General features: G+C 64.7%; 114 protein-coding genes and 1 tRNA gene (2 of these 115 running past the window's edge). 55 read left to right on the forward strand and 60 right to left on the reverse strand.

Annotation, left to right across the window (positions count from 1 at the left end):
• From P8R33_RS11810 to P8R33_RS11830, 5 genes are all read left to right on the forward strand, one after another.
• Window positions 1-989, forward strand: the 3' portion of a protein-coding gene (locus P8R33_RS11810; protein WP_278329318.1) for an ABC transporter transmembrane domain-containing protein. It extends 739 nt beyond the left edge of the window; the window shows 989 of its 1728 coding nt (coding positions 740-1728); its start codon lies beyond the left edge, outside the window; the stop codon is at window positions 987-989.
• Between the two features lie 123 nt (window positions 990-1112).
• Window positions 1113-3257, forward strand: a complete 2145-nt coding sequence (locus P8R33_RS11815) for a M13 family metallopeptidase (protein ID WP_278329165.1) — start codon at window positions 1113-1115, stop codon at window positions 3255-3257.
• Window positions 3258-3339: 82 nt separating this feature from the next.
• On the forward strand, window positions 3340-4149 hold the full coding sequence (locus tag P8R33_RS11820; RefSeq protein ID WP_278329166.1) for an undecaprenyl-diphosphate phosphatase: 810 nt from the start codon (window positions 3340-3342) through the stop codon (window positions 4147-4149).
• 94 nt (window positions 4150-4243) lie between these two features.
• Window positions 4244-4498, forward strand: coding sequence for a GlsB/YeaQ/YmgE family stress response membrane protein (locus P8R33_RS11825; protein WP_278329167.1), 255 nt, complete (start codon window positions 4244-4246; stop codon window positions 4496-4498).
• A gap of 74 nt (window positions 4499-4572) precedes the next feature.
• Window positions 4573-4839: a hypothetical protein gene (locus tag P8R33_RS11830; RefSeq protein WP_278329168.1), complete on the forward strand. Its 267-nt coding sequence runs from the start codon at window positions 4573-4575 to the stop codon at window positions 4837-4839.
• A 111-nt stretch (window positions 4840-4950) separates the two neighbouring features.
• Here the strand turns inward: P8R33_RS11830 and phhA are convergent, their stop codons facing one another.
• Window positions 4951-5907, reverse strand: coding sequence for a phenylalanine 4-monooxygenase (gene phhA / locus P8R33_RS11835; RefSeq protein WP_278329169.1), 957 nt, complete (start codon window positions 5905-5907; stop codon window positions 4951-4953).
• Window positions 5908-5966: 59 nt separating this feature from the next.
• Here phhA and ppk2 point away from each other — a divergent pair, with 59 nt between their 5' ends.
• Window positions 5967-6737 (forward strand): polyphosphate kinase 2, encoded by a 771-nt coding sequence (ppk2, locus tag P8R33_RS11840; RefSeq protein ID WP_278329170.1) that lies wholly within the window; start codon window positions 5967-5969, stop codon window positions 6735-6737.
• Here ppk2 and P8R33_RS11845 read toward each other — a convergent pair.
• From P8R33_RS11845 to P8R33_RS11870, 6 genes are all read right to left on the reverse strand, one after another.
• On the reverse strand, window positions 6734-7603 hold the full coding sequence (locus P8R33_RS11845) for an HTD2 family dehydratase (protein ID WP_446532514.1): 870 nt from the start codon (window positions 7601-7603) through the stop codon (window positions 6734-6736). The two genes, ppk2 and P8R33_RS11845, sit on opposite strands and share 4 nt — an antisense overlap.
• Window positions 7603-8847, reverse strand: a complete 1245-nt coding sequence (locus P8R33_RS11850) for an acetyl-CoA C-acetyltransferase (protein WP_278329171.1) — start codon at window positions 8845-8847, stop codon at window positions 7603-7605. The genes P8R33_RS11845 and P8R33_RS11850 overlap by 1 nt, the downstream gene beginning before the upstream one ends.
• On the reverse strand, window positions 8844-10100 hold the full coding sequence (locus P8R33_RS11855; protein WP_278329172.1) for a CoA transferase: 1257 nt from the start codon (window positions 10098-10100) through the stop codon (window positions 8844-8846). Before P8R33_RS11855 ends, P8R33_RS11850 begins: the two co-directional genes overlap by 4 nt.
• Window positions 10101-10248: 148 nt before the next feature.
• The gene (locus P8R33_RS11860) at window positions 10249-11409 is read right to left on the reverse strand and encodes an acyl-CoA dehydrogenase family protein (protein WP_278329320.1); all 1161 of its coding nucleotides are present in this window, start codon (window positions 11407-11409) and stop codon (window positions 10249-10251) included.
• Window positions 11410-11435: 26 nt separating this feature from the next.
• Window positions 11436-11651 (reverse strand): hypothetical protein, encoded by a 216-nt coding sequence (locus P8R33_RS11865; RefSeq protein ID WP_278329173.1) that lies wholly within the window; start codon window positions 11649-11651, stop codon window positions 11436-11438.
• A 95-nt stretch (window positions 11652-11746) separates the two neighbouring features.
• The gene (locus P8R33_RS11870) at window positions 11747-12052 is read right to left on the reverse strand and encodes a hypothetical protein (protein ID WP_278329174.1); all 306 of its coding nucleotides are present in this window, start codon (window positions 12050-12052) and stop codon (window positions 11747-11749) included.
• A gap of 124 nt (window positions 12053-12176) precedes the next feature.
• Here P8R33_RS11870 and recQ point away from each other — a divergent pair, with 124 nt between their 5' ends.
• From recQ to asd, 7 genes are all read left to right on the forward strand, one after another.
• Window positions 12177-13961: a DNA helicase RecQ gene (recQ, locus tag P8R33_RS11875; RefSeq protein ID WP_278329175.1), complete on the forward strand. Its 1785-nt coding sequence runs from the start codon at window positions 12177-12179 to the stop codon at window positions 13959-13961.
• Window positions 13962-14039: 78 nt separating this feature from the next.
• On the forward strand, window positions 14040-14930 hold the full coding sequence (locus tag P8R33_RS11880) for an SPFH domain-containing protein (RefSeq protein ID WP_278329176.1): 891 nt from the start codon (window positions 14040-14042) through the stop codon (window positions 14928-14930).
• 22 nt (window positions 14931-14952) lie between these two features.
• Window positions 14953-15144, forward strand: a complete 192-nt coding sequence (locus tag P8R33_RS11885; RefSeq protein WP_278329177.1) for a type II toxin-antitoxin system antitoxin — start codon at window positions 14953-14955, stop codon at window positions 15142-15144.
• A 1-nt stretch (window position 15145) separates the two neighbouring features.
• A complete protein-coding gene (locus P8R33_RS11890; protein WP_278329178.1) occupies window positions 15146-15409 on the forward strand; it encodes a hypothetical protein in 264 nt (87 codons plus the stop codon).
• Between the two features lie 60 nt (window positions 15410-15469).
• Window positions 15470-16456 carry a right-handed parallel beta-helix repeat-containing protein gene (locus tag P8R33_RS11895; protein WP_278329179.1) on the forward strand — a complete coding sequence of 329 codons (987 nt, stop codon included), beginning with the start codon at window positions 15470-15472 and terminating at the stop codon, window positions 16454-16456.
• 63 nt (window positions 16457-16519) lie between these two features.
• Window positions 16520-16783: a DksA/TraR family C4-type zinc finger protein gene (locus tag P8R33_RS11900; protein WP_278329180.1), complete on the forward strand. Its 264-nt coding sequence runs from the start codon at window positions 16520-16522 to the stop codon at window positions 16781-16783.
• Window positions 16784-16809: 26 nt separating this feature from the next.
• Window positions 16810-17670, forward strand: a complete 861-nt coding sequence (gene asd / locus P8R33_RS11905; RefSeq protein WP_278329181.1) for an archaetidylserine decarboxylase — start codon at window positions 16810-16812, stop codon at window positions 17668-17670.
• Here asd and P8R33_RS11910 read toward each other — a convergent pair.
• The 8 genes from P8R33_RS11910 to pabB form a co-directional block, all read right to left on the reverse strand.
• Window positions 17649-18149, reverse strand: a complete 501-nt coding sequence (locus P8R33_RS11910; protein ID WP_278329182.1) for a GNAT family N-acetyltransferase — start codon at window positions 18147-18149, stop codon at window positions 17649-17651. The two genes, asd and P8R33_RS11910, sit on opposite strands and share 22 nt — an antisense overlap.
• Complete coding sequence (ribA, locus tag P8R33_RS11915; RefSeq protein WP_278329183.1) at window positions 18146-19168, reverse strand: GTP cyclohydrolase II; 1023 nt, start codon at window positions 19166-19168, stop codon at window positions 18146-18148. Before ribA ends, P8R33_RS11910 begins: the two co-directional genes overlap by 4 nt.
• Before the next feature lie 35 nt (window positions 19169-19203).
• Window positions 19204-19995, reverse strand: coding sequence for an exodeoxyribonuclease III (xth, locus tag P8R33_RS11920; RefSeq protein WP_278329184.1), 792 nt, complete (start codon window positions 19993-19995; stop codon window positions 19204-19206).
• Window positions 19996-20452: 457 nt separating this feature from the next.
• Window positions 20453-21112, reverse strand: a complete 660-nt coding sequence (locus tag P8R33_RS11925; protein WP_278329185.1) for a LolA family protein — start codon at window positions 21110-21112, stop codon at window positions 20453-20455.
• An 83-nt stretch (window positions 21113-21195) separates the two neighbouring features.
• Window positions 21196-21363 (reverse strand): 50S ribosomal protein L33, encoded by a 168-nt coding sequence (gene rpmG / locus P8R33_RS11930; protein WP_050601641.1) that lies wholly within the window; start codon window positions 21361-21363, stop codon window positions 21196-21198.
• A gap of 117 nt (window positions 21364-21480) precedes the next feature.
• Window positions 21481-21885: an alternative ribosome rescue aminoacyl-tRNA hydrolase ArfB gene (arfB, locus tag P8R33_RS11935; protein ID WP_278329186.1), complete on the reverse strand. Its 405-nt coding sequence runs from the start codon at window positions 21883-21885 to the stop codon at window positions 21481-21483.
• On the reverse strand, window positions 21878-22534 hold the full coding sequence (locus P8R33_RS11940) for an RluA family pseudouridine synthase (RefSeq protein ID WP_278329187.1): 657 nt from the start codon (window positions 22532-22534) through the stop codon (window positions 21878-21880). The genes arfB and P8R33_RS11940 overlap by 8 nt, the downstream gene beginning before the upstream one ends.
• Window positions 22531-24342, reverse strand: coding sequence for an aminodeoxychorismate synthase component I (gene pabB, locus P8R33_RS11945; protein ID WP_278329321.1), 1812 nt, complete (start codon window positions 24340-24342; stop codon window positions 22531-22533). Before pabB ends, P8R33_RS11940 begins: the two co-directional genes overlap by 4 nt.
• 109 nt (window positions 24343-24451) lie before the next feature.
• Here pabB and P8R33_RS11950 point away from each other — a divergent pair, with 109 nt between their 5' ends.
• Window positions 24452-25978 (forward strand): helicase HerA-like domain-containing protein, encoded by a 1527-nt coding sequence (locus P8R33_RS11950; RefSeq protein ID WP_278329188.1) that lies wholly within the window; start codon window positions 24452-24454, stop codon window positions 25976-25978.
• A 29-nt stretch (window positions 25979-26007) separates the two neighbouring features.
• Here the strand turns inward: P8R33_RS11950 and P8R33_RS11955 are convergent, their stop codons facing one another.
• The 6 genes from P8R33_RS11955 to P8R33_RS11980 form a co-directional block, all read right to left on the reverse strand.
• Window positions 26008-27414, reverse strand: a complete 1407-nt coding sequence (locus tag P8R33_RS11955; protein WP_278329189.1) for an ATP-binding protein — start codon at window positions 27412-27414, stop codon at window positions 26008-26010.
• A complete protein-coding gene (locus P8R33_RS11960; protein ID WP_278329190.1) occupies window positions 27411-28145 on the reverse strand; it encodes a response regulator in 735 nt (244 codons plus the stop codon). Before P8R33_RS11960 ends, P8R33_RS11955 begins: the two co-directional genes overlap by 4 nt.
• Window positions 28146-28208: 63 nt before the next feature.
• Window positions 28209-28895, reverse strand: a complete 687-nt coding sequence (locus P8R33_RS11965; RefSeq protein ID WP_278329191.1) for a CREC-EF hand family protein — start codon at window positions 28893-28895, stop codon at window positions 28209-28211.
• A gap of 200 nt (window positions 28896-29095) precedes the next feature.
• Complete coding sequence (locus P8R33_RS11970; protein WP_278329192.1) at window positions 29096-29500, reverse strand: cupin domain-containing protein; 405 nt, start codon at window positions 29498-29500, stop codon at window positions 29096-29098.
• On the reverse strand, window positions 29497-29892 hold the full coding sequence (locus tag P8R33_RS11975) for a VOC family protein (protein ID WP_278329193.1): 396 nt from the start codon (window positions 29890-29892) through the stop codon (window positions 29497-29499). The genes P8R33_RS11970 and P8R33_RS11975 overlap by 4 nt, the downstream gene beginning before the upstream one ends.
• A 72-nt stretch (window positions 29893-29964) precedes the next feature.
• Window positions 29965-31767: an aminopeptidase P family protein gene (locus P8R33_RS11980; protein WP_278329194.1), complete on the reverse strand. Its 1803-nt coding sequence runs from the start codon at window positions 31765-31767 to the stop codon at window positions 29965-29967.
• A gap of 154 nt (window positions 31768-31921) precedes the next feature.
• Here P8R33_RS11980 and P8R33_RS11985 point away from each other — a divergent pair, with 154 nt between their 5' ends.
• On the forward strand, window positions 31922-33991 hold the full coding sequence (locus P8R33_RS11985; RefSeq protein ID WP_278329322.1) for a S9 family peptidase: 2070 nt from the start codon (window positions 31922-31924) through the stop codon (window positions 33989-33991).
• A complete protein-coding gene (locus P8R33_RS11990) occupies window positions 33988-34383 on the forward strand; it encodes an acyl-CoA thioesterase (RefSeq protein WP_278329195.1) in 396 nt (131 codons plus the stop codon). The genes P8R33_RS11985 and P8R33_RS11990 overlap by 4 nt, the downstream gene beginning before the upstream one ends.
• Here P8R33_RS11990 and ald read toward each other — a convergent pair.
• From ald to P8R33_RS12030, 8 genes are all read right to left on the reverse strand, one after another.
• Complete coding sequence (gene ald, locus P8R33_RS11995; protein WP_278329196.1) at window positions 34380-35495, reverse strand: alanine dehydrogenase; 1116 nt, start codon at window positions 35493-35495, stop codon at window positions 34380-34382. The genes P8R33_RS11990 and ald overlap by 4 nt on opposite strands.
• Window positions 35496-35610: 115 nt before the next feature.
• Window positions 35611-37158 (reverse strand): DUF389 domain-containing protein, encoded by a 1548-nt coding sequence (locus tag P8R33_RS12000; RefSeq protein ID WP_278329197.1) that lies wholly within the window; start codon window positions 37156-37158, stop codon window positions 35611-35613.
• 129 nt (window positions 37159-37287) lie between these two features.
• A complete protein-coding gene (locus P8R33_RS12005; protein ID WP_278329198.1) occupies window positions 37288-37551 on the reverse strand; it encodes a hypothetical protein in 264 nt (87 codons plus the stop codon).
• A gap of 77 nt (window positions 37552-37628) precedes the next feature.
• Window positions 37629-37847: a hypothetical protein gene (locus tag P8R33_RS12010; RefSeq protein WP_278329199.1), complete on the reverse strand. Its 219-nt coding sequence runs from the start codon at window positions 37845-37847 to the stop codon at window positions 37629-37631.
• Between the two features lie 25 nt (window positions 37848-37872).
• Window positions 37873-38082, reverse strand: coding sequence for a hypothetical protein (locus P8R33_RS12015; protein WP_278329200.1), 210 nt, complete (start codon window positions 38080-38082; stop codon window positions 37873-37875).
• 35 nt (window positions 38083-38117) lie between these two features.
• Window positions 38118-38327: a class IIb bacteriocin, lactobin A/cerein 7B family gene (locus P8R33_RS12020; RefSeq protein ID WP_278329201.1), complete on the reverse strand. Its 210-nt coding sequence runs from the start codon at window positions 38325-38327 to the stop codon at window positions 38118-38120.
• A gap of 163 nt (window positions 38328-38490) precedes the next feature.
• Window positions 38491-40830 carry an FtsK/SpoIIIE family DNA translocase gene (locus P8R33_RS12025; RefSeq protein WP_278329202.1) on the reverse strand — a complete coding sequence of 780 codons (2340 nt, stop codon included), beginning with the start codon at window positions 40828-40830 and terminating at the stop codon, window positions 38491-38493.
• Between the two features lie 127 nt (window positions 40831-40957).
• Window positions 40958-41467 carry a thiamine phosphate synthase gene (locus tag P8R33_RS12030; RefSeq protein ID WP_278329203.1) on the reverse strand — a complete coding sequence of 170 codons (510 nt, stop codon included), beginning with the start codon at window positions 41465-41467 and terminating at the stop codon, window positions 40958-40960.
• 25 nt (window positions 41468-41492) lie between these two features.
• Between P8R33_RS12030 and P8R33_RS12035 the strand changes: the two genes are divergently transcribed.
• Window positions 41493-42167: a YggS family pyridoxal phosphate-dependent enzyme gene (locus P8R33_RS12035; protein ID WP_278329204.1), complete on the forward strand. Its 675-nt coding sequence runs from the start codon at window positions 41493-41495 to the stop codon at window positions 42165-42167.
• Between the two features lie 7 nt (window positions 42168-42174).
• Here P8R33_RS12035 and P8R33_RS12040 read toward each other — a convergent pair whose 3' ends face one another.
• Window positions 42175-44934, reverse strand: coding sequence for a [protein-PII] uridylyltransferase (locus P8R33_RS12040; RefSeq protein WP_278329205.1), 2760 nt, complete (start codon window positions 44932-44934; stop codon window positions 42175-42177).
• Entirely contained in the window at window positions 44931-46625 is a 1695-nt protein-coding gene (locus P8R33_RS12045; RefSeq protein ID WP_278329206.1) for a class I adenylate-forming enzyme family protein, read from the reverse strand. Before P8R33_RS12045 ends, P8R33_RS12040 begins: the two co-directional genes overlap by 4 nt.
• 163 nt (window positions 46626-46788) lie before the next feature.
• On the opposite strand from P8R33_RS12045, the gene lgt reads away from it, so the two are divergent.
• Genes lgt through P8R33_RS12060 form a run of 3 tightly spaced genes read left to right on the forward strand, consistent with a single transcriptional unit; the run spans window position 46789 to window position 49156 of the window.
• A complete protein-coding gene (gene lgt / locus P8R33_RS12050) occupies window positions 46789-47664 on the forward strand; it encodes a prolipoprotein diacylglyceryl transferase (protein WP_278329207.1) in 876 nt (291 codons plus the stop codon).
• Entirely contained in the window at window positions 47661-48746 is a 1086-nt protein-coding gene (locus P8R33_RS12055; protein WP_278329208.1) for a class I SAM-dependent methyltransferase, read from the forward strand. Before lgt ends, P8R33_RS12055 begins: the two co-directional genes overlap by 4 nt.
• Complete coding sequence (locus P8R33_RS12060; protein ID WP_278329209.1) at window positions 48743-49156, forward strand: DUF2147 domain-containing protein; 414 nt, start codon at window positions 48743-48745, stop codon at window positions 49154-49156. The genes P8R33_RS12055 and P8R33_RS12060 overlap by 4 nt, the downstream gene beginning before the upstream one ends.
• Here the strand turns inward: P8R33_RS12060 and P8R33_RS12065 are convergent.
• The 4 genes from P8R33_RS12065 to P8R33_RS12080 all read right to left on the reverse strand — a co-directional run bounded on the left by P8R33_RS12065 (window position 49153) and on the right by P8R33_RS12080 (window position 53506).
• Window positions 49153-50688 carry an ABC transporter permease/substrate-binding protein gene (locus P8R33_RS12065; protein ID WP_278329210.1) on the reverse strand — a complete coding sequence of 512 codons (1536 nt, stop codon included), beginning with the start codon at window positions 50686-50688 and terminating at the stop codon, window positions 49153-49155. The two genes, P8R33_RS12060 and P8R33_RS12065, sit on opposite strands and share 4 nt — an antisense overlap.
• A complete protein-coding gene (locus P8R33_RS12070) occupies window positions 50685-51452 on the reverse strand; it encodes an ATP-binding cassette domain-containing protein (protein WP_278329211.1) in 768 nt (255 codons plus the stop codon). The genes P8R33_RS12065 and P8R33_RS12070 overlap by 4 nt, the downstream gene beginning before the upstream one ends.
• Entirely contained in the window at window positions 51449-51898 is a 450-nt protein-coding gene (locus tag P8R33_RS12075) for a hypothetical protein (protein ID WP_278329212.1), read from the reverse strand. Before P8R33_RS12075 ends, P8R33_RS12070 begins: the two co-directional genes overlap by 4 nt.
• Before the next feature lie 81 nt (window positions 51899-51979).
• Complete coding sequence (locus P8R33_RS12080; protein WP_278329213.1) at window positions 51980-53506, reverse strand: GAF domain-containing protein; 1527 nt, start codon at window positions 53504-53506, stop codon at window positions 51980-51982.
• 174 nt (window positions 53507-53680) lie between these two features.
• On the opposite strand from P8R33_RS12080, the gene P8R33_RS12085 reads away from it, so the two are divergent.
• From P8R33_RS12085 to P8R33_RS12125, 9 genes are all read left to right on the forward strand, one after another.
• A complete protein-coding gene (locus tag P8R33_RS12085) occupies window positions 53681-54850 on the forward strand; it encodes an acyl-CoA dehydrogenase family protein (RefSeq protein ID WP_278329214.1) in 1170 nt (389 codons plus the stop codon).
• Window positions 54847-56457, forward strand: a complete 1611-nt coding sequence (locus tag P8R33_RS12090) for a carboxyl transferase domain-containing protein (RefSeq protein ID WP_278329215.1) — start codon at window positions 54847-54849, stop codon at window positions 56455-56457. Before P8R33_RS12085 ends, P8R33_RS12090 begins: the two co-directional genes overlap by 4 nt.
• Window positions 56458-56527: 70 nt before the next feature.
• Window positions 56528-57229 carry a hypothetical protein gene (locus tag P8R33_RS12095; protein ID WP_278329216.1) on the forward strand — a complete coding sequence of 234 codons (702 nt, stop codon included), beginning with the start codon at window positions 56528-56530 and terminating at the stop codon, window positions 57227-57229.
• Between the two features lie 85 nt (window positions 57230-57314).
• On the forward strand, window positions 57315-57947 hold the full coding sequence (locus tag P8R33_RS12100) for a 1-acyl-sn-glycerol-3-phosphate acyltransferase (RefSeq protein WP_278329217.1): 633 nt from the start codon (window positions 57315-57317) through the stop codon (window positions 57945-57947).
• Window positions 57944-58744 (forward strand): DUF1295 domain-containing protein, encoded by an 801-nt coding sequence (locus P8R33_RS12105; protein WP_278329218.1) that lies wholly within the window; start codon window positions 57944-57946, stop codon window positions 58742-58744. The genes P8R33_RS12100 and P8R33_RS12105 overlap by 4 nt, the downstream gene beginning before the upstream one ends.
• Before the next feature lie 73 nt (window positions 58745-58817).
• Window positions 58818-59444 carry a hypothetical protein gene (locus tag P8R33_RS12110; RefSeq protein ID WP_278329219.1) on the forward strand — a complete coding sequence of 209 codons (627 nt, stop codon included), beginning with the start codon at window positions 58818-58820 and terminating at the stop codon, window positions 59442-59444.
• Window positions 59441-60679: a WcaI family glycosyltransferase gene (locus P8R33_RS12115; protein ID WP_278329220.1), complete on the forward strand. Its 1239-nt coding sequence runs from the start codon at window positions 59441-59443 to the stop codon at window positions 60677-60679. Before P8R33_RS12110 ends, P8R33_RS12115 begins: the two co-directional genes overlap by 4 nt.
• Before the next feature lie 92 nt (window positions 60680-60771).
• Window positions 60772-61206 carry a hypothetical protein gene (locus P8R33_RS12120; RefSeq protein WP_278329221.1) on the forward strand — a complete coding sequence of 145 codons (435 nt, stop codon included), beginning with the start codon at window positions 60772-60774 and terminating at the stop codon, window positions 61204-61206.
• Entirely contained in the window at window positions 61203-63152 is a 1950-nt protein-coding gene (locus P8R33_RS12125) for a hypothetical protein (RefSeq protein WP_278329222.1), read from the forward strand. Before P8R33_RS12120 ends, P8R33_RS12125 begins: the two co-directional genes overlap by 4 nt.
• Here the strand turns inward: P8R33_RS12125 and P8R33_RS12130 are convergent.
• Together P8R33_RS12130 and gyrB are read right to left on the reverse strand one after the other, a co-directional pair.
• Entirely contained in the window at window positions 63149-64219 is a 1071-nt protein-coding gene (locus tag P8R33_RS12130) for an AI-2E family transporter (protein WP_278329223.1), read from the reverse strand. The two genes, P8R33_RS12125 and P8R33_RS12130, sit on opposite strands and share 4 nt — an antisense overlap.
• A 19-nt stretch (window positions 64220-64238) precedes the next feature.
• Window positions 64239-66767 (reverse strand): DNA topoisomerase (ATP-hydrolyzing) subunit B, encoded by a 2529-nt coding sequence (gyrB, locus tag P8R33_RS12135; RefSeq protein ID WP_278329224.1) that lies wholly within the window; start codon window positions 66765-66767, stop codon window positions 64239-64241.
• A 128-nt stretch (window positions 66768-66895) separates the two neighbouring features.
• Between gyrB and P8R33_RS12140 the strand changes: the two genes are divergently transcribed.
• From P8R33_RS12140 to P8R33_RS12150, 3 genes are read left to right on the forward strand one after another with little or no spacing between them, the layout of a single operon-like run.
• Entirely contained in the window at window positions 66896-68281 is a 1386-nt protein-coding gene (locus P8R33_RS12140) for an L-serine ammonia-lyase (protein ID WP_278329225.1), read from the forward strand.
• On the forward strand, window positions 68275-68979 hold the full coding sequence (locus P8R33_RS12145) for a ZIP family metal transporter (RefSeq protein WP_278329226.1): 705 nt from the start codon (window positions 68275-68277) through the stop codon (window positions 68977-68979). The genes P8R33_RS12140 and P8R33_RS12145 overlap by 7 nt, the downstream gene beginning before the upstream one ends.
• A gap of 32 nt (window positions 68980-69011) precedes the next feature.
• Entirely contained in the window at window positions 69012-70568 is a 1557-nt protein-coding gene (locus P8R33_RS12150; protein ID WP_278329227.1) for a class I adenylate-forming enzyme family protein, read from the forward strand.
• 54 nt (window positions 70569-70622) lie between these two features.
• Here the strand turns inward: P8R33_RS12150 and P8R33_RS12155 are convergent, their stop codons facing one another.
• Window positions 70623-70898: a UrcA family protein gene (locus tag P8R33_RS12155; protein WP_278329228.1), complete on the reverse strand. Its 276-nt coding sequence runs from the start codon at window positions 70896-70898 to the stop codon at window positions 70623-70625.
• A 478-nt stretch (window positions 70899-71376) separates the two neighbouring features.
• On the opposite strand from P8R33_RS12155, the gene guaA reads away from it, so the two are divergent.
• From guaA to P8R33_RS12180, 5 genes are all read left to right on the forward strand, one after another.
• Window positions 71377-72951 (forward strand): glutamine-hydrolyzing GMP synthase, encoded by a 1575-nt coding sequence (gene guaA, locus P8R33_RS12160; protein ID WP_278329229.1) that lies wholly within the window; start codon window positions 71377-71379, stop codon window positions 72949-72951.
• 79 nt (window positions 72952-73030) lie between these two features.
• Window positions 73031-73477 (forward strand): CHRD domain-containing protein, encoded by a 447-nt coding sequence (locus P8R33_RS12165; RefSeq protein ID WP_278329230.1) that lies wholly within the window; start codon window positions 73031-73033, stop codon window positions 73475-73477.
• A 15-nt stretch (window positions 73478-73492) separates the two neighbouring features.
• Complete coding sequence (locus P8R33_RS12170) at window positions 73493-74209, forward strand: endonuclease III domain-containing protein (protein WP_278329231.1); 717 nt, start codon at window positions 73493-73495, stop codon at window positions 74207-74209.
• Between the two features lie 46 nt (window positions 74210-74255).
• Window positions 74256-75560, forward strand: coding sequence for an NRAMP family divalent metal transporter (locus tag P8R33_RS12175; protein WP_278329232.1), 1305 nt, complete (start codon window positions 74256-74258; stop codon window positions 75558-75560).
• Window positions 75557-76213 (forward strand): endonuclease III domain-containing protein, encoded by a 657-nt coding sequence (locus P8R33_RS12180; protein ID WP_278329233.1) that lies wholly within the window; start codon window positions 75557-75559, stop codon window positions 76211-76213. The genes P8R33_RS12175 and P8R33_RS12180 overlap by 4 nt, the downstream gene beginning before the upstream one ends.
• Here P8R33_RS12180 and P8R33_RS12185 read toward each other — a convergent pair.
• The 4 genes from P8R33_RS12185 to P8R33_RS12200 form a co-directional block, all read right to left on the reverse strand.
• Complete coding sequence (locus P8R33_RS12185; RefSeq protein ID WP_278329234.1) at window positions 76203-76754, reverse strand: DUF924 family protein; 552 nt, start codon at window positions 76752-76754, stop codon at window positions 76203-76205. The genes P8R33_RS12180 and P8R33_RS12185 overlap by 11 nt on opposite strands.
• A 13-nt stretch (window positions 76755-76767) precedes the next feature.
• On the reverse strand, window positions 76768-77187 hold the full coding sequence (locus tag P8R33_RS12190; RefSeq protein ID WP_278329235.1) for a hypothetical protein: 420 nt from the start codon (window positions 77185-77187) through the stop codon (window positions 76768-76770).
• Window positions 77188-77264: 77 nt separating this feature from the next.
• Window positions 77265-78686: a metalloprotease TldD gene (gene tldD / locus P8R33_RS12195; RefSeq protein ID WP_278329236.1), complete on the reverse strand. Its 1422-nt coding sequence runs from the start codon at window positions 78684-78686 to the stop codon at window positions 77265-77267.
• Between the two features lie 52 nt (window positions 78687-78738).
• On the reverse strand, window positions 78739-78999 hold the full coding sequence (locus P8R33_RS12200; RefSeq protein ID WP_278329237.1) for a zinc-finger domain-containing protein: 261 nt from the start codon (window positions 78997-78999) through the stop codon (window positions 78739-78741).
• Window positions 79000-79194: 195 nt separating this feature from the next.
• On the opposite strand from P8R33_RS12200, the gene P8R33_RS12205 reads away from it, so the two are divergent.
• Window positions 79195-80133, forward strand: a complete 939-nt coding sequence (locus tag P8R33_RS12205; RefSeq protein WP_278329238.1) for an ABC transporter ATP-binding protein — start codon at window positions 79195-79197, stop codon at window positions 80131-80133.
• 18 nt (window positions 80134-80151) lie between these two features.
• Here P8R33_RS12205 and P8R33_RS12210 read toward each other — a convergent pair whose 3' ends face one another.
• Complete coding sequence (locus tag P8R33_RS12210) at window positions 80152-80340, reverse strand: hypothetical protein (protein ID WP_278329240.1); 189 nt, start codon at window positions 80338-80340, stop codon at window positions 80152-80154.
• 140 nt (window positions 80341-80480) lie between these two features.
• On the opposite strand from P8R33_RS12210, the gene nadB reads away from it, so the two are divergent.
• Window positions 80481-82076, forward strand: coding sequence for an L-aspartate oxidase (gene nadB / locus P8R33_RS12215; RefSeq protein ID WP_278329241.1), 1596 nt, complete (start codon window positions 80481-80483; stop codon window positions 82074-82076).
• Between the two features lie 228 nt (window positions 82077-82304).
• A complete protein-coding gene (locus P8R33_RS12220) occupies window positions 82305-82796 on the forward strand; it encodes an energy transducer TonB (protein ID WP_278329242.1) in 492 nt (163 codons plus the stop codon).
• Between the two features lie 77 nt (window positions 82797-82873).
• Here the strand turns inward: P8R33_RS12220 and P8R33_RS12225 are convergent, their stop codons facing one another.
• The 4 genes from P8R33_RS12225 to P8R33_RS12240 all read right to left on the reverse strand — a co-directional run bounded on the left by P8R33_RS12225 (window position 82874) and on the right by P8R33_RS12240 (window position 84486).
• A complete protein-coding gene (locus tag P8R33_RS12225) occupies window positions 82874-83104 on the reverse strand; it encodes a hypothetical protein (RefSeq protein ID WP_278329243.1) in 231 nt (76 codons plus the stop codon).
• A gap of 183 nt (window positions 83105-83287) precedes the next feature.
• The gene (locus P8R33_RS12230) at window positions 83288-83554 is read right to left on the reverse strand and encodes a hypothetical protein (protein ID WP_278329244.1); all 267 of its coding nucleotides are present in this window, start codon (window positions 83552-83554) and stop codon (window positions 83288-83290) included.
• 28 nt (window positions 83555-83582) lie between these two features.
• Complete coding sequence (locus tag P8R33_RS12235) at window positions 83583-84047, reverse strand: hypothetical protein (protein ID WP_278329245.1); 465 nt, start codon at window positions 84045-84047, stop codon at window positions 83583-83585.
• A gap of 109 nt (window positions 84048-84156) precedes the next feature.
• Window positions 84157-84486, reverse strand: coding sequence for a PilZ domain-containing protein (locus tag P8R33_RS12240; RefSeq protein ID WP_278329246.1), 330 nt, complete (start codon window positions 84484-84486; stop codon window positions 84157-84159).
• A 149-nt stretch (window positions 84487-84635) separates the two neighbouring features.
• On the opposite strand from P8R33_RS12240, the gene P8R33_RS12245 reads away from it, so the two are divergent.
• The 3 genes from P8R33_RS12245 to P8R33_RS12255 all read left to right on the forward strand — a co-directional run bounded on the left by P8R33_RS12245 (window position 84636) and on the right by P8R33_RS12255 (window position 88951).
• Window positions 84636-85523, forward strand: a complete 888-nt coding sequence (locus tag P8R33_RS12245; RefSeq protein ID WP_278329247.1) for an alpha/beta fold hydrolase — start codon at window positions 84636-84638, stop codon at window positions 85521-85523.
• Window positions 85524-85854: 331 nt separating this feature from the next.
• Complete coding sequence (locus tag P8R33_RS12250) at window positions 85855-86328, forward strand: energy transducer TonB family protein (RefSeq protein ID WP_278329248.1); 474 nt, start codon at window positions 85855-85857, stop codon at window positions 86326-86328.
• Window positions 86329-86932: 604 nt separating this feature from the next.
• A complete protein-coding gene (locus tag P8R33_RS12255; protein ID WP_278329249.1) occupies window positions 86933-88951 on the forward strand; it encodes a ribonucleoside-diphosphate reductase subunit alpha in 2019 nt (672 codons plus the stop codon).
• Between the two features lie 99 nt (window positions 88952-89050).
• On the opposite strand, the gene P8R33_RS12260 is transcribed toward P8R33_RS12255, so the two are convergent.
• The 3 genes from P8R33_RS12260 to P8R33_RS12270 all read right to left on the reverse strand — a co-directional run bounded on the left by P8R33_RS12260 (window position 89051) and on the right by P8R33_RS12270 (window position 91198).
• Entirely contained in the window at window positions 89051-90265 is a 1215-nt protein-coding gene (locus P8R33_RS12260) for a GGDEF domain-containing protein (protein WP_278329250.1), read from the reverse strand.
• Between the two features lie 153 nt (window positions 90266-90418).
• Window positions 90419-90661, reverse strand: coding sequence for a DUF2171 domain-containing protein (locus P8R33_RS12265; RefSeq protein ID WP_278329251.1), 243 nt, complete (start codon window positions 90659-90661; stop codon window positions 90419-90421).
• A 219-nt stretch (window positions 90662-90880) separates the two neighbouring features.
• The gene (locus P8R33_RS12270) at window positions 90881-91198 is read right to left on the reverse strand and encodes a hypothetical protein (protein WP_278329252.1); all 318 of its coding nucleotides are present in this window, start codon (window positions 91196-91198) and stop codon (window positions 90881-90883) included.
• 209 nt (window positions 91199-91407) lie between these two features.
• Here P8R33_RS12270 and P8R33_RS12275 point away from each other — a divergent pair, with 209 nt between their 5' ends.
• Together P8R33_RS12275 and P8R33_RS12280 are read left to right on the forward strand one after the other, a co-directional pair.
• A complete protein-coding gene (locus tag P8R33_RS12275) occupies window positions 91408-92472 on the forward strand; it encodes a ribonucleotide-diphosphate reductase subunit beta (protein ID WP_278329253.1) in 1065 nt (354 codons plus the stop codon).
• An 83-nt stretch (window positions 92473-92555) separates the two neighbouring features.
• Window positions 92556-93212, forward strand: coding sequence for an MT-A70 family methyltransferase (locus tag P8R33_RS12280; protein WP_278329254.1), 657 nt, complete (start codon window positions 92556-92558; stop codon window positions 93210-93212).
• On the opposite strand, the gene P8R33_RS12285 is transcribed toward P8R33_RS12280, so the two are convergent.
• Window positions 93213-93806 (reverse strand): BglII/BstYI family type II restriction endonuclease, encoded by a 594-nt coding sequence (locus P8R33_RS12285; protein WP_278329255.1) that lies wholly within the window; start codon window positions 93804-93806, stop codon window positions 93213-93215.
• A gap of 37 nt (window positions 93807-93843) precedes the next feature.
• Window positions 93844-94416 carry a thermonuclease family protein gene (locus P8R33_RS12290; RefSeq protein ID WP_278329256.1) on the reverse strand — a complete coding sequence of 191 codons (573 nt, stop codon included), beginning with the start codon at window positions 94414-94416 and terminating at the stop codon, window positions 93844-93846.
• Window positions 94417-94559: 143 nt separating this feature from the next.
• Here P8R33_RS12290 and P8R33_RS12295 point away from each other — a divergent pair, with 143 nt between their 5' ends.
• Window positions 94560-94844: a hypothetical protein gene (locus P8R33_RS12295; protein ID WP_278329257.1), complete on the forward strand. Its 285-nt coding sequence runs from the start codon at window positions 94560-94562 to the stop codon at window positions 94842-94844.
• A 188-nt stretch (window positions 94845-95032) separates the two neighbouring features.
• On the forward strand, window positions 95033-95503 hold the full coding sequence (locus tag P8R33_RS12300; protein ID WP_278329258.1) for a DUF1294 domain-containing protein: 471 nt from the start codon (window positions 95033-95035) through the stop codon (window positions 95501-95503).
• Window positions 95504-95514: 11 nt separating this feature from the next.
• On the opposite strand, the gene P8R33_RS12305 is transcribed toward P8R33_RS12300, so the two are convergent.
• Together P8R33_RS12305 and P8R33_RS12310 are read right to left on the reverse strand one after the other, a co-directional pair.
• Window positions 95515-96162 (reverse strand): hypothetical protein, encoded by a 648-nt coding sequence (locus P8R33_RS12305; protein WP_278329259.1) that lies wholly within the window; start codon window positions 96160-96162, stop codon window positions 95515-95517.
• A 44-nt stretch (window positions 96163-96206) separates the two neighbouring features.
• Complete coding sequence (locus P8R33_RS12310; RefSeq protein WP_278329260.1) at window positions 96207-96656, reverse strand: thermonuclease family protein; 450 nt, start codon at window positions 96654-96656, stop codon at window positions 96207-96209.
• A 126-nt stretch (window positions 96657-96782) separates the two neighbouring features.
• Between P8R33_RS12310 and P8R33_RS12315 the strand changes: the two genes are divergently transcribed.
• From P8R33_RS12315 to P8R33_RS12340, 6 genes are all read left to right on the forward strand, one after another.
• Entirely contained in the window at window positions 96783-97076 is a 294-nt protein-coding gene (locus P8R33_RS12315; RefSeq protein WP_278329261.1) for a hypothetical protein, read from the forward strand.
• A gap of 77 nt (window positions 97077-97153) precedes the next feature.
• Window positions 97154-98059 carry an acetylglutamate kinase gene (argB, locus tag P8R33_RS12320; RefSeq protein ID WP_278329262.1) on the forward strand — a complete coding sequence of 302 codons (906 nt, stop codon included), beginning with the start codon at window positions 97154-97156 and terminating at the stop codon, window positions 98057-98059.
• Between the two features lie 80 nt (window positions 98060-98139).
• Complete coding sequence (locus P8R33_RS12325; protein WP_278329263.1) at window positions 98140-98433, forward strand: YggT family protein; 294 nt, start codon at window positions 98140-98142, stop codon at window positions 98431-98433.
• Entirely contained in the window at window positions 98430-99329 is a 900-nt protein-coding gene (gene folD, locus P8R33_RS12330) for a bifunctional methylenetetrahydrofolate dehydrogenase/methenyltetrahydrofolate cyclohydrolase FolD (RefSeq protein ID WP_278329264.1), read from the forward strand. The genes P8R33_RS12325 and folD overlap by 4 nt, the downstream gene beginning before the upstream one ends.
• The gene (locus P8R33_RS12335; RefSeq protein ID WP_278329265.1) at window positions 99326-100066 is read left to right on the forward strand and encodes a hypothetical protein; all 741 of its coding nucleotides are present in this window, start codon (window positions 99326-99328) and stop codon (window positions 100064-100066) included. The genes folD and P8R33_RS12335 overlap by 4 nt, the downstream gene beginning before the upstream one ends.
• Entirely contained in the window at window positions 100063-100686 is a 624-nt protein-coding gene (locus tag P8R33_RS12340; RefSeq protein ID WP_278329266.1) for a MarC family protein, read from the forward strand. The genes P8R33_RS12335 and P8R33_RS12340 overlap by 4 nt, the downstream gene beginning before the upstream one ends.
• 105 nt (window positions 100687-100791) lie before the next feature.
• On the opposite strand, the gene P8R33_RS12345 is transcribed toward P8R33_RS12340, so the two are convergent.
• Together P8R33_RS12345 and P8R33_RS12350 are read right to left on the reverse strand one after the other, a co-directional pair.
• Complete coding sequence (locus P8R33_RS12345; RefSeq protein ID WP_446532515.1) at window positions 100792-101409, reverse strand: LON peptidase substrate-binding domain-containing protein; 618 nt, start codon at window positions 101407-101409, stop codon at window positions 100792-100794.
• Complete coding sequence (locus P8R33_RS12350; RefSeq protein WP_278329324.1) at window positions 101406-102320, reverse strand: tetratricopeptide repeat protein; 915 nt, start codon at window positions 102318-102320, stop codon at window positions 101406-101408. The genes P8R33_RS12345 and P8R33_RS12350 overlap by 4 nt, the downstream gene beginning before the upstream one ends.
• A 195-nt stretch (window positions 102321-102515) precedes the next feature.
• Between P8R33_RS12350 and P8R33_RS12355 the strand changes: the two genes are divergently transcribed.
• Both P8R33_RS12355 and P8R33_RS12360 read left to right on the forward strand, forming a co-directional pair.
• Window positions 102516-102590: transfer RNA gene (locus P8R33_RS12355), tRNA-Gly, on the forward strand.
• A gap of 254 nt (window positions 102591-102844) precedes the next feature.
• Window positions 102845-104893, forward strand: coding sequence for a TonB-dependent receptor (locus P8R33_RS12360; protein WP_278329267.1), 2049 nt, complete (start codon window positions 102845-102847; stop codon window positions 104891-104893).
• A gap of 6 nt (window positions 104894-104899) precedes the next feature.
• On the opposite strand, the gene P8R33_RS12365 is transcribed toward P8R33_RS12360, so the two are convergent.
• The 4 genes in view from P8R33_RS12365 to glpD are tightly spaced (at most 59 nt apart) and all read right to left on the reverse strand, a layout consistent with a single transcriptional unit that may run on beyond the window.
• Window positions 104900-106075, reverse strand: coding sequence for a saccharopine dehydrogenase family protein (locus tag P8R33_RS12365; RefSeq protein ID WP_278329268.1), 1176 nt, complete (start codon window positions 106073-106075; stop codon window positions 104900-104902).
• Window positions 106076-106119: 44 nt separating this feature from the next.
• Window positions 106120-106674 carry a dCTP deaminase gene (gene dcd / locus P8R33_RS12370; RefSeq protein ID WP_278329269.1) on the reverse strand — a complete coding sequence of 185 codons (555 nt, stop codon included), beginning with the start codon at window positions 106672-106674 and terminating at the stop codon, window positions 106120-106122.
• Window positions 106675-106733: 59 nt separating this feature from the next.
• Window positions 106734-109868: a bifunctional proline dehydrogenase/L-glutamate gamma-semialdehyde dehydrogenase PutA gene (putA, locus tag P8R33_RS12375; RefSeq protein ID WP_278329270.1), complete on the reverse strand. Its 3135-nt coding sequence runs from the start codon at window positions 109866-109868 to the stop codon at window positions 106734-106736.
• A 55-nt stretch (window positions 109869-109923) separates the two neighbouring features.
• Window positions 109924-111015, reverse strand: the 3' portion of a protein-coding gene (gene glpD / locus P8R33_RS12380) for a glycerol-3-phosphate dehydrogenase (protein ID WP_278329271.1). The gene runs 417 nt beyond the window's last position; 1092 of the gene's 1509 nt are visible here — the last part of the coding sequence; the start codon falls outside the window, past its right edge; the stop codon is at window positions 109924-109926.

Genomic DNA, 111015 nt, shown 5'->3' on the forward strand with positions numbered 1-111015 from the left:
TCGGCGGTATCACGCTGCTGGTCTGGCGCGGCGCGGAGGCCGTGGGCGAGGGCACCATATCGGGGGGGACAATAGCCGCATTCGTGCTGACGGCAGGCCTCGTGGCAGGTGCCTTCGGCGCACTCACCGAAGTTTATGGCGACTTGCTGCGCGGTTCCGGAGCGGCGAGCCGCCTGGCCGAACTGCTCGAGGAAACGCCGACCATCACTCCGCCAGCCCGCCCGCAGACCCTGCCGGAGCCGCCACGCGGCAGCCTGTCTTTCCGCAATGTGACGTTCCGCTACCCGACCCGGCTGGAGGCACCGGCGCTGATCGACTTCAACCTCGAAGTCGAGCCCGGCGAAACGGTCGCGATCGTCGGCCCATCAGGGGCGGGCAAGTCGACCATTTTCCAGCTGGCCGAGCGGTTCTACGATCCGCAGGCCGGCTCCATCCGCCTCGATGGCGTGCCGCTGACCGGCGCGGATCCGGCGGAAATCCGCCGCCGCATGGCCTACGTCCCGCAGGAAGGCGTGCTGTTCAGCGCAAATGCGCGCGACAATCTGCGCTATGGCAATTGGGATGCGAGCGATGAGGCGATCTGGTCCGCTGCGCGGGCGGCCAATGCGGCGGAGTTTCTCGAGAAGCTGCCCAAGGGCCTCGATACCTATCTTGGCGAGAGCGGCACGCAGCTATCGGGCGGGCAGCGCCAGCGGCTCGCCATCGCTCGCGCCCTGCTACGCGATGCACCGATCCTGCTGCTGGACGAAGCGACCAGCGCGCTCGATGCGGAAAGCGAGCGGCTAGTGCAGGATGCGCTCGAGCACCTGATGGCGGAGCGCACCACGCTCGTCATCGCGCACCGCCTGTCGACCGTGCGGGCTGCCGACCGCATCGTGGTGATGGAAGACGGACGGATCGTCGAGCAGGGCACGCATGACCAGCTTTCCGCGAACGGCGGGCTTTATGCGCGGCTCGCAAAGCTGCAATTCGCGCTCGAAACCGCCTGATTCCTCGCCCAAAGCGTTGTTTGAGCCGATAAACTGCATCGCACGCGCGACGAAAGCTGTTAGTTGATGATTATCCGATTCCGGCCCCCCGGCCGGGTGACTGCGATTGGGAGACTGCATATAATGATCCGTACCATGCTTGCCGCCGGTGCGAGCGCTCTTGCGCTCGGCCTGGCGACCCCGGCCCTCGCCGACGACCATACCGAAGCCAACATGGCCGAGGAAACCAACGAACTGCCCACCATGAGCTTCGGCGAATGGGGCTTCGATCCGGCGACGCTTTCCCCGGATGTCGATCCGGGTGACGACTTCTTCGCCTATGCGAACCAGGAATGGCTCGACGCCAACCCCCTGCCTGCCGAATTCAGCAGTTTCGGCGCCTTCAACTTGTTGCGCGAAAAATCGACCAGCGACGTGAAAACGCTGGTGGATGAACTGAACGCCAAGGACCCGGCCTCGCTGACTGCGAACGAGAAGCGGATCGTGGCGGTCTACGATTCCTACCTCGATACGGATGCGATCGACGCCGCCGGCATCTCTGCCGCCCAGCCGTATCTGGAGCGTATCCAGGCCGCCGACAGCATCGACGCTCTGCTGACGCTGTGGGCGACGCCGGGATACCCTTCGCCTCTTGGTGGCGGCGTGAATGTCGATGCCAAGGAAACCGATCGCTATTCGGTCTATCTCAGCTCCGGCGGCCTCGGCCTGCCCGATCGCGATTATTATACCGACACCAGCGAGAAGGGCGAAAACATCAAGGCGAAGTACAAGGAGTACCTCACCTTCCTGATGGGCAAGGCCGGTTACGAGGATCCCGCTGCAGCCGCGATGGCGGTTTACGCCTTCGAGGACACCATCGCCCGTACGATTTCGAGCGATCGCGCGGCCAGCCGCAATGTCGACCTGTTCTACAATCCCTTCACTCCTGCCGAACTCGGCGAGCTTGCGGGCGATTTCCCGATCGAGACCTTGATCGAGGCCTCGGGCTTCGGTGAGGCGGATCGCTTCGTCGTGACCAACCTGCGCCCGAGTGCGGAGCGGGCCGAGGAAATCGGGCTCGACGCGGAAGCCATGGCGAAGCTCGGCAAGGGCTTTACCGGCATGCTCGAACTGCTCGGAACGACCGATCTCGCCACGCTCAAGGCATGGACGATCAAGGAATTCCTCGACAACAATGCCGCCATCCTCGGCTCCGACATCGATGAGGCCGACTTTGCGTTCTACGGCACGCTGCTGCGCGGCACGCCGGAACAGCGCCCGCGCTGGAAGCGCGCCATCGGCGAGACGGAAAGCCAGTTCGGCGAACTGCTCGGCGCGTCGTATGTCGAGCGGTACTTCCCGCCCGCCAGCAAGGAAGCGATGGACGAGCTGGTCGCGAACCTGCGCATCGCGCTTGCCGAATCGCTCGCCGAGATCGACTGGATGAGCGAAGCCTCGAAAAAGCAGGCCATGGCCAAGCTCGACAGCTTCGATCCGAAGATCGGCTATCGCGACAATCTCGAGACTTACGAGGGTCTCGATGTGAAGGCGGGCGATCCGCTCGGCAACCGGATGGCGGCGGCGCACTGGGCGTGGCGCGACATGCTCGACAAGCTTGGCGGTCCGATCGACCGCACCGAATGGGGCATGCTGCCGCAGACGGTGAACGCCTATTACAACCCGTTGAAGAACGAGATCGTTTTCCCTGCCGGTATCCTGCAGCAGCCGTTCTTCGGTCCGAATGCGGACCCCGCAGTCAATTACGGTGCGATCGGCGGCGTCATCGGACACGAGATCGGCCACGGTTTCGACGACCAGGGATCGAAGTTCAGCGCTACCGGCGCGCTCGAGAACTGGTGGACGGACGAGGATCGCGCCAATTTCGACGGCCTTACCGATGCGCTGGTGGAACAGTACAACGGCTTCTGCCCGCTCGACGATGGGGAGACCTGCGTCAACGGCCGCCTTACGCTCGGCGAGAACATCGGCGACCTCGGCGGCCTGTCGATGGCCTATCGCGCCTACAAGCTGGCGACCGAGGGCAAGGACGTGCCGGTGATCGATGGCCTGACCGGCGATCAGCGCTTCTTCCTCGCCTGGGCCCAGGTCTGGCGTACGGCCCAACGCGACGATGCGCTGCGCCAGCAGCTGCGCACCGATCCGCACAGCCCGGCCTATTACCGGGTGAACGGTGTCGTGCGGAACTTCGACGAATGGTATGAAGCGTTCAACGTGACACCGGAGGACGATCTCTACCTGCCGCCGGAAGAGCGCATCCGCATCTGGTAACGGCGCGGCTGGCCGCAAAAATATCGAACGGGCGGGGCGGGTCACTTGACTTGTCCCGCCCTTTCTTCATGCACCGGCGGCAATGAACACCACCATCACTGCCATTCTGCTCGGTATTCTCGAAGGTCTGACCGAATTTCTGCCGGTATCGTCGACTGGGCACCTGATCCTCGCTCAAGGGTTTTTCGGCTACGATCCCGCTCAATGGAGCCAGTTCAACGTAGTCATCCAGCTAGGTGCCATCCTTGCGGTTGTCGTGTCCTACTGGTCTTTATTCTGGCGAATGGGCACCGGTTTCCTCAGATGGGAAACGGAGTCGATACGTTTTGTGCGCAATATCGTCCTAGGTTTCGTACCGGCGGCGATCATCGGTTTGCTCGCTAAGGATACCATCGATGTCATGCTCGGGAGCCCGGTGGTTGTTGTTGTGGCGCTGGTCCTGGGAGGCGTCGCCATTCTGGTACTGGAAAAGGTTATCCGGCCAAGCGAAGACACTGGCGTTGCCGCATTGTCCTGGAAGGTTTGTTTGGCAATCGGCTTGGCCCAATGCCTCGCGATGATACCCGGCACCAGCCGATCCGCGTCGAGCATCCTGGGGGCGCTGGCGATGGGGGTGGGCAGGAAGACTGCAGCTGAATTTTCATTCTTTCTTGCGGTTCCGACGATGCTCGGGGCAGCGACGGTCAAGATTTTCGACGAGCCGGCTCTCTTGACAGGCACCGCGGCCATCGGATGGGCGGAAATCGCGTTGGGCTTTACCGCCGCCTTCCTAACGGCTCTGGCAGTCATTCGGCTGTTCGTTGCTTACGTCGCAAAGCACGGCTTTGCTCCCTTTGCCTGGTATCGCATAGTGATCGGTAGCATCGGATTCTACTGGTTCGTCCTCGCGTAAAGCGCCACCGCCGTCGAGTTCGGTCATAAAGTCTGGAACCAAACATGATAGCGAAGCTTATGGTGCTGAATGTAGTCACGAAGGAGCGCCTGACATGGGCCTTCTCATCCTGATCGTCGTTGGTGCCATCCTCGGATGGTTGGCGACGATCGTTCTCAGGATCGAAGACGGCCGCACCATTGCGATGAATGCAGGTGTCGGCGTCCTCGGATCACTGCTCGCCGGCCTTGTTGCCAGCGGCGGTTCCGTGGTCGGTGCGGTCAGCGGCATCGCCCTGTTGTGGGCCGTTGCCGGAGCTGCCGTCGCAATCGGCATTTTCAATTTCGTGCGCCAGCGTGCCTATCAATAAACGATAGACTGCCATCGTACCACGAAAGGAGTCGCCGCATGCTGCAGCGGCTCGCCATTACAAGGGGAATAAACATGAAGTTCAACAAGATTTCGATCGTCGCTTCGGCCGCCGCTCTCAGCCTCGGCCTCGCAGCATGTGACGGCCCGACCGAAGAAGCGATGGAAGACAATGCAGAAATGCAGGAGTCGGAACTCGACGCGCAGGCTGAAGCTATGGAAGACGCCGGTGCTCCGGAAGCCGAAGTCGAAGCTATGGAAGACCAGGCTGATGCCGTGGAAGACCAAGGCGAAGAGATGGCCGACACCGTCGGTGAAGAAATGGACGGCAACGAGATGTAATCTCGCTTGCGAAGTTTTTTCCGGCCGAGCTTTTGTGGTTTGGTCGAAGCCAAACGGCCCCGGAGCGACCCGGGGCCGTTTTCGTTTGTCAAATCGGCTATGCCCGAATGGTCAGACCGCCTCGGCACCGCTCCCGCGCCCGCCGCGTAGCGTATATTCCAGCGTGCCTTCGTTGACCACGTAATCGACGTCGATCACCGCCGTATTGGCATAGGTGAAGCCCGGGCCGAGGCTGCGATAGAGCTTGTCGAAATCGCGTTCCACCGTCTGGCGGTAGAGATCCTCGAAGCTTTCGATAACGAAATAGGTCGGCTGCAGATCGCTGATCACGTAATCGGTGCGCATGACGCGATCGACGTTGAGCATGATGCGGTTCGGGCTCTGCGCCTCGGTCGCATAGACCACTTCCGTCGGCCCCGAGAGGATGCCTGCGCCATAGGCACGAATGTCGCCCGGCGCTTCCTGCAGCAGGCCGAATTCGACCGTGTACCAATATAGCGCGCCCAGCGCCTTCAGCCGGTTGTAGCGCATCGCCTTCCACCCGGCGCGGCCGTATTCCTGCATGTAATCGGCATAGACCGGATCGGTCAGCATCGGCACATGGCCGAACACATCGTGGAAAACGTCCGGCTCCTGGATGTAATCGAAGGTCTCGCGTGTCCGGATAAAATTGCCGGCTGGAAACCGGCGATTGGCAAGGTGCCAGAAGAATACGTGATCGGGGATCAGCATGGGCACGGGCACCACGCTCCACCCGGTGAGCTTGTCCAGCTCTTCGCTCAGCGTGCCGAATTCGGGCACACCGCCGCGCCCGAGGTCGAGCTTTTCGGTGCCCTCCATGAAAGCCGTCGCCGCCCGTCCTGGCAGAACCTTCATCTGGCGGGCGAAGAGATCGTCCCAGATCGCATCGTCTTCGCTGTCGTATTCGGTCTGCTTTGGCTCCAGCCAGTCCTCGCCGACATGCGCGGGCCGCTTGAGCGGAGCGGTGAAAACATCTGCGGGAAGGTCCGGCAGCCGGCTAAAGTCCTGTTCGGAACCCGGCTGTGCGCTATCTGTAAGTGTCGCCATATCGTTGCCGGTGATACTGGGTTTACGTCCTTTGTTCAAACAAAGCCGGAGATCGCCCGATGAAACGCAAGCTATACGAAGCCGCGCTCGATCCGATGGAGGAGGAACTCGTCGGCATGGCCCGCTGGGCGCGCACGACCGGGCAGCGAATCGTGGTGTTGTTCGAGGGCCGCGACACCGCAGGCAAGGGCGGCGCGATCAAGGCGGTGCGCGAACGGCTCAATCCGCGTCAGTGCCGCGTCGTCGCGCTGTCCAAGCCGACCGAGGCCGAACAGACGCAATGGTATTTCCAGCGCTACGTCCAGCACCTGCCGAGCGCGGGCGAAATCGTCCTGTTCGACCGCAGCTGGTACAATCGCGCCGGGGTGGAGAAAGTGATGGGCTATACCTCGCAGGCCGAGGTCGATGCATTCCTGGAACAGGCGCCGGTGTTCGAGAAGATGCTGATCGACGATGGAATCCTGCTGTTCAAGTACTGGCTGACTACCGATCAGGCGAGACAGGAAGAGCGCCTACGCGAACGGTTGGAAGATCCGCTGAAGCGGTGGAAGCTGTCGCCGATCGATCTCGCCGCGCGCGCAAAATACGATGCCTATACGGCGGCGCGCGAGGCCATGCTGGCCGCAACGCACACCGAACATGCGCCCTGGACCCTAGTCGATTTCAACGACCAGAAACGCGGTCGGCTGACGCTGGTGCGCGACCTGCTCGACCGTTTGCCCGACACGCATGTCGAGCCGCCTGCAATCGATTTTCCCGAGCTGGGCCGCGATCCGTCCACGGAAAGCTATTCGGTGCTGAAGTCGATCGCGCCCTATCCGCTGGACTAGGTGAGGCTGGCGCGGGCCTTCAGGCATTCGCGCCCGTCTGCGGCAATCGCGGCGAGTTCGATGCCCGCATCACCCTGTCGCAGCGCCAGATGGAGCGGCTCGTCCGCGATCGCCGGGCTGATCGCTCGGAAGCCGAAGCTGGCGAGGCGATTGTCGCCGAACTCGCGCGCTGCCAATTGCAGCAACAGGCTCGCCATCAGCGGCCCGTGCACCACCAACCCGCGATAGCGTTCCACATCGCGCGCATAGGGCGCATCGTAATGGATGCGGTGAGTATTGAAGGTCAGCGCCGAATAGCGAAACAGCAGGCGGGGATCGGGCACGAGCGTATGATGCGCGTCCCACTTCGCCGGGTCGAATGGATCCCCCGTCGCGGGTGACGGGCTGAGCGGGGCATCGGGTTCCGCCGCCTCGCGATAAACCAGCGTCTGCCGCTCGGTGACCGCCAGCGTGCCGTCGGCGCTGGTACGGTGATCGACGTCGACGAAGACGAGTGTCCCGCTGCGGCCCGATTTCTCCTCGATGGACGCGATCCGGGACACGCGCTCGATCTGTGCGCCGATGGCGACGGGCGCATGGAACTGCATCTTGCTCGCCGCCCACATCCGGCGCGGGAGCGGCACCGGCGGGAAGAAGCTGTCGGCACTGTCGCTGCGCTCGGGGTGACCGTCTTCGCCCAAGTCGGCGGTCGGCGCATCCGGTGTGCAAAGACACAAATGAATGCCCTGCGGCATCGCACCGTCGTCAGGGGCCGGAAGATCGAAGGTGCCCGCCCAGCGCGCCGCGAGCGCCGGGTCGAGCCGGTCGTGCGAGACCTGCTCGCGCCCGAGCCAGGCGGACCAATCCTGCACGGCGGCGTCGCCCATCAGGCCGCGCGTTCGAAGATCGCAGCCATGCCCTGCCCGCCGCCGATGCACATGGTTTCGAGACCATAACGGACTTCGCGCCGCTGCATCTCGTGCGCCATATCGGCAAGGATGCGGATGCCGGTCGCGCCGATAGGATGGCCGAGCGAAATGCCCGAGCCGTTTACGTTCACGATCTCGCGGCGGCTGTCGTCTTCGGCAAAACCCCAGCCTTTCAGCACGGCAAGGGCCTGCGGCGCAAAGGCTTCGTTGAGCTCTATCAAGCCGATATCATCCCAGCCCATGCCGGTACGCTCGAACAGCTTTTCGACCGCCGGCACCGGGCCGATGCCCATGCGGCTGGGGTCGCAGCCCGCCGCGCTCCAGCTGTTAAACCACAGGATCGGTTCGAGGCCGAGCTCCTCGACCTTGTCTTCCGCCACCACGAGGCAGGCTGCCGCAGCATCGTTCTGCTGGCTGGCATTGCCAGCTGTCACGATGGCATCGGGATCGCGCTTCAGATCGATGGCGCGCAATTTGCCGAGCGTTTCCATGTCGGCATCGGCGCGGAACCCTTCGTCCTTAGCGAACACGACCGGATCGCCGCGGCGCTGGGGAATTTCGACCGGCACCAGCTGCTCATCGAACTTTCCCTCCTCCCAGGCCTTGGCGGCGTTCTGGTGGCTGCGTACGGCAAAGGCATCGGAGGCCTCGCGCGAGATATCGTAATCCTTGGCGAGGTTCTCTGCGGTCTCGATCATGCCGGTGATGACGCCAAAGCGCTCGATCGGCTGGCTCATCAGGCGCCCGCGCGTCAGGCGGTCCCACAGCACCATGTCGCCCATGCGCGCGCCCATGCGGGCCTTGGTGGTATAGTGCTCGACATTGGACATGCTCTCGACACCGCCCGCCAGCACGCAATCGGCGACGCCGGTCTGCACCATCATCGCTGCCGTCGCGACGGCCTGCAGGCCGGAGCCGCAGCGCCGGTCGAGCTGGAAGCCGGGCACTTCGATCGGATAACCTGCCGCCAGCCAGCTCCAGCGCCCGATGGCCGGCGCCTCGCCACTGCCGTATCCCTGGCTGAAAACGACATCGTCGACGCGCATCGGATCGACGCCGCTGCGCTCGACCAGCGCCTTGATGATGATCGCGCCCAGCTCCCCTGCCTCGAGCGGGGCAAGCGTGCCGAGGAACTTGCCCACCGGCGTGCGCAGCGGCTTGCAGATGGCGACGCGGCGGAGGGACTGGCTGGATGAGGTCATGGCATGATCCTGGTTTTGGAATAGTCGTGGTTTTCGTCGCTCGGCGCGGCAATGCCGCTGTCCATCAGCTTGCCGATCGCTCCGGAGGAAAGGCCGAGCGTGTCGGCGAGCACCTGTTCGGTATGTTCGCCGAGATAGGGCGCGCGCTGCGGCTCGCCGCGTGGCTTGTCCGGCATGTTGGCGAAGCTGCGGGCGACCGGATAGTCGACGCCGCTCGGATTGTCCGGCGTGCGCCCGAACAACGGATTGTCGCCGACCAGCTGCGGGTCCTGTGCCGCCTCGTACGGCGTGCGATAGCGCTCGTAAGTCGTGCCCGCCGCCGCCATGCGCTTCTCGAGCTCGGCGTAATCGTGCTGGCCGGCGACGGACTGGAACAGGCCGAGCAGCCGGTCGCGGTGCTTGAAGCGCGGCGTGTCGCCATCGGCGAAGCGCACGCCGAGTTCTGCCTCCAGCGCGGCGATCTCGTCTTCCAGTCCGAAGGCTTCGACGATGCCGTGCCATTGCTTGGCAGTCAGCGCCGCGACCATGAAGCGCACGCCGTCGCGCGTAATCATATCGCTGCCGAATGCCCCCCAGATGGCATTGCCCAGCCGTTCCCGGTCGCCGCCGCGGAACAGCATCTCGGCAATCGTGCCGCTATTGGCGAGCGTGCCGATGGCGACGTCACCCAGCGGCACGCGGATTTCCGCGCCTTCGCCGGTGGCGTCACGGTGGCGCAGCGCCGCGAGCAGGGTGAAGGCGCAATAGGCGCCGGTGAGAAAGTCCCACGCCGGCATTAGCTGGTTGACCGGTGGCGCGGTTTCCGGGTCCCAGTCTGCGGGTCCGGTCATTAGCGGATAGCCGCTGGCGGCATTGACGGTGAAGTCCATCGCCTGGCGACCGTCATGCCAGCCCATGATGCGGACGGAGATCATGTCCTCGCGCGCTTTCGCCATGGCGGCGTGATTGAGGAAGCTCTTTTCCGGCAAATTGGTGACGCATTGGCCCACGGCGCTGGCGAGTTCGACGCACAGCTCCCGCCCCTCGCCGCTGCGCAGATCCAGCGCGACCGATTTCTTTGCGCGGTTGAGATTCTCCCACGCCAGCGAACGTCCGTTGTCCGCCAGCATGAAGCGATCGTAATCGAGCCCGCCTGCCTTGTGGTCGACCCGAATGACCTCGGCCCCGAACTGCCCGCAGTACAGGCCCACCGTAGGCGATGCGACGAAGCTGGAGACTTCGAGGACGGAGAGGCCGGAGAGGAAGTCGTACATGGGAGAGTCCTTGTTGCGTGCGGGCTGGACATCCGTCCAGCCCTTGCTGTTCCATCCCGCTCCCCCACCCGGCCACCCACGGCACGGTATTTTATGGGTGGCCGGGTGGGGGAGCGGGACGGAACAGCCGAGCCGTCAGGCGAGCCGATCAGACACTATTCGCGAAATCCCGCATCATGTGCTTGGCGATCTGAAGCTGGAGGATCTGCGTCGTACCCTCATAGATGCGGTAAATGCGCGCATCGCGGAAGAAGCGCTCGGCATCGTATTCGGCGAGGTAGCCCGCGCCGCCATAAACCTGCACCACCCGATCGACCACCCGGCCGCACATCTCGCTGGCGAAAACCTTGAAGGCGGCGGCGTGCTTTACCGTGTTCTCGCCGCGATCGACGCGCGCGGTGACGTCCGCCATCATCGCTTCGGCGGCGTAGATCTCGGTCCAGCTTTCGGACAGCATCTGCTGGATCAGCTGGAAGTTCGCGATCGGTTCGCCGAAGGCCTTTCGCTCACTGGCATAGCGGACCGCGCTGTCGAGGGCGCGGCGGGCATAACCGGTGCTCGCCGCGCCGACCGAGATGCGGCCGTTGTCGAGACTCATCATGGCGAAGCGGAAGCCCTGGCCGGTTTCTCCGCCGAGCAGGGCGTCGCCCGGCACATGCACATCGTCGAGCATGATGTCGGCAATGTGGCTACCTGACTGGCCCATCTTCTTGTCCGGACTGCCGATTGACACGCCGGGCGCATCCATCGGCACGATGAAGGCGCTGACATGCGCGTTCTTGAGCTGCGCGTCCTTTTCGGTGCGCGCCATAATCAGGCCGACATCGGCGTAGGGCGCGTTGGTAATGTAGCGCTTGGTGCCGTTGAGGATCCAGCCGTTGCCGTCGGGATCGGGCTTGGCGAAAGTCGCCATCGCCGCGCTGTCGGACCCGCTACCGGGCTCGGTCAGACCGAAGCAGGCGATCGCGCCTTCGGCGATCTTCGGCCACCATTCGGCCTTCTGCGCATCGGTACCGCCGTTCTTGATCGCCGAATTGAACATGCCGACGTTGATCGAGAAGATGCTGCGGAAAGCAGGGGCGGCATAGGCCATTGTCTGCACGACCTTGGCATATTGCGTAACGTTGAGGCCCGCGCCGCCATAATCCTCCGGCACGGTCAGGCCGAACAGCCCCATCTCCTTCATCTCGTCGATGATCTCCGGCGGCAGCGCATCGTTTTCGATGACGTCCTTTTCCGCCGGGATCAGCCGTTCGCGCACATAACGGTCGAGCTGTTCGAGGAACTGGTCGAAGGTGTCCGGGTCCATCCCCGGATTGTCGGCTGCTGCTACGGTCACTGGGTCGGGGTCTCCTGCGGTGTATCTGTCATGTCGGCTTCGCCCTCCTCGCCCAGTGCGTCGGGCGGCAGGCGGCGCTCGTCGATCATCGAGGCCGCATCGTCGAGCGCTTCGGCCTCGCTGGCCGATATTGCCCGCACGTCCTGCGGCTCGTCGCCAGAGCAAGCGATGAGGGCGGCGGTGCTGCAAAGCGCGAGGGCGAGTCGGATCATACCGCAGCTTTAGCTGCTTGGGGGCGACATGCGAAGAACGTTACGTAACTCCGGCCTGGCGGGGGTGCAGCGTGCCACACCCCCGTGCCGAAAGCTCAATTCTCGAAGTCGTCTTCGCTCATCGCATCCATCGCGGCTTCGGCGGTGGCAGCGGCATTGTCGCCCGCTTCCTGCACCGATGCGGCTTCCGCTTCGGCGGCGGCACCATCGCCGGCGGTGGTGACGGGGTCGGATTCCATCGCGGCCGGGTCTTCCACCGGCTCTTCATCGACGCCCTGCAGCGCCTCGTCGGCGGGGATTTCGACCGTGTCGGCTTCGGCTTCGGTCGATGCATCTTCGGAACTGCCGCAGGCAGTCAGGACGAAAGTGGCGGTCGCAGCCAGGGCGATACGCAGGTTCATGGTGTTGTCTCCTTCTGAAAGCTTTGGATGTCGCAGGGTGTAAAGCGCGACTCTCGCCTACGGAGCAAGGGGAAAATGTCCGCGCGCCGCTTGCGCCTTAGGCCGCAGGCGGCGATCAGGGGATATGGTCGAAACCGCCGTTCCACTGCTCGACTCCGCGCGCGAGCGATTGAAAGCTGTTTTCGGCTTCGACGGTTTTCGCGGGCGACAGGCGGAAGTGGTCGAGCGCGTACTCTCCGGCCAGTCGACGCTGGCGGTTATGCCGACCGGGGCAGGCAAGTCGCTCACCTACCAGCTGCCCGCGACAATGCTGGGCGGTACCTGCGTGGTCATCAGCCCGCTGATCGCGCTGATGCACGACCAGCTGCGCAGCGCGCGCGCCAACGGCATTCGCGCGGCCACGCTGACCAGCGCCGATGCCGACTGGCGCGAAACGCAGGACGCCTATCGCGCAGGCGAACTCGACCTGCTCTATGTCGCGCCCGAACGCGCCAGCCAGCCAGCCTTCCGCGACTTCCTGGGCGCCGCCCCGCTAGCGCTCTTCGCGGTGGACGAGGCGCATTGCGTCTCCGAATGGGGGCACGATTTCCGCCCGGACTATCGCATGCTGCGCGGATTGATGGACGCCTTTCCGGACGTCCCGCGCCTCGCGCTGACCGCCACTGCCGACAGCCAGACCCGCCGCGACGTGATGGCCCAGCTGGGCATTCCCGACGGCGGGCTCGTGCTGGCGGGCTTCGATCGGCCGAACATCCGTTACGCCATTCGCCTTCGCGACAATCCGGTGCGCCAGCTCGCCACGCTGATGGCCGAGCAGCCGGGGCCGGGCATCGTCTATGCGCCGACCCGCCGCAAGGTGGAGGATCTCGCCGGGAAGCTGGGGGCAGCGACGGGCAGGCCGGTTCTGCCCTATCACGCCGGGCTCGATCCGCAGACCCGCGCTGCCAACCAGGCCGCCTTCGTGGCGAGCGAGGACATGGTCATCGTCGCGACGGTCGCTTTCGGCATGGGGATCGATAAGCCCGACGTGCGCTTCGTCGCGCATGTCGGCGTGCCCAAATCGATCGAAGGCTATTACCAGGAGACGGGCCGCGCCGGGCGGGACGGCGATCCGGCCCGCGCGACGATGTTCTGGGGGGCAGGCGATTTCGCCACGGCGCGCCAGCGGCTGGCCGAGGTAGACGAGGCGCGGCGCGGGGCGGAGATCGCGCGACTCAATGCGCTCGCCGGACTGGTCGAGACCGCCGAGTGCCGCCGCGCCGTCCTGCTGCGGCATTTCGGCGAGGACCCGCCGGCCGAATGCGGCAATTGCGACAATTGCCTCGAGAAACCCGGCGTCACCGATGTGACCGAGCTGGCGCGCAAGCTGCTTTCCGCAGTGTATCGCACGGGCCAGAGCTTCGGCATGGGGCATTTGCAAAAGGTCCTCACCGGAAGCGAAGACGAGCGGGTGCGCCAGCGCGGGCACGACCGCCTGAGTGTGTTCGGCATCGTGGAAGGCGAGGATGCGCGCCTGCTCCAGCCGGTGGCGCGGGCCTTGCAGGCACGCGGCGATCTCGTCGCGACCGAACATGGCGGGCTCGCACTCGGCGGATCGGCGCGCGCGATCCTGAAGGGGGAGGCCGAGGTGGAGATCGTTGTCCCGCCGAAGCGCAGCAAGCGGCGGCGCGGCGACAGCACGCCCAACCCGGTCGGCGATCCCCTGTTCGACGCGCTGCGCGAATTGCGCCGCGAGCTGGCGATCGAAGGGCAGGTCCCGCCCTATGTGATCTTCCACGACGCCACTTTGCGCGAAATGGCTGCGCAGCGTCCGGCATCGCTGGCCGCGCTAGGCCAGCTGCCGGGTGTCGGGGCGAAGAAGCTCGAAGCCTATGGAGAGCAGTTCTTGCGCACCATCGCACGCCATTGACGAGCCAATGCTGGCGATATAAAAATGATATCATAATTATATCGGAGGTGATTCGTCGTGACATTGGAACTCAGGGGAATGAAGACGAGCCGCGAAACTGCGGCGACGTCTTACAATGGCTATATAATGCTGATCGTGCTGGCGGCCTTGCTGGCATTCGCCGCTATTGCGCTGCCGGGCATGGCGCCTCCGTCGGGTGCGGAGAAGGCGGCCAAGCTGGTGTTCGTCGGCACGCTGGTGGTGACGGTGCTGGCGCTGTGCATCGTCGCTGCCGGCTTCTTCATGATCCAGCCCAACCAGGCCGCTGTAATCACGCTGTTCGGCGAATATCGCGGCAGTGAGCGGACCGAAGGGCTGCGCTGGGTGTGGCCGTGGATGATGCGGAACAAGATTTCGGCCCGCGCACACAACATCCACTCCGAACGCGTAAAGATCAACGATTTGCGCGGCAACCCGATCGAGATCGCCTGCAACGTCGTATGGCGCGTGCAGGATACGGCGCAGGCCAGCTTCGACGTCGACGATTACAAGGAGTTCGTGAACATCCAGATCGAGGCGGGGCTGCGCACGGTCGGTTCGCGCCACCCCTATGATGATTTCGAGGACGAGGAAGTCACGCTGCGTGGCAGCGCCGATGTCGTCAATCGCGAGCTGCTGGAAGAGCTGAACGACCGGTTGAAGGTTGGCGGCGTCGTGGTGGACGAGGCAGGCTTGACCCATCTCGCCTATGCCAGCGAAATCGCCAGCGCCATGCTCAAGCGACAACAGGCCGATGCGATCATCGCCGCACGCAAGAAGATTGTGCTCGGCGCGGTTGGCATGGTCGAGGATGCGCTCGTCAAGCTGAGCCAGGACAATATCGTCGATATGGACGACGAACGGCGTGCCACCATGGTCTCCAACCTGATGGTCGTTCTCTGCGGCGAGAAGGACGTCGCGCCGGTCGTGAACGCCGGCTCGCTCTACTAGGCGGCCCGGCGGAGCGCGTCCGATGGCGAAAAAGGCCTTTGCCCTGCGGCTCGACCCGGCGGTCCATGCCGCGGTCGAGCGGCTGGCCGCAGACGAGCTGCGCAGTGCCAACGCCCAGATCGAAATGCTGCTGCGCGAGGCGCTCGACCGGCGCGGGATTGCGGTTAGCAAGACGAAGCCTGCCCGCCGCGGGCGACCATCGAAGGAGCAGTGACATGCGTACCGAGGATGACCGGTTCTGGTTCGAGCCGAAGAAATTCGGCTATGGGGCCGGGAAACCGATTGCCTGGCAGGGTTGGGCTCTCTTGCTGGTATATACGCTTGTCATGCTCGCCCCAGCCCCGGCGCTCGAATGGGATCCGATTCTGGGCCTTGGCATCGCCATCGCAGTCTGGGTGCCGGCGACACTGCTTCTCGTCGTCATCGCCAAACGAAAAACGCGCGGCGAATGGCGCTGGCGCAACGGAGAGAGTGACTGAGCGGTTGGCGGCGTCGAATAGCCTATCACCCTGTTAACCATTGCGTGCTAGGCATATGGCATGACGACTCCGCTCGCCCCCGCTTCGGACCGCTTGCCCGGCTGGCTACTGGCCGGTGTGGCGGGCTTCGCGCTGGCAGTAATCCCGCTCGCGGCCGTGATGGCGCAGGAACCCGCGCCCACACCCTTCACGGTCCAGGAAACGGGCCAGGGCTTCGTGACGCTGCAACAGGCGGTCGATGCCATCGGGGACGGCGAGGGGACCATCCGGATCGCGCCCGGCAACTGGCGGCAATGCGCTGTGCAGAGTGCGGGATACATAACCTACACCGGCGAAATGCCGGGACAGTCGCTGCTTGGCGGAACGGCCTGCGAAGGCAAGGCGCTGCTCGTGCTGCGCGGACGCGGGGCGCGGGTCGAAGGGCTGGTGCTGGCCGACGTCAGCGTCGGCGATGGCAATGGCGCTGGCATCCGGCTGGAAAAAGGTCCGCTGCATGTCTCGCAGACCTGGTTCCGCGACAGCCAGCAGGGCATCCTCACCGTCAACGGCGTCGATAGCGAGATGGTCATCGACAAGTCGACCTTCACCCGCCTCGGCACTTGCGAACATTCGGCAGGCTGCGCGCATTCGATCTATGCCGGCGATTACGGCAGCGTCACGGTCACTCGCTCGCGCTTCGAACAGGGGCGTGGCGGCCATTATTACAAGTCCCGCGCTGGGCGGAACGTGGTGGTCGATAACAGCTTCGACGATTCCAAGGGCCGCGCCACCAACTACATGATCGACCTGCCGAATGGCGGCGGTGGTGAAATCCGCGACAACTGGTTCGTGCAGGGCGCGGACAAGGAAAACTGGTCCGCGCTGATCGCCGTGGGGGCCGAGGGCGCGCAATACAGCGCGGACGGGCTGGTGATCGAGGGTAACAATGCCCGCCTCGCGCCGGGGCTCGGCCGCAATCCCGCCTTCGTCGCCGACTGGACGGGCCACGATATCCTCATTCGCGGCAATACCCTGGGCACCGGCCTCAAGCGCTACGAGCGCCGCTGAGCCTTCCACACTGGCGAAACCTTGGGCGGCCCGATCCGTTGGGCCGGTGAAGGAGATTGCCGCATGGCAGGCGGATGGGCGCGCGATGGCGCAGTTCAGGATCAGATCGACGACACGGTTAGCGACGCGGTCAGCGCCGCCCGCTCGCGCATGCCAAGGGGCGAGAGCGCCGAATATTGCGACGAATGCGGGGAGGACATCCCCGAGAAACGCCGTGCGGCCCTGCCGGGCGTGCGCACCTGCGTCGAATGCCAGTCCCGCCGCGATGGGGCGCTGCGCCAATCGGGCATCAATCGCCGCGGCAGCAAGGATAGCCAGTTGCGCTGACCTGCGCGGCGCGCCAAGGCCTCTCGATGTCTTCCCCTTTCATTCTCCTCCAGCACGCGCTCCCGCATCATGCCGTATCGCGCCTTGCGGGCAAATTCGCATCGAGCGAGACGCCGTGGCTCAAGGACCGCCTGATCCGTCGCTTCATCGCCACCTACGATATCGACATGTCGCAGGCTGCGCGCAGCGTCGAGCAGTTCGCCAGCTTCAACGACTTCTTCACCCGCGAACTCAAGCCCGGCGCGCGCCCATTGGCCGATGCGGATGAATTCGTACTCTCGCCAGCCGATGGCGCGGTCAGCCAGATCGGCACGATCGAGCGCGGCGAGATCTTCCAGGCCAAGGGACGTGCCTTCACCGCGCGGCAGTTGCTGGGCGGCGATGCCGCGGCGGCCGAACGCTTCGAAGGCGGCAGTTTTGCGACGATCTACCTCAGCCCCCGCGACTATCACCGCGTCCACATGCCCGCCGCCGGGGCGTTGCAGTCGACCACCTATGTGCCGGGCGACCTTTTCAGCGTGAACCAGGTCACCGCGGAGAATGTCGATGGCCTGTTCGCGCGCAACGAGCGGCTGGCGTGCCTGTTCGATGGGCCCGTGGGTCGCTTCGCCAGCGTGATGGTCGGCGCGATGATCGTCGCCGGGATCGAGACTGTCTGGTCGGGCCGGGTCGAAGCGCATGCGCCGAAGCTGGAACACGAGGATTTTGCTTCGCGAAATGTGTCGCTGGACGCTGGCGCGGAGATGGGTCGCTTCTTCCTCGGCTCGACTGTCGTGCTGCTGTTCGAACCGGGCCAGGTCGAGTGGCTCGAAGGTTTCGAAGCCGGAAGCACCGTGCGCATGGGCGAGGCGCTGGGGCGCAGGGTTCAGCCGAAGGCGGGCGCGTAGCTTACGGTACCGCTCGGCGCATCGCCTTCGAGGACAAGTCGCTGGAAATACTCGGCTGGTGGCCCCGGATACCGTAGGTCCGGATCGTGCTCGAAGCCGAAGCGCGCGTAATAGGCTGGATCGCCGAGCAGGACGATGCCGCGTGCGCCCATGGCGCGGATGTCGGCAATGGCACGCTTCATCAGGCGGAAGCCGATCCCTTCGCCCTGGCATTCGGGCAGTACGCTGATCGGGCCGAGACCGTACCAGTCGCGGGAGCCGTCGGTGATGGCCACGGGCGAAAGAGCGACGTGGCCCACAAGGCGCTCTGCGGTCTCGGCGACTAGCGACAGGGTAAGGTCGCCATCGCGGCGCAGCGCATCGACTATGCCCGGTTCGGAGCCATCACTGAACGGCATGTTGCGAAAGGCGGCTTGCGTCAGCTCATGGATAGCGCGGACGTCGCTTGCCTGCGCGGGCCGGATGGTGATGGCGCTCATGGCAGCAAATGTCCCGCGCGATCGCGCTTGGTGGCGAGATAGTGCGCATTATGCGGATTGTCGGGCAGGCTGTGGGGCACGCGTTCGCTCACCGTCACTCCTTCGCGTTCCAAGGCTTCGACCTTGGCCGGATTGTTCGTCATCAGCCGGATCGTGTCGACCCCCAGCAGGTCGAGCATCCGCGCGGCGGTGGGAAAATCGCGCGCTTCGTCGGGCAGGCCGAGCCGCGTGTTCGCATCCACGGTGTCGAAGCCCTGATCCTGAAGGCGATAGGCGCGCAGCTTGTTGACGAGGCCGATGCCGCGCCCCTCCTGTCGCATGTAGAGCAGCACGCCCCATCCGCCAGCTTCTGCCTCACGGGCCATCGCTTGGAGCGCCGCATCGAGCTGCGGGCCGCAATCGCATTTCAAACTGCCGAGGATGTCGCCGGTGAGGCATTCGGAATGCAGACGGACCAGCGGCGGGCGGTCTGTGTTTGCGGTGCCGATCACCAGCGCCACATGCTCGCGCGTGTCGTCGGGGCTGCGGAAGGCGACGATCTGCGCGTCTTCGGCGGCAGCGACCGGCAGCCTGGCGCGGGTCGCGATCTGGAGGCGCGCGGCGTCGGCGAAGTGGGCGACGTCCTCAACCTCGAGCGAAACCGGCTCCGCCGCGCCTTGCGGATCGACGAGGAAGGCAGGCAGCACACCAGCCATGCGCGCCAGCTCCAGCGCCGCGCGTGCCTGTTCTTCCCAAACCAGCGGCAGTGCCTTGAACGGCCCTTTGAGCGGTCGCTGCAAATCCAGGGCCGGGTCCGCAACCGCCAGGGCTGCGCCGAGATCGAACGTCTCGGCAGCGCGCATCAGCACCGGCTGGCGCGGCACCGCGGCCTCGATCTGGTTCGCCAGCTTGAGCGTCGCCGCGCGTGTCGCCGAGAGCAGCATGGCCTCGCCGGTCACATCGCCGAACGCCGTTTCGACCGGTTGCAGCACCGGCGCTCCGGCAATCGCCAGCGGCCAGCCATGGCGCAGTGCATCCACCGCCTGCGCCGCGCGGCGGGAGGCGCTCGCTTCGCTCAGAGGGTGAACTCCGTCACCAGCGGCACATGGTCGGAGGGCTTTTCCCAGTCGCGCGCATATTCGTGCACCGAATGGCCGGTCGCCTGTTTCGCCAGCTCCGGACTCGCCCACATATGATCGAGCCGCCGCCCGCGATCGTTCGCCTTCCAGTCCTTCGCGCGATAGCTCCACCAGCTGTAATAGCGCTCGGGCGCCTTGATATGCTCGCGCCCGATATCGGACCAGCCATGCGCGTCCATGAAGCGCTGGAGGCTGTCGACCTCGACCGGCGTATGGCTGACGACTTTCAGCAGCTGCTTGTGGTTCCACACATCGCTTTCCAGCGGCGCAATGTTAAAGTCGCCGACGATCAGCGTGGGGCGATCCACCGCATCGGCCCAGCGGGTCATGCGCTCGAGGAAATCGAGCTTCTGCCCGAACTTCACATTTACCTCGCGGTCGGGCTCGTCGCCGCCTGCGGGGACATAGACGTTCTCGACGATCATGCCCTGATGATCGGTCAGCTCCACGCCGACGTGGCGCGCCTCGCCATTGTCCTGCCAGTCGTGGCGCGAGAACTCCGTCAGCGGCGTCTTCGCGACCGTCGCGACACCGTGATAGCCCTTCTGGCCGTGCACCGCGAAATGCTCGTAGCCGAGCTCGCGGAACGCGTCATAGGGAAACTGGTGCTCCTGGCACTTGATCTCCTGCAGGCAGAGCACGTCGGGCGCCTGCTCCTTCAGGAAACGCTCGACGATGGGAATGCGAAGGCGGACGGAATTTATGTTCCAGGTAGCGACAGAAACCATGAGGGGGCTTTAGGTGCGTTGTCCGGTAGCGGCAAGCGGCAGGGGTTGGTTGTTTTCTGAGTGCGCTATCGACATCCGTCGATAGCTTGCGGCACCGGCCCACTCCCCCACCCGACCACCCACGGCACGGTATTCTATGGGCGGTCGGGTGGGGGAGTGGGCCGGTGCCGAAGGGAAGCACGGATGTGCTTCCCGCATCCAACAAAAACATGCCCAGCCACCCCCAACATCGCCCCCCCAAACACAAAAAACCCCCGCGCCGGGGGCATTGGCACGGGGGTTTCTCTTTTAGCGTTCGTCACGCTTGGAACGAGGCGAACCAGGATGAGGGGGTCAACAGGGGGGAAACCCGCCTCTCGTCGTCTCGCAATTGGAAACTAGGCCTGCAGCGATTGCCCTTCAATGAACGGTGCGGCGCGAAATGTCGTAATTATACAACGAGCCGCCGCCGAGCCGTTTATCCCGGGCGACGGGACGAACGGCGCGGGTCCTTGAAGGTAAACGCGCTGTCGGCAACCGACACGCCGTAACGCTGATTCCGCAAGCGCACGGTAGTGCGATGGTTCTGCGAATCGAGCGCGACCCAGTGGGTCAGCTGCAGTCCGCCCGGGGCACTCGAATCGCGTGCGAAGATCAGCGTGATCACGCCGAATTCGGGGCGCTTGGGATCGCGCACCTGGATGCTGACGACGTCGGGATGGCCCGAATCGATCAGCTTGCCGTATTTCTTCACATCGCGATTGGGATCAAGCAGCGCGCCGAGCGGCGAATTGCTGATCGGCCAGCGCTGGACCTGGTTGACCTCGTAATCGACGAGATACATCGACTTGCCGTTGGAGACGACCAGCATCGGCACGCCCTTGGCGTATTCGAAGCGGATTTTGCCCGGGCGCTTCAGCGTCATCACGCCCGAAACCGACTGCCCGTTGCGGTCGGTCTGCGTGAAATCGGCCTTCATTGTCGTAATGCCACGCAGCGCAGTCACCGCTCGGTCGAGATCGCCGGCAGCGGCCTCGACAGGCGCAGGGGCCAGAATGGCGGACACAGGAAGCGCAGCGGCAACCCCGAGGGCAAGCGCGGCGCGGATCGATTTGGTTTTGAAAGACAAGGTGCTCATGCTCCGTGTTCTAGGATCGGAGCATTGAACCATCACTGAACCCGCGCAGTTCCCACCATTCAGGAAAAGCGGGCCCGGGAAGATTACTTGATCTTCGCTTCCTTGAACTCGACGTGCTTGCGCGCGACGGGATCGTACTTGCGGAAGGTGAACTTCTCGGTGTGGTTCCGGGGGTTCTTCTTCGTCACGTAGTAGAAACCCGTGTCGGCAGTCGAGACGAGCTTGATCTTGACGGTTGCGGGCTTCGCCATGGCGTGTTCCTAAAGATCCTGTGAGGCCGGTTGATGGCCGAAAAAATAAGGGCGGCGCGTCGAGCACCGCCGTCCGGCGCGCCCTTTGTGTGATTCACGGGGAAAAGTCAAGCGCCGCTACAGCTTCACCGGCCCGCGTTTCGCCTTCACCTCGCCGCGCGCCTTCTTGGCCTTGAGCCGCTTGACCTTGCCAACGCGGTTCACGCGGCTTGTCTTGCGCTTCTTCGGCGGGGTCAGCGCCTCGTTCAGCAGCGCGACGAGGCGGTCGCGCGCAGCTTCCCGGTTCTGCTCCTGCGTGCGGTATTCGTTGGCGGTGAGGACGATCTCACCGCTCTTCGTCAGCTTGCTGCCGGCGATATCTTTCAGCCGTTCGAAAGCGTCCGGCGGCATGCCGATCCGGAACACGTCGACCCGCAGCTGCACAGATGTCGCGACCTTGTTGACGTTCTGGCCGCCCGGGCCGGAGGAGGCGATGAACTTCTCCTCCGCAATCTCCAGCGCCCGGTCGGCAATTTTACCCATCGGAATAGCCGAGCGCCGCAAAGTCGCGGGGCAGGGGTGCGCTGGCATCGATCGGCGGTTTGCCCTCGCGCGGCACAGTCAGTGCGGCGGCGTGCAGCATGGTGCGCCGCGCGCCTTTTCCGCTGCCATAGACCGGATCGCCGAGGAGAGCGATGCCGAGCCCGGTCAGCGCATGGACGCGGATCTGATGGGTGCGGCCGGTTTCCGGGCGGAATTCGACCAGCGCGCGACCGTTTTTCACATTGAGCTTGCGCCAGTGCGTGACGGACGGCTTGCCTTTCTTCGCCGCGATCATCCGCCAGCCCTTCTCGGCACTGCTGATCTTGGCGAGCGACAGCTCGATCGTGCCTTCCGCTTCCTCCGGCACTCCGTCGAGAATCCCGAGATAGCGCTTTTCCACCAGCCGCTCTTCGAAAGCCCTTGCGAAGCGCTTCAGCGCCTTCGGATTGCGCGCTAGCAGCAGGCAGCCGCTCGTGTCGGTGTCGAGCCGGTGGACCGGCATGGGCGCGCGCTGGAATCCGAGCTTCAACTGCTCGTAGTGATCTTCGAGGCTGATGCCGCCCTTGCGCGGCCGCTCGATCGGCAGGCCGCCGGGCTTGTCGATCACCAGCGCTTCGCCGTCTTCGAAGAGGATCGGGATGTCGGTCATGTCTTGAGCCTTGCTGCCAGCATCAGGCGCAGGCCGTTGCCGAGATGAAATCCGTTCTCCAAGTCCTCGATTCGCAATTCCGCCTCGCGCGCCTCGCCGCTGGCGATCAGCGACTGGCGCAGCACACCCGGCAGCAGGCCGAGCGAGGCGGGCGGGGTCAGCCACACGCCGTCCTCCCCGCGCACGAAGATATTGGTGATGCTGCCCTCGGTCAGCAGGCCGTCCTCGCGCACGAACAGCGCCTCCTGCGCGCCGCGCTGCCAGGCGACGTTTCGAGCCTCGTCGTAAAAGGATCGGTCGCTGGTCTTGTGGCGCAGGCGCCAGTCGCCGGGGTCGACCGGCAGCGGCATGACGATGGCCGTCGCGGGATCGGGCCAGGCCTGCGGCATGTCGAGCGCTTCCAGCGCGATCGCTCCGCTGCGCGAGGCGAGCAGGCGTACGCGGCTCGGCTTCTCGATCACGAAGCACAGCGCGTGCAGCTGGTTGCGCGCCTCGTGCCGGTCGAAGGCGAAGCCCAGCTCCGCTGCGCTGGCTTTCATTCGTTCGAGATGTGCTTCCAGCATGGGAATGCCATCCTCGGGCGTGAACCGCATGGTTTCGATCAGGTCGAACTGCGCGGCGCGGTGGTCGGGCGAGCTGGAGCGCCCGAAGGCACCCTTCAGCAGCGCCTCGCGCCATTCGGTGCGCGGCTCGCTATCGGCAACGATCGCGCCGCCCACGCCGAGCACGGCCTTGCCGCGCCCGTTCTCGATCTCGGTCAGGCGCAGCGTGCGGATCGCGACATTGAAGGCGGCATCGCCATCTGCACCGATCCGCCCGATCGCTCCGCAATAGGGGCCGCGTGGCGCAGTCTCGACCTCGTCGATCAGCTCCATCGCTCGGATCTTCGGCGCGCCGGTGATCGAGCCGCAGGGGAACAGCGCGCGCACGAGATCGACCGCGCCTTCGCCTTCCTTCAGCTGAGCCCGAACCACGCTGACCATCTGGTGGACCGTAGGATAGCTTTCGATGGCGAACGGCTCGTCCACCCGGACGCTGCCGGGTTCGGCCACGCGGCTGAGATCGTTACGCATCAGATCGACGATCATCAGGTTTTCGGCCTTGTCCTTGACCGAAGTGGCGAGCTCCTCGGCCATTGCCCGGTCGGCCTCTGGATCAGCCATGCGCGGACGCGTGCCTTTCATCGGCTTCGCCTTCGCCTCGCGCCCCTTGAGGGACACGAACAATTCCGGGCTGAGGCTGAGCAGCCAGTGAGAGCCATCGAAGACCACCCCGCCGTAACCCGCCTGCGCCACCGGACGCAGCGCAGCGTAGAGGCCCAATGGGTCGCCGGTGAAATTGCCGGCGAGCGGGAAGGTGAGATTCGCCTGGTAGATATCGCCTGCGCGTATCGCCTGCTGCAACGTCTCGAACGCTTCGGCATAGCCGCCGGGCGAAAGCTGCGGCTCGAGCGGCCCGACGCTGCCATCACCCTTCGCATGGCTGGTCAGCCACGCCGGAACATCGGCAACGGAAATGCGGGTCGGCGTGTCGTACAGGCCGAGCCACACCAGCGGTCCGGCCCCGCCGCTGCGCGCTTCGGCCAGCGCCGCCAGTTTCGGTTCCAGCGCAAGCCCTGTCTCGTAGGCGATGTAGCCTGCCAGTTCGCCGCCATCGCGCCGCGCGGCATCGGCCTGCGCCAGCACCTCTTCGACCTCGTCCGGTCGCCGCGCTACGAAGGTTTCGCGCGGGTTTTGGAACAGCAGGGCATCGGCCGCACCGCTGGCGCGCGCATCGTCGAGCAGGATGAAGGGATGCCGGTCGGTCATCGTGCGACAGCCTTTACCCACTGGCGCAGCGCTGTCGAGGGATAGCTTGACCTCGCGCCGCGCCCTGCGCCACACCGCAGCCCGATCGGATTTCGGGAGCGGACTTTTCATGGGTGACATTTTCCTTGGACTGGGCGGCAATGGCGAGAACCAGCATCTGCGCCTCGCGCAGGCCAATCGCCACGGGCTGATCGCCGGGGCGACGGGCACCGGCAAGACGGTGACGCTGCAGGGCCTCGCCGAGAGCTTTTCCGCCAATGGCGTCCCGGTGTTCGTCGCCGATGTAAAGGGCGATCTGTCGGGCATCGCCATGGCCGGATCGCCGCAGTTCAAACATGCCGACAAGCTGGATGGACGCGCGAAAGAACTGGGCATGGAAGACTATGCCTATGCCGACAATGCGGCGGTGTTCTGGGACCTCTATGGCGAGAAAGGTTTCCCGATCCGCACGACGATTTCCGAGATGGGCCCGCTGCTCCTCGCCCGCCTGCTCGATTTGAACGATACGCAGGAAGGCGTGCTGAACATCGTGTTCCGCTATGCGGACGAGAACAACCTCCTGCTGCTCGACCTCGGCGACCTGCAGGCGATGCTGAGCTTCGCCTACGAGAACGCCAGCGAGCTGTCGGGGACCTATGGCAACGTCTCCAAGGCCAGCATCGGAGCCATTCAGCGCCAGCTTCTCAGCTTCGAAAGCCAGGGCGCGGACATGTTCTTCGGCGAACCGGCGCTGGAGATCGACGACTTCCTTGCGGTGGATGATCAGGGGCGCGGGATGATCAACATTCTCGCCGCCGACAGACTGATGCGCAGCCCGAAGCTCTATGCGACCTTCCTGCTCTGGCTACTCGCCGAACTGTTCGAGACGCTGCCCGAAGTGGGAGATCCCGAAAAGCCGAAGCTGGTGTTCTTCTTCGACGAGGCGCACTTGCTGTTCGACGACGCGCCCGAAGCGCTGGAAGACAAGGTGGAGCAGGTTGTCCGCCTCATCCGCTCCAAGGGCGTGGGCGTCTATTTCGTGACTCAGAACCCGATCGATATCCCCGAGAAGATCGCCGGGCAGCTGGGCAATCGCATCCAGCATGCACTGCGCGCTTTCACCCCGCGCGACCAGCGGGCGATCAAGGCGGCGGCGGAGACGTTCCGCATCAATCCCGAGCTCGATGTCGAGCAAGCGATTACCGAATTGAAGGTCGGCGAGGCGCTGGTTTCGACGCTGGACGAGGATGGCGCGCCATCAGTGGTCCAGCGCACGCTGATCAAGCCGCCGCATTCGCGCCTCGGACCGGTGACCGAGAAAGAGCGTAAGATCATTAACTCGGTCAGCGATCTCGATGGGAAGTACGACGAGCCGGTCGATCGCGAAAGCGCGGAGGAAGTGCTTGCCGCGAAGACTGCCGATGCCGCGGAGACGGCCAGCGAAGTCGAGAAGAAGGGCCGTGAAGAGGTCGCCAAGCAGGAGCGCAAGACCCCATCCATGTGGTCGAAAGCCGGCAAGGCGGCGGCGCGGGCTGCGGCGGGCTCGCTCACCTCGGTCGCGGTGGCGACGGTGCTGGGCAAGAAGTCGAGCGCCGATCCGGTGCGTACCGGGCTCAACGCCTTCGTGCGCAATATCGTCGGCGGGCTGATGCGGTAGGGGTTTCGGTTCGCGCCGGTACCGACCGTCTAAACAGGAATACGCAATTCCGCGCGCAATCCGCCTTGCGTCCGGTTCCTCAGCACCAGCCTGCCGCCATGCTGTTCGGCGATCGCGCGGCCGATGGTGAGGCCGAGGCCTGCGCCGCCGGTAGCGCGGTTACGGCTCGCCTCGCCGCGCGTGAAGGGTTCGAGCATTTCGGCGATACGATCGTCCGGGATGCCGGGGCCGCTGTCTTCCACCGCGATGACCGCCTCGCCGCCATCGCGGGTCAGCGCGATCTCGGCCGAACCGCCATATCGCAGCGCGTTGGAAACGAGATTGCGTACGGCGCGCTTCGCCCAGGTGAGGTGGACGGGGGCCGCCACCCGCTCGCCCTCCAGCAGCACTACCGGCTCGCCCATGTCCTCGAATTCCTCCACCACCGACACGAGAAGTGCGTAGAGATCGGTGCGTTCCGCAGGCCGGTCCGTGCGGCCGAGGCGGGCCAGCAGCAGGATTTCGTCGAGCGTGCGGGTGATGTCCTCGATGCTGCCCACCATGCGGGCGCGGGCAGTGTCGTCCTCGACGCTCTCGACCCGCACGCGCAGCGCGGCAAGGGGTGTCTTGAGATCGTGCCCGATGGCGCCGAGCATGACGTCCTTCTCGTCCAGCATGGCGCCGATCCGCGCCTGCATGGCATTATGCGCTTCGATCAAGTCGCGCACGTCGTCCGGCCCGGTGGGATGGACCGGCGTTTCGGGATGGCCGATCCCGCCGAAGCGCCGGGTGCTGTCGGCCAGCGCGGCAAGTGGCCGTGTGATCCGTCGCAGCACGAACCACAGCAGACCGAAGAGCACGATGAACAGGACCACCGTCTGGAAAACGAGTGTACGCACGATCGAGCGGTCGCGCGGGGGCATCGGCAGGCGCGCGACCTGCCAGGTGTCGCTGCCTTGCTGGCGCAGGCCGACGACGAGCAGTTCAGCTGGAGCATCGCGCAGACGTGCGGCGAGGCGGGGAAAGCGTTCGCGTGCGCTGGCGATCAGCGGGTCGGCCAGTGTCGCGCGGCGGGCGACGACGAGTTGCTCGATAGCGATGCCCTGCGCTTCGAGTACCTCGCGCAACGCCGCTTCGCGATCGGGTAGGCGGACGTCCGATACGTCCAGCGGGCTCTCGTCGCTTTCCGAATAACGCAGGCGGCGTGGCAGGCGGGCGCCGCGGAACTCTCGCCTGTCGTCCCGTCGGAAGCGTTGGCGCGCCTCATCGCGGCGCCCCTCGGCGCGGGCCTGTCCGGTGACCAGCTGGAAAGCAGCAGCATTGGCCAGCGCCAGTTCGCGGCGCTGTTCGGCGGCGCGGTACAGCAGCGTGGTCGAGATCGCCTGCGCGACCAGCAGGGCAACCGCCATGGCCAGCATCACCTGGCCGAACAGGCTGCGGGGCAGCAGCCTCGTCACCGGCTTTTGCGGCCCGTTCGGGTCACGTCGGCAGAGAGCCGATAGCCGCCGCCGCGTACGGTCTGGATCAGCTGCGGATTGCGACTGTCGGCCTCGATCTTGCGGCGCAGGCGGCTGACCTGATTGTCGACTGCGCGGTCGAACAATTGCGCTTCGCGGCCCTGCACCATGTCGAGCAGCCGGTCGCGATCGAGGACCTGGCGGGGATGGTCGCAAAAGGCGCGCAGCATGCGGAATTCGGCGGTCGAGATGGGCACGGTTGCGCCGTCCGGATCGACCAGCTTGCGCTTGAGCGGATCGAGCGTCCAGCCATCGAAACGATAGACGAGCTCCTCGTCCTGCATGATCGGAGCGCGCTCGAATCGGCGCAGGACCGAGCGGATGCGCGCGATTAGTTCGCGCGGCTCGAAGGGCTTGGTGACATAGTCGTCCGCGCCGATCTCGAGACCGACGATGCGGTCGGTCGCCTCGCCGCGCGCTGTCAGCAGGATCACCGGCAGGTCCCGCGTCTCGACGAGATGGCGGCACAGCGACAAGCCGTCCTCGCCCGGCATCATGATGTCGAGCAGGACGAGATCGGGCGTCGTTTCGCCGAGCGTGGTGCGGGCGGCAGCGGCGCTTTCCGCCTCGAGCACGGAAAACCCCTGGCCGGAGAGATATTCCGCCAGGGGTTCCCGCAGTCCCGGCTCGTCGTCGACGAGCAGGAGGGTGGTGGGCGCGGTGTCGGTCATGGTCTGTCCCCGCCGCGCCTACCGGGTAAGTCGGCAAGCGATCAAGCGCTTACTCTACAGCGCTTACTGGGCCTGGCGCGCCGCGCGGCGTTCCTGCCACTTCGCACGGCGTTCGGCCTTGGCAGTTTCACGTTCCTCGGCCGTCACCTGGCCATTGTCGTCGGCATCGAGCCGGGCGAAGCGCGCGGCGACCTGCGCGTCGAATTCGGCCTTGCTGATAGCCTGATCGCCATTGGTGTCGAGGCGGGTCATGCGGTTCATGCCGCGTTTGCCGCGATGACCGCGTTCGCCGCGGGCTTCGTGCATCGCCTGCATCTCGGCCATGGTCAGACCGCCCGAATTGTCGGTGTCGGCAGCCGCGAAGCGTTCCGCCATGCGTTCGGCGCGATTGCCGCCACGGCGGTTCATCCGCTCGGTGCGCTCCACGCCGCGTTCGGCCATGCGTTCGGCACGCTTGGCTCGGCGCGTCTCGTGGGCGGCCTGCATTTCGGCCTGTGTGACTTCGCCGTCATTGTCGGCGTCGATGCGGGCGAAATGCTCGGCCATCTTGGCCTGACGGTCGGCGTGGTTCAGCACGCCGTCGGAATTGCTGTCCATACGGGCGAAGCGCTCGGCCGATCTGGCCTGCATTTCGGCAAGGGTGATGACCCCGTCGCCATTGGCATCGGCACGTTCGCCCTTCTGGGCGAAAGCGACGCCGCCGGTCAGGGCGAGCGCGGCGGCGGAAAGGGAAAGGATGGTCTTGCGCATTGCAAATCTCCGTAAGGGTTCAAATCGGAGAGCTGCGACGGCGGGGGAGGGGGAGGGAGACCGGTTCGTCCGCCGCAGCTCGTGTGCCCTTTCTAGGCCCGCCATGTCGCAGCAATATCCCGGATCGCAGGGGAATTGTATCGTATTGTATCGGCCCGCCGGAACCGTTCATCCACGCGAAAGCGCTGCGTTGGCGGCGCTCAGCGCGGGCGGTGCTGCGTGCCTTCGCCGGCGGTGATGAAGATCGCCGTGGCGCTCCCCTCGATATCGGCGGTGTGCCAGACGCCGGGCGCGTTGATCGCATATTCGCCCGCCTCCAGCGCAACCTGCTCCTGCCGTCCGTCGGTAAATTCCTGCGTCAGTACCATCCGCCCCGCCGTGCAGATCACGACCTCGTCGCCGACGGGGTGCATCTCCCAGCTGTCCCAGTCCTCGGTGAAAGTATGCTGGCTGACCAGTCGCCCTTCGCGACCGTCCGCGCCGTGGCGCTGTCCATAGCCTTCGTACCATTCCGTCCCGCCCTCGAAAGGCGGCTGCGGCACGGCAGTCGCGCCGAGGCCGAGATGCACGAAGCTCTCGGCCAGTCGGCGCGGCTCTTTGCTCATTCCGCCTTATCCATCAGGAAGGCATTGAGCTTGTTGCCGTCCGGATCGCGAAAATAGGCGGCGTAGAAAACCATGCCGTTCGCGTCCGGCTCACCGCGCGGACCCGGCTCGCCCTCGTCGCTGCCGCCATTGGACAGCGCGAGTTCGTGCAAGCGTTTCACCTGATCGCGGTCTTTGCATTCGAGCGCCACCATCACGCCGTTGCCGACGCTGGGTGCATTACCATCATAGGGCTTGGTCGCGGCGATCCCGGGCGCGCCATTCGCATCGCCCCACGCAATGAAAGTCGGGAATTCCATCATCCGCCCGACGCCCATTTCGGCGGCGATCGGATCGTAGAATTTGGCCGAGCGTTCGAGGTCCTGGCTTCCCAGCGTAACGTAACCGATCATGGCATTTCTCCTCTGTCAGCGACTCGCGACCGCTTTCGAATCGTGGAGAACATTACAAGAACAAGTGCATTCCTACAAGGGCGCGCATTGCTCCTTCAGCCAATCTAGATCGTCGCCCTCCATCTGCGGGCCGAGGATCGCCTCGACCTGCTCGTGATAGCGGTTCCACCAGCCGATCTCGGGCTCGGTAAGCAGGGTCTTGTCCACCAGCGTCCGGTCGAGCGGGACGAAGGTCAGCGTCTCGAAGCCGAGATATTTGCCCTCGCTTGCGATCGGCGCTTCGACCACCAGCACGAGGTTTTCGATCCGGATGCCGTATTCGCCGGGCTTGTAATAGCCGGGCTCGTTCGACAGGATCATGCCTTCGCTCAGCGGCGTTTCGGTGCCGGGGAAGGCGCCGCCCGGCTTGCTGATGCGCTGGGGCCCTTCGTGAACCGAAAGATAGCTGCCGACCCCGTGGCCAGTGCCGTGGCTGTAATCGACCCCGCCCTGCCACAGATGCATGCGTGCCAGCGCGTCGAGTGCGCCGCCGGTCGTCTGATCGGGGAAATACTGCATCGCCAGCTGGATGTGGCCCTTCAGCACGCGGGTGTTGCGCTCGATCATCTCCGCGCTCGGCTCGCCCGGGCCGATCCAGACGGTGCGGGTGATGTCAGTCGTGCCGTCGTCATACTGGCCACCCGAGTCGACGAGGTAGATCGAGGATGGCGGGATCGGGATATTGCTATCCCCGTCCACCTTGTAGTGCGGCAGCGCGGCATGGCCGGCGGCAGCGCTGATCGTGTCGAAGCTCGCATCGCGCAGGATGCCGCAGTCCTCGCGAAATTCGCGCAGCTTGGCGGCGGCGGCGAGCTCGTCCACGCCGCCTTTGGGCGCCTCGATACCGAGCCAGCGCAGGAAGCGGCTGACCGCGACCCCGTCGCGCGCCTGCGCGTCGCGGTGGCCCTGCTGCTCGGCGGACGTCTTGATCGCCTTGGGCATGATCGTGGGGTCGCCGTCGCGCACCACCTTGGCCCCGCCTGCTTCGAGCGCATGGAAGATGCCTGCGACCGCATGGTTCGTATCGACGGCGACGGTTTTGTCCTTGAGATCCGCCAGCGAAGCTTCGAACTGAGCGCGCGGGCGCACGGTCACTGCATTGCCGAGATGCTGCGCCAGCGCGGGCGTCACCTTCTCCGGCGCGATGAACAGTTCTGCCGTGCCATCGGCGTGGGCGAGCACGTAGGACAGCGCGACCGGTGTGTTGTCGACATCCTTGCCGCGCATGTTGAGCAGCCAGGCGACAGAATCGAGCGCAGTGACCACGGTGGCGTCATAGCCCTCGCGCTTCAGCCAGTCGGCGACCTCGGCACGCTTGTCGGCGCTGGAGCGGCCGGCGAGCTTTTCGTCATGCGGCGCGGCCTCGGCAGCGGAGGGTTCGGGCTGGTCGTCCCAGATCGCGTCGATCGGATTGCCGTCCACCGGAACGAGCTTGAGGCCTTTCTTGGCGAACAGCTTCTCCGCGCTTTCCGCCCATTCGATGCCGTGAAGCCAGGCGTCGTAACCGATGGTCGCGCCTTCGGGCGCAGTCTCCGCGATCCATTTGGCGGGCGAGGTCGCGGGCACGTCCTCGTAATCGTAGAGCTTGCCGTCGACCTGCTCGCGCACCTGCACGGTGTAGCGGCCGTCGGTGAACATGGCCGCGCGGTCCTTCAGCACCACGGCGCTGCCCGCACTGCCGCCGAAACCGGTCAGCCATTTGAGGCGCTGGGCATAGCTGCCGACATATTCGCTCATATGCTCGTCGGAAATCGGGATCACGAAACCGTCGAGGCCGCGTTTGCCGAGTTCCTTGCGCAATCCGTCGAGGCGGGCTTCGTATGTCTGCATGAGCATGGGCGGGGTCCTTTGCGTATCGTCGGGCCGGATCGTCGCACCGGCGCTTGCGGCGCGCGCCTCCCCATCTTAGGTCGGGCGCGCAATATCGTGCGCCCCACTTACGCCTCACCGGCACCCTTTTCCACCCGTTGCGACGCCAAGGAGTTCTCCCATTTCGACCAGCCGCCCCGCCGAGCCGCCCAAGGCCGAGAAACGCGATTTTTCCTATTCGCATCACGGGATCACCATCGCCGATCCCTATGCCTGGCTGCGCGATCCCGGCTATCCGACGGTCGAGGACAAGGGCGTGCTGGCGCATCTCGAAGCGGAGAATGCGTGGTTCGAAGCGCGGATGGAACCGCAGCAGGAGCTGGTCGACGAGCTGTTCAAGGAGATGAAGGCGCGCATCAAGGAGGACGATTCGACCGTGCCCCAGCGCCGGGGTGGCTTCCTCTACTGGTCGGAATTCGAGGAGGGAGCGGAGTATCGCAAATATTACCGCAGGCCTCTCGGGGGTGGTGAAGACCAGCTGATCCTCGACGAGAACGAACTGGCCGAGGGGCACGAGTATTTCCGGCTCGGTACCTTCTCCGTCTCGCAGAACGGCAAGCTGCTCGCCTACTCGGTCGACACCAACGGGTCGGAGCGGTTCACTGCGCGGGTCAAGAACCTCGAGACGGGCGAGCATCTGCCCGACGAAATCCCCGGCACGCTGTCCGGCCTCGTCTGGGTAATAGGTGACACGGCGTTGGTCTATGGCCTCGCCGACGAGAATTGGCGGGTGCACGATGCCACGCTGCACGTGCTGGGCACGCCGTTGGCTGACGATGTCGAACTCTATCGCGAGACGCTGGACGAGGGCTTCCGCGTCGGGGCCGGGCTCAGCGCGCAGGAGGACTGGCTGGTCATATCGACCGGCGACAACGAGACCAGCGAAGTGCGGCTGGTGCCGGCCGACGATCCGACCTCCGGGCCGATCCTCGTCAAGCCGCGCATGAAGGGCGTCGAATACGATGTCGATGTGCGGGACGGGACGCTGTGGGTCCATACCAATGACGACCACGTCAATTTCCGCCTCGCCACCGCGCCGCTCGACGCGCCCGATGCGTGGGAGACGCTGATCGAGGGATCGGACGAATTCTATCTCGACGGGTTCGACCTGTTCCGCGATTTCTTTGTTACCGAGGGGCGCGTGAAGGGCCTCGACCAGATACAGCTGCGGTCTTACGCGCAGCCCGATTTGGTGAAACCGATCGCCTTTGCGGAAGCCAGCTTCACCGCCGGACTGACCAACAACCCCGAATACCACCAGGACAAACTGCGGCTGTCCTACCAGAGCATGGTCACGCCGGACTCGGTGTTCGACTATCACGTCGAAAGCGGCGAGCTCGAACTGCTCAAGCAGCAGGAAATCCCGAGCGGCTACGATCCGGAAGCCTACACCACCGAGCGCGTCGAAATCGAGGCGCGCGACGGGACGATGATCCCGGTCAGCGTGGTGATGCGCAAGGACCGGCCGGACGGGCCTGGCCCGCTGCATCTCTATGCCTATGGCGCCTACGGATTCGCGGTGCCGCCGGGCTTCTCGACCACCCGCCTCAGCCTGGTCGATCGCGGCTTCGCCTATGCCATCGCGCATATTCGCGGCGGCGACGATCTGGGGCGCAAATGGTACCTGCAAGGCAAGCTCAACGAGCGATTGAACACCTTCACCGATTTCGTCGATGTGGCGAAGGGGCTTGCCGCGAAGGGCTTCACCGAAGAGGGCAGGATCAGCATCTCCGGCGGCTCGGCAGGCGGCGAGCTGATGGGCGTGGTCGCCAATACCGATCCGCAATTATGGGGCGCGATCGTGGCGCATGTGCCCTTCGTCGACGTGCTCGCCACCATGCTCGACGAGAGCCTGCCGCTGACGCCGGGCGAGTGGCCCGAATGGGGCAATCCGATCCTGTCGAAGCAGGCCTTCGCCTATATCCTGAGCTACTCGCCTTACGATCAGGTGGTGGCGCAGGACTATCCGCCGATGCTGGTGACCGCCGGTCTCAACGATCCGCGCGTAACCTATTGGGAGCCGGCCAAATGGGTCGCCAAGCTGCGTGAACTCAAGACCGACGACAACGAGCTGCTCCTCAAGACCAACATGGGCGCTGGCCACGGCGGCAAGTCGGGCCGCTTCGAAAGCATCCGCGAGGCGGCGGAGGAGGTCGCCTTCGTGCTCTGGCAGCTGGGCGTCGAGACGTGACCCCACCGACCTTCGAGAAGACCTTCACCGCGTCCCCTGCGCACATCGACGAACTCGGCCACGTCAACAATGCCGTGTGGGTGCAGTGGATCCAGGATATGGCGACTGCGCATTGGGGAGGGGCCGCGCGGCCTGCGGATCGCGAGGCATATTTCTGGGTCGTGACGCGGCACGAGATCGACTATCGCGGCAATATCGCGGAAGGCGACAGCGTGACCGGTACGACCTGGATCGAAGGGCCGGCGCGCGGCGCGCAGTCAGTTCGGCGGGTCGAGTTTCGCGATATCGAGGGCAAGATCATCGTCTCCGCGACGACGACCTGGGCAATGCTCGACCGGGCAACGCAGCGCCTTGCGCGCGTACGCCCGGACGTGCTCGCGCCGTTTACCTAGCCGAGAATGTCGGCGACCGTGCGATACTGGTAGCCAAGCTCTTGTGCGACGGCTTCATAGGTCACCGCACCCTTGTGCACGTTCAACCCTTCGGCGAGGTGCGGATCGCTACGTAGCGCTTCCTTCCAGCCGAGATCGGCGATGCGCAGCGCATGCGGCAGCGTCACATTGTTCAGCGCATAGGTGCTGGTGCGCGCGACCGCACCGGGCATGTTGGCAACGCAGTAATGGACGATGTCGTCGACCACATAGGTCGGATCGGCATGGGTGGTCGGCTTGCTGGTTTCGAAGCAGCCGCCCTGGTCGATCGCAACGTCGACGAGCACTGCGCCCTTCTGCATGTCGCCGAGCATTTCGCGGGTGACCAGCTTGGGCGCCGCTGCGCCGGGGATCAGCACCGCGCCGATGACGAGGTCCGCTTGGCAAACCGAATCATGGAGATTTGCGCGGTTGGAGAACCGGGTGGAAGCCCGCGCTTCGAAGAAGGTGCCGACCTTCTCCAGCACTTCGGGATCGCGGTCGAGGATCGTCACGTCCGCGCCGAGGCCAACCGCCATCTGCGCGGCATTGAAGCCGACCACGCCGCCGCCGATCACGACGACCTTGCCCGGCATCACGCCCGGCACGCCGCCCAGCAGCACGCCGCGGCCGCCATGCGCTTTCTCGAGCGCGCTGGCGCCCGCCTGCACGCTCATGCGCCCGGCCACTTGGCTCATCGGCTTCAGCAGCGGCAGCTGGCCGCGCGGGCCGGTCACGGTTTCATACGCGATGGCCGTCACGCCGCTGGCGACGAGGTCCTTGGTCTGCTCCGGATCGGGCGCGAGGTGGAGGTAGGTGTAGAGGATCTGGTCCTCGCGCAGCTTGGCGCGTTCCACCGCTTGCGGTTCCTTGACCTTCACCACCATCTCGCACTCGGCGAAGATCGGGTCCGGCCCGTCGACGATTTTCGCACCGGCAGCGACATATTGCGCGTCGGTCGCGTCGATGCCGCAGCCGGCCTGGGTTTCGATCCACACCTCGTGGCCCCGCGCGGTCAGTTCGCGCGCGCTCTCCGGCGTCAGGCCGACGCGGTATTCGTGGTTCTTGATTTCCTTGGGGCTGCCGATGCGCATGGGGAGGACTCCGTTATCTGCGCCGCCCGTTACATCTGCAACCATCTACGGGCAAGCCCGCCCTCGACGGAATACGAACAGAGGTCGGCCAAGCGAACGTACTACATCGGGTCGCTCAGCGGGCGGTGTCGGACCCCGGCGCAGACCATGCAGTTGCGATGCTGTTTCCGTCGCCGGAGATCCGCGTCTCGACGAAACGGGCATCGTCTCCGAGGCCTGCCATCGCCGTATCGATCGCCTCTTCACCGCCGGTCAGCACGGCCCGTACGCCGGTGCGGCTGGCGGCCCAGCCGACCAGTGCGAGGCGCAGGGCGTTGTCGGCATCGAGTCCGTCCTCGTCCACCGTAATGTCGGGCAACGGCAAGAGCGGCGGGCGCAGCTCTACCGACCAGCCGGGTGCCTGCGCGGCCAGCCGCCGCTCGAGTTCGCGATAGCCGGACAGGGTAAGCCCCTCCAGCGCATTGGCTTGCGCCACGGCGCGGCGGTTGTCACGGTCGACGAGGACGGCGGACCGCTCGACCCCGGCGACCAGCGCCAGCCGCTCGCCAAGCGCGGCAATCTGCCGTTCGGTCGCTTCCGCCTGCTCGCGGGCGCGGGCTTGCGCCAGGGCAGCCTGTTCCGCCGCGCCCGGATCGGTGCCGACGCGGAACTGGTCGATCCTGACCGAAACCTCTTCGTCCAGCGCCCGCGCAAGCGAGCGCCCGAGGTCGGTGTTGGCGTTGGCGCGGAATTCGGGCGTGAGGACGCTCGCCGTAATCAGCACGGGATCGGCATCCCAGTCGATCTCCAGCGTATCGATGCGCGACTGCGGGTCGAAGGCATCCTCGATCGTATTGCGCACGATCCGTTGCCCGTTGCTCTCGTTCGCGATCTGCACCAGTGAAAAGCCCAGCGGTATGGCGAGCGCGATGAAGGTGATGAGGATGCCGACGCTTTCGAACATGCCCTGCCGGCTCGATCGCGTGGACCTGAAGCCATACAGCCGCGCCATGACGAAAGCGGACAGCGCGATGGTCAACAGGTTGGTGACGAACAGCATCAGTGCGCCGCCGAATACCGTCCAGTTCCAGGTCGCCAGGCCGAAGCCGACCACGGCGAGCGGCGGCATCAGGGCCGTGGCGATGGCAACGCCGACGATGGTCCCCTCGCGCCCGCGGATCATCGCATAGCTGCCCGCCAGGGCGGAGAAGAGGGCGACGAGCAGGTCGAACAGGCTTGGCCTCGTGCGCGAAGCGATTTCCTCGGTCACGGTCTGCAAGGGCGAGAGCCAGACGATCAGCGCGCAGAAGAGGATTGCGACCAGCGTGCCCCAGAACAGCGCCTTGGCGCACAGGCGCAGCCAGGTGAACTTGCCCTCCGCCAGCGCGAAACCCGCTCCCAGAATCGGGCCCATCAGCGGAGACAGCAGCATCGCCCCGATCACGACCGCAGGCGAGGACAGCAGTAGGCCGAGGATCGCGATCCCCGCCGACATGCAGATCATGAAGATGTAACGCGGCGTCAGCGAGCTTTCGGCAGCGATCTTCTGCAAGACCTTGCCGTGCTCGACCCCGTCGGCCACATCGTTCCGCCACCAGCCCACGGTATAGCCCCACAGCGCGTCGATCGGCGTGCGGTATTGCGACTGGGCGGATGTCACGGCGGCGCTTTGCGGCGCGGTCATGGCAATTCGTCTCCTACGTGCGGTGCCATCTAAGAAAGGTTTGCGCGACGATGTAGAAGGACGAGGCGCGTATGTCGCGCTTCAATTTCGGACCGGCGCATCGACCGGCGCGAACCGAGAGCCGGTCGTTTAGTCGCTTCTTTCCGCGAGCATCGAGAGGCGGGCCATCGGAACGATTTCCCCAAGCTCGAACGCCCCCTCGATCCGGCCCTCGAAAACGTCTCCCTCGCGCAGCCAGCGGTCCTCGATACTGGTCCAGTTCGGGTTGGGGAACGCACCGTTGAATTGGACATTGCGGCGTACACCCGGACTGACGACTTCTACGCGGACGGTACGCCCGAAGAGGCCGTTCTTGACGACGCCAAGGATCCGAAAAGTGGGTGTGTCGGTCATGTCCAGCTCCCTCTGGCGCAAAAGGGGAGATCGGCGCTTGCCGACCTCCCCCCGAAATTGCGCAAATGCGGCGGCGGTCAGGCCAGGGTGACCAGCCGTTCTCCCAACGCTTTGGCAGTGTTATAAATCGGCCCCAGAGCGGTCATCAACCCCACGATCATCAAGCCGAGCGCAATCGCCTCCATCACGAACTGGACCGGATGCTCGCGCATCTTGCTCCACAGTTCGGCGACATCGAGCGGCGAACCGGTCAATGCCCGGTCCAGCGGTATCACGCGGTTGGAAAATAGTATCATGATCTGCTCCCTGACCGAATGGATCTTACGACCCTTCTTGCGTGGTCTCTTCCGTGTCCGGCGTGGTGCGCGTAAGTTCGCGACCCAGTTCTTTCGCGCCTTCGTAAAGCGCGACATAGCCATCGCGAAGGGTCCACAGAAGCCGAACGGTGGTGAGCACACCCCCGTTGGTCGCATCGATTTCCTGGCCGTCGAGCGACTGGATGCCGGTGACCGGTGTGTTTGCGGTGTTCATTGTTCAATCCTCTCGAAAATCGTGTGCGTCGGCGATCAACCGGCGTCCTGCTCGGCCTTGCGCTGTTCGTCTTCGGCAATGCCGGTGAAGATCCCATCGACGAGGCCGATGAGCGCGGTCGTCGCTGCGACCGCACCAAGCGCGGCCAGCGGGACGATGCCGCCATTGACGCTTTCGATTTCGTCGAAGGTGAGTTCGGCGCATTGGGCCGAACGGCTGAATTCGGAATGGTTTGACGTGTACATGGCGCCCCTCTCAGGTTCGCATCGAGATTACGGACAAGCTTGTCCGCAAGCGAAACCTGCCGACCGAGAGGGGGTGCAGTCCATATGGCAACCGGTCTAGGTCGGTGCGTCTAGATCGAAGCAACTATGCCGGCGCGCCGAAGACGGTGCCGCGTGATCTGCTTCAAATCGGATTGCCGTCCTGGTCGCGGAAAATCTCGCGGCGGCCGACGTGGTTGGCCGGGCCGACGAGGCCTTCGCTTTCCATCCGCTCGATCCACTTGGCCGCAGTGTTGTAGCCCACGCCCATCTGGCGCTGGAGCCACGATCCGCTGGCCTTCTGGTTCTCGATCACGATCTGGCAGGCCTGGCGATACTTGCGCTCGTCCGGATCGTCGGACGCGGTGAATTCGTCCTCGAAGCTATAACCGCCGTCTTCCGGCTCTTCGGTGACGGCATCGACGTAATCGGGCTTGCCCTGTTCGCGCCAGTGGTCGGCCACCTTCTCGACTTCCTCGTCGCTGACGAAGGGACCGTGCACGCGCAGCATGGCGCCGGTATTGGGCTTGTAGAGCATGTCGCCCTTGCCGAGCAGCTGCTCCGCGCCCTGTTCGCCCAGGATCGTGCGACTGTCGATGCGGCTGGTGACCTTGAAGCTGATGCGTGTCGGCAAATTGGCCTTGATGACGCCGGTGATGACGTCGACCGAGGGGCGCTGCGTCGCCATGATCAGGTGGATGCCGGCCGCGCGGCTCTTCTGGCTGAGGCGCTGGATCAGCACCTCGATTTCCTTGCCGACGGTGACCATGAGGTCGGCCAGCTCGTCGACGATCAGCACGATCAGCGGCAGCGGTTCGTAATCGAGCTGCTCTTCCTCGTAGATTTCCTCGCCGGTCTCCGGATCGAAGCCGGTTTGTACGCGGCGGCCGAGCGGTTTGCCCTTTTCGGCCGCCTTCTTCACCTTCTCGTTGAAACCGGCGATGTTGCGCGAGTTCACGCTCGACATCATGCGATAGCGCTTCTCCATCTCCTCCACCGCCCATTTGAGCGCGCGCACGCTCTTGTGCGGCTCGGTCACGACCGGGCTGAGGAGGTGGGGGATGTCGTCGTAGGTCTTGAGCTCCAGCACCTTGGGATCGATCAGGATCAGGCGGCACTCGTCCGGCGTGAAGCGATAGAGCAGCGAGAGCAGGATGGCGTTGAGGCCGACCGACTTGCCGCTGCCGGTGGTACCCGCAACAAGCAGGTGCGGCATGGCAGCCAGGTCGGCGACGATCGGCTCGCCCGCAATGTCCTTGCCCAGGATCATCGGCAGGCTGCCCGCGTGATCGACGAAGGCCGCGCTGCTGGCCAGCTGTTTGTAGCTGACCATCTGGCGGTCGGCATTGGGCAGTTCGATGCCGATCACCGTCTTGCCCGGAATGGGCGAGACGCGGGCACTGATCGCACTCATGTTGCGCGCGATGTCCTCGGCGAGGCCGACCACGCGGCTGGCCTTGATGCCGGGGGCGGGCTCCAGCTCGTACATGGTGACCACCGGCCCGGCGCGCACGGCGGTGATCTCGCCCTTCACATTGAAGTCGTCGAGCACGTTTTCGAGCAGGCGGGCGTTGCGCTCCAGCGCCATCTTGTCGAGCTTGGGCGCGGAATTTTCCGGCGGATCGTCGAGCAATTCCAGCGTCGGGAGCTGGTAATTGGCGAACATGTCGCGCTGCTTCGCCTTGGCCGGTTTCGGCTGGGCGGGCATGGGTGCGGGATCGGCGATTTCGGGTGCGCGGCGCGGCTCGCGGAACTCGACCGGCTCGGCCTCGTCTTCTACGTCGGCTGCTGCGGGCTTGGCGCGCTTCTGGCGCTTCGGGATCAGCGGCAGGTCCGCATCTGCGAGCGCCGGGCGGCGCTTGACGAAATCGGGCAGGGTCAGGAACTGCGCCCAGTCGATGGCGAAGACGCGCGTGACCAGCACGATGCCCCCGGCCAGCGCGACCAGGGCCAGCGCCAGGACGATCCAGCCCGATGCCGCCTCGCCGAACCGTCCGGCGACCGCCTCGATCCCCAGACCGCCAAGCTGGCCGAAGAGGCCGCCTAACCCAGCGGGCAAGCTGCCCGTCGCGGGATCGAACAGCAGCGCGAGCACGGTGCCGAGCAACACCATGGCAGCGAGCAGCATGGCGAAGGGGCCCCACCAGCGGCCGGGCGTTTCCTGCTCGTCATCGTCCTCTACGCCGGTCCACAAACGGCGCGCGGAGATATAGAGCAGCGGCAGCAGCAGCGCGGCGGTGATGCCGAAGAAATTCAGCGCGCGTTCGGCAGCCCAGGCTCCGGAGAGGCCCATCCAGTTGCCGATATCGGTGCCGTCGGCGGCGGTGGAGGGGCTGGGATCGGTCTGGGTGTAGCTGGCCAGCGACAGGGTCAGGAATAGCAGCAGCGCGAACAGCAGGCCCGCCCCCGCCATATGCGTGGCGCGGCGGAAGGAGCGGCGGAATGCCGCCCGCCAGTCGGGTGCTGCGCCAGCGCGCGTGGCCATGTGTCTCGCCTCTGTGTCGTCGGGAGCGGGCAGTATGAATCCTCGGCGAGTCCGAGGTCAAGCGGAGTTCGTCGAGCGGGTGTATTTTCCATGCAACACACCCGCCGTCGTGGGGGTGGCGAAGTGCTTACGAAAGGCCGTCGATCGCGCCCCAGCGGGGCCAGTTCAGTTCGCGCGCCCGCTCGGCATTCATTCCCCCGAGCGCGATCACCGGCACGGGCGAACGCTGGGCCAGCACCGAAAATCCCATCGGGCCGAGCGTCGCTCCGCCGGGGTGCGAGGAGGTCGGGAATACGGGAGAAAGGAAGATCCCGTCCGCTTTCGCTTCGATGGCGGCTTCGATCTCCTCGCCGTTATGCGCGGTGGCCAGACGCAGCCCGGTGCCGAGGCGCTCCGGCGCTCCATAATGCCCATCGGCACCCCAGTCCTCTGCGCCTGAAAGCACCACGACATGGCCGCACTCGCGCGCGATCAGAGCCAGTTTCTCGAACTGCCTCCGCCGCTCCGCCGGTTCGAGATGATAGTGCCGGAACACGAAACCCGACCCCTTCGGCAGCGCACGCAATGCCGCCTCCAGCCCGGCATCGTTGCGGGCATCCGACAGCAGCCAGAGCAAAGGGAGGGCCTGTCCATTCATGCGGCGTCCGCTATAGCGCATGCCCATGGAAAAGGCAGACACTCCGCTCCAGCAGGTTCAGGCCAATATCGCGCAGGCGTGCAAGATCGCTCGGCGCGATCCGGGCGAGGTGACGCTGGTCGCGGTCAGCAAGACCCACCCGTCAGACGCGATCCAGCCGCTGCTGATCGAGGGCCAGCGCCATTTCGGCGAGAACCGCGTGCAGGAAGCGCAAGCCAAATGGCCCGCGCTGCGCGAAGAATATCCGGCAGTGCAACTCCACCTCATCGGCCAGTTGCAATCGAACAAGGCGGACGATGCGGTGGCGCTGTTCGACGCGATCCACTCGCTCGACCGCCCGAGCCTGGTGAAGGCGCTGGGCAAGGCGATGGACAAGACAGGCCGCCGCGTGCCGTGCTTCGTGCAGGTCGATGTCGGCGAGGAAGAGCAGAAAGGCGGCTGCCCGATCGCCGAACTGCCCGCGCTGCTCGACCAGGCGCGCGAGGCGGACATCCCGGTCGCCGGCCTGATGTGCATCCCGCCGTTCGACATCGAGCCGACGCCGTTCTTCGCCTTGCTCGACAAGCTGGCGCGCGACCACGGACCAGCCGATGACTCTTGGGGCCGCAGCATGGGCATGAGCGGCGATTACGAGCCTGCCGTAAAGCTGGGCGCAACGCATGTGCGGGTAGGCACCGCGCTGTTCGGGGAGCGGGGCTGAGCCTTCCTCAGGCGTTCTCCAGCCTGTCCTGCGTGGCATCGCTGGCGGCTTCGATCAGCCGGGCTTCGATGCGGTTCATCCGTTCGCCTTGCTCCAGTTTGTGGCCGGTGAGGTCGGTGATGTAGAACGTGTCCGCCGCCCGTTCGCCGTAATTCGTGACGTGGGCGGAGTGAACCACGAGGCGGCTTTCGAACAGCACCCGCGCAAGGCGGTTGAGCAGTGCGGGCCTGTCTCGCGCATTCACTTCGATCACGGTGAAGCGGTTGGACGCCTTGTTGTCGAACAGGACTCGCGGTGACACGTCGAAGGCGCGTGCGCGGCTGTGTGCCAACGGGCGCTGGGCAAGGCGCGGGGCGAGATCGACGCGATTGGCAAGCGCATCCTCGATGCTCGTCTTCAGCCGCTCGAGCTGGCCTTCCTCGGCAAAAGCGCCGCCATGCGGGTCCTGCACCAGGAAGTTGTCGAGCGCCCAGCCCTGCCGCGTGGTGTGGATGCGCGCATCGATGATGTTGCCGCCGGCAAGGTGGATGCCGCCCGCGATACGGTAGAACAGGCCCGGATGGTCGGCCGCGATCACCGTGACCAGCGTCGCGCCGCGCTCTTCGTAGAACTCGCAATGGATCGACAGGTCGTGCTTCTGTTCGCGCGCGGCGGCGTAATGCACCAAATTGAGCGCGATGATATCGACCGGCTCGGCGATCCAGTAGGGGTCGCCCATCGCCCCGCCCACGCTTTCGGCCAGATAGGCTTTGCTGCCGAGCAAATCCGCGACTTCGGCTTTCTTCGCCGCGATCTTGCGTTCGCGCCCTTCGCGCATGTGGCCGAGGCGGAGGCGCTCGCTCGCCGTATCGTAGAGCTCACCGAGGAGCTGGCCTTTCCAGCTGTTCCACGTGCCCGGGCCGACCGCGCGGATGTCCACCGCGGTCAGGATCGCGAGATGGCGCAGCCGCTCCTGGCTCTGCACCTTGCCGACGAAATCCTCGATGGTCTTCGGGTCGGTGAGGTCGCGCTTCTGCGCCGTGTGGCTCATCAGCAGGTGGTGGAGCACCAGCCAGGCGACCAGCTCGGTCTCGCTGTCGGAGAGGCCGAAGCGCGGGCACAGCTCGTGCGCCACCTCGGCGCCAAGCTCCGAATGATCGCCGCCGCGGCCCTTGGCGATATCGTGCAGCAGCGCCGCGACGTACGCCACGCGGCGAGAGATCACCTTGTGGATCAGCCGCGTGGCGCGCGGGTGATCGTCGGCAAGCTCGCCCTTTTCGATCTTGTTGAGCAGACCGATCGCGCGGATGGTATGCTCGTCCACCGTGTAGTGGTGGTACATGTCGAACTGCATCTGCGCGTTGACCTTGCCGAAATCGGGCACGAATTTCCCGAACACGCCGGTTTCGTTCATCCAGCGCAGGACCATTTCGGGATCGTTGCGCCCGCATAGCAGGTCGAGGAACATGGCGTTCGCCCGCTCGTCGTTCCGCACCGCCCTGTCGATCAGCCCGCTGTCGCGATCGGCCTGGCGCATCGTTTCGGGATGAATCTCCAGCTGTTGCTCCTCGGCGATCTGGAAAATCTCGATCAGGCGCACGGGATCCTTGCGGAACCAGTCGTCCGACGGCGAGGCGATCTTGCCGCCGAACACGCGGTAGCCCTTCACGGTCCGCGCTTTCTGCTTCCAGCCGGCGAAGAAGCCGGAGCGGGCGCTCTTGGCTTCGAACTGCTCGTCGATATGCGCGAGGAAGACGCCGGTGAGCGAGCCGACCCGCTTCGCGTGCAGGAAATAGAGCTGCATGAACCGCTCGACCGAGCTCTTGCCTGGCCGCTCGGCGAAATTCATCCGCTCGGCGATCTGGCGCTGCATGTCGAAGGTCAGCCGGTCCTCGGCACGGCCGGTGAGCACATGCAGGTGGCAGCGCACGGCGAGGAGGAAGTTCTCCGCCCGGCGGAAGCTGCGATATTCGGCTTGCGTGAACAGCCCCACATCGACCAGCTCCGCCGCCGCGCGCACGCGGTGGATGAACTTGCCGATCCAGTAGAGCGTATGGAGGTCGCGCAGGCCCCCCTTGCCGTCCTTCACATTGGGTTCGACGACATAGCGGCTGTCGCCCATGCGCTTGTGCCGCGCATTGCGTTCGGCCAGCTTCTCGGTAACGAAAGTGCGCTCGTTGCCGCGCACGACTTCCGATGTGTAGCGGCGAGAGCCTTCGTCGTAGAGCGCCTGGTCGCCCCAGACATAGCGGCCTTCGAGCAGGGCGGTGCGGATGGTGAGGTCGTTCTTGGAAAGGCGCATCGCCTCGTCCAGCGTGCGGGTCGAATGGCCGACTTTGAGGCCTAGATCCCACATCAGGTAAAGCATCGCCTCGACCACCTGCTCGCACCAGGCGGTCTTCTTGCCGCCGACGAGGAAGGCGATATCGACATCCGAATGCGGCGCCATTTCGGAGCGGCCGTAGCCGCCGACGGCCATGATCGTCAGCCGCTCAGCCTGAGAGCGGTTGGCGCTGGGGTAGAGATGGGTCGTCGCATGATCGTGGATCACGCGCAGCAGTTGGTCGATCAGGAAGGAATGACCGCCCGCGCATTCATGTCCGGCCGAATGCTTCTCCCTCAACCGCGCGGCGAGTTCGGCGCGCCCCCTGTCAAGCGCGCCTTTCAGCAGATCGACGATATGCGGCCGTGCGTTCTCGCCATGCTCCTCCACAAGCGCGTCGATCCGCGCGGCGACATCGCGCCGGTCGAAGATCGCGCGCTGGCGGGGGATGCGAAACGTACTCAAGCGGCCTCGTAATCGCTCGCGTAAGTGGCCTTGACGGTCCGCTTGTCGACCTTCTGCGTGCCGAGCCGCGGCAGCTGTTCTTCAGCCTGCCACAGCACGCTCGGTACCTTGAAGGCGGCGATATGCTCGCGCAGGAATTCCTGCAGGTCGTCGGAGGACAGCTCCTTGCCTTCATGCGTCAGGTAGACGGCTGCCGGTATTTCGCCGAAGCGCTCGTCCGGCAGGCCGAAGACGGAGCATTCGGCCACCGCCGGATGGGCGTAGATCGCCTCTTCCACCTCGATGCAGGAGATGTTCTCGCCGCCGCGGATGATGATGTCCTTCTTGCGGTCGACGATGAACAGGTAATCGTCCTCGTCCATATAGCCGAGGTCGCCGGTGCGGAAGAAAGCATCCTTGCTGAAGGCCGCCTTGGTCGCTTCCTCGTTGCGCCAGTAGCCGAGGAAATTGCACACCGAGCGGATCGAGATTTCGCCCACTTCGCCCTGTAGCAACTGGTTGCCGTCGTCGTCGAGGATGGCCATTTCGACCAGTGGGCGCGAGGGCATGCCGGTGCTGTTGGGCTTGGCGAGGTAATTCTCGTTGAGATTGCCGGCGCCGACGCCGTTGGTTTCGGTAAGGCCGTAGCCGAGCACGGGATAGCCGTCCTCGAACGCGGACTTGATCTTCTTGACGTGCTCCACGGGGCGGGCGGAACCGCCGGCAGCAAAGGTCTTGCACTGCGAGAGGTCGTATTTCTCGCGGTCGGGATGCATCGCGATTTCGTAGCTCATCAGCGGCACGCCGACGAAATAGGTGATCTTCTCTTCGTCGAGCAGGCGCAATGCCTCGCCCGCATCCCACTTCGGCATCAGCACCAGCTTGCGGCCCATGGCGAAGCTCTGCAGGAACAGCGGCACTTCGCCCGTCACGTGGAACAGCGGCACGGCGACCAGTGCGCTTGGCTGCACGGTCGGGGCCTCGCCCCGCTCGGTCAGTAGCTGGAGCATCATCGCCGTCTGGCAGACATAGTTCATCGTGCCCGAAACGACGCCGAGATGGTCGGAATAAGCGCCCTTGGGATGGCCGGTCGAGCCGGAGGTGTAGAGGATCGTCGCAAGATCGTCAGGACCGATCTCGCCCAGCATTTTCATCGCCGTATCGCCAGCGGCCCAAACTGGTGCCAGGCCCTCACTCGGCGTGCCATGGTCGAAGACGACGACCTTGGCCGGGTGCTCGACGCCTTCGAGGCGCGCGGCGCGCTGCGCATCGGCCAGCACCAGCTTGCATTCGCACAGGTCGATTCCATAGGCGAGCTCCTCGCCCGTCCACCAGCCGTTGAGCAAGGTGGCGCAGCCGCCCGACATCAAAATGCCCATATAGGCGACGATCCAGTTGACCGAATTGCGCGCCGCGATGCCCACGCGGTCGCCTTTCTCGATGCCGTGCTGCGTCGCAAGGCCGTGCGCCACGTGGCTGGCGGCATGCCACACTTCGCCGAAGGTCATGCGCATGTCGCCATCGACGAGGAAGGTCTCGTCCTTCTTCTCGTTGCAGAAATGGGCGAAGAAATGCGCGAGGCTGGGGGGCGCATTCTTGAAGGCGGGCATGGTGACGCCGCGGCGCGTCGCCTCGGTCAGTTCGAACATCTGGCCCGGCGCGGTCACGGCGTCGGTAATGCGGTGGATGTCCTTGTCGAGTTCGGTCGGCATGGTGGTCAGGGTCCTCTCTCAAAACGGCGCACGGCCCCGATTCGAGGCTCGCGCAGAAATTGCGGCTCGACGCAGGCTTTCCCCAAAACTCCTGCTATGCCAAAAGCCGCCGCCGATGGGTCGTCGGATGCGGCCTTGCACATGTCTCTAAGAGGATAAGCCCTTGCTGTCACTACTCGCCGCGAGCGGCGCTACCGACCCGATCTACTGGCAGGATCTGGGGCTGCGGCCCTATCTGTTCGAGATCGGCGGCTTCCAGCTGCGCTACTATTCGCTGGCCTATCTGCTCGGCATCCTGCTCGGCTACTGGCACCTGTCGAAGATGATCAAGGCGCCCGGCAGCCCGATGGCCCAGCGCCATGCGGACGATCTGTTCTTCTATTGCACGCTCGGCGTGATCCTCGGCGGGCGGCTCGGCTATGTCGCTTTCTACCGGCCCGAACTGTTCGGCACTCTGGACATGTTCAAGCTATGGGAAGGCGGGATGAGCTTCCATGGCGGCGTGATCGGCGTGCTGGTGGCGATCAGCTGGGTGGCCTGGCGCGGGCACATCAACTGGCTGCGCATCTGCGATTATATCGCGGTGAATGTCCCGCTGGCCTACATGCTGGGGCGGCTGGCGAACTTCGTGAACGGCGAGCTTTACGGCCGTCCGGTGGAAGGCGATTTCCCCTTCGCGATGATCTTCCCGAGCGATCCGCTGCAACTGCCGCGCTATCCCAGCCAGCTGTTCCAGGCGGGGCTGGAAGGGTTGCTGCTTGGCGTGATCCTGATCGCGCTGTTCTGGAAAACCCGCGCGCGATACCGCCCGGGCCTGCTGGTCGGCCTGTTCACCGTCGGCATGGGCGTCGGCCGCTTCGTCAACGAGTTCTTCCGCGAACCCGATGCCCATCTCGCCAATGTGGTGGTCGAGACCGGCCTGTCGCGCGGGCAATGGCTGAGCCTGCCGATGATCGCTGTGGGCCTCGGCGTGCTGGCTTTCGCACTGGCTCGCCCTGCCATCGGCGGGGCGAAGGCAGGCAAGCCGGCGACCGCATGAGCGAGGGCGCGCCCGGCGATCTGGCGACCAGCTTTCGCCGCCTGATCGAGCGGCACGGGCCGATGCCGGTCGCGCGCTATATGGGCGAAAGCAATGCGCGCTATTACGCCAGCCGCGATCCGCTGGGCGCAGCGGGCGATTTCACCACCGCGCCGGAGATCAGCCAGATGTTCGGCGAGATGGTCGGACTGTGGCTGGCCGATATCTGGACCCGCGCGGGCAAGTCGGCAAACGCGATCTATGTCGAGCTCGGCCCGGGGCGCGGCACGTTGGCGAGCGATGCGCTACGTGCCATGGCGAGCCAGGGGCTGCGGCCCGAGGTCCATCTGGTCGAAGGATCGGAAACCTTGCGCGCGGTCCAGTCCGGCGCGCTCGCCGGGGCGCAGTTTCACGACACGATCGACAGCCTGCCCGAAGACCGCCCGATCCTGCTGGCGGCGAACGAATTCCTCGACGCGCTCCCCGTGCGCCAGCTGGTAATGACCAAGCGTGGGTGGCGCGAGCGGATGGTGGCGCTGGACGAGGAGGGCGGCTTCGTCTTCGCCGCCGGGCGGAGTCCGATGGACGATGCGGTGCCCACGGAGCAGCGGGCGGCGGAACTGGGCACGATCATCGAGACTTGCCCCGCCGCGGCGGCGCTGGTCGATGCGCTGGCCGAGCGGCTGGAGCGGCAGGGCGGGGCGGCGCTCTTCATTGATTACGGGCACCTTGCGCCGCGCCCCAGCTCGACCCTCCAGGCCGTGAAGGCGCATGATAAGGTTGGCGCGTTCGACAGTCCCGGCGAGATGGACCTCACCGCGCATGTCGATTTCGCCATGCTGGTGGAGGTCGCCAAGCGCGCCGGGCTCGCCACTGCCACCGCGACACAGGGCGAATGGCTCACTGCCATGGGGATCGGCCTGCGGACGCGAGCGCTCGCAAACGCTTCGCCCGATCGAGCGACGGATATTGCGGCAGCGCATGACCGGCTCGTTCAGCCGACCGCCATGGGCGAGCTGTTCAAGGTGCTGGCCCTGACGCCGCGCGACTGGCCGCGCGGTGCCGGATTTGCCGAAGGCGAGAGGCGGAAGGACACGACATGAGAGTATTGGTCGCATCGCTGGCCGCACTGTTGCTGGCATCGCCCGCGCTGGCTGCGGATCCGGTTCAGGGCCGCTGGATGACCGAAGAAAAGGACGCGGTGATCACAATCGCCCCCTGCGGCGCGAAGCTGTGCGGGCGCATCTCGAAGTTCCTCGTCGCCCCGCCGCAAGGCCTCGACCAGCGCGACGTCAACAACAAGGATGCTTCCAAGCGCAGCCGCAAGCTGCTCGGCATGCCGGTGCTGACCGGCTTCGCCGAAGACGGCGACGAATGGCGCGGGACGATCTACGATCCCAAGAGCGGCAAGACCTATCGTTCGATCCTGCAACGCAAAGGCTCGAACCAGCTGACCGTGAAGGGCTGCCTCGGGCCGTTCTGCCAGACCCAGACATGGCGCAAGGCCGGCTAGAGCCCGATCCGGTCTGCGAGCCGGCGGGCCGCTTCCTCGAAGGTCAGCTTGTCCTCCTCCCGGTCGACCGAAAGGTTGGCCTCGCGCATCGCCTCGACATCGATCGCGCCTACTAACGGCTCGATCGCGGCGCGGATCGCGGCGTTACTCCCGGTTTCCGGGGAGAGCAGGACGATCGCGTCGTAATTGGGAAACGCGCCCTGCGGATCCTCCAGGATCGTCAGCCCGTCCGCCGCGATCCGCCCGTCCGAGGTATAGGCCCCGATCACATCGGCCTCGCCCGATTGCAGCGCGTTGTACATGAATGTCGGCGAGAAATTGCGCCGCTCGGCAAAGCGCAATCCGTAGGTATCGCGCACGGCAATCCATTCGGGCCGCTCGAAGAATTCAGGGTCGCCGCCGACGGTCATGCCCCCCGCCGCGCCGGCCAGATCGGCAATCGATTCGACGCCGAGCGCCGCCGCCCGCTCGCCGCGCATGGCGAGGCCATAGGCGTTCTCGAACCCCAGCCGGCCGAGCACATGGGTGCCGCTGGTGTCGGTTTCCCACGCGGCGATTTCCTCCAGCATCGCGTCGCGCGGCGGATTGTCCGTCCGCCCCATCTGGTTGGTCCAGATCGTGCCGGTGTAATCGACCAGCACATCGATCGCGCCGGTGGTGACCGCCCGGTGCGCCACTGCCGAACCGAGACCGTCGCGATAGTCGACAGCGTAGCCCCTCTCTTCCAATTGCTGCCCGATCAGCCGGGCGAGTATGTATTGCTCGGAAAATCCTTTGGCGCCGATGACGATACGCCGCTCGTCGCTACCGCCGAACTGCGTGAACAGCGCAGCGCCGACGCCCAGCGCGACAGCTGCCAGCCCGCCGAAAGTAAGCGCGCGGCGGCGAGTCTTGAGCCCCTTTTCGATCGTGCCGAGCAGTCCGTCGGCGATGAGGGCCAGCCCCGCACTAGCGATGCACCCGGCCAGCACCAGCACCCAGTTCTGCGTCTGCAAGCCGGCGAAGATAGGGTCGCCGAGGCTCTTTTGTCCGATGGTCGTCGCCAGGGTCGCGGCGCCGATGGTCCAGACCGCCGCTGTGCGGATGCCCGCCATGATGTAAGGGGCGGACAGGGGGGCCTCGACCAGCCGCAGGCGCTGCCAGAAGGTCATGCCGACGCCGTCCGCCGCTTCGATCACGCCGGGGTCGAGATTGGCCTGTGCGGTGATCGCATTGCGCAGGATCGGGAGCAGCGCATAAAGCGACAGCGCCAGCAGGGCGGGCAGGAAGCCGAGCGTCGGCAGCCCCTCGCCAAAGACGGCGCGCAGGCTCAGCAGGATCGGGAAGAACAGCGCCAGCAAGGCGAGCGCCGGGATGGTCTGGACGAGGCTTGCGAAACCCAGCGCGGCTCGCGACACCGCAGGCGAGCGGCTCGCCCAGACCGCGAGTGGCAAGGCCACTGCGATTCCGAGCGCGATGGCCGCCGCCGAAAGCGACACATGCGCAGCGAGCTGGTCGCCGAGGTTCAGCAGCGCCGGCCAGATGTCGCTCACCGCGCCAGCTCCGCCAGCCGGTCCGCCTGGGCGCGCGGAACGGCGACAAGATCCTGCGCGACTGCTCCGCCGTGCCCGTCGAGCAGGGCTTGCGGAGTTTCGTCGGCCACGATCGCACCTGCGTCCATCACCAGCACCCGGTCGGCCAGGAGCAGCGCCTCGGCCATGTCATGCGTAACCATGATGGTCGTCAGGCCGAGCTCGTCATGCAGCTTGCGCACCCGCGCGCCAAGCGCATCGCGCGTGACCGGATCGAGCGCGCCGAACGGCTCGTCCATCAGCAGCAAATGCGGATCGCCCGCCAGCGCGCGGGCCACGCCGACGCGCTGGCGCTGCCCGCCGGACAGGGCATCGGGCATGCGGTCTGCCATCCCGGCATCGAGCTCGACCAGTTCGAGCAGCTCGGCGATCCGCGCAGGCGACAGCTTCTCGCCAGCAAGCCGCGGGCCGATCGCGATATTCTCGCCCACGGTCATGTGCGGGAACAGCCCGATCGACTGGAAGACATACCCGACCCGGCGACGGAGGGCTGGCAGCGGCAGGCTGCCGACCGGATCGCCTTCGTAGACGACCTCTCCGCTATCCGCCTCAGCGAGGCGGTTGATCGTCTTGAGCAGCGTCGACTTGCCCGATCCCGACGCGCCGACAAGCGCGACGAACTGGCGGGGTGCGATCGTCAGCGAAACATCGCGAACGGCTTCGACCGCTCCGTAACGTTTGCCGACAGCCCGGAATTCCAGCGCAGCTTGAACTTCGGTCGTCACTCGTCCTCGGTGCTCGATTCATCGGGTAGACGGTAATCGACCCGCTGCAATTCGATCCGGCGGTCTTGCGGCCCCGTCGCGTCCATCATGTCGTCGGTCATGCTCTCGGGCTTCCAGCACCTTTCGACGCCGTTTTCTTCGTCGGGAGTGAAGCACAAGCGCGCATCGCCGGTGGCGTTGAAGGTCCACTGACCTTCTTGCCACAAGTCCCCGTTGCGAAGGTCGCGATAGCTGCCGTCGCGGTCGAGATAGGTTGTGTAGCGCGCACCGTCTTCCGACGTGATTCGCCAGGCGGTCTCTGCGAAATCGCCCGGCAGAGAGGTGTCTTCTACAGACGCTGCGGTGTCATCGCCCTGAGGGTCTTCTACAACCTCGGAAGGCGTTTCATCGGGATTGCTGCAAGCCGCGGCCAGAAGCACCGCTCCTGCCAGGATTACCATTCGCATTCGGGGCCCCTCCTCTGCCGATCCGCGTACCCTAGCAGGCTAAGCCACCGGGGAAAGCCGCTGCCGCAAGACGCTGCGCGCTTAGGGGACCAGCTTCTCCACCGGGAATACCAGATCGACCGTCAGCCCTTTATCGGCAAGCGTGCGCTCAAACCGCCCGCCGAGCTGGCTTTCGACTGCCATCCGCAACAGGCGCGAACCAAAGCCCTCCCGCTGCGAATCGAGCGGATAGCACACGCCTTCCATGGTTTCATGCCAAGTCACGCGAAGTTCTTCACAATCGCTTTTCTCACGGGCGATTTCGATGCAGATCGTCCCGTCGTCGCAGGCGAGCGCACCGTATTTGGCGGAATTCGTCGCCAGCTCGTGGAAGATCAGCGCCAGCGGCGTCGCCGCCTGCGGCCCGGTCTCGACGTCGTCGCCCTTGACCAGCAGGCGCTCGGGCCGACCGTCGCCATAGGGCTTCAGCAGATCGCGCAGCAGGCCCTGCAGGCTGTCGCTGGAGCGTCCGTCGCCAGGGCGGACGTAATCATGCGCCGTGCCCAGCGCGCGGATCGCCTCGTTGAGTTCCTTGGCGAATCCCTCGACCTCTGGCTTGCCGCGCGAACGGATCGCGATGAGGCCGGAGACGACCGCAAAGATGTTCTTGATGCGGTGCGACAGTTCGCGCGCCAGCAGGTCGTTGCTTTCCGAGAGGCGGTGGGTTTCGTCGATATCGATTCCTGCGCCGAACCAGGTTTCGACGTTGCCGGCCACATCGCGCATTGGCCACGCGCGCAGAACCATCCAGCGATACTCGCCATCGGCCCGCTTGAGGCGCGCCTCGGCTTCCCAGCGCTCCTCGGTCTTGCGCGATCTTGCGCGCAGATCGGCGACAGCTTGGCTCTGTTCTTCGTGGATCAGCGATTCGAAGTCGATCGACCCGACGTCCTCGGTGCCGCAATATTCGTAGAAAGCCTCGTTGCCGAACTCGATCGAGCCGTCGGGCTTCGCCGCCCATGCGAGCACCGGAATATGTTCCGCCATCCGCCGCAGCCGCATGCTTTCGCGCACGAGCTGTTCCTGCACCGCCAGGTATTCGCGCCGCGCGTTGAGACGCCGCATCACGGAAGCTGCTAGCACTTCGAGGCCCTCGCGCTGGAAATCGGTCAGACCTTCCAGACGGGGTTCGGTATCGATGACGCAGAGCGAACCCAGCGGTGCGCCCTCCGACGACAGGAGCGGGGCACCGGCGTAAAACCGGATCTTCGGCTCGCCGGTCACCAATGGGTTGCGCTCGAACCGCGGGTCCAGCAGCGCATCGGGCACCACCATCGGCTCGCGCTCCATCATGGCATGGGCGCAGAAACTGGTCGGGCGGGGTGTTTCGGTCGCGTCCAGACCGGCCCGGGCGAGGAACCGCTGGCGCTGTTCCTCGACCAAGCTCACCAGCGAGATCGGCGCCCCGCATAGCTTTGCGGCGAATTGCACGATCTGCAGCAGTTCATCGTCGTTCTCCAACTCGTCGAGGCCATAGGACGCCATCACCGTCAGGCGGTCCTGCTCACCGCAGAATGCCGGGTTCGGGCCTTTGGTGGTCGGCCAGGATGTGGACGTGTCGAGAAGCATGCTTGGGCAACGCTTTTAGATTCATTGCCTTGATTTACAAGTTGGACAGTATTGGGGACCGCACGAAATCTCGATCACGCAAAGCGGGTTTGCCCGCCGCGCTTCGTTTCGCTATCGCGCGCGCAACGATATTACGCGAGCCCCCAAGTTTTCGGGGATCCTTGAGGAGAGACCATGCGCGCGACCCCCGATTTCGACTTCCAGCTGGGCGAAGCCGCCGAGATGATCCGCGAGAGCGTCGGCCGCTTCGCCGACGAGCAGATCGCTCCGCTGGCGGAGAAGGTCGATCGCGAGGACTGGTTTCCGAAGGCCGAGCTCTGGCCCGCGATGGGCGAGCTGGGGCTGCATGGAATTACCGTTCCCGAAGCCGACGGCGGGCTAGGTCTTGGCTATCTCGAACACGTTATTGCAGTGGAAGAAGTCAGCCGGGCGAGCGCGTCGGTCGGCCTCAGCTACGGCGCGCATTCCAACCTCTGCGTCAACCAGATCGCGCGTTGGGGCAATGAGGAGCAGAAGGCAAAATATTTGCCCAAGCTCATCAGCGGCGAGCACGTCGGCTCGCTCGCCATGAGCGAGGCGAGTGCAGGATCGGACGTCGTCTCGATGAAGATGAAGGCAGAGAAAGTGGACGGCGGCTATGTGCTGAACGGCACCAAATTCTGGATCACCAACGCGCCCTATGCCGATACGCTGGTCGTCTACGGCAAGACGTCGCCCGAAGCGGGCAGCCGGGGTATCACGACCTTCCTGATCGAAAAGGATTTCGAAGGCTTCTCCATCGGCCAGAAGATCGAGAAAGTCGGCATGCGCGGCTCGCCTACCAGCGAGCTGGTGTTCGACGATTGCTTCGTGCCCGACGCAAATGTGATGGGTCCGGAAAATGGCGGTGTCGGCGTGCTGATGAGCGGCCTCGATTACGAGCGCGTGGTGCTCGCCGGATTGCAGCTCGGCGTGATGCAGGCGTGCCTCGATACGGTCATCCCCTACCTGCGCGAGCGCACCCAGTTCGGTAAGCCGCTCGGCAGCTTCCAGCTGATGCAGGCCAAAATCGCCGACATGTATGTCGCGCTGCAATCGGCCCGCGCCTACACCTATGCGGTGGCCCAGAGCTGCGATGCGAACAAGACCACCCGTTTTGACGCGGCAGGCGCGATCCTCCTGGCGAGCGAGAACGCCTTTCGCGTGGCTGCCGAAAGCGTCCAGGCGCTGGGCGGCGCGGGCTACACCCTCGACTGGCCTGTCGAGCGCTACATGCGCGACGCCAAGTTGCTCGATATCGGCGCAGGCACGAACGAGATCAGGCGGATGCTGATCGGGCGCGAACTGATCGGGGCTGCGGGATGACAGCACCCATTCTCACCTCTACCCTCGACCGCGAGGCGCCTGATGCCAAGGCGCGCTTCGAGCACAACAAGTCACTCGCCGCAGACTTGCGCTCCACCGTAGCCGCCGCTGCTTTGGGCGGCTCCGAAGGCAGCCGTGAACGCCACGTCGGGCGGGGCAAGCTGTTGCCGCGCGAGCGGGTGGAGCGCTTGCTCGATCCGGGCAGCCCCTTCCTCGAGATCGGCCAGCTTGCCGCCAACGGCATGTATGGCAAGGACGAGATCAACGGTGCGGGAATGATTGCCGGAATCGGACGGGTCTCGGGTCGGCAGGTGATGATCGTGTGCAACGATGCCACGGTTAAAGGCGGCACCTATTACCCGATGACGGTCAAGAAGCACCTTCGCGCACAGGAGATAGCGCAAGAGAACCGGCTGCCGTGCATCTACCTCGTCGACAGCGGCGGGGCGAATTTGCCGCACCAGGCCGAGGTCTTCCCCGACCGCGACCATTTCGGGCGGATCTTCTTCAACCAGGCGAGCATGAGTGCGCTCGGCATCCCGCAGATCGCCTGCGTCATGGGCAGCTGCACCGCAGGCGGAGCCTACGTGCCCGCCATGTCGGACGAGACGGTGATCGTGCGCAACCAGGGCACGATCTTTCTTGCCGGACCCCCGCTGGTGAAGGCCGCGACGGGCGAGGAGATCAGCGCCGAGGATCTGGGCGGCGGCGATCTGCACGCGAAGAAGAGCGGCGTGGTCGATCATCTCGCCGAGAACGACGAGCACGCGCTCACGATCGTGCGCGATATCGTCAGCCATCTCGGCGACAACTATGCCGAAGCGAAACACGTCACGCTGAAAGACCCGCGTCCGCCGAAGTTCGATGCGGAAGACATCTACGCCATCGTGCCGGAGGACGTGCGCGCGCCCTATGACGTGCACGAGGTCATCGCCCGCCTCGTCGACGGCAGCGAATTCCACGAGTTCAAGCAGCATTACGGCAGCACGCTGGTCTGCGGTTTTGCGCACATCTGGGGCATGCCGGTGGCGATCCTCGCCAACAACGGCGTGCTCTTCTCCGAAAGCGCGCAGAAGGGCGCGCATTTTATCGAACTGGCGCAGCAGCGCCGCATTCCGCTGCTATTCCTCCAGAACATCTCCGGCTTCATGGTCGGTGGGAAATACGAGGCGGAAGGCATCGCCAAGCATGGCGCGAAACTTGTCACCGCCGTTGCCACCGCCACCGTACCCAAGGTCACCGTGGTCATCGGCGGCAGCTTCGGCGCAGGCAATTACGGCATGTGCGGCCGCGCCTATAGCCCGCGCTTCCTGTTCACCTGGCCCAATGCGCGCATCTCCGTGATGGGCGGCGAGCAGGCCGCATCGGTGCTGGCCACCGTCCACCGCGACGCCGACAGCTGGACCGAGGAGCAGGCCGAGGAGTTCAAGGCCCCGATCCGCCAGAAATACGAGGACGAGGGCAATCCCTATTACGCCACCGCCCGCCTGTGGGACGATGGCGTGATAGACCCTGCGCAGACTCGCGACGTACTGGGCCTGGCCTTCGCCGCGACGCTCGAAGCGCCGATCCCCGAGCGTCCGCAGTTCGGTGTCTTCCGGATGTAGCCGCGGAACGCGAATCGGGCAGGGGCGTAGAGAGAAATGAGGGTCTTGGGCGGAAACGAGGAGAGTTTCCGTGAATGAGAACATCCTGCTGGTAATCTTCGCCGTCATCGTGCTGCTGATCGCCGTCGGCATCTGGATGACGATCCGCAAACGCCGAACCGATCACTTGCGCGACCGCTTCGGCGACGAGTACGACCGCACGCTGGACAATGCCGGCGACCGCACCAAGGCCGAGCGTGATCTGGAGCGGCGCGAAGAACGCGTCGACGCCCTTGAGATTCGCCGGCTGACCGCAGACGAGCACACCCGCTTCGCAACCGAATGGCGCGACGTGAAATCCGTGTTCGTCGACAGTCCCGTCGAAGCCGTGCTCCATGCCGACCGCATGCTGGCCAACATGATGAAGACGGTCGGCTATCCGATGGCCGATTTCGACCGCCGCTACGAAGATCTCACGGTCAATCACGGCGACGTCGCGCGGCATTATCGCGAAGGTCACGCCATCGTCGACCGGCACAATGACGGCAGCGCCTCGACCGAGGACATGCGCCAGGCGATGAAGCATTACGAAGCCCTGTTCGACCACCTCGTCGCCGATGCCGAAGGTGGCGGTCTCGACGCGACCACCACTGGAGCTTCGACCGCTGGCACGACTGCGACGGCCTCGACCGCGCGGACGACCGATCTGGACGGTGACGGCGACGCCGATGTCGTGCGGCAGGATACGGATGGCGACGGCCGCGCGGACCGAGTCGCCATCAGGAACGACTGATCCGCCTGAACATCGCCGTCGAAATCTCCAGACGGCCTTAGCAATCCCCGCTGCGCCTGCTAGGCGGAGCGGGGAGAGTGACTGAATGACCGCACGAAATCCGCGCAAGCGATCGATCCTGTCGCGGATCGTGCGGCGCATCATCTGGACGATCTATCGCCTGCAGGGGTGGAAGGTCGAAACCGGCATGCCCGCGATCCCGAAATTCGTCATCGCGGGCGCACCGCACACCTCGAACTGGGACTTCGTTTTCTTCACCGGCGCCACCGCCGAAGAGGGTGTCGAGCCCAGCTTCATGGGCAAGCACACGCTGTTCAAGGGCTACATGCGCAACTTCATGTTCGACATGGGCGGCGTGCCGATCGACCGGACCAAGCGCGCGAACTACGTCGAGCAGGTGGCCGAGGCCTTTCGAGCAGCGGAGCGGCTGGCGCTGGTCATTGCGGCAGAAGGCACGCGAAGTTCCGACGGGGAATGGAAATCGGGCTTCTGGCATATCGCGCGCGAAGCCGAAGTGCCGATCGTGCTGGCCTGGGTCAGCTGGAAGGATCGCCGGCTCGGCTTCAGCGATCCGATCGAACCGAGCGACGATTACGCCAGCGATCTTTCGAAAATCGCCGCATGGTTCCGCACGAAGCGCCCCGATTACGGACGCTACAAGGTGCTGGAGGCGCAGGCGCAGCGCCTGCTTGCCGAAGGAAAGGACACGGCCGCATGATCCTCGGAGCGCTGATCGCCAATGCCGCCATCCTGCTCGGCGTTACTCTGATCCTGTGGGTGGTGGCGGTGCAGATCGACGATGTCTCCTTCATCGACAGCTTCTGGGGTTTCGGCATGGCGCTGATGGCCTTCACCAGCTGGATGCAGCTCCGGGCGCCCGGCCCGCTGGCGACCTTACTGATGGGCATGGCGGTCGTCTGGGGCTTGCGGCTGTCGATCTACCTCTTCCTGCGGTGGCGCCGCGAGGGCGAGGACAAGCGCTACGAGCGGATGCTGCGCAAGGATCGGGAGAAGGGCCGCTTCGCCTTCGCGGCGCTCACCAAGATTTTCCTCGGTCAGGCAGTCCTGCTGTTCATCGTCTGCAGCCCGGCGCAATACGGCATCCTCGAGGCAGCGACTGCCATCCCGATCAGCGGGCTCGCGCTGGTCGGGCTGGCGCTCTACCTCCTCGGCATCGTTTTCGAATGGGTCGGCGACTGGCAGCTTTCGCGCTTCAAGGCCGATCCGGCGAGCGAGGGCGAGGTGATGGACAAAGGGCTGTGGCGCTACACCCGCCACCCCAATTACTTCGGCGATGCCTGCGTGTGGTGGGGCATCTGGATCGCCGCGGCCTCTGCCGGTTGGTGGGTCGCGGCAGCCACCGTGGTCGGGCCGCTGTTCCTCACCTTCACCCTGGTGAAATGGTCGGGTGCCGCCCTGCTTGAGAAGGGCATGAAGCACTCTCGCCCGGGCTATGAGGATTACAAGAAGCGTACCTCCGCCTTCATTCCCATGCCGCCGTCGAAATCCGGCTGATAGGCGCGTCCCGGGCTTCAATCCGGCGGCGAAACCGCTACATGGTCCCCATGAGCAACCGGGAGCGTATCGCGTGAGCGAGAACGAGATCGAAGAACTGCGCTCGCGCTTCGCGCGCGAGGCGATGGCGATCATGGAGCGGCGCGGCGAGGAAGTGAACCGTGCCAAGCTGGCTTCCGAGCTCAACATCGCGCGCACCCGCGTGGAGACAGTGTTCCCCGAAGAGGCCGATCTGCTGGAGGCGGTGACCGGCGAATGGTTCGCGCCCAAGCTGGCGGTGATGGACGAGGTCATGGCGACCGACCTGCCGCCGCGGCGCAAGATGTACGAATTCTTCGCCCGTCGCTTCCTGTTGCTGCGCGACAATTTCAAGAACGACCCGGCGAGCTTCAAGCTCTATGTCGAGATGGGCGAGCGCTACTTCGAATATGCGCAAAGCTATATCGACCTGGCCGATCACTATCTGTGCGAACTGATCGCGCAGGCCCAGGCCGAGGGACATTTCGCGGGGCTGGAGATCAACCAGGCGCTGTCGCTGATCAACCAGGCGGTGCTTTGTTACATTCAGCCCTATCTCATCGCGATGATCGACGAGCGCCTGACCGAGGCGAAGCTCGCCGGCCTGATCGACGCGCTGTTCGATGGCCTTCACGCGCGTGACAGCGATGCCCGCGGGATGCGTAGCATAAGCCCGGCGTGACGCAGGGACCTGCCCGGCGAATTCTTTTCATCGGGCTGAATTACAGTCCCGAACCGATCGGCATCGGCCCCTATTCCGCCGGTCTTGCCGAGGCGCTGGTTGCGCGCGGGCACGAGGTGCAGGCCGTCGTCGGCCAGCCGTACTACCCTGAGTGGAAGCTTTACGAGCGGTATAAAGGGCGCTGGCAGAGCAGCGTCGAGAACGGGGTGGCGATCACGCGCTGCCCGCATTACGTGCCGTCCAATCCCACCGGTAAGCGGCGGATGGCGCATCACATGAGCTTTGCCAGCAGCGCCTATCCGCCGGCACGTGCCGCGCGGCGCGAGCTCAGGCCGGACATGGTCTTCACCGTGGCCCCTTCGATGATTGCGGTTCCGGTTGCTCGCCGCATGGCGCGCCGCGCCGGCGTGCCCCTGTGGCTGCATATCCAGGATTTCGAAGTCGGCGCGGCGCTGGCGACCGGGCTCATCGAGCAAGGCAGCAAGACGGCGAGGAATGCCGCCCGCTTCGAGGAACGCCTGCTGCGCTCGGCCGATGTCGTGTCCACTATCAGCGAACCGATGTGCGCGCTCGCTCAGGCCAAAGGTGTCGACGCCGATCGCATCGTCGAGATCCGCAATTGGGCGAACCACGCCGAGAGGATCGCGACCGGCGATGGCAATCGGCTGCGGGCGGAATGGGGCCTACAGGACAAGGTGGTGGCGCTCTATTCGGGCAATATCGCCAACAAGCAGGGGCTCGAGATCGTGATCGAGGCGGCGCGCAGGCTGGAGCGGCGTGCCGATCTGGCCTTCGTGATTTCGGGCGAGGGGCCGAACCGTGCGCGGCTGGAAGCGATGGCGGCAGGGCTGGGGAATATCCAGTTCCACGATCTGCAACCGGAGGAAAGCATCGGCGACCTGATGCGGCTGGCCGATATCCATCTCCTTCCCCAGCTCCCCGATGCTGCCGACTTGGTGCTGCCGTCGAAGCTCGGCAACATGCTGGCATCGGGTCGTCCCATCGTGGCGACGGCGGCGCCCGGTACCGGTATAGACCGCGAGATCGAGGGGGCGGGGGTAGTAGTCCCGCCGCAAGACCCGGCGGCATTCGCCTGGGGCATCGACCAGCTTCTGCGGCATCCCGGGCTCCGCGAGAAACTCGGACAAGGCGGCAGAGAGCGCGCCCTGCTCCACTGGTCGAAAGACGCAATCGTCGACCGCTTCGAAGCGCAAATGCAATTGCTGCTCGGCTGACCGGCGAGCGTGTCGCGCACCGGAAATCATTTTCCTACACCGAACTGCGTGAATAACCGATCTGGTTCCTACTTGATTCGGGAGCCAACCATATGCCTTCAAAAACCTATCCGATCGAGGCCCCCGGCGGCTTCGCCCCAGTATTTGCCCTTGGTAGCGACGATGGTAGCGGGCAGCTCGCGCTCGTTTCGCACGGGGCACCCCTGCCGACCGTAGCACTCGCTCCGGCCGCTCCGGCTCCGCTGAACGGAAGCGCCTCGAACGCGAAGGTCGCGGGACCGTTCGCGCCTACTCCGCTTGCTCCGGTATTCCTGACACTGACAGGCGAATGGACCGGCACCGTGCGCATCCTGCGATCGATCGACGGAGGGGCGACCAGGCATCCGCTGACCATCGCCGGTTCCGAATGGGCGGTCTTCCATGGCAATGCTTGCGAGCCGGTCTGGCAGGAGGGGGAAAGCGGCGCGCAGCTTTATCTCGATATCGCGCCGACCTCCGGCACGCTGACCTACCGGATTGCGCAATGAGGGCGCTGGCTTTGCCCGCACTGGGCCTCGCCCAACGTTCCGCCCAATCGCTTCCAGCCCTGTTCGCCGAACTGGCAACGCGATTGCCCGCCCCCGACATCGCCCGGCTCCACAGCGCAGGCCATGCGGTCTCCGGGAAAGGCCCCGGAACCTATATCGCCGACGATCTCGCGACGGAGGCCCTCGCCGACGCGCACCCGCGCTTCGTCTTGCGGACTGCAAATCGTCGGGTCTTCCGCCTGCTGCCGGAGGCTGGCTCCATATCGGTCGAACAGGGCGGTGCGGCTGGCGACGGTCTCGTCAACGACCAGTCCGCAATCCAGGCGACGATCGACTATGCCGAGGCCGTGGGTGCGCGCGAAATAAGGTTCGAAAGCGCGTATTACCGCATCGATTGCCCCGAACGAACCTCGCCCGCGCTCGACACGCGCGCGGTCGATGGCCATCCTCTCGTGGTCCGTAAAAGCCTCACCTTGCGCGGCTGCGCGGCGGATCGTAGCGTGCTCGATTTTCGCGGGCTTGGCGGTGTCGACCCGGACGGCAATTGGCAGATGGCGCCGACCTCCGCGACCGATGCCGCACCGGCAGTGTGGCGCAGGGGCGGACTCTATCTAGACGGCGATACCTCCCGTCCCGAACCCGCCGCGCGGCGCATTGCTAGGCTGGAGCTCGACCGGCTGGTGTTCCGGGGCAACCGCCAGCGGACCGGCCAGACCACCTATCCCGCCGATTCCGTTACCGGCGACGGGTGGGACATTTCGGACAAGGGTTTCTGGTTGCAGGACGTCTATGTCGGCACGGTCATCTGCCGCGACACGGACTTTATCGGCTGGCGCGGCGAGATCTTCTACGCGGTCGGCGCGGACGACGCGATCGAGCGGCTTTCGCTGACGCGGTGCAAGTTGCTGACCGGGAATGGCAACGGCCTTAATCTCGGCTGCAATCCGCGCGTCGATGCCGTTGATTGCGAATTCGGCGACTGCAAGATCGCGCAGGAGGACACGGGCAAGAGCTATGCCCATTTCCGCAATTGCCTATGGCGCGACTGCGAATATGTCTGGCTCGGCGGCGGGTCGACCCACGGCCGGCTCTACACCTACAAATACCCTACGCGCGACGAAGCTGCGCCGGTGCCCGCGACGATTCTCGACGGATGCCGTTTCGACGATGCGGGGCTGGTTTGGGTCAACAGCTGGGTATCGGGCCGTATCCGCACGGTCGATACGCCGGTCGCGATGAGCAGCACGCATGGCCACGCGCTGCGCGATATCGATCTTGAAGTGGACGCGCTGCTCGACCGGCGCGGCGGCTTCAATGCCGTTGGCCTTTACGGCCCGACTTCGCTGACGCAGCCGGTCGAAGGGGCTCCCGTTGGCGTCTATCACAGCCCGCCGCGGCAAATTCGCCTGAAGGTCCGCCATTACCGCAGCGCGCTGGCCCAGCAGGCCGGACGCCACTGGCTGGATGTACGCTGGGGCGGCTACATCGACCGTTCCTGCCGGATCGAGGTGGAGGGGGAATTTCTCGCGGGACGGGTCCCCAACGGCCAGGACGATCCGCTCTCCTTTCCCTTCGTCAGCTTCGCCGGCGGGAATACGACGCCCGCGAGCACGGTGCACGGCTATTACAAGCCGGCAAGCATAGCGGCATCCGGTGTGCTGGCTCCGGCCAGTTCGCATATGGCGCTGGCGCTCAGCGGAGACATTGCAGTCGACCTCGCGCTGCCTGCAAATCCGCGCGGCGGTGCGAACCACGGTTATGCAGATGGGCAGCGCCTGCGGCTCGTAAAGCAGGAAAATGCGGGTACCATCACCTTCAAAAAGGGAACGTCCACAAGCATGGCGATGACTGCGACGCGGGTGCTCGACAAGGCATCCGACTGGATCGAGTTCGCCTACAACCGGTCTGCGTCACGCTGGGAGGAGGTCGGCTTCGGCGCGTACTAGAGCGCAATGGCGGGGCTGGCTTCGCGCTGTTCGCGCAGGATGGACCAGCCGGCGATGAACAGCCCCGCCACCAGCGGCCCGACGACGATGCCGGAAAGACCCAGCAGGGCGATGCCGCCAAGCGTGGTCACGAGGATCAGCCAGTCGGGAATGCCGGTATCGCGTCCCACCAAAATCGGCCGCAATACATTGTCGATCATGCCGATAACCGCCACGCCGGAGACGATCACGACCACGCCCTCCCAGATCTCGCCGGTCGCCAGCAGGTAGATTGCGGCGGGCACCCAGACGATGGCCGGGCCGATGGCAGGCAGCAGAGAGGCTATCGCCATAATCACGCCGAGCAAGAGGACCGACGGTATCCCGACGATCCAGAAGGTGATCGCCCCTAGCGCGCCTTGTACCAGCCCGACAACGACCGATCCCTTGATCGTGGCTCGCACGATGCCGAGAAAACGCTCGGCCAACCGATCCGCAATGCTGCGCTCGAACGGCAGTGAGGCAAGCAGCGTCTCGCCGATCTTGCGTCCGTCGCGCAGGAGGAAGTAGCTGACGTAAAGCGCGATACCGAAAGCGAGCACGAAACCGAACACGCTGCCGCCGATGGCGATTGCCTGCTGCGCAATCAGGCCGAGGCTGGCCTGCAGAAATTCCTGCGCTCGGCGCTGCAGGTCGGACAAATCGCCCCAGCCCGATGCATCGAGCGATTCCTGCACGTTCGGGGGCAGCGCTGCGAACACCTGCTCGAACCAGTCGGCCACATTGATGCGCCCTTCCTGGAAGGCGACGACGAGGCCCGCCGCTTCGTTCACCACCGCGCTGCCGATCGCGAAGGCCGGCACGATCACCGCGACGAAGATGACCAGCAGCGTTGCCAGCGCAGCCTGATTGTCGCGCCCCGGCGCGCGCCCGAGGAACCAGCGGAACAGCGGCTGGAACATGATCGCCGCCAGTGCCGCCCACAGCAGCGGCTGGGCGAAGGGCAGGACGACGACCAGCAGCGCCAGCGTCACCAGCGCGAGGAACAACAGGAAGCCGCCCCGCTCCAACCCCACGATCTCGCGCATCGCCGGTCAGCCCCGCTCTTTAGACGTCGAGATTGGCGACGTTGAGCGCGTTCGACTGGATGAATTCGCGCCGGGGTTCGACCACATCGCCCATCAGGCGGGTAAAGATCTCGTCGGTCACGTCGGCATCCTCGACCTTCACCTGCAGCAGCGCGCGATTGTCCGGGTCGAGCGTGGTTTCCCACAGCTGCTCGGCATTCATTTCGCCCAAGCCCTTGTAGCGCTGGATCTTCTGGCCCTTGCGCCCGGCGGCCATGACCGCCTCCAGCAGCTGCGTGGGAAGGGTGATCGCGCTGTCGTCGGCGAAGGCGGGCGCATCGGTATCGGTCTCGTCGGCGCTATCGGGATCGACCGGCTCCGCTTCCTCGCTGTCGCCCTTCACCAGCCGCACCGGTGCGCCGTAGACTTCGGCATGCTCGGCCGCGACGCGGTGGAGCTTGCGCGCTTCGGCGCTGTCTATGAAGGCAGGGTCGATCTCGTGCACGTCGGTCACGCCGCGCCAAAGGCGGAAAAGGCGGACCTTGCCGTCATCGCCGGTTTCGGCCGACCATTTCGCTTCCGGATCGCCCATCTGCAAATGCGCCGCCGCGCGGTCGAGGCCCGCCTGCCGGTCGCCCTCGGGATCGAGCGCGCCGGCCAGCGCCATCGCCTCGACCAGATCGGTCTTGTACTTGCGCGGCACGAAGCCGAGCAGGTTCCGCATGCGCAGCCCGTGCTCGACCAGCTGGTTCATGCCGGTCGCAGGAATCGAGCCTTCTTTGGTCTCGAGATAGTGGCCCGACAGCCCCTGATCGATCAGGTAACGGTCGTAGGCCGCCTGGTCCTTGAGATAGACTTCGCTCTTGCCGCGCGTGACCTTGTAGAGCGGGGGCTGCGCGATGAAGAGGTGTCCCGCCTTCACGATTTCCGGCATCTGGCGATGGAAGAAGGTGAGCAGCAGCGTGCGGATATGCGCACCGTCGACGTCGGCGTCGGTCATGATCACGATCTTGTGATAGCGCAGCTTTTCGAGGTTGAACTCGTCGCGCAGACCCGTGCCCATCGCCTGGATCAGCGTGCCGACTTCCTTGGAGCTGATGATTCGGTCGAACCGCGCGCGCTCCACATTGAGGATCTTGCCCTTGAGCGGCAGGATCGCCTGCGTCTTGCGGTCGCGGCCCTGCTTGGCCGAGCCGCCGGCGGAATCGCCCTCGACCAGGAAGAGTTCGCAATTGGCCGGATTGCGATCCTGGCAGTCGGCGAGCTTGCCGGGGAGGCTGGCGATGCTCATCGCGCCCTTGCGGCTCATCTCGCGGGCACGCCGAGCCGCTTCGCGCGCGGCGGCGGCATCGATTACCTTCTGGATGATGGCCTTGGCATCGTTGGGATTTTCCTCGAGCCACTCGGTCATTTTCTCGCCCATGAGGCTTTCGAGTGGCTGGCGGACTTCGGAGCTGACCAGCTTGTCCTTGGTCTGCGATCCGAACTTGGGGTCGGGCAGCTTGACGCTGACGATGGCGGTCAGGCCTTCGCGCATGTCCTCGCCCGACAGGCTGACCTTTTCCTTCTTCATCAGCCCGCTGGCGCTGGCATAATTGTTGAGCGTGCGGGTCAGCGCCGCGCGGAAGGCGGCAAGGTGGGTGCCGCCGTCACGCTGCGGAATGTTGTTGGTGAAGCACAGGACGTTCTCGTAATAGCTGTCGTTCCATTCCAGCGCGACGTCGATGCCGATGCCATCCTTTTCCGCGCTGACCGAAATCGGCTCGGCGACCAAAGCCTGCTTGTTGCGGTCCAGATATTTCACGAAGGCCGCGATGCCGCCCTCGTAGAACAGGTCGTGTTCCAGCGGCTCTTCATGCCGCTTGTCGCGCAGCTTGATGCGGACGCCGGAGTTGAGGAAGGCAAGCTCGCGATAGCGGTGCTCGAGCTTCTCGAAATCGTATTCGGTAACGTTCTTGAACGTCTCGTCGCTGGCCTTGAAGGTGACGCGCGTGCCTTTCTTCAAGCCATTCTCGTCGCCACTGCTGTCGACCGGCGGCGCATCGCCGACCACGCGCAGGCTTTCGACCGCGTCGCCATGCTCGAAGCGCATCCAGTGCTCCTTGCCGTCGCGCCAGATCACGAGTTCGAGCCATTCGGAAAGCGCGTTGACCACCGAGACGCCCACGCCGTGGAGGCCGCCCGACACCTTGTAGGCATTGTCGTCGCTGGTGTTCTCGAACTTCCCACCGGCATGCAGCTGGGTCATGATGACCTCGGCTGCCGAGACGCCTTCTTCCTTGTGCATGTCGACCGGGATGCCGCGGCCGTTGTCTTCCACGCTGACCGATCCGTCGGGGTTCAGCTCGATCAGTACGAGGTCGCAATGCCCCGCCAGCGCCTCGTCGATGGCATTGTCCGACACCTCGAACACCATGTGGTGAAGGCCCGATCCGTCGTCGGTATCGCCGATATACATGCCGGGGCGCTTGCGGACCGCGTCCAGCCCCTTGAGAACCTTGATCGAATCCGCGCCGTAGCCGGGTTTCTTCGGGGCGTTTTTGCCCGCGTTTTCGGTATTTCCGTCCATGCTCAGTATATAGGCTTCTAGCGGCGAAAAACCAAAGTTTGCGGCTGGTTTTTTCCCACAGTTTGGCGCGCAACCGGTTTCACCTGCAACCGCTTGATTTCGAGGCGCAGAAAGCGCATCCCCGCCTCATGCTCTCGGTACTCGACATCTTCCGGATCGGGATCGGTCCCTCGTCCTCGCATACGGTCGGTCCGATGCGGATTGCGCGGACCTTCGTGCGGGCGCTGGAGAAGGCGGGGAAGCTCGAGCGGACTGTGCGTGTGTTGGTGGAGTTGCAAGGCTCGCTTGCGCTGACTGGGGTGGGGCATGGCACGATCGATGCGACGGTCCTCGGCCTTGCGGGTTTCGCCCCCGACAGGACCTGTCCCGACGAAGCGGCGAGCGCTTTGGAAGCGATCCTCGCAGAAAATGCCCTGCCGCTCGGTGGGAAGCACCGGATCGCCTTCGACAAAGCGCGGGACATCGATCTGGCCGGACATATCATTCCGGACCTGCACCCGAACGGCATGACCCTCGCCGCGATGGATGCCGAGGGCGATGTGCTGCTGAAGCGCACCTATTATTCCACCGGCGGCGGCTTCGTCGCTTCGGAGGCGCAGCTGAAGCGCAAGCCGAAGGGCGACCGGATCAATGCCGGCACACCGGTGCCGCACGATTTCGGCTCGGCGGCGGAATTGCTGGCCGGCTGCGAGACGACCGGGCTGTCGATCGCCGAGCTGATCCTCGCCAATGAAGACGCCTTCCGCCCGCGCGAAAGGACCTTCGCCGGCATCGACCGCATAGCCGAGGCGATGCACCAGTGCATCGAACGCGGCCTGACGCAGCGCGGCGTGCTGCCCGGCGGTCTCAAGGTGCAGCGGCGCGCGCCGGACCTGTGGGACAAGCTCTCCGCCAATCCGCAATCGAACGAGCGCGAGCAATTGTTCGATTGGCTCAATTGCTACGCCATGGCCGTCAACGAAGAGAATGCCGCTGGCGGCCGGGTCGTGACCGCGCCGACAAATGGCGCGGCGGGCATCATCCCGGCAGTCATCCGCTTTTACTGCGTGACAGCGGACGAAAGCCCGTGCCGCGACAGCAAGCGCACCTTCCTGCTCACGGCCGGAGCGATCGGCCTCCTCTACAAGCAGCGCGCCAGCATCTCCGGCGCCGAGATGGGTTGCCAGGGCGAAGTCGGCGTGGCTTGCTCGATGGCGGCGGGCGGGCTGGCGGCGCTGTGGGGCGCATCGCCATCGCAGATCGCCAGCGCGGCGGAGATCGGCATGGAGCACAATCTCGGCCTGACCTGCGATCCCGTCGGCGGGCTGGTGCAGGTGCCCTGTATCGAGCGAAATGCCATCGGCGCGGTGAAAGCTGTCAACGCCGCGCGCCTCGCGCTCCACCGCACCGGAGCCGAAGGTTTTGTCACCCTCGACCAGGTGATCGAGACCATGCGCCAGACCGGGCTCGACATGAGCACGAAGTACAAGGAAACCAGCCAGGGCGGACTGGCGGTCAACGTGATCGAATGCTGACCGTACTGCTCGTGATCGCCGTGGTGTCGGGCGCGCTCATCGTCGGCGCGCTCTGGGCGCTTTACGGCAAACTGCGCGGGCGGGTCGAGGGTATCGTGGTCGCGATTGCCGGTGGGTCCCTGCTGTTGTCCCTCGTGCTCGAATTGGTGCAGCCCGCAATCGAGCAAAGTTCGATGACGACGGCGGTCCTCGGCGTACTGGCAGGTGCGGGTATCTTCGCGGCGGTCGATTACCTGATCGACGAAAAGTGGGGCTCCGAAAGCGGCGGCGGGATGCTGGCCGCGATCACCCTGGACGGTATTCCTGAAAACCTTGCGCTGGGTGTCGCGCTGATCGGTGCGGGTGCGCCGGAAGTTGCTGCGCTGGCGGGATCGATCATGCTCTCCAACCTGCCCGAAGCTGCCAGCGGCGCGCGCGCGATGCGCGACGATCAAGGGTTTTCGAGGGCGAAGATTCTCGGCATCTGGGCACTGACGGCTGCCGTGCTGTCCGCCTGCGCCCTGCTCGGCTATTTGTTCCTGGAGCGGCTCACCGACGACCTGCTTGCCTTCATCAGCTGCCTTGCGGCGGGAGCGGTAACCGCCAGCCTGACGACCGAAGTGCTGCCTCAGGCGCACCGGCAAGCACCGCACTGGGCAGGTTTCGCGACCGCCATCGGGCTGGTGCTCGCGCTGCTGCTGCACAGTCTAGGCGGCTAGACACGCGCAATCGCTTGAGTCACACAGGCGGCATGGGAGAGACCGACATCGCCGCCAGCCTTGCCGAACCTTTCGGCAGCTTTCCGCAACTGATCGCCGACAATGCCGCCCGCCTGGGTGATGCCATCGCCATGCGCGACGACGAGGGGGAGCTTAGCTGGGCCGGGCTCGGCGAACGGGTCGAGCGGATTGCCGCGCGGCTGGTCGAAGACGGGCTGGAGCGCGGCCAGTCGGTCGCTATCCTCGGCTATTCGTCGATTCCCTATGCGCTGGTCTTTCTCGCCGCAGTGGGTGCGGGCGGCGTGGCGGCACCGCTGACCACCAGCGCAAGCCCCGACCAGCTCGCCGGCATGGCGCGCGATTCGGGGGCGAAACACATCTTCATCGACCGCGCCAAGCTGACCGAGCTGGGCGAAGATTGCTTCCCCGGCATGACGCGGATCGTTCTGGACGAGGAACTGGACGGCTGGATGGCGGAAGAAGGCGTGACCGCGCCGGAGTTCGTCCCGGAGCCGGGCGACTCGTTCAACATCATCTATTCCTCCGGCACGACCGGCGTGCCCAAGGGCATCGTCCATTCGCACCAGATGCGCTGGCGCCAGTTCGGGGCAACCGCAGCCAGCTGGATCGAGAACGGCCTCCCCGTGCGCACGCTCGCCTCGACGCCGCTCTATTCCAACACCACCATGGTCGCCTTCCTGCCGCCATTGCTGGCCGGCGGCACGGTGCGGGTGATGCGCAAGTTCGACGTCCTCCGCTGGCTCGAAAGCGCGCAATCCGACGCCACCACGATCACCATGCTGGTACCCGTTCAGTACCAGCGCCTGATGCGCGAGCCGCGCTTCGACGAGTTCGACCTGTCCGCCTTGCAGCTTAAATACTGCACCTCCGCGCCCTTTCCCGCCGACCTCAAGCGCGAGGTGCTCGAACGCATGCCGGGCGCGCTGATCGAGATCTATTCGATGACCGAAGGCGGCGTCGTCTGCCTGCTGGAAGCGCACAAGTTTCCCGACAAGCTGCACACGGTCGGCCGCCCCGCTCCGGGCAGCGAGCTGAAAGTGCTCGACGACGAGGACCGGTCCGTGCCGCCCGGCACGCCCGGCAATCTTATCGGTCGCAGCCAGACGATGATGAGCGGCTACAAGAACCAGCCCGACAAGACGCGCGAGGGTTACTGGACCGATCCGGAAAGCGGCGAGGTGTGGCAGCGGATGGGCGACATCGGCCGCGTCGATGCCGAAGGCTTCGTCGAACTGGTCGGCCGCGCGAAGGACATGATCATCTCGGGCGGCTTCAACATCTTCCCGGTCGACCTCGAAGACGAGCTGGCGAAGGAGCCGGACGTGGTCGAGGCTGCGGTGATCGGCGTGCCGAGCGAGCGGTGGGGCGAAACGCCGGTCGGCTTCGTCACCCTGAGCGACGGTGCGCGCGATTGCGATGCGATCATGCAGGCGGTGAACGCGCGGCTCGGCAAGACCCAGCGGCTGGCGCAACTTCACGCGATCGACGACATGCCGCGCAGCCACATCGGCAAGCTGCTGAAGACCGACCTGCGCGAGGAAGCCGAGCGACGCGGACTGCCGGCCTGAAACGAAACGGGCGGAGCCATCGGCCCCGCCCGTTGTAGTCACAATGGCTTGCGATTACCGGCTGGCGAGAACCGCCGGAGTGCGCTGCTCCACTTCGGCCATGGCGGCCTTGACCGTCTTGCGCACGCAAGCGCGGTCCGATGCAGTCGCGACGTTGCAGACTTCGCGAGCGGCTTGGCGAACGCGTTCTTCGAGAACCTCGACATGGGCCGCCTGCGACAGGTCGAGATCGTTGTAATCGACCGCGACTTCGGCGTTCTGCGGGGCGGCGAGGGCCGGCGAGGTAAGGCTGATGGCCGCAACGGCGGCGGTAAGGATCATGCGACGCATAACTATCTCCATTCGGTGAAAGGTGTGTCGCCTTTATTGTAAGCACCCTGATTGTGTTATGCTGCGATTGTGCAGCGCAGCGCGGCATGCTGCAATTGCGAAGTGGGCACGGGTGGCTGCTTTTTGTGCAAGAGGCGCTTCGAGACGCGGCGCGGACACGGGGGAGGGGAGGGGAGAGGTTGTGTCGGCGGCCGCGTCTCTACTCGCTGCCATATCGCCTTGCCGTAGCGGCGGGCGGAGTTCGCCAGGCCGTGTCGGCAAGGAAGGCCAGTCCGGGCGGGCGCATAGGGGAGCGCGGGCCCGGCTGTTCCTGCTCCGGATCAGCGCCTGGAGTAACGCGTTTTTCCGAATACAAGGCTGTAATAATATTTCAGTCGTGCGAACGAAAGTGAGAAAACGGCGATGAGCGTTGCGTTTTCCGCAAGTGCGAACGTCCGCCTCACTGGACTTGCTGAAACACGGCCTCTAACCGCCGCACATGGACGACGCGCACCTTCCCGATTCCATCCTCATCGTCGACTTCGGCAGCCAGGTTACCCAGCTGATCGCACGCCGCGTGCGCGAGGCAGGGGTCTATTCCGAAATCGCGCCTTTCACTCAGGCGGAAGAAGCATTCCACCGCCTCAAGCCGAAGGGTATCATCTTGTCGGGTTCGCCCGCCGGTGTGCCCGACGAAGGCAGCCCGCGAGCGCCGGAGCCGCTGTTCGAGGCAGGCATCCCGATCCTCGGCATATGTTACGGCCAGCAGGTGATGAGCCACCAGCTCGGTGGCGAGGTCCGGCCCGGTCACGAGACCGGTGAAGGCGGTGAATTCGGCCGCGCCTTCCTGACCGTCACCAAACAGTGCGCCCTGTTCGACGGCCTCTGGAAGGAAGGCGAGCGCCACCAGGTGTGGATGAGCCACGGCGACAAGGTCACCAAATTTGCGCCCGGTTTCGAGATCGTCGCGATTTCCGACGGCGCGCCCTTCGCGGTGATCGCCGATGAAAAACGCAAATTCTACGGCACGCAGTTCCACCCGGAGGTTGTCCACACGCCTGACGGCGGCAAGCTGATTGCCAATTTCGTTCGCCATGTCTGCGGCCTCGCCGGAGACTGGACGATGGCCGCCTATCGAGAGACAAAGGTGCGCGAAATCCGCGAGCAAGTGGGTGACGGCAAGGTCATCTGCGGACTTTCGGGCGGGGTCGACAGCTCGGTCGCCGCGATCCTCATCCACGAGGCGATCGGCGAGCAGCTGACCTGCGTCTTCGTCGACCACGGCCTGCTACGTCTCAACGAGCGTGAGCAGGTCGAAACCATGTTCCGCGACCATTACAACATCCCGCTGGTGGTGGTAGATGCCGAGGACATGTTCATGGCTGGCCTCGCCGGAACGACCGACCCCGAAGCGAAGCGCAAGTTCATCGGCAAGACCTTCATCGACGTGTTCGAGGCCGAAGCGAAGAAGGTCGGCGGCGCGGATTTTCTCGCGCAGGGCACGCTCTATCCGGACGTTATCGAAAGCGTCAGCTTCACCGGTGGGCCGAGCGTCACGATCAAGAGCCACCACAATGTCGGCGGCCTGCCCGAACGCATGAACATGCAGCTGGTCGAGCCGCTGCGCGAACTGTTCAAGGACGAGGTCCGCGAACTCGGCCGCGAGTTGGGTCTGCCCGACATGTTCGTCGGCCGCCATCCCTTCCCGGGTCCGGGCCTTGCCATTCGCATCCCGGGCGAGGTCACGAAAGAACGCTGCGATATCCTGCGCAAGGCCGATGCGATCTATCTCGACGAGATTCGCAAGGCGGGGCTCTACGATGCGATCTGGCAGGCCTTCGCCGTGCTGCTGCCGGTCAAGACCGTCGGCGTGATGGGCGATTACCGCACCTACGACAGCGTCTGCGGCCTGCGCGCAGTGACCAGCACCGACGGCATGACCGCCGATGTCTATCCCTTGGACGCCAGCTTCCTCACCGGGGTCGCAACGCGCATCGTCAACGAGGTGCAGGGCATCAACCGCGTCGTGTACGACTACACCAGCAAACCGCCCGGCACGATCGAGTGGGAGTGAGCTGATCCGAGAGGGCTGCATACGGAACGTCGCGAAGATCTCCCCGTTGCCTAGATGCACCTTTCCTGGGAGATCAGATATGAAGTCCATCGCCGCGACCCTTGCTGCCATCTCCGCGCTCGCCCTGGGCGGGTGCGAAACGGTTCAGCAGACCTACACAGAGGCGATCTCGTCGACCTACGAAGCAGAGTTGCGCGGAGCAAACGAGGTGCACGCCGGCGACCCGGACGGATCGGGTACGGCGGAAATCAGCTTCGCCGACGAGTTGACGCGGGTTTGCTGGGATCTCAACGATCTTAGCGGGCTGGGTCCCATCACCGGCGCCCATATCCACCGCGGTGCCGCAGGCGTCGACGGGCCGGTCGTCCTGCCGCTCAAGCAGGCCACCGAGGGCGGCTGGCGCGGCTGCAGCAGTGACACGTCGTGGGTCCAACGCGCCTTCGACGAAGGCCTGTCGAACTATTACGTCAATGTCCACACGGCGGAATATCCCAAGGGCGCGATCCGCGGACAATTGCGCCAGTAAGGGCAGCAGTCCCGGTTGAACGGCCAACTTCCCCTCGGCCCCGGTCCACGTAGCGAGACGCTGCGCCGCCTGCACGCGCTGCTGGTCCAGCGCTTCGGACGGATCGAGCGCGCGGCAGCGGAATGGCGCGAGCCGGAGTGGGTGCTGGTCCAGGGCGTGATCGGCGCGCGGACGAAGTCGGAGGTGTCGAACGAAGCCACCGATCGGATGCTGAAGCGGTGGGGTAGCTGGGAAGCCGTGGCTGCGACGCCGCTGGCCGATTTGCAGGCCGAACTCGCTACGCAAACCTATCCCAACATTGCCGCCGAGCGGCTCAAGGCCAGCCTGTCGGCGCTGATCGAACGGCGCGGCGCGGTGGACCTCGCTCACCTCGCCGACATGGAAACCGAGGCCGCGATGCGCTGGCTCGAACAGCTTCCCGGCATCGGCCGCAAGATCGCGGCGGGCGTGATGAATGCCAGCACGCTGGACCGGCGCGAGATCGTCCTCGACAGCCATCACACACGCATCCTGCAGCGCATGGGGCTGGTGCCACCCAAGGCGAGCACCGACCGCGCCTTCGCGGCGATCATGCCGGTCATGCCGGAGGAATGGTCCGCCGCCGATTACGACGAACATCATCTGCTGATGAAGAAGCTCGGCCAGACTTGGTGCCGCCCTTCATCACCAGATTGCGCGACGTGCCCTGCGCAGGCCCTGTGCGAGACGGGCCGGGCACAGATGAACGCGTGAGCGCGGCCATTGCGCCGGCCGCACCCGCGCGGCACAAACGGCAGCCATGACAAGGCTCGGATCGATCCTCCTGTGGTCCGCCATTGCTGCGGCCTTCATTGGGCCGGGGACGGTCACTGCTGCGGCAAGCGCGGGTGCCGGGCCGGGCATGGCGGTGCTGTGGGCGATCGTTTTTTCGGGCGTAGCGACATTCACCTTGCAGGAATTCGCGGGACGGCTGGCGATCGCGACCGGTGGCGACCTCGCAGCGGTGCTGCGACGCCGATATTCGCATGGCGCTGCCCGCCTCCTTGTCCTGGTGTTGGTGGCGGGTGCGGTGCTGCTCGGCTGTGCGGCCTATGAGGCGGGGAATATCCTCGGCGGGGTGGCAGGCGCGATGCTCGCCATCGATCTGCCACGCGGCGTGCTGACGCTGGCGCTGGCGATTGCGGCGGTCGCGCTGCTCCTTTTGGGCTCGCCGCAACGGATCGCGCAAGCGATGGCGATATTCGTAGCCCTGATGGGGGCGGGCTTCCTGCTGGTCGCCGCGAGCCTTGCGCCGACTGTGTCTTCTGTCGCTAGCGGGATCGTACCCGATGTCTCGCTCCTCGGAGAAGACGTTGCGCTCCTCACCATCCTCGCCCTCGTCGGGACGACGGTCGTGCCTTACAATCTCTTTCTCGGCTCGGCGCTGGCGCGGGGGCAGACGGTGGGGCAGATGCGGCTCGGTCTTGCCATCGCGGTCGGGCTGGGCGCGCTGATTACGGCGGCGATCCTCGTAGTCGGCACCGCGCTCGACGGCGAATTCTCTTTCGAAGCGCTCGCCGATACGCTGGCAGGACAGCTGGGTGAGTGGGCCCGCACCGGGCTCGCGCTGGGTCTGCTTGCCGCCGGATTGTCCTCCGCGGTCACCGCTCCGCTCGCCGCCGCGCTGACCGCACGCGGTTTGTTCGGGAATATCGACGATCCACGCTGGGCGGCGCAGGGCTGGCGCTTCCGCAGTGTGTGGGCAGCGGTGATCCTGATCGGCGCGGGCTTCGGGCTGGCCGATGTAAGGCCCGGGCCGGCCATCCTTGCAGCGCAGGCGTTCAACGGAGCGCTGCTGCCATTGGTCGCACTGTTCCTGCTGGCTGCTATGAACGATCCGGGACTGCAGCGCGGCGCGGCGAATGGCCCGCTCGCCAACGCAGTCGGTCTGTTCGTGGTGGGCATAGCCTGTATGCTCGGGCTGGTGGCGCTTGCCCGTGTGTTCGCTTCGCTGAGCGGGGCAGAATTGCCCGACCCGGCGATCCTGCTGCTGGTGACGGGGACAATCGGTCTGCTGCTCGGCTTCGGCGCCATTGCCCTTCGTCCAACACGCACAGCGACATGAGCACATTACTCGACATGTCCGATGTGGAGACGGTCTACGAGCGGCTGCGCGAGGCGATGCCCGGACGCACGCCGGGCGCGAAAGGCCCCAAGGGCCAGCCCGACGCCTTCCGTTCCTGCGTGTCCTGCATGCTGTCCGCGCAATCGCTCGATCGCAATACGGCGAAGGCGGCGCGGCAGCTGTTTGCGTTGGCGCGAACGCCGGAAGAGATGCTCGCGCTGGACGAGCGCGACATCGCCGATGCGATCCGGCCCTGCGGTCTTTACAACATGAAAGCGCGCAACATCCGGGCATTCTGCAGCGCCTTGCTGGTGAAGCATCACGGCAAGGTACCCGACACGCGCGAAGCGCTGATGGCCCTGCCCGGCATCGGTCGCAAATGTGCCGACATCGTGCTCAGTTTCACCTTCGGGAAAAACGTAATTGCGGTCGACACCCATGTGCACCGCGTGTGCAACCGGATCGGCCTGACCGATGCGAAGACGGCAGACAAGACCGCAGCCCAGCTGGAGCAGCGTTCACCCGAGTGGGCACTGCCTAACGGGCATTTCTGGCTGATCCAGTTCGGCAAGCGCGTGTGCACCGCCCGCGCGCCGAAATGTGAGACTTGCCCGGTCTCGGACCTGTGCCTCTATTACGCGGCTACCAGCTGAAGCCGTCAGCGATCGCTTCTTTCTCGGCCTCGCTGCTTTCGCGGCAGAGTATCTCGTTGCGGTGTGGGAAACGACCGAAGCGCGCGATCATCTCGCGATGCGATCGGGCGAACTCAAGCGAACCTGGGGCGTGACGGGCGAACAGTTCGACCGACAAGTCCTGATCGCGGAGTTGCTCACTGTGCATCAGCGGCATGAGTGCGAATTGGCGCTCGTCCTCGGTATAGTCTGCAAGCCAGCCGAGCTCTATCACGCCGTGGGTTATCGCCCGGGCCTGCGGATCATGCGCAAAGGCCTGTGCCGTATCGCGGTGGATGTTGCGCGGAATCTGGTCGAACAGCATGATCGCCGCGAGCGCTATTTGTGGATCGGCGAGAAACTCACCCGGTGCTCGCGTCGCCTGCCGCTCCAGCTCTTCGCCAAAACGGTCTTCGAGCATTGCGTCGATGGCATCGGTCGGCGCAAACCAGTCCACGCTGCCGAGCGTGTGGAACCACACATGTAATATGTTGCGCGCCCACGGCTGCGCCGGTGCAGTCATGGGTCGGGCTGCCTCAGCCCTCGGCGTCTTCCGGCAGGCGGTAGGGGATAAAATCGTCGAGGAAGATTACGCCCGACAGGAACCCGCCGAAACGTTCGACCGTGGTGATCTGGTCGGTCCGGCACAGGCTGGAGCCGTCGAACTTCCGGATGACCATGATGTCGTCCGAATCGATCGATTCCGGCGTGCGAGTGTAGTTCACCCAGATCGTGCGGCCTTCTTTGTAGACCAATGCCGTGTCGTCGATCTGCGTCAGATTGCGACTGCCGATGGTGCGGATGCAGCGCTCCGGCTCGCCGGCGACGCGGCCATCCAGCATCTTGGCGAGCTTGGCTTCACCCCTGGTCAGTTCGCGGTCGGCATAGTCTTGGGCGGTTGCGGGCGCGGCCAGCATGGTGAGGGCGGCGGTGGCTGCAAGGATTGGCTTCAACATGGCGAGTCTCCTTCAGAGGCGCGATATATACGGGCCAACGCCTGAACGGGCGATGAGTTCTGGCCAATGTGCGGACCCTATGCCGTTCCGCCCACGGTGAGGCCGTCGATCAGCAGCGTCGGTTGGCCCACGCCGGCGGGTACGCCCTGGCCGCCCTTGCCGCACATGCCGATGCCTTCATCCAACGTCATGTCGTCGCCGATGCCGGTCACGCGGGTCAGCACGCTGGGCCCGTCGCCGATCAGCGTCGCGCCCTTGATCGGGGCGACGATCTTTCCCTTCTCGACCTTGTAGGCCTCGGTACAGGCGAAAACGAACTTGCCGGAGACGATGTCGACCTGGCCGCCGCCGAAGCTGGTGGCGTAGATTCCGTCGTCGACCCGGCTCAGCAATTCTGCGGGATCGTCCTCGCCGCTCTGCATGAAGGTGTTGGTCATGCGCGGCATCGGGGCGTGCTGGTAACTTTCGCGGCGGCCGTTGCCGGTCGGCTCGACGCCCATCAGCCGCGCGTTGAGGCGGTCCTGCATGTAACCCTTGAGGATGCCGTCCTCGATCAGCACGGTCTCGCGCGTCGGCGTGCCTTCGTCGTCGATAGTGAGCGAGCCGCGCCGTTCCGCGATGCTGCCGTCGTCGATCACGGTGACGCCCGGCGCGGCGACACGCTCGCCGATCCGGCCGGAAAAGGCGCTGGTGCCCTTGCGGTTGAAGTCTCCCTCCAGCCCGTGGCCGACCGCTTCGTGCAGCAGGATGCCGGGCCAGCCGGGGCCGAGCAGAACGGTGGTTTCGCCCGCCGGCGCCTCGACGCTGTCGAGATTGACCAGCGCCTGCCGCACTGCGTCGTCCACCGCGCGCATCCACTGGCCTTCATCGAACAGCCGGTCGTAGAGATAGCGGCCGCCGAAGCCGAAATTGCCGGTCTCGCGCCGCCCGTTCTGCTCGGTGACGACCGATACGTTGAGGCGCACCAGCGGACGGATGTCGCGCGCGGTGAAGCCGTCGGCGCGGATGATGTCGATGGCGCTCCAGCTCGCCGACATGCCCACGCTGACCTGCGCCACGCGCGGGTCCTTGGCGCGGGCGACCGAGTCGATCTTTTCCAGCAGCGCGACCTTTTCCGCAAACGGCACGAGGTCGAGCGGGCTGGCATCGGTATAGAGATGGCGATTGGTGCGCTCGGGCGGGGCGGCATGGGGCGCTTTGGTGGCGTCGAGCAATTGCAGCGTCTCGCCTGCGCGCGAGATCGCCGCGGCGCTGATTTCGTTGGCATGGGCGAAGCCGGTCGTTTCGCCCGAAACACCGCGCAGGCCGAAGCCCGAATCGCGCGAATAATCCGCCGTCTTCAACCTGCCGTCGTCGAAAGCGAAGGTCTCCGACGCCATGAACTGCAGGTAGAGCTCGCCATCGTCGCAGGGCTGGAGCAGGCGCGCGGTCAGGGCCTGCGCATCCTGCGGATCGATCTGGTTGTAGAGCAGGGCGTGCGGATCGTTGGGGTCGGTCATCCACCCTATGTAGGCATTCGCGTGCGCTTGCGCGAGGGGCTTGGCGGTGGCGTCAGCGATGCCCCGGATCGGCACCCTCGGAAATGTCCATCAGCGTCGACTGGTCTACGCCGTCCGCCGGGCCGCCTTCGAGCACGAAGCGCCGGTCGCAATAGCCGCAATCGACATAGCCGTGCTCGTCGATCTCCAGCCACACCTTCGGATGGCCGAGCGCGATCGGCTTGTACCTCTCGCCGCTGCGAATGTCGGTTGCACCGTCGCACCACACGCGGCGCGTGGTGACCTTGGACACTTCGGGAGGAGGCAGGCTCATGGGTTTGGGCCGATAATGGGTTTTTATGTGCGCCTCAAGCGGAAGAGTCCTAGTTTTGCGAAGCGGCATCCGCCGCTTCATCCTCGCTAGACGTGCAGCAGGCTGCACCCGCTGCGGGCGGGCGGTCGCCCTTGCCTCGCCTCCGGCTCGGAACTTGCGCTTGATAGTGCTGGCGGGAACGGCCACTTGGCTTGCATGAGCACACCGCCCGCAATCCGCATCGACAATCTCGTCAAGGAATATGCCTCGCCGGGGCCGGGCGAGCCGCCGAAGCTGGCTCTGAAGGGTGTGAGCTTCGATGTGCCCCAAGGCGGCATCTTCGGACTGCTGGGGCCGAACGGGGCGGGCAAGTCGACGCTGATCAATATTCTTGCAGGCCTCGTCACAAAGACCGGAGGCAGCGCCGAGATTTGGGGTTTCGACATCGGCGAGAACCCGCGCAATGCGAAGCGCAGCATCGGGATCGTTCCGCAGGAAATCGTCTTCGATCCCTTCTTCACGCCCTTCGAAGTGCTGGAGAACCAAGGCGGCTTTTACGGCATTCCGAAAGCCGAGCGCCGCAGCGAGGAGCTGCTGAAAGCTGTACATCTGTGGGACAAGCGCGACGCCTATGCGCGCACGCTTTCGGGCGGGATGAAGCGCCGCCTGCTGATCGCCAAGGCCATGGTTCACTCGCCGCCGATTCTCGTGCTCGACGAGCCGACTGCAGGCGTGGATGTCGAACTGCGCCGCCAGCTGTGGGAGCTGGTCACCGAGCTGAATGCGCAAGGAGTCACGGTGGTGCTGACCACCCACTATCTCGAGGAAGCCGAGCAGCTCTGCGACCGCATCGCCATCATCAATCACGGCGAGCTGATCGCCGAGAAGCCGACCCGCGAACTGGTCGGGATGGCGCGCGAGAAAGTGGTCGCCGTCACGGTCGACAAGGACCTCGGCGGACCGATCATGGAAGAGGCTTTCGTGCGCGCCGAAGTCGTCCAGCCGCGCAAGCTCGAAATCACCTACGACCGCGACAAGGCGAGCGCGGGACAGGTGCTATCGATCGTGCAGTCGCACGGCTATGCGATCGAGGACGTGACGACGCGCGAAGCCGATCTGGAGGACGTCTTCGTCCAGCTGACCGGCTCCGGCTGATTCAATCCGAATGTCGGCTTAGTAGATCGCCTGGCGACCAAGGCCTGCGTCTTTGACGCGCATGGCGGCCCAGTGATGCGGCTCGACTTCTTCCATCGGCGTCTTGCAGCAGCGGCAGCGGCCGAACTGCTGGCCTCCGGCGCGCTTGATGCCTTCGCGATCGACAGAGTGCTTTCCGAACGCGCAAGCGATTTGACCCAGTTTCATATGTGCGTGACCCTCCAGTCCACTTTTTTGTCTTTCCCCTGTCGAGTCGCGCCTTAACCATAGCGCCTGCCCAGTTCAGCCCTCCTGCGCCGAGTCGTTCCTCGCTTGCCGCGTGGCGAAGCCTTGGGCATGACGCGCGCATGACAGAACCCCACGACGTCCTCATCATCGGATCGGGTGCCGCAGGCCTGACGGCTGCATTGGCGCTGGCGGAGCACAAGACAGTGCTGGTCCTCGCCAAGGGCACGCTCGAGAGCGGGTCGACTGCGTGGGCACAAGGGGGCATCGCAGCTGTGCTCGATGCGGGCGATACGTTCGAGGACCACATTCGCGATACCATGGTGGCGGGCGCGGGGCTCAACGATCTCGAAACGGTCGAATTCGTCATCGAACGGGCACCGGCTGCCATCGACCGATTATGCGAGCTGGGCGTGCCCTTCAACCGCGAGGCGATGGACGAGGGCGGCGATCTCCACCTCACCCGCGAGGGCGGCCATTCGCACCGCCGGATCGCCCATGTCGACGACGCCACCGGCTGGGCGGTGCAGGCGGCCTTACTGAAAGCGGCGGAGGAGAGCCCGAACATTACCCTGTTGCCGGGGCAGAGCTGCATCGACCTCATTACCGGGCGCAACCAGGTGGAGTATTCGGGATCCGGCCGCGTCTGGGGCGCCTATGCGCTAGACGAGGATAGCGGCGAAGTCGTCGCCCATGTCGCGCGGGCTACCGTGCTGGCGGCTGGCGGGGCGGGCCGCGTCTATCTGTTCAGCACGGCGCCGCGCGGGGCGACGGGCGACGGTATCGCGATGGCGTGGCGAGCGGGCGCGCGCGTTTCCAACATGGAGATGATGCAGTTCCACCCGACCTGCCTCTACAACCTCGAGGTCAAGAACTTCCTCATCACAGAGGCGGTGCGTGGCGAGGGCGGGCGGCTGGTCAACCCGGACACGGGCGAGCGCTACATGGAAAAATACGATGCCGAGCGCATGGAGCTTGCTCCCCGCGACATCGTCGCGCGCGCCAACGACGATCAGATCAAGCGCCACGGCCTCGACTACGTCCACCTCGACATCAGCCACCAGCCGCCCGAGTTCGTGAAGGAGCATTTCCCGACGATCCATGAGAAGCTGCTCGGCCTCGGCATCGACATGACCAAAGGGCCTATCCCGGTGGTCCCGGCCCAGCATTATACCTGCGGCGGGGTGAAGATCGGCCTCGACGCGAAGACCGACCTGCCGGGCCTGTGGGCGGCGGGCGAATGCACCGAGAGCGGGCTGCATGGCGCCAACCGCCTCGCGTCCAACAGCTTGCTCGAATGCTTCGTGTTCGGTGAGGCTGCGGCAAAGGATATCCTCGCATGCTGGGACAAGCTTGACGATCCGCCGGAAATCCTGCCGTGGGACGAAAGCCGCGTGACCGATTCCGACGAGGAAGTGGTCATCAAGCAGAACTGGACCGAAATCCGCCGCTTCATGTGGAATTACGTCGGCATCGTACGCACCACCAAGCGGCTGGAGCGCGCCGCCAATCGGATCGAGATGCTGCGTCAGGAGGTGGAGGATTATTACGGCAGCTTCCGCGTCACGACCGATCTGATCGAACTGCGCAACCTGCTCGAATGTGCCGCGCTGATCGTGAGAAGCGCGCTGCGGCGGCACGAGAGCCGAGGCCTGCATTTCATACTCGACTACCCCGAAACGTCGTCCGTCGCCCGCGATACGGTGCTGGTGCCCTGATGTATGCACCTCGTCGACTACGGGTGTAATTTAAAGACCGTAGTATACGCTTTAGCGATGCTCGATGGCATTCCTTTGCGCGAAGTGCTGTTTCTCTGACCGAGGCAGTCGCATGTGGCGGCTGCCCCGATCGACCATCAAAGCCCATGCACGAGCGTTACGGGACTGTGCTCGGCTTCTGGTCCCAAATGGCCGGTCATCCTGGTTCCCCCCAAGGAGGATGATCCGATGAAAACTTTTGTACACTTGACGTTCGCCGCAGCCGCTTCGGCTGCCATTCTCGCCACCCCGGTCACTGCCGGGCAGGACGACGGCATCGTCGTGACCTCGCCCGCTGCCATGACCGAATGGAAAGCGGACATGAACGCCCAGCTCGACCGCCAGCTGATCCGATCTGACGGATACCGCAATCAGGCCTTGCTGAGCGCCATCGTGCAGATCCGTTTCACGCTCGATGAAGCGGGCAAGCCGACAAACCTTCAGACCCTCCATCATTCAGGGTCGCGGCGAGCTGCCCGCGTGGCGAAGATGGCCGTGCACAATCTGCGTGGGTTTGACCGGGCTCCGGTAACCGGTGCATCGGACGCGACCTATCAGGCCAACCTCGTCTTCGCTCGTGATCCGAACGAAGGCGAGACGCTCAAGGCCGAATTGGCCGATCTCGAAAGAGCGCGCCTGGCCGCCGGTGACGGCGCGGATGTCATCATGCTCGGTGGCTGATCGCAGTCCGGCCCGAAACCAAAAGCCATGGCCGCGCCCCTGATGGGGTGCGGCCATGGCATGGGCGCGGACTTGGATTACAACGAACCGCGCGAGCCGAGCAGATCTTCGAAGGGATCGGGATACGGCATGATCGCCCCGTCCGTCGTCCAGTCGTCGTCGCTGTCGCCGAGCGGATCGGTGCCGCCCGAGACATCGTCGAGCGAAGCCGGGTCGAGCTGTTCGATGCGCGCCTTGGCCGCGTCCGCGGCATTGGCGATGACCGAAGCGAGTTGTGCCTGGCCGAGCCGGCCTGCCTTGCTTTTCATGATGGTTCTCCTTCCATTGCTGGTCCGGAGATGAATCGGGGCCGCACCGGCCGTCCGGACCTGCGGCGGGCCGCCCTTGACGCGCCAGAAGCTCTTCCTTGGCATCGCACGGTTGGGATTGCGTAGGAAAGGGTGGGGACCGCAGCCAAGGGAGGCGGCGATCCCCATAGACGCACGGGTTCGCTAGAGCTCCGAAGCGTCGCCGTTCAGGAAATCGAGCATCGGATCGGGATTGGTCGGTGCCATACCGTCGGTAACAACATCGCCGATGTCGCCCATGCCTGGAAAGATGGAGCCGCCGGTGGGACTGGAAATAGGTTCGACGCCACCTGCGACGGCATCTAGCGTCGTGGCATCCAGCTGGACGATGCGCGCCTTCGCGAGATCGCCGGCCTGGCCGAGGGCGGCTGTCAGATCGGCGCTGTCGAGGCGCCCTGCTTTCTTCGTCATCTTCGGTTTCCTTTCTACGACCCGGACTTCAAGCGTGGACCCGTTCCCTGCGGTCCGGGGGGCCGACAGGAGAGGGTGTTGCATGGACATGTGGCGAGACTGCGTCGCTCTTCTTGCGGCGGGTCACGATCTGGGGGCAGCGCAGGCAGCTCGCGGTGCCGTTCTCGGCAAACCAGCGGCAGGTTGCGCGCAGGGTGCAGGCGGGCGCGACATCGACGACCGGCTGCAGGCGCTTGATGATTTCGCGCCCCAACCCGCAGCCGCCTTCCTTCCATTGCCCGCAGCCCTTGTTGGCGCAGGGAGCGGCGAAGCGGAGTGCATGGCCGGGATCGACGCCGAGATGTTCGGCGTCGAAATCTTCCGGCAGATCGACGCCCTTCTCGACATAGGAGACGCGCGGCGCGCCTTCTTCCTCGAGCACGACGCCCAGCAGACGCGCTTCGGGATGCTGGTGCGGCGCGCTGGGGCAATCCAGCTGCTTCTCTTCGGCCATGGCGATTCTCCCCGATGTCAGTTCCAGGGAGCGAGGCTAGCGAGACTGGGGAGGGCGAAAATACGCCAGCGGGCCTAGTCGATCCGTCCTAGTGCGATTGGGGGAAGCGCTATTGCGAGGTCGAGGGGCTGGGCACGTTCCAGTCCGAACGCAGCGGCCAGTCGTCGAGCGCGAAGCTGCGGACTGTAGACAGCGGAATGGGCCGGAAGAAGAAAACCCCCATGCTTTGGCCCAATTGCCATGCCACTTCGCCGGAGACGACAAGGTCGGCCGTCAGTTGGATGGTCACCGGCGCGCCGACGTTGCCGGGCAAGGCGTCGCCCTCGATCATGCAGCCGGACTGCGAGAGATTGCGCATTGTGCAGACGGTGTCGGTGCCCGCGATGGTTGCACGGATGGCCTCGCGCGTCTGGCTGCGGTCTTTTTTCCTGCGGTCCATTGTTCGTTAGGTCCTGGATCGAGGCTCACGGTTGCGGAGTGACGCACCTGACTGGATAAGGCTTGTATACGTACGACATTCGCAATGGACTTGGCCGGATGTTTCGGCTGAAAAGGGCTGGAAAGCTTTTGAATTCAGAGGAACGAGGTATGCCAAAGGCACAGGCGAACGGGATCGAAATCCATTACGAGGAGCATGGAGATCCGGCAGCCGATCCGATGCTGCTAATCATGGGTTTCGGCGCGCAGCTGACCCTGTGGCCCGACGAGCTGGTCGAAGCGCTGGCCGGGCACGGCTTCCGCGTAATCCGCTACGACAATCGCGACATCGGGCTGAGCGAGAAGTTCGACGGGGTGAAGGCGCCGGGCATCCTCAAGATGACGCTGCTGACCAAGCTCGGCTTCACACCCAAGGTGCCCTATACGCTGGCCGACATGGCGGACGACGGGGTCGGCCTGCTCGATGCGCTGGAGATCGACCGCGCGCATATAGTGGGCGCCAGCATGGGCGGGATGATCGCGCAGCATGTCGCCGCGCGCTATTCGCAGCGCTGCAAGTCGCTGACGTCGATCTTTTCGACTACCGGCAATCCCAAGCTGCCCGCCGCGAAGCCCGAAGCTTTGAAGGCGCTGGTAACGCGTCCCAGGAGCATGGAGGAAGAGGCGCTGGTCGATCACGGCGTGATGCTCGCCCGCACCATCGGCTCACCCGGATACCCGTCCGACGAGGAGCGTCTGCGGAACCGTGCGCGGGCAAGCGTGCAGCGCAGCATCTATCCCGAAGGGCCGACCCGCCATCTTTCGGCGATCGTCGCAGATGGCGACCGCCGCGAGATGCTCAAGGATGTCTGCGTCCCCACCCTCGTCATGCATGGCGAGGACGATCCGCTGGTGCCGGTCGAGGGCGGGCGCGATACCGCCGCAGCGATCCCCGGCGCGAAGCTCAAGACCATTCCGGGATGGGGTCACGACTTGCCGCTGGAGCTGGTCGACGAGGTGGCGGAGGCCATTGCGTCCCACGCCCGTGCCACCGCTTAGCGAGTCGCTCGAAAGACGCCTCTTGAGCCGGTTACTTTGGATGCCGATGCGGGTTCAAAATTGTTAACCACAGCGCGAATGATGCTTTAGCTCGTTATAAAGTTACAACTTTGTATAGATGCGACATGCTAAAGTGACCGGATTTTGACATTAGTAGCGATTCATGTATTCACGAAGACGTCGCGAGCGTCCGCAGAAGCCTCGACGCTGATCGACCAAAGACCGCTATCGCTATATAACAAGGTTTGTCGCACTTCGTGTGATACTCTCTTCGGCCGATCATCCTCTATGCGTAAAGGATGATCCCATGAATAGGCTTTCCATATTCGCCATGTCCGTTGCCGTCACGGCATCGCTGCTCGCCACGCCGTTGGCGTCGCAGGAGATCGTCGTGTCTCCTACCTCGCCCAGCGAGTTCGTGGATAATGTGCAGAAGGATCTGGACCGGCACCTCCGACAGATACGCGTTTCACCTCAATCGGCTCCAAGCGGTGCTGCGAGTGTGCGCTTCACCGCCGGTGTCGACGGACGCCCGGAAAACGTGACGATCTATCGCAAATCCGGCTCCTCCCAGGTGGACCGAGCGAGCCGACGCGCAGTCTCGCGACTTACCAGCCTTTCACCCTTGCCGCGGGGCAGTGCGAACGGCCAGCTAATTCAGGCGAACATCATTTTCGCCAATAACGAGAAGCAAGCCGAGCGGCTCTCACGCCAATTGGCACGCGAAGAAAGTCGTCGGCTCGCGTCGTCTCCGGCTGAGCGCAGCGTCCTCGCGCTGACGGTCGGCGGTCCCCCCGTCTCCTGACGACGATGCGATTACCGTCTCGGCACGGGGCGGTGTTCGTCTGCGGGAACGGTGTCCCGTGCCGGGGTCGCCATTTTGAACCGAACGATTGCGGGCTCTGCTTCGGCGGGGCCCGACTTCCGGACAGTTGCGAGGCCGCAAGATTAAAAAATTGCGCGCTCGGATTCGAATGAATCGCAAGGGCGATGCATCCTTTTTGCCCGCAAAATTTTTTTCGCAGATTCATTTTCCGGCTTGCAGGCCGCGCCAGTCCAGCTTTCCCCACGCGTCGCGGCGTTGCAGCAAGGTAGGACACCCGGCTTCGAGCTGCGTCCGCGCCATTAAATCTTCATTCACCCTCTTGCGTGCGAGTCCAGCCTGATTCAGTATCTAGTAGTCGGGCTACCGGGGGTACCCACAAGACCTAGCATCGAGGGCGTCCATCCCCATATGGGATGTGCGCCGCGTCCGCGCCGGTCTGTGGGTAAAAAAGGGATAAGTTTCCGCCCTGCGACCGGCAAAAATTGGTAGGCGTGTCTCTGGCTCGCCGACTCGAACACAAGCGGAACACGCGCCCGGACATGCGACGACCAGCAGCCGGGCCCAAACGGCGGGGCTGACCACGATGGATTTCAAGAGCGGGGACGATATTGCGATGGAGATGGACCTGGATGTGCGCGACTCCACCGACGATGCGACCACGGCCGAAGCCGGAAAGGCAGTGAGCATGGATAAGGGCGATACGGGCAGCGATGCGCTGGTCAGCGAAGCCGCGGGCGAAGCGCTCGCCGGCGCGATGAAGGCTGCCACGCAGAAGGAAGATTCCAAGAAGGTCCTCGATCGCCGCTTCGACGTGCAGATCGACGAGAGCCGCGACGAACTGCTGACCGAATTCGGCAAGGAAACGCTGACCGATCGCTACCTGCTTCCGGGCGAGAAATACCAGGACCTGTTCGCCCGCGTCGCCGACTATTTCGCCGACGATGCAGAGCATGCGCAGCGCCTCTACGATTACATCAGCCGCCTGTGGTTCATGCCGGCGACGCCGGTGCTGTCGAACGGCGGCACCACGCGTGGCTTGCCGATCTCCTGCTATCTCAATTCGGTGTCCGACAGCCTCGACGGTATCGTCAACACCTGGAACGAGAATGTGTGGCTCGCCTCCAAGGGCGGCGGCATCGGCACCTATTGGGGCAATGTCCGCGGGATCGGAGAACCGGTCGGCCTCAACGGCAAGACCAGCGGCATCATCCCCTTCGTGCGCGTGATGGACAGCCTGACGCTGGCGATCAGCCAGGGCTCGCTGCGCCGCGGTTCGGCTGCCTGCTATATCGACGTCTCGCACCCCGAAATCGAAGAGTTCCTCGAAATTCGTAAGCCCTCGGGCGACTTCAACCGCAAGGCGCTGAACCTGCACCACGGCGTGCTGGTCACCGACGCCTTCATGGAAGCGGTGCGCAACGGCGAGGAATTCGACCTCGTGTCCCCGCGCGACGGGTCGGTCCGCAAGACCGTGGATGCCCGCAGCCTGTTCCAGAAGCTGGTCGAAACCCGGCTGGCCACGGGCGAGCCCTATATCGTCTTCTCCGACACGGTGAACCGGATGATGCCCAAGCATCACCGCGAACTCGGCCTCAAGGTCTCGACCTCGAACCTGTGCGCCGAAATCACCCTGCCGACCGGTATCGACCACCTCGGCAACGACCGCACGGCGGTATGCTGCCTCTCCTCGCTCAACCTCGAGAAATGGGACGAGTGGAACGAGGACAAGACTTTCATCGAGGATGTCATGCGCTTCCTCGACAATGTGCTGCAGGACTATATCGACCGCGCGCCGGACGAGATGGCCCGCGCGAAATACTCCGCCATGCGCGAGCGCAGCGTCGGCATGGGCGTGATGGGCTTCCACTCTTTCCTCCAGGCCAAGGGCATCGGTTTCGAAAGCCCGATGGCGAAGGTCTGGAACCTCAAGATGTTCAAGCATATCAGCGGCAAGGCCGAAGAGGCTTCACTGGTGCTCGCACAGGAACGCGGCGCATGCCCGGACGCGGAAGAAATGGGCGCGATGGAGCGCTTCAGCTGCAAGATGGCGATCGCGCCGACCGCGTCGATCAGCATCATCTGCGGCGGCACCAGCGCCTGTATCGAGCCGATCCCGGCGAATATCTACACCCACAAGACGCTGTCCGGCAGCTTCGTGGTCAAGAACCCGTATCTCGAAAAGATCCTCGACAAGAAGTCGAAGAATTCGACTGCGGTGTGGAATTCGATCCTCGAGCGGGGCGGCAGCGTCCAGCATCTCGATTTCCTCAGCGCCGAGGAAAAGGCTGCGTTCAAGACCAGTTTCGAGATCGACCAGCGCTGGCTGCTCGAATTCGCCGCCGACCGCGCGCCCTATATCGACCAGGCGCAGTCGCTGAACCTGTTCATCCCCGCCGATGTCGACAAGTGGGACCTGATGATGCTGCACTTCCAGGCCTGGGAGAAGGGTATCAAGTCGCTCTACTACCTGCGCTCCAAGAGCGTGCAGCGCGCCGGTTTCGCCGGCGGCGTGGAAGCGGACAACACCGCCGACGCCGCAAAATACGAACTGGCCGCCGGCGGCGAGCAGACCGATTACGAGGAATGCCTCGCCTGCCAGTAGGCGTGTCCGGCCATCTGGCTGCAAGATCGATAAGAGGGCCCGGCGGTTTCGACCGTTGGGCCCTTCTCGCATGAACGGCCCGGCAGACCGGAAACCCTGCTATCCGACCAGCTCGTCCATCGCGGCATAGGCCACTTCGACCCGGTTCCGCCCGTTCTGCTTCGCTCGGTAGAGCGCCTCGTCTGCCCGTGCGATCAGCTGCGACATCGACTGGCCGCCCCGCCCCCGGGCCATGCCGATGCTGATATTTACCGCGCAAGGCTTTCGCTGACCGGTCTCTATGGTCAGGCTGGCGACGGCCTCGCGCATTTCTTCGGCGATGGCTTCCGCGTCTCGCCCGCCCTGTTCGTGGAGGATGGCGATGAACTCCTCGCCCCCGAACCGGGCGATATGTCCGCCGTGGTGTTCGATACAGCGCTCCAGTTCTCGCGCGACTTCGACCAGGCAGCTATCGCCGATCTGGTGACCGAACCGGTCGTTGAAGCGCTTGAAGTGATCGACATCCACCATCAGCAGGGCCGTCGCACCGCCTGCGCGGTCGATATACTCGTCCTCGAACACCCGCTCCAGGCTGCGGCGGTTGGACAGCCCGGTGAGCGGATCGCTTTCGGACAATTCGCGCAGCAGCGCGTTGCTCTGTTCCAGGTCCTCGCGGTCGAAACGCAATTGCAGGCTGAGCAGGAAGCTGCGCGATTCCATGTGCCAGTTGCGTATCGCCAGGAGCAACCCTCCGATCCCTGCTATGGCCCCCGCAGCGAAATGATGGATGAGCAGTTCGGGCGGGATCGGTTCGGGAAAGAAAGCCGCGAGGCTGCTTGCGAGGAAGAACACCAGAGCCACGCGCAACTTGTGCGCGATCGACATCGGCAGCACGAACAGCGCGGCCAGCATGGTGACCACGATCGCCATGCTGTAGCGCGCGATATCGGCGGGCGTGCCGTGGGCTGCGACCCACATGGCGACTGCGCCGAAGATCGACAGGGCAACGGTCGTGGCGATATTGGCGATGGCGACCCGGCCGCTCCGCGCGGCCCATAATCCGACGACCGTCACCGGACCGATCGTACCCACCCTGACGGCAAGCGCCGTCCATGCGAGATCGCGAACGATCAGCCAGTCGGTGACGAAAGCCACGATAGCGAGACCGAAGCCGAGCTTGAGCACGAAGGCGAGCTCGACCAGCATCTGCGCCTTGCGATCCGCAAACCATTGCTTGCGCAAGGACTGCGGCCACTCGCCCAGCAGCACCGGCTGCGCCAGCGCAGTGGTGACCATCGGACGCAAGGCCGGATCGAGGACGGATTTCTCACCCATTGCGCTCGACCATGCCAGCACCGAATTAATCTGGTCTTCGAAAAGCTGGTAATGAATTTCCTAACGTCGCGTTCAGCACAATAGAAAACCCCGCCAGCCCAAAGGACCGGCGGGGTTCTGGCAATCTACGACAGATCGCGGTAAGATTTTGGATCAGGCGTTCATGGTCGCCTTGTTGCCGAGAGCTTCGGGAATGCGTGCGCTTTCCTTCAGACAGATGCGGTTGTCGTCGATCTTCTCGACGTCGTCGAGCGAAAGGAAGTGGTGCATGCTGTCCGCGCTGTCGGATTTGGTCAGCTTGATCTTGTCATCCTGAACATCGTCGACGGTGCCGACATGCTGCCCTTCCGAATTGGCGACTTCCATATGTTCCTTGATACGTAGCTTCTCAAACATGGTATTCCTTTGTTTCGAATGGGTTATACCTGAATAACGGACATTCGTGGGCCCCGTTCCTCGGCTGGTCGGCGTTGTGGCACGGCTCATTGACCAAGGTATCGAGCAGGCAAGAAAGTAGCGCCCCGCCTCTTGTCGAGGCGGAGCGCCGGGGGTGCGGAACATGTCCCGCAAAAGGGGAAACCGGGCCATGCCCGCACTTCCCGAAATTGGTTACGCTTAGCTGCCGTTCAGCGGCCGGTTCGCATCGGCGCGGGCGCGCTCTGCTTCGTTATCCGAGGTCTCGCCCGGCTGTGCCGCGTCGTAGACGTCCGAGTTCAGCGAATTCTCGAGATCGCCTTCGGCCTCAGCCTGCTCGCTCGTGCCGTTTTCGTTACGCGCATTGCCATAGCCCATCTGGGCCGCGTTATCCCTTTCGTTGGATTGATCTTGCTGACGCGTTTCGCCTTCGCGCGGTCCCGTTCGCTTGATGCCGCCAGGCTCGTGCCCCGGCTTTAGCGTCACGTCGCGGCTGTCGTCTGGTTCGTATTCACCCATGGGGTATCTCCTTCACCAAACCAACGGGCGCGGCCCCCGCGGCGTTCCGCCACTCGTCGCAAGGCTGCGCGGTTCGTCGCATTCGCCACGGCACAGGACTTATCCCCGCACCCTCCCATCTTATCCCCGCCGAATCATCCCCTCTTGCCTTCGAATCCGGCCTGTGATTCCCTATATGAGTCGTTCACGCGGAACCCGGAGATCACAAGATGTCGTTGCTCGAAGCCAGAAAGACCTACAAGCCCTTCGAATATCCGTGGGCCTACGACTTCTGGAAACGCCAGCAGCAGATCCACTGGATGCCCGAGGAAGTGCCCCTGGGCGAGGATTGTCGCGACTGGGCGCAGAAGATCACCGAGCACGAGCGTAACCTGCTCACCCAGATCTTCCGCTTCTTCACCCAGGCCGATGTCGAGGTGCAGGATTGCTACCACGACAAATACGGCCGCGTGTTCAAGCCGACCGAAGTGAAGATGATGCTCACCGCCTTCTCCAACATGGAGACGGTGCATATCGCGGCCTACAGCCATTTGCTCGACACGATCGGCATGCCCGAAAGCGAATATTCCGCCTTCCTCGAATATGAGGAAATGAAGGACAAGCACGATTACCTGCAGGTCTTCGGCGTCGACACGGACGAGGATATCGCCCGCACGCTGGCGGCGTTCGGCGGCTTTACCGAAGGCATGCAGCTGTTCGCCAGCTTCGCCATGCTGATGAACTTCCCGCGCTTCAACAAGATGAAGGGCATGGGCCAGATCGTCAGCTGGTCGGTCCGCGACGAAAGCCTGCATTGCGAAGGCATCATCCGCCTGTTCCACGAATTCGTGCGCGAGCGCGATTGCTACACCAAGGCGGTGAAGGAAGACATCATCGACATCTGCCAGAAGTCGGTGCGGCTGGAGGATAACTTCATCGACCTCGCCTTCGAAATGGGCCCGGTCAGCGGGATGACGCCGAAGGAAATCAAGAAGTACATCCGCTACATCGCGGACTGGCGGCTGGGCCAGCTCGGCCTCCAGCCGATCTACATGGTGGACGACCACCCGCTGCCCTGGCTCGCCCCGCTGCTCAACGGCGTGGAGCACGCCAATTTCTTCGAACAGCGCGCGACCGAATATTCCAAGGGCGCGACCAAGGGCGACTGGAACACCGTGTGGTCCAGCTTCGACAAGCGCAACAAGGCCAAGGCCGCGAACGAGGAAGAGGCCGCCGGCGAAGACGGCCCGGGCCTGTTCGGCGACGAGGCTGCGGGGAGCGTGGCGGCGGAGTGATTTAGCTCCGATCCCGAGTGATTGGGTTGACTAACGGAGTCTGCTAATTCAGATCTCCTTTTGTTCCGCAGATGGAGAGATGAGTGCTCGACCCCGAAGGAAGCAAAAGCCCCGGAGCCGATCTGCTTCGCGTTGCCGATGGTCGGCAGTTCGCGACTATTTTGGCTGACCCGCCGTGGCAATTTCAAAATCGGACAGGGAAAGTAGCTCCCGAGCATAAACGTCTCAATCGATACGGGACGATGGAGTTATCAGATATATGCGGGCTGCCTGTCGAGCATATCGCGGATGACCCCGCACATCTTTACCTATGGGTGCCGAACGCGCTCCTTCCCGAAGGCTTGCAGGTCATGGAAGCATGGGGCTTCCGCTATGTTTCTAATATAATCTGGGAGAAGGTTAGGAAGGATGGCGGCCCCGATGGGCGAGGCGTTGGATTCTATTTTAGAAACGTCACCGAGATTCTGCTTTTCGGTGTTCGCGGAAAGAACGCCAGAACCTTGCAGCAGGGGCGCAGCCAAGTGAACATCATTCGCAGCAGAAAGCGAGAGCATTCGCGCAAGCCGGACGAACAGTATCCAATCATCGAAGGATGCAGTTGGGGACCACGTATCGAACTGTTCAGTCGGGGCAAACGGAAGGGCTGGACGGTTTGGGGCAACCAAGCCGACGACAGCTACAAGCCAGACTGGAAAACCTACAACTACAATAGCTCGGTAGAGTCATTACCGGCAGAATAGTCAGCTATCGTCTACATAAAGTGCGGGTGAAATCGCGAAGGTGAGGATGGGGCATCCACCTCCACCCCCTCCTTCCAAGCGAGGAATCAACTTGTTGTGATGGGTGGTTGATGCTCCGTAGCTCGACCCTTTCCCCAAGTCCTTAAAAATCGCCTGGAGGTTGCTAGCGCGCGTGATGATCACACCGACATCTATGACTCGTAAATCGAACAGCAGCCTAAAATTGTTAAGATCGCGATCGTAGAATGGGTCCTTATTGTTCCATTCAACCTCCACTCCGACACGTCCTTTGAAACAGTCGACGCTGTGGGTTGGGCTTTCATACTCTCGCCCGTCGACCTCGATTTTAGTGTCGAAGTTTTTCTCTTCCCAACCGAGATCGTAGAACCGACCATCGATCTTCTCTGCAATGGGAGACTTGCGTCCACCTGCAGTAAGGATATCGGATCGTGTCAGTTCAAACGCTCGCAAAACCTCCAGAATATCAAGCCATTCACCTTCGCAAGCAGTCGTCAAAACACCTGTGGCATTGCGCCACTCATGTACGACATACTTCGCTTGGATGTCGTCGGGTACGAGATGAATAGTAGACATTGCTCTTTGTTATCGCCCTCGCTTCAAAGAGCAACTCTCAACACCACCCCCCTCTCCATTCACCCCAATAGCCCCGCGCGCCGCCTTCGGTGTGCATGAAGTCCGCCAGCCGGTCCTCGCTGCCGTCGGGGCGGATGCGGGTGAGGGTGCGCAGGGCCCGGCCGTAGCGGTCGGTAGGATCGTCCAGCCGGGCGGTCATTTCGAAGGGGCCGCGACCCAGCCAGCCTTGCAGCGCGCGGGTCGAGGCTTCGGCCTGCGCCGCCTCCGCCGGGCACTCGGCATCCCGCTCCGCCGTGTCGATGCCGACCACGCGTACGCTGGTTTGCCCCATCTTGAACGTGTCGCCGTCGATCACGCAGTAATAGCCGCGGCCCGGCCCGCAGCGGGTGAAGCGCCCCTCGATCACCTGCGGCTCGCTCGACAGGAAACCGGGCGCGGAGACCACGCCGGGCAGGGCGAATATGTAGCACAGCGTCGCCAGCACGATCAGCAGGACGAACGGCCGCACCGCAGCCCACGCCTCCATCCACCCCGACCGCCGACGCCGCCCGAACCGCGCAGGCCGGACCTTGCGCGCCTTGCGCCGGTTGCCTTCTGGTTTGCCTAACAAAGATCAAATTCCCCCGCCCTGACAAGCTCTTGTCGCAACCTTGCCACCTTTTGGCGCTTGTCCGGAAACTGGACGCAAGGCCACCGCTTGAGTCACCGTTACCCGTCATGAAGGCGGGACATAAATGGAAGAGGAGCGATACGATGAACAATCGCAACGAAAGCAACCAGACCAACGCCAACAACCCGAACGCCGATCAGGCCGGTCGTCAAGGCCAGCAGGAGCAGCAGGACACCTCCCGCATGGAAGACGAGCGCCGCAATCCCGGCCATCAGGGCCGTGAAGCGCAACTCGGCGAAACCGGCGCGCCCGGTCAGGCCGAGCAGGAACGCGGCGCCGGACGCAACGCCGACCAGCAGGAACAGCAGGGCAATGCCCAGCGCCAGGCCGGCGAAGGATCGGAACAGCGCGACAGCCAGAACCGCTGACGCCTCCGGCACCTGAAGGCCGACAGGACTTTCCCGAGCGGCCGCTCCCTTCATGGGGGGCGGCCGTTTCAGTGCTGCACTATCCCGATATCTCTCCACTGGTTGTCGCACAGCCTCGCATGTCGCTGGCCGAACGAACGCGCGAGACGCACGATTTGCTAACTTCTCCAAAGTATTCGATGTGTTCTATGATCGAATACGCCGTCTATTACCTGATCGCGATCAACTTCATCGCCTTCGCCGCCTTCGGGTGGGACAAGGCGCAGGCGGAAAGCGGCGGCTGGCGTGTGCGCGAATCCACCCTTGTGTCCTTCGCATTCTTCGGCGGCCTGCCCGGTGCGCTGGCCGGGCGCGCGCTGTTCCGCCACAAGACGCGCGAGAAAGCTTTCACCGACAGCCTCTATGGTGCCGCCTTCGCAAGCTGCGCATTGCTAAGCATCGGCTATTATGTCTTCCGGACGATTCCTCCGACGAGCGCAGCCGCATTCAATTCGCCCGAAGAACAGGCCCGGATCGAAGCCCTCATGGCCAGCGCCTATTATCCCGGCTGCGACCAGGTCCGCGCGGCCGGCAAGGCACCGCTACGCTATGGCGAGCCGGGCTATCGCAGCGACATGGATGGCGATGGCGACGGGATCGCCTGCGAACCGCATTACTGAACGATCGCGGCCTACCACCCCCAGGCGGGCGGGGGCGAGGTGACCGGTGTGTTCGCGTCGATCTCCACGCGGAACAGGCGGGTCGGGTCGTTCGCGCGCGTCAGCTGGTAGGCGAAGCGCGCGTCGGGATTGCTCGTCGGGTCGACCTCCATCCGCCAGACATTGGTAAGCGAGGCATCCAGCCCCTCGCGCCGGAAAAGCGCGATGCTTTCCGCATCGACCGGGAAGTCCTGCCCGCGGGCGGTGCCGCTGCCTAGTTCGGTGGTGCCGCCATAGAAAGTCACGGCATCGGGCCCGCCATCTTCGTGGCGGTGGTCGTGTTTGAGCGTCAGGCGCGTGGTCGTGGTCTGCGCGGCATTGGCGATGGTCTCGCGCGTCACGATCCACGTGCGGCTGCGATTCCATCCACCTTCTATTTCGGGGTCCTCGACATGGAAGGCGATCGCGACGCGGTCTTCGCTGCACTCGACCCAATGCGCGATCATGCGCTTGCCCGCCCAGTCGGCATCGCGCGCATCCTCGCTGGCGAGGCCGCCTTCATAGGCGTTTCCGCAGTGGCTCGACAGCGCCTGCCAGAACCGGTCCTGCGGCGTTTCGCGCGGCGCGGTGGTGGCGCAGGCGGCGAGGAGGAGGGCGGCGAGGGGGGCGAGGTGTCTCATGGCACAGGTTGCTAGCAGAGCGCGCGTTGTGCGCACCATTTCTCCTACACGGCTTCACCGCACCAACTGCGCCGCTTGCCGCCCCATGGCCGGGCCAGCCCGTCGCGCACCAGCATGGCACCGAGGCTTTCTCCGTCGCGGATCAGGACGCGCAGCTTGCGGCCGAAGCGATCCTCATCGCGCCCGTCTGCTGCGGCTGTCAGCGAGAAGGCACCCCGATTGAGCAGCGCCCGCATCCGCTGCGTGGCGAGCGCGCCGAGCCGGGCCTCGCGCGGGCAGCGGGGGCGGGAGACCTCGGGCGTGTCGATATCGGCAATGCGGATCTTGGTCCCGCCGAGCCAGATCGTGTCGCCATCGACCACGCAGGTCACCCGCGGCGAGGAGGTGCAAAGCGGAAACTGTGCGTCGATCGTGTCGGCTTGGTCAGCCGCCAGCGTTGCCGGGGCGGGGAGGGCGAGGCAGGCAAGGGCGAGCGGCAGGACAGGGCGAAGCATCGCGCAGCTGTGCCGCGGATCGCTGCGCTGCCTCTATCCGGAAGATTACGTAGCCGTAGCCGCCGTGCCCATCCGGAACGTCGGCGCGGGTTCGCTCATTGGTAGGCAAACAGTGGAGACCAGAGAATGACCGATCCCGTTCCCGATACCAAGCCGCACACCCGCTGGATGTGGGTGGGCATCATCGTCTTTCTGGCCGTGGCGGCCGTGATCATGTTCCTCAATCCCGACGGCGACGAGACGGTCGAAACGATCCCCGATGCTGCGATAACGACGCAGGAGGAACGACTGAACCAGCCCATTCGCGAAGATGCGGATGTGTCGGGTGTGACGATGGAAGGCGAAGATCCGATGCTGGGTGACGAGGTGATCGTGGCCGAGGGCGACGAGCCTGCTACAGAAACCCCTGCCGCCGAGTAACGCGAGCCCACGCAAACGGGCTTCCCCCTGTAGCCGCGCCCCGCTAGGGCACGGCTGCATTCAGGAGGCTCCCCATCATGGCCGGTGACACCGCGGCAGGCCGCGACATCCACGCGAAAGCGGAAACGCTGATCGAGGCGTTGCCCTATTTCCAGCGCTATGCGGGGCGCAGCTTCGTGGTGAAATACGGCGGCAACGCCATGGGCGACGAGCGCGCCGCGCGCGAGTTCGCCGAGGATGTCGTGCTGCTAAAGGCCGTCGGAATAAACCCGGTGGTCGTCCACGGCGGCGGCCCGCAAATCGGCGCGATGCTGGAGAAGCTCGGAGTCGAGACGACCTTCGTCGACGGCCTGCGCGTAACCGATAAGCAGACGGCGGACGTCGCCGAGATGGTGTTGTCGGGCGCGATCAACAAGGCAATCGTCGGCTCCATCGCGCGCGCCGGCGGCAAGGCGATCGGCATAAGCGGCAAGGACGGCGGGCTCGTAACCGCGAAGAAGCTGGCGCGGACGGTCAAGGATCCCGACAGCAATATCGAGAAAGCGCTCGACCTCGGCTTCGTCGGCGAACCGGCGAAGGTCGATACCACGGTGCTGGAAACCGCGACGGCGGCGGGCATGATCCCGGTCGTCGCGCCGATCGGCGTCGGCGAAGACGGGCACACCTACAACATCAACGCCGATACGATGGCTGGCGCGCTGGCGGCGGCCCTTGGCGCGGCGCGCCTGCTGCTGCTGACCGACGTGACCGGCGTGCTCGACAAGCAGGGCAGTCTGCTGACCGACCTGACCCCTGCCGATATCGCTCGGCTGCGCGACGACGGCACGATCAGCGGCGGGATGATCCCCAAGCTCGAGACCTGCGTCAGCGCAGTGGAGGCGGGCTGCGAAGCTGCCGTCGTGCTCGACGGACGGGTGCCGCATGCCATGCTGCTCGAATTCTTCACCGCGCGCGGCGCTGGTACGCTGGTCAGCGCGGGATAGACGCCATTCAAGGCTTGGCGCAGGGTGCGTCAGGTGTGTAGGACACCGGCCATTGGCCGCCACAAGGGAAGAAGGGTTCGATGCAGGCTCTGCTCACCATTTACAACATCATCTCCATGCTCGCGAGCGCGCTGATCATGTTGGTCATCATCCAGTTCATCATCGGCCTGCTGTTCGCCTTCAACGTGGTCGGGCGTAATGAATTCCTGATGAGCTTTTACGACGCGATCAACCGGCTGCTCGATCCGCTCTTCCGGCCGATACGGCGGTTCATGCCCAACACCGGGACGATCGATTTCTCGCCGCTGGTGCTGATCCTGCTGGTCAATGTGGTGCTGATCGTGCTCGACGGCATCATCCGGGGCATGGCGTGAGCGAAGCGCAGGTCATCGACGGGAAGGCCTTCGCTGCCAAGCTGCGCGAGCGTGTGGGCGAGCAGGCGGCAAAGTTCGAGGCGGCGAGCGGGCGCAAGGCCGGCCTCGCCGTGGTGCTGGTGGGGGAGGATCCGGCCAGCCAGGTCTATGTCCGCTCCAAGCACAAGGCGACCGTGGCAGCCGGCATGGAAAGCTTCGAGCATCGCTTGCCAGCCGATACGAGCGAAGCGGATCTGCTGGCGCTGGTCGAACAGCTCAACGCCGATCCGGCGGTGGACGGCATCCTCGTGCAGCTCCCGCTGCCGGACCATCTCGACGAGCAGGCGGTGATCGCCGCGATCAGCCCGGATAAGGATGTCGACGGCTTCCACGTCACCAATGCGGGCCGGTTGGCGGTCGGCCAGAGCGGCTTCGTGCCCTGCACCCCGCTCGGCTGTATGATGCTGCTGACCGACAGGCTGGGCGATCTCTCTGGGCTGGAGGCGGTCGTGATCGGCCGCTCGAACATCGTCGGCAAGCCGATGGCGCAGCTGCTGCTCGACGCCAATGCCACGGTGACCATCGCGCATAGCCGCACGAAGGATTTGCCGGACGTGGTCAAGCGCGCGGACATCGTGGTCGCTGCCGTGGGCCGTGCGGAAATGGTCAAGGCCGAATGGCTCAAGAACGGTGCGACCGTGATCGATGTCGGGATCAACCGCCTTCCGCCTGCCGAAGGCGCGGAGAAGGGCCGGCTGGTCGGCGATGTCGACTATGCCGGCGCGCAGGGCATTGCAGGTGCGATCACTCCGGTGCCGGGCGGGGTCGGCCCGATGACGATTGCCGTCCTGCTCCGCAACACAGTGGTCGCGGCCTTTCGCAATGAGGGGCTCGACCTGCCCGAGGGCACGATATGAGACTGGCCGTGCTCGCCATCGTACTGGCGCTGGCGGGGTGTACCAGTCGCTCCTATTCGGACGACCAGTACCAGCGGCTTATGCGTTCGGCTCCGGGGGCTGCCCAGCCGAGCCGGATCGTCGCGCGCGAAAGCGAAATATTGCGGACCGTGCGAGACGAGGGGCAATTCTCAGCGTCGCTGGCATTCGCCGCATCGGGTGCGAAGGTGCTTTCGGCATCCGGCGAGCGCTTGGCATCCGAGTTTGTGCCCAGCCTCGACGCCAGCGAAAGGATCGCCGCCTGGTCGCCCGGTTTGGTCTGGATGAGTTGCGATGGTGACTTTGCGGTCAGCCAAGGCCGCTTCCAGACTTCGGCTGGCGATATCGGCAGCTATCTGACCTCATGGCAGCGAACGCGCGACGGGGACTACGAGTGGGTGCATAATGCAGCGGCGCTCCACGATCCGCAGCCGCCGCGTGAACCAAGCTCCGCCGTGTCCGACCCGAACGCAATCGTAGTCGAGGGGCTGGAATCCATCGACGGCAATGTGAGCGATTGCACCGCGCCGACGAGTACAGCGCCACCCGTGGCCGAGGATTTGGCGACGACGAATTCGCCGGACGGCACGCTCTCATGGCGGTGGGGCTATTCCGGCTCCGCCCGCATCTTCCGCCTATATGCCCTCACCGAAGGCCAATGGTCGCTGGTCGTGAACGAGAGTTGGCCCGCAGACTTGCGAGCCGCCGCCACCCAATGACCGCTCTCTTCCTCTCCGCCTTCATCACGCTGTTCGTGGTGATCGACCCGCCGGGCTGCGCGCCGATCTATGCCGGGCTGACCAAGGGCGCGACTGCCGCGCAGCGCCGCAACATGGCGATACGCGCCTGCGTGATTGCGGCGGTCATCCTGCTGGTCTTCGCCCTGTTCGGCGAACAATTGCTCGGCGCGCTGCATATCGAGCTCGACAGCTTCCGCATTGCAGGCGGGCTGATGCTGTTCTGGATCGCTTTCGAGATGGTGTTCGAGAAACGCACCCAGCGGCGCGAGGACCGCGCACAAAAAGTCGCGGCGACGCCCGAGGTCGAGGATGTCTCGGTCTTCCCGATGGCCATTCCGATGCTTGCAGGCCCCGGCGCAATCGCTGCCATCATGCTGCTGATGAACGAGGCGCAAGGGGTGGAGGGCACGCTGACCGTGCTCGGCGCGCTCGGCGCAGTGCTGGTCATAACGATGCTCGCCCTGATCGCCGCCGGACCGCTGATGCGCCTGTTCGGCGACAAGGTGGAAGCCGCCGTCACGCGAGTGCTCGGCGTGCTATTGGCCGCGCTCGCCGCGCAATATGTGATCGACGGATTGCGCGGCAGTTTCGGGCTTTAAATAAGGCCCCGAGCCAGCAGGCGAGGCAGGCACGACCGCGCGCCCGCAGCGGGTGCAGCTTGCTGCACGTTTAGCGAGGACCGACCGGCGGATGCCGGTTGGCAATTACTGCAGAGTAACGATTTCGTCGCCGTCGTCGCGCAGGGCGAAGAACTGCATCAGCTGGATCATCAGCTCGCAGCGCTGCGACAGGTTCGGGGCTTCGAGCAGCGCCTGCTTGCTGGCCGCATCGAAGGGTATGATCTGCGCGACGCCGTTGATCAGCGTCTCGTCGTCGAGCCGCTGTACCGAATCCCAGTCGACCGAATAGCCCTGCAAATCGGCGAACCGGCGGGCCTCGAACTCGAAGCTGCCACGCTCCACGCTGGAGAGGAATTCATTCTGCGGATCGTCGAGGATTTCCGCCTCGACCTGGCGGAAGGAGGTGGTGACCTCCAGCTCCTTGAGCACGCGAAAACGCGCTTCACCGTCGAGCACGATGTTGTAGCGCCCGTCCTCGAGCGCTTCGACATCGGCGATCCGTCCGACGCACCCGATGTCGTAGAGCGGCGCGCGATCGGCAGAGCGTTGCGGCTGTATCATCCCGATCAGCCGGTCCTTGGCCAGCGCGCTGCCGACCAGATCGCGATAGCGCGGCTCGAAGATATGCAGGGGAAGCTGCAGGCCCGGAAACAGGATCGCGCCGGGCAGGGGAAAGATGGAAAGCCGCTTCGTCATCGTCATCCGAACAGCAGCTTCGACAGCCGCCTGCGCGTAGCGACGACCCACGGGTCTTCCAGCCCGACCGCTTCGAAAATCTGCAGCAGCTTGGCTTTCGCCGCGCCCTCGTTCCATTCGCGATCGGCTTCGAACATCCCAAGCAGTTCGTTGGCCGCGGCGTCGCGATCACCGGCGGCGAAGGCGGCCTCGGCATAGTCGTAGCGCGCCTGCATGTCGCCGCCGTCGGCCTTGGCTTTCAGTTCTGCGAGTTCGCCATCGTCGACCTTGTTGCCTGCCAGCTCGAGCGCGCTTTTCGCCTGCTCGATCTGCGGGTCCGACGCGACAGCCGGATTGGTCTCGGCGGCCTGCAGCGCAGCCTGCGCGGTCTCCACCTGTCCGGCTTGAACGAGTGCGCGCACGAGCCCCGCATGCGCTGCCGCATTGTCGGGTGCCATCTGCACGACCTGCCCGAAAATGCCCGCTGCGCGCTCCGCATCGCCTTCGGCCAGCACCTGCTCGGCCATTTCGACGAATTGTGTGACATCCTGCTGCTGCGGCTGGCCGCCATCGGCATCGCCGCCCTGCACGGGGATCTGCGCGAGGATCTGGTCGAGTGTCTGCTTTAATTGCGATTCGGTGCGCGCATTGGTCAAATCGGCGACCGGCTGCCCCTGGAACATCGCATAGACGGTCGGGATCGACTGCACCTGGAACTGCGCGGCAATGAACTGCTCCTTGTCGACATCGATCTTGCGCAACTCGACGCCCTTGTCGGCATACTCGGCCGCCACCTTCTCGAGCAGCGGGGCGAGCGCCTTGCACGGGCCACACCATTCGGCGAAAAAATCCAGAATGATCAGCTTCGACATCGAAGGTTCGACGATGTCCTGCTTGAAGCGGTCGACCGCCTTCTGCTCGTCGATGCTCAGACCCATGCTTGCCACGTTATACCACCTGTTTGCGTAATCCGGAGTGCGCCCCATGTGGGCATTCGCTTGGCAATGTGAAGGAGCAGGGGCCACGCGACAAGCCTGTCGCAAATTCTGCGTTTTTTGGGCTTGCGGGACTCATGACCCGCTGCTAGTTGGCCGCCTCCCCACCGGGCCATGCGGTTCGGCGAGCGTCAGTGAGCGGGCGTAGCTCAGGGGTAGAGCACAACCTTGCCAAGGTTGGGGTCGGGCGTTCGAATCGCCTCGCCCGCTCCATTTTCCTTCAGCGACACAGTTCGAAGCGACGACCGATGCGGTTCGTCGTGTGGTGGCGTGCATTCGTCCAAACCTGCCGGTTTCGGGTTGCAACGTGGGATGCAGACGCTATTGGGCCGGTTATGTTGTATCATCATCATCGCATCGCTCTCCTCCTGTCGTCCGTCGCATTCGTCGGGGGCACGCCTGCTATCGCTCAAACGACGGAGCAACCTCCCGAGACCGAAGTTGCCAATCCAGATCGGACAGACGACGTGCATGACCGTCGCCGCGATCCGCAGAACGTCATTATCGTCAGCGCGCAGGGCCTGCGGCAATTCGACCTGCTTGCCGGGACGAGCGTGGTCGAGGACGTTGAACTCCAGCGCAATCTCGACGGCCAGCTGGGCGAGGTTCTCGCCCATCTTCCCGGCGTTTCCGCAACCGGCTTTGCCCCCGGCGCTTCGCGTCCGGTCCTGCGCGGTTTCTCCGGCGAACGTGTGAAGGTGCTGGTCGACGGGGTCGGCGCGATCGACGTGTCCAATACGTCCGACGACCACGCGGTATCGATCGATCCCTTGAACGCCGAGAGCATCGAGGTGTTGCGCGGCCCGGCCGTGCTGCTGTTCGGCAGCCAGGCGATCGGCGGCGCGGTCAACGTGATCGACAAGCGCATCCCTCGCCGCATTCCCGACGAGCCGGTCCATGTCGATGCGCTCGTCCGCGCGGATACGGCGACCGACTTGCGCGAAGCAGGCGCGTCGGTCGACGTGCCCTTCGGCCAGACCGGCCTCGTCGCCCATTTCGGCGGTAGCTGGCGCGAGACCGGCGACCTGGAGATTCCCGGCTTCTCGGTCGCACCGGCCCTGCGCGCCGAACTGCTCGAGGAAGCAGCCGAAGAAGAAGCGGAAGGCGAATTCGAGGAGGCCGACGAGCTGCGCGAAGCTGCCGATCAGCGCGGGTTCGTACCCAACACCGCCAGCGAGACCTGGTCGGCGAACGTCGGCCTCGCCTTCATCGATGGCGATAGCAAGCTGGGCGCATCCTTCGGCATTTACGACACCGCCTATGGCATTCCCGGCCGCCCCGGCGCCGGCCATCATCACGGCGAGGGAGAGGGCGGCGAAGAAGAGGAAGGCGAGGAAGAGGGCGAAGAGCGCGTCAGCATCGGCCTGCGCCAGTACCGCGCCGACCTGCTGGCCGATCTCGCATTGGGAGACGGTTTCTTCGAGCGCATGAAGCTGCGCGTCGGCTATTCCGATTACACCCATACCGAGTTCGAAGGCGACGAGGTCGGCACCGTGTTCGACGTCGGCGGGGTCGAGGCGCGGCTGGAAATCGTCCAGAACACGCAAGGCCGCTGGCGCGGATCGATGGGCGCGCAATATTACGCCCGCGATTTCGACGCCGAGGGCGCGGAGGCCTATGTCGCGCCCAACCGGACCGAGCAGTATGCGCTGTTCGCGCTGCAGGAATACGGCAATGGCCCGCTGCAGCTGGAAGGCTCGGCGCGGTTCGAGACGACGTCGGTGGACTCGGTCCCACTCGGCATCGAGCGCAATTTCGATACGCTGTCGGGCGCGCTCGGCCTCGCATACGACGGCCCCGAAGCCTTTCGCGCGGGCGTCAATGTCTCGCGCGTGGCCCGCGCCCCGAGTGCCGAGGAGCTATTCTCCAACGGCCCGCATATCGCGACGCAGGCCTTTGAGATCGGCGACCCCAACCTCGTCACCGAACGGGCGTGGGGCGGCGAAATCTATGCGCGTGGCCGGCTGGGCCGCGCCGAATTCAGCGTGGCGGCGTATCGGAGCTGGTTCGACAACTATATCTACCTGTCGGAAACCGGCTTCGAGGAAGACGATCTGCCGGTGTACGAATATCTCCAGCAGGATGCGACATACACCGGCGTCGAGGCCGAACTGGACTATACTCTTTTCGACAATGGCGACTGGAGCTTCGGCACCGAGCTGACAGCGGAATATGTCCGCGCCAAGCTGGACGATGGCAACAACGTCCCGCGCATCCCGCCGCTTGGCCTGTCGGGTGCGCTGGAAGCGTCGAGCGAGGCCATCGACCTGCGTGCCGAAGTCGAATGGTACGACGGGCAGGACGATGTCGCGGCTTTCGAGACGCCGACCGACGGCTACACTTTCGTCAACGCCTCGGTCGCCTGGCGCCCGTTGCGCGCGAACCCGGCGGTGTCGCTGCTGCTGCAGGCAGACAATATCTTCGACGTCACCGGGCGCCGCCACACAAGCTTCACGAAGGACTTCGTGCCGCTGGCAGGCCGCAACGTCACCGCAAGCGTGCGGCTTAGTTTTTAAGCGAGGTCAGTCCTCGACGGCGAAGGTGAGTTCGGCGTGGTCGCGCAGTCGCTCGACCAGTTTCTCGCCGAGGAAATAGCCCGGGGTGCCGACACCGCCTTCGCCGTCGGTTTCGAGCAGCGCCATGCCGGTTTCAGCCAGCATACGGCTGGTCGAGCCGTAGCCGGGGTCGTACTTGCCCTTCACGCCGTAATGCAGGCTCTGACCGTCCGGCATCTCGGCTACGAACAGCACGTCGTAGAACCCGTTTTCGCGCTCTTCGGGGGTCGGGCCCTCACCGGGCTTCGGCGGTTTCGCGCCGAAGGGATTCTTCATCACGTCGGCTGCCGCCTTGGCCGCCGCCTTGCCCGCGTCGCCGGGGCTGGTGAGGACCATCTCGTCATAGCGGAAATCGGTGCCCCAGGGATGGCCGAGCAGGAAGTTGGTGCGGTGGACGTTCTTCATATTGATCGGCGCCATAACGAAAGGCGCGGCCCATTTGCCCAAGCTCTGCTCGTAACGCGGGATCATGCCGTTGGGCTGGTCCGGCCCCTCGAAGCCGGGCGTCAGGCCGAAACTGCTGGTGAGGATCGGGACGAGCTTGGGATTCTTCGCCACCGCCTTCATCGTTTCGGTCAGGCTGGCGACAGTCCCGCCCGAAGCGCTTCCCGCCATCCCGCGCACGCGCCCTTTCACGCGCGGTGCGACCGAACCGAACCGCTTCTCGGCCTCCTTCTGCGCCATCAGCACGCCGAGATCGAAGGGGATCGAGTCGAAGCCGGACGAGAAACAGATGCGCGCGCCGCTGGCCTTGGCGGCCTCCATGTGCTCGTCGATCTTCTGTCGCATCCAGACCGGCTCGCCGCACAGGTCGGCATAGTCGGTGCCGGTCTTGACGCAGGCGGCGACGAGTTCGTCGCCATAGAGCTGGTAGGGGCCCACCGTCGTCAGCACGACCCTGGTGCGGTTGCACATGGCCTCGAGGCTGGCCGGATCGGACGCATCGGCCACGATCATCGGTGTGGTCGAAGGGGCGCCGATCTCGTCGCGCACCGCCGTCAGCTTGTCTTCGCTGCGGCCCGCCATCGCCCATTTCGGACCATCGTCGCGGCTGCCGTATTCGCGGACGAAGTGCTCGGCGACGAGGCGCCCGGTATAACCGGTTGCGCCATAGACCACGATGTCGAATTCCCTGTCGGCCATGTTTCTCTCCTTTGCGCGCTGCATGCGCCCCGCGCGCGGGAGAGTCAAAGCCGCGGTAGGGTGACTCCGCGCTGGCCCATGTATTTGCCGGCCCGGTCGGAATATGTGACTTCGGGCCGCTCGTTCCCCTGCAGGAACAGGAACTGGCACGCGCCTTCATTGGCGTAGATTTTCGCGGGCAGCGGTGTGGTGTTGGAAAATTCCAGCGTCACATGGCCTTCCCAACCCGGCTCCAGCGGGGTGACGTTCACGATGATGCCGCAGCGCGCATAGGTGCTCTTGCCGAGGCAGATGACCAGCACGTCCTCCGGGATGCGGAAATATTCGACCGTACGCGCCAGCGCGAAGCTGTTGGGCGGGATCACGCAGACGTCGGTGTCCCGATCGACGAAGCTATTGCTGGCAAAATCCTTGGGATCGACCACCGCGCTGTCGACATTGGTGAAGATCTTGAACTCGGGCGCGACTCGCGCATCGTAGCCGAAGCTCGACAGCCCGTAGGAAATGCACCCCTCGCGCCGCTGTGCCTCCACGAAGGGCTCGATCATGCCCTCGTTCGTCGCCTTGTCGCGGATCCACTTGTCGGAAAGAATCGCCATGGGGCGACGATTCCCGAGCCGAGCCATTACGGCAAGCGGCCCGGGAATTTTATCCGCGTCTAGCTCGCCAGCAGCGTCGCGTTTCCGCCGGCCGCCGTTGTGTCGATGCAGACCACGCGCTCGGTCGCAAAACGCGCGACATAGTGCGGGCCGCCGGCCTTGGGTCCGGTGCCGGAGAGGCCTTCGCCGCCGAAGGGCTGGCTTTCGACCACCGCGCCGATCTGGTTGCGGTTGACGTAGAAATTGCCGACCTTCGCGCGGCTTTCCACGAAGGCGCGCGTGTCGTCGTTGCGGCTATGGAGGCCAAGCGTCAGGCCATATCCGGTCGCATTGATATCCTCCACCACGCGACCGAGATCGCTCGCCTTGTAGCGCACCACATGGAGGATCGGGCCGAAATTCTCGCGCTTCAGGTCGAGGATCGAATCGAGCTCGATGATCGTCGGCGCGACGAAACAACCGGCGGCCGCTCCGCGATGCAGGCGGCGGCGCCAGACGTTGCTGCTGCCCTTCTTGCGGCGCGCGACATGGCGTTCGAGCGAGCTTTTCGCGTCCGGATCGATGACCGGCCCGATGTCGGTGGCGAGATGTTCGGGATTGCCGATATGCAGCGCCTCGAATGCGCCGCGGATCATGGTCAGCATCTCGTCATACACGTCCTCCTGGATATGGAGGACACGCAGGGCCGAGCAACGCTGGCCCGCACTCTGGAACGCGCTGGCGACGACATCGCGCGTCACTTGCTCGGGCAGAGCGGTGGAATCGACGATCATCGCGTTCTGCCCGCCGGTCTCGGCGATCAGCGTGGCGATCGGCCCGTCGCGCGCGGCGAGGCTGCGATTGATGGCCTGCGCCGTCTGGGTCGAACCGGTAAAGGCGACGCCCGCGATGCGCGGGTCCGACGTGATAAGCTCTCCGACTTCGCCTGCGCCCGGCAGCAGCTGGAAGGCTTCCTCGGGAATACCGGCTTCGTGACACAGGCGCACGGCGAGCGCCGCGATCAGCGGAGTCTGCTCGGCGGGTTTGGCCACCACCGTATTGCCCGCAGCCAGCGCGGCGGCAGGCGTACCGATGAAGATCGCCAGCGGGAAGTTCCACGGGCTGATGCAGGCGAAGACGCCGCGACCGTTCAGGGTCAGGCGGTTTTCCTCACCCGTCGGGCCGGGCAGCGGCATGGGCCCGCTGAACTGGCGGCGCGCCTCGTTTGCATAGAAGCGCAGGAAGTCGACCGCCTCGCGCAGCTCCAGCACGGCGTCGAGCAGGGTCTTGCCCGCCTCGCGCTGGCAGAGCGAGAGAAACTCGTCGGTATGCTCCTCGAACAGGTCGGCTGCGGCTTCCAGCAGCAGCGCACGCTTTTCGCCGCCGAGTGCGTTCCAGCCCGGCTGGATATCCTCGGCCCGCGTGATTGCTTCCTCGACCTCGAAATCGAGCGCATCGCGGCGCGTGCCGACTTCGGCGGAAAGATCGTGCGGCTTGTTGATCGGGGCGATTTCACCCTCCGCACCTGAGCAGAAGGTCGGCTCCGCGCGCCAGTGCTTGCGGTCGAGCTCGGCCAGACGGCCCAGCAGGGGTTCCAGCACCAGCGGGTCCGACAGATCGATGCCCGCCGAATTCTTCCGGTCGGGGAAGATGTCTTTGGGAAGCGGGATCGTCGGATTGCGATAGGGCTCCAGCGTGGCCAGCTCCGCGACCGGATCGGTAGCCAGATCTGCCGCCGGAACGTCGGCATCCGCCATGCGGTTGACGAAGCTGCTGTTCGCGCCGTTCTCAAGCAGGCGGCGCACGAGATATGCGAGCAAATCCTTATGCGTGCCGGTGGGCGCATAGATGCGCACATTGGTGCGCCGGTTGCCCTCCATCTGCGCGAGCGCGCCATAGACGTCCTCGCCCATGCCGTGCAGCCGCTGGAATTCGAAGGTCTTGCCTTCTCCCATCGCCTTGATCGAGCCGATGGTATAGGCATTGTGCGTCGCGAATGCGGGGTAGATCGCATCGTTTGCCGCGAGCAATTTGTCCGCACAGGCAAGGAAGCTGACGTCGGTCGCGATCTTGCGGGTGAAGACCGGGAAATCGCTCAGCCCGCCGACATGGGCAAGCTTGATTTCCGTGTCCCAATAGGCACCTTTGACGAGGCGGACGAAGAACCTGCGATCATGCTTGCGCGCCAGCCGGGCGACCCATTCGCACAGCGGCACGCCGCGCTTCTGATAGGCCTGGATCGCCATGCCGAAGCCTTCCCAGCGGGTGCCATCGGCGCGGGTGAACAGGCTGTCGTCGCGTGCCAGCGCTTCGATGATGTCCATCGACATCTCGAGCCGGTCGGCTTCCTCGGCGTCGATGGTGAAATGGATATTCGCATCGCGCGCCATTTCCGCCAGGTCGCGCACGATCGGCAGGAGGTCGGCGATGGCGAGATCGGCATGCATGAAGGTGTATTTCGGATGCAGCGCCGACAGTTTGACCGAAATGCCGGGCGAGGTCGCAAGATCGCCGGTAGATTCGCGCGCCAGTCGCTCGATCGCCTTCTGGTAATTGACCCGGTAGCGCTCCGCATCGGCATAGGTCATCGCCGCTTCGCCCAGCATGTCGAAACTGTGCGTAAGGCCGCGCGCCCGTTCCGGCGCTGCGCGCTTCAGCGATTCCTGGATCGTCCGGCCATAGACGAACTGGCCGCCGAGGATGCGCATGGCCTGCAAGGTCGCCTTGCGGATGACCGGCTCGCCGAGGCGATTGACCGCGCCCTTGAGCGTGCGGCGCATGCCCTTCTGCGCTTCTTCCGGGCGCTCCAGAACTTCGCCCGTCAGCATCAGCGAGAAGGTGGCGGCGTTGACGAAGGTGGAGGAGCTTTCGCCCATATGCTCCGCCCAATCGATATCGCCGATCTTGTCGCGGATCAGCGCATCGGCGGTGGCTGCATCGGGCACGCGCAGCAGCGCTTCGGCAAGGCACATCAGCGCCACGCCTTCTTCGGTCGCCAGGCCGTACTGGTGGAGGAAAGCATCGATGCCGGAGGCCTTGCGCTTGCGCGCATCCTCGATCAGCCGGATCGCAATGCCCGCAGCCTCGTCATGCAGTTTCGAGGCCCGCGACGCTTCGGCGAGACGCTGCGCGACGCAGGCGTTCTCTTCGGCGCGATAGGCGACGCGCACATCGTTGCGGGAAATAGGCTTGGGGGCTGGATCTTTCAGGGCCATTCGACTCGCTTATGGTCAGAGGAAGCGCCCCACTTGGACCTGCAACCTCTTGCTTTCAAGCGAAGTCGGCGGTTTCCGTAGCGTTGGCGGCCATCCACTCGCCCACCCGTGCCTGCGCATTGGCGGGCAAGTGCAGCCCCAGCTTGCTGCGCCGCCAGAGCACGTCTTCGGCGGTGCGCGCAAATTCGTGGCGCACGAGGTAGCGCAGCTCCGCCTCGTAGAGATTTCCGCCGAGGCATTGCCCAAGATCGTCGAGGCTTTCGGCACCTTGCAGGATTTGCGCCAGCCGTGTCCCATAGGCGCGGGCCAGTCGCAGCAGCATCTCCGGCGGCACGAAGGGGTAGTGCTCGCTCGATTGCCAGAGGAAGCGGGCGAAATCCCCGTCCTCGAACTCGCCGCCCGGCAACGATGCAGTCGCAGTCCATGGCTCGCCGGAAACGGTCATCGCTTCGCCCAGCTTCTCAAGAGCATGCTCGGCCAGTTTGCGGAAGGTGGTGATCTTGCCGCCGTAGATCGACAGGATCGGTGCACCGCCGTCGGCCTCCAGCTCGAAGACGTAATCGCGCGTGACCGTGCTGTTGCTGGCCGCATTGTCCTCGTAGAGCGGGCGCACGCCGGAATAGGTGGAGACGATCTCCTCGCGCGTCACCTGGCTCACGAAATAGCGCGAAGCGGCTTCGCAGAGATAGTCGATCTCCTCAGCCGCAATGCGGACCTCGTCGAGATTGCCTTCGTAGAGCAGATCGGTGGTGCCGATCAGCGTGAAATCCCGCTCGTAGGGAATGGCGAAAACGATCCGGCCATCTGGCTGCTGGAAGATATAGGCATGCTCGCCCGGGAAGCGCCGCGACAGGATGATGTGGCTGCCCTTGACCAGCCGCAGGTGCGAGGGCGTGCCGCTGCCGAGCGCGGCCTTCGCGAGCCGGTCCACGAAAGGTCCCGCCGCATTCACGACTGCTCGCGCCTCTATCTCGCGGTCCCCTCCCGGCGCCTGCAACGTCGCCCGCCAGCCGTCCGCCGAGCGCGCCAGCGCGGTGCATTCGGTCCGGGTCAGCACGGTCGCGCCGCGCGCCTCGGCGTCCATCGCGGCGAGCACGACGAGGCGGGAATCCTCCACCCAGCAATCGGAATATTCGAAACCCTTATT

It is taken from the genome of Qipengyuania flavescens (genome assembly GCF_029688735.1).
Classification (GTDB): Bacteria; Pseudomonadota; Alphaproteobacteria; order Sphingomonadales; family Sphingomonadaceae; genus Qipengyuania.

Excerpts from the sequence above, each read along its gene's own strand:
- P8R33_RS11815 (WP_278329165.1), top strand. The coding sequence starts at position 1,113 with ATGATCCGTACCATGCTTGCCGCCGGTGCGAGCGCTCTTGCGCTCGGC.
- P8R33_RS11820 (WP_278329166.1), top strand. The coding sequence starts at position 3,340 with ATGAACACCACCATCACTGCCATTCTGCTCGGTATTCTCGAAGGTCTG.
- P8R33_RS11825 (WP_278329167.1), top strand. The coding sequence starts at position 4,244 with ATGGGCCTTCTCATCCTGATCGTCGTTGGTGCCATCCTCGGATGGTTG.
- P8R33_RS11830 (WP_278329168.1), top strand. The coding sequence starts at position 4,573 with ATGAAGTTCAACAAGATTTCGATCGTCGCTTCGGCCGCCGCTCTCAGC.
- phhA (WP_278329169.1), bottom strand. The coding sequence starts at position 5,907 with ATGGCGACACTTACAGATAGCGCACAGCCGGGTTCCGAACAGGACTTT.
- ppk2 (WP_278329170.1), top strand. The coding sequence starts at position 5,967 with ATGAAACGCAAGCTATACGAAGCCGCGCTCGATCCGATGGAGGAGGAA.
- P8R33_RS11845 (WP_446532514.1), bottom strand. The coding sequence starts at position 7,603 with ATGGGCGACGCCGCCGTGCAGGATTGGTCCGCCTGGCTCGGGCGCGAG.
- P8R33_RS11850 (WP_278329171.1), bottom strand. The coding sequence starts at position 8,847 with ATGACCTCATCCAGCCAGTCCCTCCGCCGCGTCGCCATCTGCAAGCCG.
- P8R33_RS11855 (WP_278329172.1), bottom strand. The coding sequence starts at position 10,100 with ATGTACGACTTCCTCTCCGGCCTCTCCGTCCTCGAAGTCTCCAGCTTC.
- P8R33_RS11860 (WP_278329320.1), bottom strand. The coding sequence starts at position 11,409 with ATGGACCCGGACACCTTCGACCAGTTCCTCGAACAGCTCGACCGTTAT.
- P8R33_RS11865 (WP_278329173.1), bottom strand. The coding sequence starts at position 11,651 with ATGATCCGACTCGCCCTCGCGCTTTGCAGCACCGCCGCCCTCATCGCT.
- P8R33_RS11870 (WP_278329174.1), bottom strand. The coding sequence starts at position 12,052 with ATGAACCTGCGTATCGCCCTGGCTGCGACCGCCACTTTCGTCCTGACT.
- recQ (WP_278329175.1), top strand. The coding sequence starts at position 12,177 with ATGGTCGAAACCGCCGTTCCACTGCTCGACTCCGCGCGCGAGCGATTG.
- P8R33_RS11880 (WP_278329176.1), top strand. The coding sequence starts at position 14,040 with ATGAAGACGAGCCGCGAAACTGCGGCGACGTCTTACAATGGCTATATA.
- P8R33_RS11885 (WP_278329177.1), top strand. The coding sequence starts at position 14,953 with ATGGCGAAAAAGGCCTTTGCCCTGCGGCTCGACCCGGCGGTCCATGCC.
- P8R33_RS11890 (WP_278329178.1), top strand. The coding sequence starts at position 15,146 with ATGCGTACCGAGGATGACCGGTTCTGGTTCGAGCCGAAGAAATTCGGC.
- P8R33_RS11895 (WP_278329179.1), top strand. The coding sequence starts at position 15,470 with ATGACGACTCCGCTCGCCCCCGCTTCGGACCGCTTGCCCGGCTGGCTA.
- P8R33_RS11900 (WP_278329180.1), top strand. The coding sequence starts at position 16,520 with ATGGCAGGCGGATGGGCGCGCGATGGCGCAGTTCAGGATCAGATCGAC.
- asd (WP_278329181.1), top strand. The coding sequence starts at position 16,810 with ATGTCTTCCCCTTTCATTCTCCTCCAGCACGCGCTCCCGCATCATGCC.
- P8R33_RS11910 (WP_278329182.1), bottom strand. The coding sequence starts at position 18,149 with ATGAGCGCCATCACCATCCGGCCCGCGCAGGCAAGCGACGTCCGCGCT.
- xth (WP_278329184.1), bottom strand. The coding sequence starts at position 19,995 with ATGGTTTCTGTCGCTACCTGGAACATAAATTCCGTCCGCCTTCGCATT.
- P8R33_RS11925 (WP_278329185.1), bottom strand. The coding sequence starts at position 21,112 with ATGAGCACCTTGTCTTTCAAAACCAAATCGATCCGCGCCGCGCTTGCC.
- rpmG (WP_050601641.1), bottom strand. The coding sequence starts at position 21,363 with ATGGCGAAGCCCGCAACCGTCAAGATCAAGCTCGTCTCGACTGCCGAC.
- arfB (WP_278329186.1), bottom strand. The coding sequence starts at position 21,885 with ATGGGTAAAATTGCCGACCGGGCGCTGGAGATTGCGGAGGAGAAGTTC.
- P8R33_RS11940 (WP_278329187.1), bottom strand. The coding sequence starts at position 22,534 with ATGACCGACATCCCGATCCTCTTCGAAGACGGCGAAGCGCTGGTGATC.
- pabB (WP_278329321.1), bottom strand. The coding sequence starts at position 24,342 with ATGACCGACCGGCATCCCTTCATCCTGCTCGACGATGCGCGCGCCAGC.
- P8R33_RS11950 (WP_278329188.1), top strand. The coding sequence starts at position 24,452 with ATGGGTGACATTTTCCTTGGACTGGGCGGCAATGGCGAGAACCAGCAT.
- P8R33_RS11960 (WP_278329190.1), bottom strand. The coding sequence starts at position 28,145 with ATGACCGACACCGCGCCCACCACCCTCCTGCTCGTCGACGACGAGCCG.
- P8R33_RS11965 (WP_278329191.1), bottom strand. The coding sequence starts at position 28,895 with ATGCGCAAGACCATCCTTTCCCTTTCCGCCGCCGCGCTCGCCCTGACC.
- P8R33_RS11970 (WP_278329192.1), bottom strand. The coding sequence starts at position 29,500 with ATGAGCAAAGAGCCGCGCCGACTGGCCGAGAGCTTCGTGCATCTCGGC.
- P8R33_RS11975 (WP_278329193.1), bottom strand. The coding sequence starts at position 29,892 with ATGATCGGTTACGTTACGCTGGGAAGCCAGGACCTCGAACGCTCGGCC.
- P8R33_RS11980 (WP_278329194.1), bottom strand. The coding sequence starts at position 31,767 with ATGCTCATGCAGACATACGAAGCCCGCCTCGACGGATTGCGCAAGGAA.
- ald (WP_278329196.1), bottom strand. The coding sequence starts at position 35,495 with ATGCGCATCGGCAGCCCCAAGGAAATCAAGAACCACGAATACCGCGTC.
- P8R33_RS12000 (WP_278329197.1), bottom strand. The coding sequence starts at position 37,158 with ATGACCGCGCCGCAAAGCGCCGCCGTGACATCCGCCCAGTCGCAATAC.
- P8R33_RS12005 (WP_278329198.1), bottom strand. The coding sequence starts at position 37,551 with ATGACCGACACACCCACTTTTCGGATCCTTGGCGTCGTCAAGAACGGC.
- P8R33_RS12010 (WP_278329199.1), bottom strand. The coding sequence starts at position 37,847 with ATGATACTATTTTCCAACCGCGTGATACCGCTGGACCGGGCATTGACC.
- P8R33_RS12015 (WP_278329200.1), bottom strand. The coding sequence starts at position 38,082 with ATGAACACCGCAAACACACCGGTCACCGGCATCCAGTCGCTCGACGGC.
- P8R33_RS12020 (WP_278329201.1), bottom strand. The coding sequence starts at position 38,327 with ATGTACACGTCAAACCATTCCGAATTCAGCCGTTCGGCCCAATGCGCC.
- P8R33_RS12025 (WP_278329202.1), bottom strand. The coding sequence starts at position 40,830 with ATGGCCACGCGCGCTGGCGCAGCACCCGACTGGCGGGCGGCATTCCGC.
- P8R33_RS12030 (WP_278329203.1), bottom strand. The coding sequence starts at position 41,467 with ATGAATGGACAGGCCCTCCCTTTGCTCTGGCTGCTGTCGGATGCCCGC.
- P8R33_RS12035 (WP_278329204.1), top strand. The coding sequence starts at position 41,493 with ATGGAAAAGGCAGACACTCCGCTCCAGCAGGTTCAGGCCAATATCGCG.
- P8R33_RS12045 (WP_278329206.1), bottom strand. The coding sequence starts at position 46,625 with ATGCCGACCGAACTCGACAAGGACATCCACCGCATTACCGACGCCGTG.
- P8R33_RS12055 (WP_278329208.1), top strand. The coding sequence starts at position 47,661 with ATGAGCGAGGGCGCGCCCGGCGATCTGGCGACCAGCTTTCGCCGCCTG.
- P8R33_RS12060 (WP_278329209.1), top strand. The coding sequence starts at position 48,743 with ATGAGAGTATTGGTCGCATCGCTGGCCGCACTGTTGCTGGCATCGCCC.
- P8R33_RS12075 (WP_278329212.1), bottom strand. The coding sequence starts at position 51,898 with ATGCGAATGGTAATCCTGGCAGGAGCGGTGCTTCTGGCCGCGGCTTGC.
- P8R33_RS12080 (WP_278329213.1), bottom strand. The coding sequence starts at position 53,506 with ATGCTTCTCGACACGTCCACATCCTGGCCGACCACCAAAGGCCCGAAC.
- P8R33_RS12085 (WP_278329214.1), top strand. The coding sequence starts at position 53,681 with ATGCGCGCGACCCCCGATTTCGACTTCCAGCTGGGCGAAGCCGCCGAG.
- P8R33_RS12090 (WP_278329215.1), top strand. The coding sequence starts at position 54,847 with ATGACAGCACCCATTCTCACCTCTACCCTCGACCGCGAGGCGCCTGAT.
- P8R33_RS12100 (WP_278329217.1), top strand. The coding sequence starts at position 57,315 with ATGACCGCACGAAATCCGCGCAAGCGATCGATCCTGTCGCGGATCGTG.
- P8R33_RS12105 (WP_278329218.1), top strand. The coding sequence starts at position 57,944 with ATGATCCTCGGAGCGCTGATCGCCAATGCCGCCATCCTGCTCGGCGTT.
- P8R33_RS12120 (WP_278329221.1), top strand. The coding sequence starts at position 60,772 with ATGCCTTCAAAAACCTATCCGATCGAGGCCCCCGGCGGCTTCGCCCCA.
- P8R33_RS12125 (WP_278329222.1), top strand. The coding sequence starts at position 61,203 with ATGAGGGCGCTGGCTTTGCCCGCACTGGGCCTCGCCCAACGTTCCGCC.
- P8R33_RS12130 (WP_278329223.1), bottom strand. The coding sequence starts at position 64,219 with ATGCGCGAGATCGTGGGGTTGGAGCGGGGCGGCTTCCTGTTGTTCCTC.
- gyrB (WP_278329224.1), bottom strand. The coding sequence starts at position 66,767 with ATGGACGGAAATACCGAAAACGCGGGCAAAAACGCCCCGAAGAAACCC.
- P8R33_RS12140 (WP_278329225.1), top strand. The coding sequence starts at position 66,896 with ATGCTCTCGGTACTCGACATCTTCCGGATCGGGATCGGTCCCTCGTCC.
- P8R33_RS12145 (WP_278329226.1), top strand. The coding sequence starts at position 68,275 with ATGCTGACCGTACTGCTCGTGATCGCCGTGGTGTCGGGCGCGCTCATC.
- P8R33_RS12150 (WP_278329227.1), top strand. The coding sequence starts at position 69,012 with ATGGGAGAGACCGACATCGCCGCCAGCCTTGCCGAACCTTTCGGCAGC.
- P8R33_RS12155 (WP_278329228.1), bottom strand. The coding sequence starts at position 70,898 with ATGCGTCGCATGATCCTTACCGCCGCCGTTGCGGCCATCAGCCTTACC.
- guaA (WP_278329229.1), top strand. The coding sequence starts at position 71,377 with ATGGACGACGCGCACCTTCCCGATTCCATCCTCATCGTCGACTTCGGC.
- P8R33_RS12165 (WP_278329230.1), top strand. The coding sequence starts at position 73,031 with ATGAAGTCCATCGCCGCGACCCTTGCTGCCATCTCCGCGCTCGCCCTG.
- P8R33_RS12175 (WP_278329232.1), top strand. The coding sequence starts at position 74,256 with ATGACAAGGCTCGGATCGATCCTCCTGTGGTCCGCCATTGCTGCGGCC.
- P8R33_RS12180 (WP_278329233.1), top strand. The coding sequence starts at position 75,557 with ATGAGCACATTACTCGACATGTCCGATGTGGAGACGGTCTACGAGCGG.
- P8R33_RS12185 (WP_278329234.1), bottom strand. The coding sequence starts at position 76,754 with ATGACTGCACCGGCGCAGCCGTGGGCGCGCAACATATTACATGTGTGG.
- P8R33_RS12190 (WP_278329235.1), bottom strand. The coding sequence starts at position 77,187 with ATGTTGAAGCCAATCCTTGCAGCCACCGCCGCCCTCACCATGCTGGCC.
- tldD (WP_278329236.1), bottom strand. The coding sequence starts at position 78,686 with ATGACCGACCCCAACGATCCGCACGCCCTGCTCTACAACCAGATCGAT.
- P8R33_RS12200 (WP_278329237.1), bottom strand. The coding sequence starts at position 78,999 with ATGAGCCTGCCTCCTCCCGAAGTGTCCAAGGTCACCACGCGCCGCGTG.
- P8R33_RS12205 (WP_278329238.1), top strand. The coding sequence starts at position 79,195 with ATGAGCACACCGCCCGCAATCCGCATCGACAATCTCGTCAAGGAATAT.
- P8R33_RS12210 (WP_278329240.1), bottom strand. The coding sequence starts at position 80,340 with ATGAAACTGGGTCAAATCGCTTGCGCGTTCGGAAAGCACTCTGTCGAT.
- nadB (WP_278329241.1), top strand. The coding sequence starts at position 80,481 with ATGACAGAACCCCACGACGTCCTCATCATCGGATCGGGTGCCGCAGGC.
- P8R33_RS12220 (WP_278329242.1), top strand. The coding sequence starts at position 82,305 with ATGAAAACTTTTGTACACTTGACGTTCGCCGCAGCCGCTTCGGCTGCC.
- P8R33_RS12225 (WP_278329243.1), bottom strand. The coding sequence starts at position 83,104 with ATGAAAAGCAAGGCAGGCCGGCTCGGCCAGGCACAACTCGCTTCGGTC.
- P8R33_RS12230 (WP_278329244.1), bottom strand. The coding sequence starts at position 83,554 with ATGACGAAGAAAGCAGGGCGCCTCGACAGCGCCGATCTGACAGCCGCC.
- P8R33_RS12235 (WP_278329245.1), bottom strand. The coding sequence starts at position 84,047 with ATGGCCGAAGAGAAGCAGCTGGATTGCCCCAGCGCGCCGCACCAGCAT.
- P8R33_RS12240 (WP_278329246.1), bottom strand. The coding sequence starts at position 84,486 with ATGGACCGCAGGAAAAAAGACCGCAGCCAGACGCGCGAGGCCATCCGT.
- P8R33_RS12245 (WP_278329247.1), top strand. The coding sequence starts at position 84,636 with ATGCCAAAGGCACAGGCGAACGGGATCGAAATCCATTACGAGGAGCAT.
- P8R33_RS12250 (WP_278329248.1), top strand. The coding sequence starts at position 85,855 with ATGTCCGTTGCCGTCACGGCATCGCTGCTCGCCACGCCGTTGGCGTCG.
- P8R33_RS12255 (WP_278329249.1), top strand. The coding sequence starts at position 86,933 with ATGGATTTCAAGAGCGGGGACGATATTGCGATGGAGATGGACCTGGAT.
- P8R33_RS12260 (WP_278329250.1), bottom strand. The coding sequence starts at position 90,265 with ATGGGTGAGAAATCCGTCCTCGATCCGGCCTTGCGTCCGATGGTCACC.
- P8R33_RS12265 (WP_278329251.1), bottom strand. The coding sequence starts at position 90,661 with ATGTTTGAGAAGCTACGTATCAAGGAACATATGGAAGTCGCCAATTCG.
- P8R33_RS12270 (WP_278329252.1), bottom strand. The coding sequence starts at position 91,198 with ATGGGTGAATACGAACCAGACGACAGCCGCGACGTGACGCTAAAGCCG.
- P8R33_RS12275 (WP_278329253.1), top strand. The coding sequence starts at position 91,408 with ATGTCGTTGCTCGAAGCCAGAAAGACCTACAAGCCCTTCGAATATCCG.
- P8R33_RS12285 (WP_278329255.1), bottom strand. The coding sequence starts at position 93,806 with ATGTCTACTATTCATCTCGTACCCGACGACATCCAAGCGAAGTATGTC.
- P8R33_RS12295 (WP_278329257.1), top strand. The coding sequence starts at position 94,560 with ATGAACAATCGCAACGAAAGCAACCAGACCAACGCCAACAACCCGAAC.
- P8R33_RS12300 (WP_278329258.1), top strand. The coding sequence starts at position 95,033 with ATGATCGAATACGCCGTCTATTACCTGATCGCGATCAACTTCATCGCC.
- P8R33_RS12305 (WP_278329259.1), bottom strand. The coding sequence starts at position 96,162 with ATGAGACACCTCGCCCCCCTCGCCGCCCTCCTCCTCGCCGCCTGCGCC.
- P8R33_RS12310 (WP_278329260.1), bottom strand. The coding sequence starts at position 96,656 with ATGCTTCGCCCTGTCCTGCCGCTCGCCCTTGCCTGCCTCGCCCTCCCC.
- P8R33_RS12315 (WP_278329261.1), top strand. The coding sequence starts at position 96,783 with ATGACCGATCCCGTTCCCGATACCAAGCCGCACACCCGCTGGATGTGG.
- argB (WP_278329262.1), top strand. The coding sequence starts at position 97,154 with ATGGCCGGTGACACCGCGGCAGGCCGCGACATCCACGCGAAAGCGGAA.
- P8R33_RS12325 (WP_278329263.1), top strand. The coding sequence starts at position 98,140 with ATGCAGGCTCTGCTCACCATTTACAACATCATCTCCATGCTCGCGAGC.
- P8R33_RS12335 (WP_278329265.1), top strand. The coding sequence starts at position 99,326 with ATGAGACTGGCCGTGCTCGCCATCGTACTGGCGCTGGCGGGGTGTACC.
- P8R33_RS12340 (WP_278329266.1), top strand. The coding sequence starts at position 100,063 with ATGACCGCTCTCTTCCTCTCCGCCTTCATCACGCTGTTCGTGGTGATC.
- P8R33_RS12345 (WP_446532515.1), bottom strand. The coding sequence starts at position 101,409 with ATGACGATGACGAAGCGGCTTTCCATCTTTCCCCTGCCCGGCGCGATC.
- P8R33_RS12350 (WP_278329324.1), bottom strand. The coding sequence starts at position 102,320 with ATGGGTCTGAGCATCGACGAGCAGAAGGCGGTCGACCGCTTCAAGCAG.
- P8R33_RS12365 (WP_278329268.1), bottom strand. The coding sequence starts at position 106,075 with ATGGCCGACAGGGAATTCGACATCGTGGTCTATGGCGCAACCGGTTAT.
- dcd (WP_278329269.1), bottom strand. The coding sequence starts at position 106,674 with ATGGCGATTCTTTCCGACAAGTGGATCCGCGACAAGGCGACGAACGAG.
- putA (WP_278329270.1), bottom strand. The coding sequence starts at position 109,868 with ATGGCCCTGAAAGATCCAGCCCCCAAGCCTATTTCCCGCAACGATGTG.